The sequence below is a fragment of the Corynebacterium sp. MSK004 genome (genome assembly GCF_030232515.1).
GTDB lineage: Bacteria > Actinomycetota > Actinomycetes > Mycobacteriales > Mycobacteriaceae > Corynebacterium > Corynebacterium hesseae.
The window spans coordinates 1-89915 of the sequence record NZ_JASPKB010000011.1; the positions used below are offsets into that span (position 1 = coordinate 1).

General features: G+C 60.9%; 79 protein-coding genes, 3 tRNA genes, 1 other RNA gene and 1 pseudogene. 38 read left to right on the forward strand and 46 right to left on the reverse strand.

Going from position 1 to position 89915, the window contains the following annotated elements; translation table 11 throughout:
* Nucleotides 1-524 (forward strand): annotated as a pseudogene (locus tag QP999_RS12040) (hypothetical protein); the annotation flags it as partial.
* On the opposite strand, the gene QP999_RS12045 reads toward QP999_RS12040, so the two are convergent.
* The 3 genes from QP999_RS12045 to QP999_RS12055 form a co-directional block, all read right to left on the reverse strand.
* Complete coding sequence (locus QP999_RS12045; protein WP_034969882.1) at nucleotides 493-1008, reverse strand: ClbS/DfsB family four-helix bundle protein; 516 nt, start codon at nucleotides 1006-1008, stop codon at nucleotides 493-495. The pseudogene QP999_RS12040 and the gene QP999_RS12045 sit on opposite strands and share 32 nt — an antisense overlap.
* Nucleotides 1009-1201: 193 nt before the next feature.
* Nucleotides 1202-1277: transfer RNA gene (locus tag QP999_RS12050), tRNA-Thr, on the reverse strand.
* 102 nt (nucleotides 1278-1379) lie between these two features.
* Nucleotides 1380-2627 carry a DNA polymerase III subunit delta' gene (locus QP999_RS12055; RefSeq protein ID WP_193628886.1) on the reverse strand — a complete coding sequence of 416 codons (1248 nt, stop codon included), beginning with the start codon at nucleotides 2625-2627 and terminating at the stop codon, nucleotides 1380-1382.
* Here QP999_RS12055 and QP999_RS12060 point away from each other — a divergent pair.
* Together QP999_RS12060 and QP999_RS12065 are read left to right on the forward strand one after the other, a co-directional pair.
* Nucleotides 2626-4158 (forward strand): adenylate/guanylate cyclase domain-containing protein, encoded by a 1533-nt coding sequence (locus tag QP999_RS12060; RefSeq protein WP_070511233.1) that lies wholly within the window; start codon nucleotides 2626-2628, stop codon nucleotides 4156-4158. The genes QP999_RS12055 and QP999_RS12060 overlap by 2 nt on opposite strands.
* 32 nt (nucleotides 4159-4190) lie before the next feature.
* Nucleotides 4191-5564, forward strand: a complete 1374-nt coding sequence (locus QP999_RS12065) for a DUF418 domain-containing protein (RefSeq protein WP_083306399.1) — start codon at nucleotides 4191-4193, stop codon at nucleotides 5562-5564.
* 551 nt (nucleotides 5565-6115) lie between these two features.
* Here QP999_RS12065 and topA read toward each other — a convergent pair.
* The gene (gene topA, locus QP999_RS12070; protein ID WP_284848384.1) at nucleotides 6116-9058 is read right to left on the reverse strand and encodes a type I DNA topoisomerase; all 2943 of its coding nucleotides are present in this window, start codon (nucleotides 9056-9058) and stop codon (nucleotides 6116-6118) included.
* Between the two features lie 201 nt (nucleotides 9059-9259).
* Between topA and QP999_RS12075 the strand changes: the two genes are divergently transcribed.
* Entirely contained in the window at nucleotides 9260-9853 is a 594-nt protein-coding gene (locus QP999_RS12075; protein WP_154736787.1) for a DedA family protein, read from the forward strand.
* On the opposite strand, the gene QP999_RS12080 is transcribed toward QP999_RS12075, so the two are convergent.
* On the reverse strand, nucleotides 9850-10053 hold the full coding sequence (locus QP999_RS12080) for a cold-shock protein (RefSeq protein ID WP_010189920.1): 204 nt from the start codon (nucleotides 10051-10053) through the stop codon (nucleotides 9850-9852). The genes QP999_RS12075 and QP999_RS12080 overlap by 4 nt on opposite strands.
* A 91-nt stretch (nucleotides 10054-10144) precedes the next feature.
* Between QP999_RS12080 and QP999_RS12085 the strand changes: the two genes are divergently transcribed.
* Complete coding sequence (locus tag QP999_RS12085) at nucleotides 10145-12517, forward strand: DEAD/DEAH box helicase (protein ID WP_284848385.1); 2373 nt, start codon at nucleotides 10145-10147, stop codon at nucleotides 12515-12517.
* Here QP999_RS12085 and QP999_RS12090 read toward each other — a convergent pair.
* From QP999_RS12090 to QP999_RS12125, 8 genes are all read right to left on the reverse strand, one after another.
* Complete coding sequence (locus QP999_RS12090) at nucleotides 12514-12858, reverse strand: Rv3654c family TadE-like protein (RefSeq protein WP_154761890.1); 345 nt, start codon at nucleotides 12856-12858, stop codon at nucleotides 12514-12516. The two genes, QP999_RS12085 and QP999_RS12090, sit on opposite strands and share 4 nt — an antisense overlap.
* A complete protein-coding gene (locus QP999_RS12095; RefSeq protein ID WP_284848386.1) occupies nucleotides 12855-13178 on the reverse strand; it encodes a hypothetical protein in 324 nt (107 codons plus the stop codon). The genes QP999_RS12090 and QP999_RS12095 overlap by 4 nt, the downstream gene beginning before the upstream one ends.
* A complete protein-coding gene (locus QP999_RS12100) occupies nucleotides 13178-13366 on the reverse strand; it encodes a DUF4244 domain-containing protein (RefSeq protein WP_049157884.1) in 189 nt (62 codons plus the stop codon). Before QP999_RS12100 ends, QP999_RS12095 begins: the two co-directional genes overlap by 1 nt.
* 79 nt (nucleotides 13367-13445) lie before the next feature.
* Nucleotides 13446-14003, reverse strand: coding sequence for a type II secretion system F family protein (locus QP999_RS12105; RefSeq protein WP_284848387.1), 558 nt, complete (start codon nucleotides 14001-14003; stop codon nucleotides 13446-13448).
* Nucleotides 14003-14701 carry a type II secretion system F family protein gene (locus QP999_RS12110; protein ID WP_284848388.1) on the reverse strand — a complete coding sequence of 233 codons (699 nt, stop codon included), beginning with the start codon at nucleotides 14699-14701 and terminating at the stop codon, nucleotides 14003-14005. Before QP999_RS12110 ends, QP999_RS12105 begins: the two co-directional genes overlap by 1 nt.
* A gap of 47 nt (nucleotides 14702-14748) precedes the next feature.
* Nucleotides 14749-15885 carry a TadA family conjugal transfer-associated ATPase gene (locus tag QP999_RS12115; protein ID WP_502870668.1) on the reverse strand — a complete coding sequence of 379 codons (1137 nt, stop codon included), beginning with the start codon at nucleotides 15883-15885 and terminating at the stop codon, nucleotides 14749-14751.
* Nucleotides 15882-16898: a septum site-determining protein Ssd gene (gene ssd, locus QP999_RS12120; RefSeq protein ID WP_070531773.1), complete on the reverse strand. Its 1017-nt coding sequence runs from the start codon at nucleotides 16896-16898 to the stop codon at nucleotides 15882-15884. The genes QP999_RS12115 and ssd overlap by 4 nt, the downstream gene beginning before the upstream one ends.
* 337 nt (nucleotides 16899-17235) lie before the next feature.
* A complete protein-coding gene (locus tag QP999_RS12125; protein WP_284848389.1) occupies nucleotides 17236-18036 on the reverse strand; it encodes a DUF3800 domain-containing protein in 801 nt (266 codons plus the stop codon).
* Nucleotides 18037-18362: 326 nt separating this feature from the next.
* Here QP999_RS12125 and QP999_RS12130 point away from each other — a divergent pair, with 326 nt between their 5' ends.
* Nucleotides 18363-19178 carry an HAD family hydrolase gene (locus tag QP999_RS12130; RefSeq protein WP_070524094.1) on the forward strand — a complete coding sequence of 272 codons (816 nt, stop codon included), beginning with the start codon at nucleotides 18363-18365 and terminating at the stop codon, nucleotides 19176-19178.
* Here the strand turns inward: QP999_RS12130 and QP999_RS12135 are convergent.
* Nucleotides 19175-19864, reverse strand: a complete 690-nt coding sequence (locus QP999_RS12135) for a type III PLP-dependent enzyme domain-containing protein (protein ID WP_070531776.1) — start codon at nucleotides 19862-19864, stop codon at nucleotides 19175-19177. The genes QP999_RS12130 and QP999_RS12135 overlap by 4 nt on opposite strands.
* A gap of 104 nt (nucleotides 19865-19968) precedes the next feature.
* On the opposite strand from QP999_RS12135, the gene QP999_RS12140 reads away from it, so the two are divergent.
* The 6 genes from QP999_RS12140 to QP999_RS12165 all read left to right on the forward strand — a co-directional run bounded on the left by QP999_RS12140 (nucleotide 19969) and on the right by QP999_RS12165 (nucleotide 27051).
* Nucleotides 19969-20463 carry a phage holin family protein gene (locus QP999_RS12140; RefSeq protein ID WP_070531763.1) on the forward strand — a complete coding sequence of 165 codons (495 nt, stop codon included), beginning with the start codon at nucleotides 19969-19971 and terminating at the stop codon, nucleotides 20461-20463.
* Between the two features lie 89 nt (nucleotides 20464-20552).
* Nucleotides 20553-21455 (forward strand): alpha/beta fold hydrolase, encoded by a 903-nt coding sequence (locus QP999_RS12145; RefSeq protein WP_070562508.1) that lies wholly within the window; start codon nucleotides 20553-20555, stop codon nucleotides 21453-21455.
* 222 nt (nucleotides 21456-21677) lie between these two features.
* Complete coding sequence (locus QP999_RS12150; protein ID WP_070531768.1) at nucleotides 21678-23273, forward strand: peptide ABC transporter substrate-binding protein; 1596 nt, start codon at nucleotides 21678-21680, stop codon at nucleotides 23271-23273.
* A 202-nt stretch (nucleotides 23274-23475) separates the two neighbouring features.
* Nucleotides 23476-24402 (forward strand): ABC transporter permease, encoded by a 927-nt coding sequence (locus tag QP999_RS12155; protein WP_070524085.1) that lies wholly within the window; start codon nucleotides 23476-23478, stop codon nucleotides 24400-24402.
* Nucleotides 24395-25354, forward strand: a complete 960-nt coding sequence (locus QP999_RS12160) for an ABC transporter permease (RefSeq protein WP_070524083.1) — start codon at nucleotides 24395-24397, stop codon at nucleotides 25352-25354. Before QP999_RS12155 ends, QP999_RS12160 begins: the two co-directional genes overlap by 8 nt.
* Complete coding sequence (locus QP999_RS12165; protein ID WP_070524081.1) at nucleotides 25354-27051, forward strand: ABC transporter ATP-binding protein; 1698 nt, start codon at nucleotides 25354-25356, stop codon at nucleotides 27049-27051. The genes QP999_RS12160 and QP999_RS12165 overlap by 1 nt, the downstream gene beginning before the upstream one ends.
* Before the next feature lie 829 nt (nucleotides 27052-27880).
* Here QP999_RS12165 and QP999_RS12170 read toward each other — a convergent pair.
* The 5 genes from QP999_RS12170 to nth are packed head-to-tail and all read right to left on the reverse strand — an operon-like array spanning nucleotide 27881 to nucleotide 32176.
* The gene (locus QP999_RS12170; RefSeq protein WP_284848390.1) at nucleotides 27881-28978 is read right to left on the reverse strand and encodes an HNH endonuclease signature motif containing protein; all 1098 of its coding nucleotides are present in this window, start codon (nucleotides 28976-28978) and stop codon (nucleotides 27881-27883) included.
* Between the two features lie 60 nt (nucleotides 28979-29038).
* Entirely contained in the window at nucleotides 29039-30226 is a 1188-nt protein-coding gene (locus QP999_RS12175; RefSeq protein ID WP_070524079.1) for a MarP family serine protease, read from the reverse strand.
* A 37-nt stretch (nucleotides 30227-30263) separates the two neighbouring features.
* Nucleotides 30264-30941: an NUDIX hydrolase gene (locus tag QP999_RS12180; protein ID WP_070524077.1), complete on the reverse strand. Its 678-nt coding sequence runs from the start codon at nucleotides 30939-30941 to the stop codon at nucleotides 30264-30266.
* Entirely contained in the window at nucleotides 30938-31507 is a 570-nt protein-coding gene (locus tag QP999_RS12185; protein ID WP_070524075.1) for a TlpA family protein disulfide reductase, read from the reverse strand. Before QP999_RS12185 ends, QP999_RS12180 begins: the two co-directional genes overlap by 4 nt.
* Nucleotides 31508-31516: 9 nt before the next feature.
* The gene (gene nth / locus QP999_RS12190; protein ID WP_230307831.1) at nucleotides 31517-32176 is read right to left on the reverse strand and encodes an endonuclease III; all 660 of its coding nucleotides are present in this window, start codon (nucleotides 32174-32176) and stop codon (nucleotides 31517-31519) included.
* 300 nt (nucleotides 32177-32476) lie between these two features.
* Here nth and glxR point away from each other — a divergent pair, with 300 nt between their 5' ends.
* Complete coding sequence (gene glxR, locus QP999_RS12195) at nucleotides 32477-33160, forward strand: CRP-like cAMP-activated global transcriptional regulator GlxR (protein ID WP_010189962.1); 684 nt, start codon at nucleotides 32477-32479, stop codon at nucleotides 33158-33160.
* Between the two features lie 99 nt (nucleotides 33161-33259).
* On the opposite strand, the gene QP999_RS12200 is transcribed toward glxR, so the two are convergent.
* The 4 genes from QP999_RS12200 to QP999_RS12215 are packed head-to-tail and all read right to left on the reverse strand — an operon-like array spanning nucleotide 33260 to nucleotide 35059.
* Complete coding sequence (locus QP999_RS12200) at nucleotides 33260-34072, reverse strand: MBL fold metallo-hydrolase (RefSeq protein WP_070524074.1); 813 nt, start codon at nucleotides 34070-34072, stop codon at nucleotides 33260-33262.
* Between the two features lie 18 nt (nucleotides 34073-34090).
* A complete protein-coding gene (locus QP999_RS12205; protein ID WP_070565226.1) occupies nucleotides 34091-34549 on the reverse strand; it encodes a RidA family protein in 459 nt (152 codons plus the stop codon).
* Complete coding sequence (gene sp36, locus QP999_RS12210; RefSeq protein WP_154737218.1) at nucleotides 34549-34710, reverse strand: Sp36 family protein; 162 nt, start codon at nucleotides 34708-34710, stop codon at nucleotides 34549-34551. Before sp36 ends, QP999_RS12205 begins: the two co-directional genes overlap by 1 nt.
* A 13-nt stretch (nucleotides 34711-34723) precedes the next feature.
* A complete protein-coding gene (locus tag QP999_RS12215; RefSeq protein ID WP_180952135.1) occupies nucleotides 34724-35059 on the reverse strand; it encodes a WhiB family transcriptional regulator in 336 nt (111 codons plus the stop codon).
* Nucleotides 35060-35237: 178 nt separating this feature from the next.
* Here QP999_RS12215 and QP999_RS12220 point away from each other — a divergent pair, with 178 nt between their 5' ends.
* Nucleotides 35238-37670 carry a transglycosylase domain-containing protein gene (locus QP999_RS12220; RefSeq protein ID WP_284848391.1) on the forward strand — a complete coding sequence of 811 codons (2433 nt, stop codon included), beginning with the start codon at nucleotides 35238-35240 and terminating at the stop codon, nucleotides 37668-37670.
* 4 nt (nucleotides 37671-37674) lie between these two features.
* Here the strand turns inward: QP999_RS12220 and QP999_RS12225 are convergent, their stop codons facing one another.
* Complete coding sequence (locus tag QP999_RS12225; protein ID WP_070564310.1) at nucleotides 37675-38139, reverse strand: GatB/YqeY domain-containing protein; 465 nt, start codon at nucleotides 38137-38139, stop codon at nucleotides 37675-37677.
* A gap of 41 nt (nucleotides 38140-38180) precedes the next feature.
* Between QP999_RS12225 and QP999_RS12230 the strand changes: the two genes are divergently transcribed.
* The gene (locus QP999_RS12230) at nucleotides 38181-39086 is read left to right on the forward strand and encodes a metallophosphoesterase (protein ID WP_284848392.1); all 906 of its coding nucleotides are present in this window, start codon (nucleotides 38181-38183) and stop codon (nucleotides 39084-39086) included.
* An 81-nt stretch (nucleotides 39087-39167) separates the two neighbouring features.
* A tRNA-Pro gene (locus QP999_RS12235) sits at nucleotides 39168-39244 on the forward strand.
* A gap of 220 nt (nucleotides 39245-39464) precedes the next feature.
* On the opposite strand, the gene QP999_RS12240 is transcribed toward QP999_RS12235, so the two are convergent.
* From QP999_RS12240 to QP999_RS12250, 3 genes are all read right to left on the reverse strand, one after another.
* Entirely contained in the window at nucleotides 39465-39836 is a 372-nt protein-coding gene (locus tag QP999_RS12240; protein ID WP_284848393.1) for a hypothetical protein, read from the reverse strand.
* 184 nt (nucleotides 39837-40020) lie between these two features.
* Nucleotides 40021-41232: a hypothetical protein gene (locus QP999_RS12245; RefSeq protein WP_284848394.1), complete on the reverse strand. Its 1212-nt coding sequence runs from the start codon at nucleotides 41230-41232 to the stop codon at nucleotides 40021-40023.
* Nucleotides 41233-42207: a hypothetical protein gene (locus tag QP999_RS12250; RefSeq protein WP_005511621.1), complete on the reverse strand. Its 975-nt coding sequence runs from the start codon at nucleotides 42205-42207 to the stop codon at nucleotides 41233-41235. It lies immediately after the preceding gene.
* A gap of 69 nt (nucleotides 42208-42276) precedes the next feature.
* Between QP999_RS12250 and QP999_RS12255 the strand changes: the two genes are divergently transcribed.
* Nucleotides 42277-42588: a helix-turn-helix domain-containing protein gene (locus QP999_RS12255; RefSeq protein WP_005511619.1), complete on the forward strand. Its 312-nt coding sequence runs from the start codon at nucleotides 42277-42279 to the stop codon at nucleotides 42586-42588.
* A 269-nt stretch (nucleotides 42589-42857) separates the two neighbouring features.
* Here the strand turns inward: QP999_RS12255 and QP999_RS12260 are convergent, their stop codons facing one another.
* Nucleotides 42858-43853: a tyrosine-type recombinase/integrase gene (locus QP999_RS12260; protein ID WP_049358834.1), complete on the reverse strand. Its 996-nt coding sequence runs from the start codon at nucleotides 43851-43853 to the stop codon at nucleotides 42858-42860.
* Between the two features lie 614 nt (nucleotides 43854-44467).
* On the opposite strand from QP999_RS12260, the gene QP999_RS12265 reads away from it, so the two are divergent.
* The 4 genes from QP999_RS12265 (at nucleotide 44468) to QP999_RS12280 (ending at nucleotide 47588) form a co-directional block, all read left to right on the forward strand.
* Nucleotides 44468-45136 carry a hypothetical protein gene (locus QP999_RS12265; RefSeq protein ID WP_005323141.1) on the forward strand — a complete coding sequence of 223 codons (669 nt, stop codon included), beginning with the start codon at nucleotides 44468-44470 and terminating at the stop codon, nucleotides 45134-45136.
* A gap of 236 nt (nucleotides 45137-45372) precedes the next feature.
* A complete protein-coding gene (locus tag QP999_RS12270; protein WP_230310978.1) occupies nucleotides 45373-45657 on the forward strand; it encodes an ArsR/SmtB family transcription factor in 285 nt (94 codons plus the stop codon).
* Entirely contained in the window at nucleotides 45654-45875 is a 222-nt protein-coding gene (locus QP999_RS12275; protein WP_005323143.1) for a hypothetical protein, read from the forward strand. The genes QP999_RS12270 and QP999_RS12275 overlap by 4 nt, the downstream gene beginning before the upstream one ends.
* 822 nt (nucleotides 45876-46697) lie before the next feature.
* Nucleotides 46698-47588 carry a DUF3800 domain-containing protein gene (locus QP999_RS12280; RefSeq protein WP_070524119.1) on the forward strand — a complete coding sequence of 297 codons (891 nt, stop codon included), beginning with the start codon at nucleotides 46698-46700 and terminating at the stop codon, nucleotides 47586-47588.
* A 125-nt stretch (nucleotides 47589-47713) separates the two neighbouring features.
* On the opposite strand, the gene QP999_RS12285 is transcribed toward QP999_RS12280, so the two are convergent.
* Nucleotides 47714-49165, reverse strand: coding sequence for a DUF5129 domain-containing protein (locus QP999_RS12285; RefSeq protein ID WP_284848395.1), 1452 nt, complete (start codon nucleotides 49163-49165; stop codon nucleotides 47714-47716).
* A 144-nt stretch (nucleotides 49166-49309) separates the two neighbouring features.
* On the opposite strand from QP999_RS12285, the gene QP999_RS12290 reads away from it, so the two are divergent.
* The gene (locus QP999_RS12290; RefSeq protein ID WP_143336023.1) at nucleotides 49310-50623 is read left to right on the forward strand and encodes an ISL3 family transposase; all 1314 of its coding nucleotides are present in this window, start codon (nucleotides 49310-49312) and stop codon (nucleotides 50621-50623) included.
* 328 nt (nucleotides 50624-50951) lie between these two features.
* Here QP999_RS12290 and QP999_RS12295 read toward each other — a convergent pair whose 3' ends face one another.
* Complete coding sequence (locus QP999_RS12295; protein ID WP_284848396.1) at nucleotides 50952-52403, reverse strand: hypothetical protein; 1452 nt, start codon at nucleotides 52401-52403, stop codon at nucleotides 50952-50954.
* 124 nt (nucleotides 52404-52527) lie between these two features.
* Complete coding sequence (locus QP999_RS12300) at nucleotides 52528-54084, reverse strand: catalase (RefSeq protein ID WP_143336225.1); 1557 nt, start codon at nucleotides 54082-54084, stop codon at nucleotides 52528-52530.
* A 176-nt stretch (nucleotides 54085-54260) separates the two neighbouring features.
* On the opposite strand from QP999_RS12300, the gene QP999_RS12305 reads away from it, so the two are divergent.
* Both QP999_RS12305 and QP999_RS12310 read left to right on the forward strand, forming a co-directional pair.
* Complete coding sequence (locus QP999_RS12305) at nucleotides 54261-54809, forward strand: RNA polymerase sigma factor (protein WP_070524053.1); 549 nt, start codon at nucleotides 54261-54263, stop codon at nucleotides 54807-54809.
* Between the two features lie 277 nt (nucleotides 54810-55086).
* Entirely contained in the window at nucleotides 55087-56409 is a 1323-nt protein-coding gene (locus QP999_RS12310) for a YkvI family membrane protein (RefSeq protein ID WP_284848397.1), read from the forward strand.
* Nucleotides 56410-56545: 136 nt separating this feature from the next.
* Here the strand turns inward: QP999_RS12310 and QP999_RS12315 are convergent, their stop codons facing one another.
* Together QP999_RS12315 and QP999_RS12320 are read right to left on the reverse strand one after the other, a co-directional pair.
* Nucleotides 56546-57583 (reverse strand): aspartate-semialdehyde dehydrogenase, encoded by a 1038-nt coding sequence (locus QP999_RS12315; protein WP_070524049.1) that lies wholly within the window; start codon nucleotides 57581-57583, stop codon nucleotides 56546-56548.
* 19 nt (nucleotides 57584-57602) lie between these two features.
* On the reverse strand, nucleotides 57603-58868 hold the full coding sequence (locus QP999_RS12320) for an aspartate kinase (RefSeq protein ID WP_070561344.1): 1266 nt from the start codon (nucleotides 58866-58868) through the stop codon (nucleotides 57603-57605).
* Between the two features lie 146 nt (nucleotides 58869-59014).
* Between QP999_RS12320 and QP999_RS12325 the strand changes: the two genes are divergently transcribed.
* Complete coding sequence (locus QP999_RS12325) at nucleotides 59015-59887, forward strand: DMT family transporter (protein ID WP_070561342.1); 873 nt, start codon at nucleotides 59015-59017, stop codon at nucleotides 59885-59887.
* A 14-nt stretch (nucleotides 59888-59901) separates the two neighbouring features.
* On the opposite strand, the gene QP999_RS12330 is transcribed toward QP999_RS12325, so the two are convergent.
* The gene (locus tag QP999_RS12330) at nucleotides 59902-61095 is read right to left on the reverse strand and encodes a mannosyltransferase family protein (RefSeq protein ID WP_284848398.1); all 1194 of its coding nucleotides are present in this window, start codon (nucleotides 61093-61095) and stop codon (nucleotides 59902-59904) included.
* Between the two features lie 304 nt (nucleotides 61096-61399).
* Between QP999_RS12330 and leuA the strand changes: the two genes are divergently transcribed.
* The 5 genes from leuA (at nucleotide 61400) to QP999_RS12355 (ending at nucleotide 69118) form a co-directional block, all read left to right on the forward strand.
* Nucleotides 61400-63214 carry a 2-isopropylmalate synthase gene (leuA, locus tag QP999_RS12335; RefSeq protein ID WP_070524041.1) on the forward strand — a complete coding sequence of 605 codons (1815 nt, stop codon included), beginning with the start codon at nucleotides 61400-61402 and terminating at the stop codon, nucleotides 63212-63214.
* 303 nt (nucleotides 63215-63517) lie between these two features.
* Entirely contained in the window at nucleotides 63518-65419 is a 1902-nt protein-coding gene (locus tag QP999_RS12340) for a hypothetical protein (RefSeq protein ID WP_070597361.1), read from the forward strand.
* A gap of 98 nt (nucleotides 65420-65517) precedes the next feature.
* Nucleotides 65518-67032 (forward strand): DNA polymerase III subunit epsilon, encoded by a 1515-nt coding sequence (locus tag QP999_RS12345; RefSeq protein WP_284848399.1) that lies wholly within the window; start codon nucleotides 65518-65520, stop codon nucleotides 67030-67032.
* Between the two features lie 24 nt (nucleotides 67033-67056).
* Complete coding sequence (locus QP999_RS12350; RefSeq protein ID WP_070524035.1) at nucleotides 67057-68346, forward strand: Mur ligase family protein; 1290 nt, start codon at nucleotides 67057-67059, stop codon at nucleotides 68344-68346.
* Complete coding sequence (locus QP999_RS12355; protein WP_284848400.1) at nucleotides 68339-69118, forward strand: type 1 glutamine amidotransferase; 780 nt, start codon at nucleotides 68339-68341, stop codon at nucleotides 69116-69118. Before QP999_RS12350 ends, QP999_RS12355 begins: the two co-directional genes overlap by 8 nt.
* Before the next feature lie 23 nt (nucleotides 69119-69141).
* On the opposite strand, the gene recR is transcribed toward QP999_RS12355, so the two are convergent.
* From recR to ffs, 6 genes are all read right to left on the reverse strand, one after another.
* A complete protein-coding gene (gene recR / locus QP999_RS12360) occupies nucleotides 69142-69798 on the reverse strand; it encodes a recombination mediator RecR (RefSeq protein ID WP_269948899.1) in 657 nt (218 codons plus the stop codon).
* Nucleotides 69799-69912: 114 nt separating this feature from the next.
* A complete protein-coding gene (locus QP999_RS12365) occupies nucleotides 69913-70293 on the reverse strand; it encodes a YbaB/EbfC family nucleoid-associated protein (protein ID WP_070524027.1) in 381 nt (126 codons plus the stop codon).
* A gap of 57 nt (nucleotides 70294-70350) precedes the next feature.
* A complete protein-coding gene (locus QP999_RS12370; protein WP_284848401.1) occupies nucleotides 70351-72873 on the reverse strand; it encodes a DNA polymerase III subunit gamma and tau in 2523 nt (840 codons plus the stop codon).
* Between the two features lie 32 nt (nucleotides 72874-72905).
* Nucleotides 72906-73382, reverse strand: coding sequence for a suppressor of fused domain protein (locus QP999_RS12375; protein WP_083306439.1), 477 nt, complete (start codon nucleotides 73380-73382; stop codon nucleotides 72906-72908).
* A gap of 85 nt (nucleotides 73383-73467) precedes the next feature.
* Nucleotides 73468-74739 (reverse strand): aspartate aminotransferase type Ic, encoded by a 1272-nt coding sequence (locus tag QP999_RS12380; RefSeq protein ID WP_070684775.1) that lies wholly within the window; start codon nucleotides 74737-74739, stop codon nucleotides 73468-73470.
* A gap of 81 nt (nucleotides 74740-74820) precedes the next feature.
* Nucleotides 74821-74919: signal recognition particle sRNA small type (gene ffs / locus QP999_RS12385), an RNA gene on the reverse strand.
* A 167-nt stretch (nucleotides 74920-75086) separates the two neighbouring features.
* Between ffs and QP999_RS12390 the strand changes: the two genes are divergently transcribed.
* From QP999_RS12390 to QP999_RS12425, 8 genes are all read left to right on the forward strand, one after another.
* Nucleotides 75087-75175: transfer RNA gene (locus QP999_RS12390), tRNA-Ser, on the forward strand.
* A 146-nt stretch (nucleotides 75176-75321) separates the two neighbouring features.
* The gene (locus tag QP999_RS12395; RefSeq protein ID WP_284848402.1) at nucleotides 75322-76530 is read left to right on the forward strand and encodes a tyrosine-type recombinase/integrase; all 1209 of its coding nucleotides are present in this window, start codon (nucleotides 75322-75324) and stop codon (nucleotides 76528-76530) included.
* Nucleotides 76531-76851: 321 nt separating this feature from the next.
* Complete coding sequence (locus QP999_RS12400; protein ID WP_284848403.1) at nucleotides 76852-77076, forward strand: helix-turn-helix domain-containing protein; 225 nt, start codon at nucleotides 76852-76854, stop codon at nucleotides 77074-77076.
* Nucleotides 77076-77603 (forward strand): hypothetical protein, encoded by a 528-nt coding sequence (locus QP999_RS12405; protein WP_284848404.1) that lies wholly within the window; start codon nucleotides 77076-77078, stop codon nucleotides 77601-77603. Before QP999_RS12400 ends, QP999_RS12405 begins: the two co-directional genes overlap by 1 nt.
* On the forward strand, nucleotides 77600-79345 hold the full coding sequence (locus QP999_RS12410) for a DNA primase family protein (protein ID WP_284848405.1): 1746 nt from the start codon (nucleotides 77600-77602) through the stop codon (nucleotides 79343-79345). Before QP999_RS12405 ends, QP999_RS12410 begins: the two co-directional genes overlap by 4 nt.
* 152 nt (nucleotides 79346-79497) lie before the next feature.
* The gene (locus QP999_RS12415) at nucleotides 79498-80676 is read left to right on the forward strand and encodes a hypothetical protein (RefSeq protein WP_284848406.1); all 1179 of its coding nucleotides are present in this window, start codon (nucleotides 79498-79500) and stop codon (nucleotides 80674-80676) included.
* Between the two features lie 168 nt (nucleotides 80677-80844).
* On the forward strand, nucleotides 80845-81240 hold the full coding sequence (locus QP999_RS12420; RefSeq protein ID WP_284848407.1) for a hypothetical protein: 396 nt from the start codon (nucleotides 80845-80847) through the stop codon (nucleotides 81238-81240).
* A 332-nt stretch (nucleotides 81241-81572) separates the two neighbouring features.
* Entirely contained in the window at nucleotides 81573-86573 is a 5001-nt protein-coding gene (locus tag QP999_RS12425; protein WP_284848408.1) for a DEAD/DEAH box helicase, read from the forward strand.
* Here QP999_RS12425 and QP999_RS12430 read toward each other — a convergent pair whose 3' ends face one another.
* The 6 genes from QP999_RS12430 to QP999_RS12455 form a co-directional block, all read right to left on the reverse strand.
* The gene (locus tag QP999_RS12430) at nucleotides 86574-87113 is read right to left on the reverse strand and encodes a hypothetical protein (protein WP_284848409.1); all 540 of its coding nucleotides are present in this window, start codon (nucleotides 87111-87113) and stop codon (nucleotides 86574-86576) included.
* 9 nt (nucleotides 87114-87122) lie between these two features.
* Entirely contained in the window at nucleotides 87123-87740 is a 618-nt protein-coding gene (locus QP999_RS12435; protein WP_284848410.1) for a recombinase family protein, read from the reverse strand.
* A 138-nt stretch (nucleotides 87741-87878) separates the two neighbouring features.
* On the reverse strand, nucleotides 87879-88193 hold the full coding sequence (locus QP999_RS12440; protein ID WP_284848411.1) for an NIPSNAP family protein: 315 nt from the start codon (nucleotides 88191-88193) through the stop codon (nucleotides 87879-87881).
* A 105-nt stretch (nucleotides 88194-88298) separates the two neighbouring features.
* Nucleotides 88299-88628, reverse strand: coding sequence for a DMT family transporter (locus QP999_RS12445; RefSeq protein ID WP_284848412.1), 330 nt, complete (start codon nucleotides 88626-88628; stop codon nucleotides 88299-88301).
* Nucleotides 88625-88984: a DMT family transporter gene (locus tag QP999_RS12450; RefSeq protein ID WP_048733039.1), complete on the reverse strand. Its 360-nt coding sequence runs from the start codon at nucleotides 88982-88984 to the stop codon at nucleotides 88625-88627. Before QP999_RS12450 ends, QP999_RS12445 begins: the two co-directional genes overlap by 4 nt.
* Nucleotides 88981-89526, reverse strand: coding sequence for a TetR/AcrR family transcriptional regulator (locus tag QP999_RS12455; RefSeq protein ID WP_034666346.1), 546 nt, complete (start codon nucleotides 89524-89526; stop codon nucleotides 88981-88983). Before QP999_RS12455 ends, QP999_RS12450 begins: the two co-directional genes overlap by 4 nt.
* Between the last annotated feature and the right edge of the window lie 389 nt (nucleotides 89527-89915).

Below are 89915 nucleotides of genomic sequence, written 5' to 3' on the forward strand. Positions count from 1 at the left end.
GGCATGGTGGTAGATTACCTTTCTTCCCAACCCAACCGGGCTGGATATCAGGTGTCTACCAAACAGGGGTCAGGTCCTATCGCGGACAAAGCCACCTACCACAGGTCATCGACGCCATGTTTAATACAGACCAGCTCGAAGCGGAGTCCAAGCGCCTAGACGAGAAAATCCGCGCTCTTGCCAGCGAGATTGAATCATTGGTTGCAGAAAATCAGCGGGTAGCGCAAGACCAGGACCAATACCTCGCCCGCTACACCCAGCTAGAAGCGCGATACCAGAAAACCCTGGGCCGCAAACAAGCCATCGAGGCCGAGATTGCTGCCAAGAGTGCCAAGGCCACTGCGATCAAAACCGCCTACACCCAGTTGGCCGACAAGCCCATCCAGCATTTTCAACCATCCCAGTGGACAGCGCTTATCGACCATGCCGTTATCGGAGCCAACGAGATCCAGTTCGTCTTCAGAATCGGCACTGAAATCACCGTGCCTATTGCTAGCAGGCTGCCAGTTTCTTCCACTTCCTGATTTTGGTGCGAAACGTCGTAAATGGCGCGACGGTGTTGATATGCACCCATTTCCACACCGGCCACGCCGACGGGGTGGAAGAAGCCCACGCACGCTGACCCGAACTAAACAATTCTGATTCGGTTAGACCGCCCACCATTTTGACTATCTCACCAAGCAGGATCTTGAACCTGTCGATCAAATCCTCAGTAGATACCTGCTCCCAGCGTTGGTAGAACGATTCATACAATCCGCCCAGTTGATTCCACTTAAAACCAGGTGCCGGAGTCACCACGTCAAGACCGGCTTGTTCGTCACGTTCCCAGCCGAGCAGTAATTCCATCCAGCCAAGCTGGTAGGCGATCATCTGCCGGGGCGTGCGGTCAACACCGTCAACCAGCCGGTCCCAACCATCGCCAGGAACGCCTACGAACTCGCCGATAAAAAGTTCGCCACGCTTAGTAATCTCTGCGGCTAGTTCATCGCCGGACGCATACGATCTCACCACACACCTCCTCGTGAAACGGCCTTAGGTTTAACGCTTCGTTAGCGCGTTAAACCCTGAATACGCATTTTACTAGGGCAAACAAGATACCCGCTAACGCAAAACCCAAACCCGCTAACGCAAGCGATTTTTCACACCCCCCTAAGCGATACTCGCTAACGCAAAAGGGTACTTATCAAATCCGACGTCTAAGTGGAGCCGCCTGCGAGAATCGAACTCGCGACCTTCTCATTACGAGTGAGATGCTCTACCGACTGAGCTAAGGCGGCACGATGCAGTGTGTATATGCACCGCCTGAGAGTTTAGCCTAGGCCTGGGCTGATAAAGAAATCGGGCTATCACCTGTAGTGTGCACGCAGCACACGTGCTGGTTAGCGCGCGCCACAGGCCAGGCGCAGGCGGCCCACCATGCCGTCGAAAGCCACCTGCGGGGTGACGTTCTGCGGCAGCTGCTCGCGGCAGGTGCGGATAGCGGACTGGGCGGCCAGCAAGCCGTCTTCGCTCACGCGCTGGGCAAGTTCGCCCGCCAGGCCCGCGAAGTCCGGGTGGGTCATCTCCACCTCAGCGCCGACTTTCAGCATGAGTGCATCGCGGTAAATACCGGCGAGATCCACGAGGGCGATGTCGAGGCCATCGGAGATGCGTCGTTTAGCGCGCTTCTTGTGAAGCTCCTCCATGTCCTTCAGGGCACTGCGGGCGTCGCGTTGCGCCTTGGTCGCGCCCTTGCCCTTGGCGCCGACGCCGAAGGATTGTTCAATCTTGGAGCGCTCCGCCTCCTCCGCCGCCGCGTGGGAGTCCTTGGCTTCCTTCTCAATGAACTTCAGCAGCGCTGTGACGGATTGAAAGGCCTGGGAGCCGTGGAAGACGTCTTCAGCCAGGTTGATGGCCATGGCGCGGCGCTTCTGCGCGGCGGGCTCGTTGACTAGGTGTCGCGCACGTCCCACGTGGCGCAGGGTGGTCACGGCGGCCAGGCGCGCGTCATCCTCGCTGGCGCCTTCGGCGACGAGCTGCTTGACGACGCCCTCCACACTCGGCGCCGGAATATAAAGGTGACGGCAGCGCGAGCGCAGCGTGACCGAGAAGTCCTCCGGGTCCTCCGAGGGCGCCACCATGATGATGACGGTGCGCTCCGGGGGCTCCTCCACGGTTTTGAGCAGCGCGTTGGCGGCCTCATTGCGCAGGCGGTCGGCCTTGTTGAAGATGACCACGCGCCACGGCGCCACGCTCGGCAGGCTGGCCGCGCGCCCGATGACGTCGCGGGCCTCGCCCACGGTGATGAACTGCTCCTGCGGATCCACGTAGACCAAGTCGGTGTGCTCTTGATTGTCCAGGACGCTTTGACAGGAGGGGCAGCGGCCGCAGCCGGGGTTGCCGTTCTCATCGGCGGACGTACACATGAGCGCCGCGGCAAAGCACTGCGCGGCCAGCGAACGGCCGGCACCGGGAGGGCCGGTAAAAAGCCAGGAATGGCTCATCGCGCGCGGGTCACCCTCACCACGAGCCGCGCGGGCAGCACTGAGGATGGTGTGGGCGACGGAGGGGGCGTCGGCAAGCCTTTCGGCAACGCTGGAGGTGTTCACTCGCCCTAGCCTACTGGGATAACTAGAGTTGTTAATCATGAACAGACTGATGCGTGGCGCCCGCTGGTTATGGGGTACTCAATGGCCGATGTACGCCGCGCTCGTCCTTGGAGCCAACATCATCGGCGCCATTGCGATCATGACCTTCGTGGTCTTCTTTCTCCCCATGCCGGAGATCTCCGATTTCATCGCTCACACGCCCCACCTGTGGACCTACGGCACGCTGTTCGTGACCTTTGCGGTCATCATCGGCATAGCGGTAACACTTCGGCTTTTCAGGCCGGTGTTGGACTGGCAACGCAGCCCCGATGACCATGATCCCAACATGGTGCGCAACCTGGTCCTGCGCATCCCGCTCTACCAGGCCGGTGTGGCCGCGGGCGTGTGGCTGCTGGGCATCATCTTGGCAGTGGTGCTGGCAGGCCAGCACTCGGCGCGGCTGGCCGTCGTGGTCGGTGTTTCTGCTGCATTGGCCGGCGGCCTCATCGTGCTGTTGACGTACTTGCAGGCGGAGCGCCTCGTGCGCCCCGTGGCTGCGGAGGCCGTGGCCCGGCGTTTCGAGGATTCCACCTTGGAGCCGCCGATTAAGTACCGCCTGCTTTCCACCTGGATGATGACCTCCGGCATCCCGCTCATCGGCATCGTGCTTGTCCTCATGGGGCAACAGGCAGGCCTGTTTAGCCCTGAGACCTCAGACATCATGCCGGCCATCGTCGCGCTGACCGTTACCGCGCTGGGCACCGGGCTCATGGGCACCATGTTCGCGATGATGAGCGTGGTCGATCCCATCATTGAGCTGCAGGACGCCATCAACCGCGTACGCCGCGGCGAGAGTGACGTCCAGGTGGACATCTACGACGGCTCCGAGCTCGGCGTTCTTCAGGCCGGATTCAACGAGATGATGCGCGGCCTGCGTGAGCGCCAGCGCGTGCGCGATATTTTCGGCCGCTATGTCGGCGCCGAGGTGGCACAGCGCGCCCTGGAGGAACGCCCGGAGCTGGGCGGCGAGGACCGCAAAGTGGCCGTGCTGTTTATCGACGTCATCGGCTCCACCACCTTCGCCGTCAACCACACCCCGGAAGAAGTGGTGGAGGAGCTCAACAAGTTCTTTGAGCACGTCGTTGAGGTGGTGCACCGGAACAAGGGCATCATCAACAAATTCCAGGGTGACGCCGCCCTGGCCGTCTTCGGTGCCCCGCTGACGGTCTACGACGCGAACTCCATGGCTTTGCAGGCCGCCCGCGAGCTTCGCCAGGAACTGCGCGGGTTGCGGCTGCAGGCGGGCATCGGCGTAGCGGCGGGCCACGTGGTGGCTGGCCATATCGGCGGCGCGGATCGATTCGAGTACACCGTCATTGGTGATGCCGTCAACGAGGCTGCCCGTCTCACCGAGCTGGCCAAGGACACCCCGGGCCAGGTGCTCACCAACTCCGCCACGCTGCGCGGCGCCAACGAGGCGGAGCAAGCGCGCTGGACGCTGATGAAGTCTATTGAGCTGCGCGGGCGCCGCCGCATGACGCAGCTGGCGCGCCCGATTCGCCCGACGTTGGCGGAACGCGCTCTCGGATAAATAAGTTTTTGTGGTTCTGGTAGCTTGGGGCCATGCCTCATCAGCCACACCAACCCCATCCGGCACGCCAGAATTCGAGTCCCCGCCTCCTCGTCCCCGACGTCGCCCGCGGCATGGCCCTGCTGGGCATTGCGCTGGCAAACGTTTGCACCGCGTGGATTATGAACAGCGGCGATGGCCCCGATGCCTATTTCGGCGGCGTCGACTCCCTCGCGGACAAGATCTACGTGGTCTTTTCCGCCATGTTCGTGCATGTGCGTGGCCTGCCGATGTTCTCCACGCTTCTCGGCTTTGGCGTGGGGCTTATCGCGATGAGCTTGTGGCGACGCGGTTTCCCACTGCGGCGCGCGCAGGCCGTGTTGGCTAAGCGCTATGGATTTCTGGCTTTATTCGGTGCCCTCCACTGCCTCTTCCTCTTTTCCGGCGACATCATGCTGCTCTACGGCGCGATGGGCATGCTCATTGCGTTGCTGCTTACTTTAACCGACAAGCTCCTGATGCGCGTGGCCTACGGGTTCTGTGCGCTACTGGTTGTGGCGGGCATCGGAATGGGCGTTGGGGCCGCGCTTGTCGATACGTCGGAGTTTGATCTCAGCGGCTTCACCGCCGCCGAATCCTACTGGGAGCTGCTGGGTGAACAAGCCATCATGGTCTGCGCCCAAGCTTTTTCCGTTCCGCTGACGGGAGCCTTGGTCCTTCCGGTGATGCTCGTAGGTTTCGTGTGGGCGCGCCGCGGAACCTTGGCCGGGGGTCATCGGCGCGAGCTGTGGGCGTGGACCCTTTTGGCCCTAGCCATCATCCTCTTCCTCGGGCTGCCCTGGGGCTTGTCCACGATTGGGGTGCTGGACCCAGCGCTGGCAGAACCCCTCAACGCGGCGAATAGCTGCATCGGCATGCTCACCGGGCCGGGCATCGTGGCGGGGGCAACACTCGCCCTAGAACCCCTGCAGCGCCGTGGTGCGCGCCCGTGGTTCCTGTGGCCACTCATCGCGCTCGGTAAGCGCTCCATGACCGGCTACGTGCTGCAGTCCGTGTTCTTCCTGGCGCTGGTCTACCCCTTCACCCTCAACATTGGCCCCGAGTTCAGCGCCGCGGGCCAGGCAGCGTTGGCCGCCGGCGTGTGGCTGGCAACGCTTCTCATAGCCTGCGCGCTCGAGGCCGCAGGCAAGCCCGGCCCCTTCGAGTGGGTGCACCGCCGCTTGTCCTATGGCAAGACGATGCGCCCGGAATTAGGTGCTGCGCCTAACCGCGGCCCTTCCGCGCCAGCCCATCCACCAGCAGCACCAGGCCTACCGTCTGGGCCGCCGACTGCGCCGCATCCAGGACTCGGCCACGCAGGCCTGCATCCTGGCGCTGCTCAGCCGGGTTCAGGACCGTCAGCGCCTCAGAGGCCAGAAGCAGGTTAGCGCCGTGGCTCAGGCCCTGCGTAGATTCGGCAGCACGCAGGGCTGGGTCACCGGCTAGCGCGGAGAGCGCGGCCGCCGGGATTCCGGCCACAGCCGTGGCGAGGCGCTCACTTCGGGTGCGGGCTAGCGCAAGGCCCGCGGCCCACGCGCCAGCGCGCAGGCCCCAACCCAGTGCATCATTGCGCGCACCGCGCAGCGCCCACGCGAAGGCAGCGTATTGCACGCTGACACACGTCACGCCGAACGTCGTTGGTGCGCCGCGCTTGGCGGCCTGGCCAAGCGAAGCGGCGACGAGCCCCACGCGGGTCTCGGGTGCGCAGTCTGGGCACAGGGCCAACAGCACGGGTACAGCGGCGGTCGTGGCCATGCCGAGCGTGCGCCAGTTAAACAGGCGTGACCAGACTGCAGTCTCCCCCGCGGCGAGCGCGCCGAGGGTGAGGTGATCGCGGCCAGCAAGGGCCGGGCCCACCGCGCGCAGGAGAGCCTCGGTGCCTTCCTGGGTACGGTCCAGCATGTCGCGCGCGAAATTCTCCAGCGTGAGCATGGCCTATCTACTTCCTGCGCGATCCGGCCTTGACCACGTTCTTCGTTCCCGGCGAAGGCTTCTTCGTGGCCTTCTTGCTCGACTTCTTCGTAGCCTTCTTCGTCGATTTCTTGGTCGACTTCTTGGTCGACTTCTTGGTGCTCTTCTTCGTCGACTTCTTCGCCCCACCGTTCGCGGCGTCCTTGGCGCGGCGCTCGGAAAGGAGCTCGTTCGCGCGGGCGTCGGTAAGCTGCTCCGGATCGTCACCACGGCGCAGCGAGGCATTCGTCGTGCCGTCAGTGACGTACGGGCCAAAGCGGCCGTCCTTGACCGTCATCGGCTTGCCAGAGACGTCGTTGTCACCCAGCTGCTTAATCGGCGGCTGTGCGGCCGCGCGGCCGCGGCGCTTCGGCTCCGCGTAGATGCGGCGCGCCTCGTCCAAAGTGATGGAGAAGATCTGCTCCTCCTTGGCCAAGGAGCGGGAATCCTTGCCCTTCTTCAGGTACGGGCCATAGCGGCCGTTCTGCGCGGTGATGACCTCGCCGTCCGAGGGGTCCACGCCCACCTCACGCGGCAGGCTCAGCAGCTTCAGTGCTTCCTCCAGCGTGACGCTGGCCGGCTCCATCGAAGCAAAGAGTGAGGCAGTGCCCGGCTTCAGCTTCTCCTCGACGTACTCAGCAATGCGCTTTTCCTTCTGCTTCGCCGCGGTCTTGGTCTCCCAATTCTTGGCACGCTTGCCCTCGGCCGCGCGCTGGGCGTCCTCGGCGGCGCGCTCCTCTTTAACGATCTCCTCGGCTTCGGCCTCGGCCTTCTCGCGCTCGTCGTCACGCACCTGCTCGGTCACGTACGGGCCGAAACGACCCTCCTTGGCCACGATGGTGCGTCCGTTTCCCGGGTTCTGGCCCAGCTCGCGCCCGCCCTGCGGGGTGGCAAAGAGCTTCTCCGCCAAAGCCTCGTTGAGCTCATCCGGGGTGACCGTCTCCGAGAGGTTGGCGCGTTGGTACTCCACCGTACCGTCCTCGTTGGTGCCCACGGCGCGTTCGATATACGGACCGTAGCGGCCCACGCGCACGAAGACATCGCGGCCCTCCGCGTCGGTGTACAGGCGCAGGGAGTTGACCTGGCGGGCATCGATGGCCTCCAGGTTGATGTCCACCAAGGACTTCAGGCCGCCGTGGCGCGCGATGGACGCGGCCTTGCGCTCGCCGGCCTCCGTGTTTCCGAAGTAGAAGTTATTCAGCCAATCCGTGCCGTTCTCCGAACCGGCGGCAATCGCATCGAGTTCGTCCTCCATGGAGGAGGTGAAGTCATAATCCACGAGCTCGGTGAAGTTATTCTCCAACAGGCCAACGACCGCGAAGGCAACCCACGAGGGCACCAGCGCGTTGCCACGGGAGAGCACGTAGCCGCGGTCCTGGATGGTCTTGATGATGGAGGCGTACGTCGACGGGCGCCCAATGCCCAAATCTTCCATCTTCTTGACCAAGCTGGCCTCAGTATAGCGCGCCGGCGGGTTGGTGGAGTGGCCGTCGGCAGTAACCGCAGCGGTCTTCAGCGTGTCGCCCTCGTTGAGGTGCGGCAGGCGGGACTCTCCCTTCGAGTCCTTCGCCGCCACGTCCTCGTAGGCCTTGAGGAAGCCCGGGAAGGTAATCGTGCGGCCGGTGGCGGAGAAGTCAGCGTCGTGGCCGCCGGCGTTGACAGCTGCGGTCACCTTCATCGAGGTTCCCTTGGCATCTGCCATCTGGCAGGCCACGGTGCGCTTCCAAATCAGCTCGTAGAGCTTGTATTCCTCGGCGTCGAGCTGCCCGGCCAGCTGGCCCGGGGTGGCAAAACGCTCGCCGGCGGGACGGATGGCCTCGTGGGCCTCCTGGGAGTTCTTCACCTTGCGGTCATACCGGCGCGGTCCATCTGAGACGAACTCCGCGCCGAAGATGGAGGAGGCAGCCTCACGCGCAGCATCCAGGCCCTGCTTGGACAGGGAGGTCGAGTCGGTACGCATATAGGTGATGTGACCGTTCTCGTAGAGGCGCTGCGCAATGCGCATCGTGCGCTCCGAGGTGTAGTGCAGGCGGCGGCCGGCCTCCTGCTGCAGCGTCGAGGTCATAAACGGCGCGGAAGGCTTGCGCGAATAAGGCTTGTGCTCGACGCTGGCCACGGTCATGGTGGAACCTTCCAGCGCGCTGGCCAGCTGCTCCGCCTGGGCCTGCTTGACGACGACCACCTCGTCGCTCTTCAGCTGACCCCTATCGTTGAAGTCGCGGCCCGCGGCCACGCGCTTGCCGTCGAGGGCGCTCAGGCGCGCGTCGAAGTCCGGCGTGGATTTCAGCGTTGCCGTGAGATCCCAATACTCGGCGGGGATGAATGCCATGCGCTCGCGCTCGCGCTCGACGATGACACGGGTGGCCACCGACTGCACGCGGCCAGCCGACAGGCGCGGCATGACCTTCTTCCACAGCACCGGGGAGACCTCGTAGCCATAGAGGCGGTCCAGGATGCGGCGGGTTTCCTGGGCGTCGATGAGATTCTCATCAAGCTCACGGGTGTTTTCCGCTGCCTCCAGGATGGCGGACTTGGTGATCTCGTTGAAGACCATGCGGCGCACCGGCACCTTGGGCTTGAGTACTTCCAGCAGGTGCCAGGCAATGGCCTCACCCTCGCGGTCGGGGTCTGTTGCGAGGTAGAGCTGATCGCACTGCTTCAGCTTGGCCTTGAGGTCAGCGACCTTCTTCTTCTTGTCCTGGCTGATGACGTACAGCGGGGTGAAGTTATCCTCCGGGTTAACACCGAGGCGCGCCCAGGATTCCTTCTTATACTTGGCGGGGACGTCGGCGGCGCCGCGGGGAAGGTCCCGGATGTGGCCGACGGAGGCCTCAACAATGTACTTATCGCCGAGGTAAGGCTGAATCTTCTTCGCCTTGGTTGCTGACTCGACGATGACCAGGGTCTTCCCCGGGCCGGTAGCTTCTGCCACTTCGACTTCATCCCTTCCGATGGCTAGTCCTCTGCTGGGCAATTGCCCCTAGAGTACACAGATAGAGGCTTACTCTAGTTATTCAGGCCAGTTCACGTCCACACAACCGGGGGTCTATACTGGCCGTCCGAGGATTCGCCTCACAGCACACAACTGGGAGACAGCGTGATTGCGTCTATTACTGCATGGTTCGAGGTCATCATGGCCACACAGTGGATTTATCCGCTGGTGGGTTCACTGATTTTCCTCGACTGCTTCTTCCCCGTTTTGCCTTCGGAGGTTCCCCTCAACATGGTGGGCGCCTGGTCTGGCTCCCAAGGTTTCCCCCACCTTCCCACCATGTTTTTCGTCGCCATGGTTGCCGCAATTTTGGGGGATAACTTGTGCTTCCTCCTGGGAACGCGGCTCATCGCCCTTATTAATAGAGCCCAAAAGGGAACGAAGGCCTACGACGCTTTGACGTGGGTCAAGCGTAATATTCGGCGCAGCGGCGGCGCGGCCATCATCATCGCGCGCTTCATCCCCTCGGCCCGCCTGTTTATGACGATTCTGCTGGGCTCCATGCGCTATCCCTGGCCGCTGTTTTTCTTCTTCGACACCTTCGGTGTCCTGTTGTGGGTGGCGCAGGCGCTAGCCATTGGCTACCTCGGCGGCGTGGCCTTCTCCGGCTCACCCGCGATAGCCATGCTCATTTCCATCATCGCCGCCATCATCATCGGCTTCGGCCTGCAAAAGGGGCAGAATAAGCTGCTGGAATGGTGGGATACCCGGCGCGGCTACGCCGAGTCCCCCTAAACCACCTCGACGTTGGTGGCCTGCTGGCCTTTAGCGTCTTCCCCAATCTCAAAGGAGACGCGCTGGTTATCTTCGAGGGTGCGGAAGCCGGTTCCTTGGATTTCGGTGTAGTGCACGAAGATGTCGCCGGAGCCGTCCTCCTGCTCAATGAAGCCGTAACCTTTTTCGGCGTTGAAGAACTTGACGGTACCGTATGCCATGATGAGTTGTCCTTTGCGGAAATAAAGTAGTGCAAACTAGTGCACCAGTGTGCCACGTTTGGGCACCTACAGCAGATTAGTGGAGGCAAGCGTGAGTGAGAACCCTCTGGGTGAGGAGCTCGTCGAGCACCTTGTTGAGTGTTTCCCCGAGTCCGAGCTAACGCACTCCACCACCCTGCCTGCCCAACCAGCACGCTATGCCGAGTGGCCCGAGTGGGTCCTGCCGGAGTTGCGGGAGGCGTTGGAGGAGCAGGGCGTCGCCAAGCTCTATGCCCACCAGGTCGCCGTGGCACAGGCCGCGTGGGAGGGGCGCGACGTCGTGGTCTCCACCGGCACGAGTTCCGGAAAGTCCCTGGGTTACCGTTTGCCCATTCTGTCCCGTCTGACGCAGGACCCGACCGCGTGCGCGCTCTACATCACGCCGACGAAGGCGCTGGGCTCGGACCAGCTGCGCACGGTGCTCGAGCTCACGCAGAGCATCGCCGCGCTTCACGACGTCCACCCCGCCCCCTACGACGGTGATACCCCCACCGAAGCTCGCGCCGGTATCCGCGATCAGGCGCGGTTTATCTTCTCCAACCCGGACATGATTCATTCTTCTCTGCTGGGCGCGCACCAGCGGTGGGCGCGGGTGCTGCGGCACTTGAAGTTCATCGTGATTGATGAGGCGCACGCCTACCGCGGGGTTTTCGGGGCGAACGTGGCGCTCGTGGTGAGGCGTTTGCTGCGGCTGTGCGCGCACTATGGTTCGCGGCCGGTGGTGATTGCGGCTTCGGCGACCATGCGGGATCCCGCCCGGCATGCTGCACGGCTGACGGGACGCGAGTTTCTCCCCGTAACCGAGGATGGCGCGCCGACGGGCGCGCGGACGGTAGCGCTGTGGGAGCCGGGTTTCATGGAGGGAATTGAGGGCCAAAACGGCGCCCCCGTGCGCCGCGCCGCCACAACGGAAGCGGCCTGGATGATGGCCGCGCTCGTGGCGCAGGGCGCTCGAACGTTGACCTTTGTGCGCTCGCGGCGCGCGGCAGAGACCACCGCGCTGCGGGCAGCAGAAGAGCTCTCCGGGAGGCTGGGCCGGCCGGATTTTGCGCGCCGGATTGCCGCCTACCGCGCGGGGTATTTGGCCGAAGACCGCCGCGCGCTGGAGCAGGCGCTGGACGATGGCTCCCTGCTCGGCGTGGCCACCACCTCGGCTTTGGAGCTGGGCATCGACGTCGGCGGGCTCGATGCCGTGGTCACCGCTGGGTTCCCGGGCACGGTTGCTAGCTTCTGGCAGCAGGCCGGGCGCGCGGGCCGCCGCGGCCAGGGCTCGCTGGTGGTGCTGGTGGCCCGCGATGAACCGATGGACACCTACCTGGTTCACCACCCGGAAGCGCTCTTGGGCCGGCCGGTGGAGGCCAGCGTGTTCAACCCGGCTAACCCCTATATCCTGGCCGGGCACGTGTACTGCGCGGCGGTGGAGAAGCCGCTAAGCGACGCCGACGTAGCCGCCTTCCGCGCCGAATCCGTGGTCCACGACCTAGCCCAGCAGGGCCTGTTGCGCCGGCGCCCGCAGGGCTGGTTCGCCGCTCCCCTGCCGGCTGGCTCCAGCGATCTCACCCCGGAGACCGCGCACACGGCCGTCTCGCTGCGGGGTGGCTCGGGCGAGGAGGTCATGATTGTGGATTCCTCCGATGGCCGCCTGCTGGGCACCATCGATTCCGCGCGCGCGGTGAGCCAGGTGCATCCCGGCGCGGTGTACCTGCACCGTGGCGAGAGCTTCGTCATCGAGGAATTACACCTTGGCGGCGCTGGTGGTGCAGCTCCCGCCGAGCCGGGAGTGGCCCTCGCCGTGCCAAAGGCCCCGGACTACGCCACGCAGCCGAAGTCCACGACGGATATCCGCATCCTGAGCGAGGCCGATGACCTGGTGAACTACGCCCCCGGCCTGTGGGTGGCCAGCCTGGAGGTTGAGGTGACCGATAAGGTCACCGGCTACCAGGTGCGGCTTCCCGATGGCTCCGTGGGCGAGGATATCCCCCTTGACCTGCCGGAGCAGCGCCTGGTGACCCGGGCGGTGGCCTATACCATCGATCCGCTGGCACTCGCAGCGATGGGAGTCACCGCCGGGCGCACCCCGGGCACCCTCCATGCAGCAGAGCACGCCGCCATTGGGTTGCTGCCGCTCATTGCCACCTGCGACCGCTGGGATATCGGCGGTGTGTCCACCACCCAGCACGCCGATACGGGCTTGCCCACGGTCTTCGTCTACGACGGCCACCCCGGCGGTGCCGGCTTCGCCGAGGAAGGTTTCCGGCGCTTCCCTGAGTGGATCAAAGCCACCTTTGAGGCCGTGCGCTCCTGCCCCTGCGAGTCCGGCTGCCCGTCGTGCGTGCAATCCCCCAAGTGTGGCAACGGCAACAACCCTTTGGACAAGGCAGGCGCCATAGCTCTCCTCGGCGCGCTGGTTACCATGACCTCTTAGACCGGACCAGCGCGGGCGATGGCGCTGCGCCCGCGCAGCCGGGCAGTAACCTCAACGTCGCGCCCATCGATGACGCAGGAGCCGAGTTCCGCGCCGTTAAGCGCGGCGATCTCTGTGGCCTTCGTGCAGGCGTCTCTGCCCTTGGCCACCTCCCACGCCCCCGATACCGCGGCGAGGTCCGCCGCCACCTGTGCTTCGTGCCGCGCTACAACGAGTGAAGCAACTGCCGCAACCGCCAGCAACAGAGAAGCCACCGCGGCGATGATCCCGGCGGTAACGACGGTGGCATAGCCCTCCTCCCCCGCCAGGATCCGCGACCATCTGCGCCGATGACGCCTCATGGCTGCGCCCCGTTTTTCCCACCGGCTGCCATCTCCGCGGGAAACACCGCCTGCGCGCGCATGGTCCCCAGCGGTGCCGGCACGGCGGCCTCAGCGGTCATAAGTCCGGAGCCTTCGCTCACGTTCACCGTCACTCCATCGCGCTGAAAGTCCACGCCGATGGCGACGGAGCGGGCTGCAGCGCCCGCGGCGTCAACGGCAGCGAGGTGGGCCGACAACGTGGCGATGCCACCCACGATTCCCGCGGCAACGATGACGAGTGCGGACAGCGACAATGCTGCTTCGATGGTGACGGAGCCGGCGTCATCAAGCGCGCGCATTAGCCTGGGGTGTTGGACAGGGCGTCGGTGATGATGGAGGTAATGGCGCTGGTGACTTCGCCACCATTGACCACGGCATAGAGGACCGCGGCAAGCGCTGCCGCGGCCAAACTACCCATGGCATATTCAATCGTGGACATACCATCATCATTTCCTAATAGTGACTGGTAGTTTACCTTTTTCTGCATGATGTACCTAGCTTTCTTTTCCAGTGTTTGTGTCGGTTACATGTACTGAGTTGGTGAGTGGTTAGTTGTATGTGCTGACTTAGAAAAGTTGCTGGCCCAAACTGATGAGGACAGGTATCAACCCAAGGACCAGGAAGGCGGGAAGGAAGCACACTGCCAGCGGTGCTGCGATGAACACACCAGCGCGCTCCGTCCGCGCGGTAGCTTGTGCCGAGGCTTCGGCACGCAGCTGCGCCACCAACCGGTGGCACCCCGTAGCCATGGCCGCGCCCGATTCGCCGGACAGCTGCGTAAGCCGCACCAGTTCTTCCAAATGCGGCTGACTGGCCAGCGCCGACCACGCGGTACTCATGGGAACCCCCACCCCGATGAGAGCGGCCGCCTCAGACCACTGCGGCGAGGCTTCAGCAACAGCTAGCACAGCACTGCGCGTAGAGAGACCGGCCTCTAGGCACGCGGCGAAGAGCTCCAGGTCGCTGGCAGCATCGAGCGGACTATAGTCCGTTTCGGGACCATCGCGCGGCGTCTTCGGGCGAGGCGTGCGTGAGCCAGACTGGGCTATTCGTCCAGACGGTGCAGCAGAGGTAACAGCGAGTGCCGCAGCCATGAATGCAGCGGAGATAAACGTCAAGACCATCACTGCGCCGCCTTCCGCAGAATGAGACGCGACCAGGCAAAGCCGGCGCAGACGAGGGCCACGCCGACGTCGAGAAGCACGCCCCCAAGGCCACCACCGAGCAAGAACCCCAGGGAATCCGCGCCCATCGCCCCACTCATGAGGATGCCCGCCAGCGGCAGGCACGCCAGGATGACCGCGGTGGCCTGTGGCCCTTGCAAAGAGGCCGCGGTCTCACCGGCATGGCGGCGCGCGGTATCCAGCTGGCTTTGAGCCTGCTCAATGAGGTTCGCCAACGCCACGCCATGGCGCCCCGAGAGCGTGAGCAGAGCTGCATAGCGAGCCACCTCTGGCGCCGTGAGAGCAACCGCAGGCGAACCTCCTTGCGCCGCGAGACCCGCCGCCGTGCTCACCGCGGCGCGGAGATTCTCCGGGGTGGAGTCTGGAAGGGCGTCGGCGCCCCGGCGAAGCGCTCCCGCCGTTGTCGATCCCGCCCGCAGCTCGGCGGCAACAGAACCGAAGTAGGAGGCGAGCGCCTCCGCGCCACGGCGCTCCCGCCGGGAGGCTGCTAGGTCATTGGCAAACCACAGCGCACAGGCCACAATGCAGCCCACCGCCACCACGACAGTGGGCCTGCCGAAGAAGACACAGCACCCGACCCCGAGGAAGAGCGCCCCGGGTGCCAGCGAGCGAGGCTTCGGAGACTCCAGTCGCGTCACCGAAGCAGGCTGCGAAATCAAACACGCCGCCGCAAGGAATAGCCACATCATGGTTCCACCCCCAGCCGCGAGCACAGCTGCGAAAACCCGGGAAGCGGGCCGTCTTCGGCCGTCCACACCAGCTGCGGTGTAACCGGGTTTCCCTCCAGCACGCCGAGGTGCGCTAGCCGACGCCCCTCCGGCGTGCGCTCCATCCCGAGGACCACGTGCACGGCGGCCGCCAGCTGCGAATGCAGCGCTACGCGGTCGAGTCCGCCGAGAGCGGAGAGGGCCTCCATGCGGGCGGGCACTTCATCAACAGAGTTTGCGTGCACGGTGCCCGCGCCACCATCGTGCCCGGTGTTGAGCGCGGCAAGCAGCTCCACCACCTCCGCGCCGCGGATTTCGCCGACGACGATGCGGTCCGGGCGCATGCGTAGCGCTTGGCGGAGCAGGAGCGACATGGAGATCTCGCCGCGTCCTTCCGCATTCGCCCGGCGCGATACCAGGGTCACCACGTGCGGGTGATTGGGCGAAAGCTCCGGGGTGTCCTCGATGATGAGCAAGCGTTCGGTGGCGGGCACGCACCCCAGCAAGGCGGCGAGCAACGTCGTCTTGCCGGAGCCTGTCCCTCCCGTGACCAGGAAGGATGCCCGCCGCTCAACCACGGCGCGCAGGACGTGCTCCAGGCTGGAATCAATGCTGCCATTAGCTATCAGTTCCTCCAGGCTGGTTTGCGCTTGGCGCAGCACGCGGAGGCTGATACAGGTTCCACTTGCCGAAGGAGGAGCAAGCAACGCGTGGAGGCGAATTCTCGTGCCATCTGGGCGAGTCAGGCGCCCATCGGCAAAAGGTTGCGCATCATCCAGCCGCACTCCCGCCACCGCAGCCAGCCGGGTGGCCAGCTGGCGAACCTCGGCGTCGTCGGCAAAGCCAATATCGCGTGGCTGCAGGCCCTGCCCGCAATCGACGAAACAGGAATCAGGGCCGTTGACAACAACATCGGTCAACCCCGGCAGTGACAGGACCGGCTCCAGCAGTCCCAAGCCCACGGAATCGTGGCGCAAGCGTTGCAGGAGGTCGAGCACGTCGACATCGCTGATGACTCCGGCTTCCTGGCGAATGCGCCGCGCCAAAGCCGAGGCGTCATGGGCCAGCTGTGGCTCGGAGGCCACGATGGTGCGCATCGTATCGATCAGGTTCATGCCACGACCTCCCACATCTGGCGCGCGACACGAGCTAGAGCTCGGGGCAACTGGCGCGGCAGCCCACTAGTTTCCACCGTGCGGGTTAGACCACGGATGGTGGGCAACTCAGCGATGGGATCCGCGTGAGTCACCGTGGCAATATCGCTGGCATCCAGGCCCGCCCACTGGCGGTTGCGCACGACGACGGAGCACTCCTGCGGCCGGGCACGAAGCTCTGCCACCAGCTGCGCGCAGGCGGCGGCCGCCCGCACCTCTGCAGCGGTCAGCACCACCACGTGATCCGCCGCATCGGGGATATCCCACGGCGGACAATCCACCACCACTGTTCCTGGGTATAAACACGCAGCTTGCATGATGGCCGCGCGCCGGGCAGCACTCATCTGCACCACCTCTGCGCTGGCAGACCTCGCCGCGGAAAGAACCGCGATGCCATCCGAGGTGGCGGGCAAAGCACGGACAAGGTCTGCTGCATCAACCGAACCAGTCCCCGCGGCAAGATCCGGCCACCGCGCGCCGGGCTTGTTCTCAATTCCGGTGAGCAAATCGAGGCCGCCGGAATAAGGGCTCGCATCGACGAGGAGATCCGCGCCCGCCTCGCGGGCCAGAGCCACCGCCACGGTCGAGGCACCCAAGCCCCCAGCGGACCCGGTCACCGCCAGGGTTAAACCAGTGGACACGGTGGTCTCAGGGGTAGCGTCCGCGGCTAATGCGCCCAGGAGCTCTTTCGATTGGGCGGGCACGATGAAGGCGGCCGTCGCGCGGCAGCACAGCGCGGCCTCATAATCGATGGGCCCCGGATCCAGCGCCAAGAAATACACCCTCGGATGCCCCGCCACGAGACGAGCCGTCAGCGAATCAGCCAAGACGGCATCCGCCTTGGGCAGGTGCCGGGAGAAGTCCCGCGGGTCCTCCACGGTGCTCACTTCCGCAGTACTGGCGGCTGCTGCGGAGGCTGCCTCTGCTCGCAGCGTGGAATCCCCGACGGCGATAACTAGGTGAAACGTGCTCATGCCTGAAGCATGCGCGAGCGCCTCCACCGCGCGCTAGAGCTTCCTAGCCACCTGTGGATAACTTCGCCATTATGGTGTCTTCCGCCCCTATTTTGCTGACGCTTGAACAAAATTACCGGGGCTCACGTACTAAAACTCACAGGAAACCATGCTTCCACGATCCTCAGAATCCGAGGATTAAGAGTCAAAAGCAAATACCCCCGAGCCACGCTCGAGGGTATCGCAATAAGTGCGGTAAAGAATGGCTTGGTTAGCCATAAAACTCGGGTAGTAAGTCTGAGACTCGGCCCGAGGGGCGCTTGCTTTTAGCCTGCGGCTATGGCGTTCAGCGCCTCACTTAAGAGTATCGTTGGCGCTTCAATTCTGTCAATGACCTCTCATGGCTTGTCTCAATCTTCAAAAGTGGTGTACGGCAGTGACCAAAATGACTCTCGCCTAATGCGGCCGCAATACCCTTCGAAAGCCGAGCCTTTGGCGAACGATCTTCCAAGAAAGCCTCCAACCCCACGTCTTCGATCTTTTTTCGCGCATGGAAAACCGAACTAGCAAGCAGATCTGCCACCTGTAGTGCCGGACAAGTCCGAGAATCCAGACTAACGGCCGTTGCAAACCGCTTATTTCCAAATCGATTGTTGAGGGAGTTCACTAGAGTGTCTCCGTAGGAAACCCCTACTGGGACATCAATATGGTCGAGCATCACCACCCCAACTTCACGGCGAGTAACCAGACCCCGAAGCAGCCGATCTGTCGCGAACAAATGCCCCTGCCACTGTTCTCGACTACTCCACGGATCGAAATGCCTCTTGTCCAAAACAAAAGCTCCGAACGTGCACCCCGAGCTTATCGCTGTTCGAAAAACATCAAGCAAAATCGGCTCAGAGTGCTTAGTAACTTTCGAGAACTTAATCTCGTCAGCCTTTGTGAAGTTATTGCGCTCACGACACGCCTTAATCTCCCGCGAAAGGAAATCAGGATCCTTCGTGCGCACAGCCGCAACAACGAAATGCTTACCTAACGTGCCTTTACTTCCGGCTTCATCTACAAAGTAGACGGCACTTTCTGCAGCAAGCGGCAAACTCACCTGAGGAGGACCTGCTCCCTTTTGGTGAGAAAATGAATTTGCTCGATAGCTTGTCACAGCTGAGAGTATATCGCCGTGCTAGGACATCAAATATGTCTCAGCTCGATGGCCACAGACGAGCCCGGTATTTAAAAAGGTGATGGCCCGCGCCTCGGGGGGGTGTGCGCGGGCCATCGGTAACCCGGCATCGGGGGGTGCGCCGGGGCAGGCCGCACTGTATATCGGGGCCTTGCACCTGACATTATGACATGGGAAAGAAGAGATGACAACAGCGAACGACAAGATTCCTTGAGATTTCTGGCAATCTCTTTAGATACTCCCGATTCTGCCTGCTAAGGGGCTACGATGAGCAGGGTAACTCGCACACAAACGGCAGGCCCTCGATGACCGGTACCCCTTTTCCCTCTCACGGCACCACTCGCGCAGCCGCGTTCTTCGACTTGGACAAGACGATTATTGCCACATCCTCGGCATATGCCTTCGGCCGCGAATTCATGCACAACGGGCTCATCACGCATGCAGAAGCACTACAGCTGTCTTTAGCCAAGGCCAGCTATATGCTCGCCGGCCACAGCAGCGAGCACATGGACACCACCCGCGATCAGCTCGCCGCCATGGCCGCCGGCTGGTCCGTCCAGGAGGTCCACGACATCGCGGTGGAGACCATGCACACCGTGGTCACCCCTGCCATTTACGCGGAGGCACGCGCGCTTATCGACGCCCACCGCGCCGCCGGCCACGAGGTGGTGATCATCTCGGCGTCGGCAAGCGTACTGGTCGAGCCCATCGCGCAGGAGCTGGGCATCGAGCACGTCGTGGCCACCGAGCTCGCCGAGGAAGACGGCCGGTTCACCGGGGAGATTCTGTTTTATTGCAAAGGTGCCGCAAAAGCTGAGGCACTGGCGCGCATTGCTCAGGAGCTCAACGTCGACCCCGACGCATCCTTTGCCTACTCCGATTCCGCCACAGACATCCCGATGCTGGAGCAGGTTGGCCACCCCGTGGCCGTGAACCCAGACCGCCTGTTGAAGAAGCACGCCATCACCCACGACTGGAAAATTCGCACGTTTAAACACCCCGTTCCGCTCTTCACCGCACCCAGCGCACGCGAATTCGGTATCGGCTCGGCGGTCGTGGCCGGCATCGCAGCCTTAGTCGTCGGCGGGATTTTATTTGCACGGCAGCAGCTGCGCGATTAGGCCGCTTGCGCGATGCCGTCGGCTTCGCGGGCGCCGGCCTCCCAGGCGTCGAAAAGCAGCGTGATAAGTGCGGCCGGATCCTTGTCGTAGGTGTCCAGTGCCGCGCGGTAGTCCGCGCGATGACGGTTGAGGTAGGTCTCAGGCACGGCGAATCCCCGCGGATCGAAGCCCGTATGGATAGCGGCAGTGCGAGCGGCGACGAGCGCCACGGCGGTGCTGCGCGCACCGAACAGCGAGCGCGCAGCAATCTCCGCGTGCAGCACCACCGGCAATAAACGGTCGAAATCCACGCCGGCTCCACGCGTGATGAGCTGTGCCAGCGCCTGTGCCACCGCTGGGTTCTGATCGGGATGACCCACACCGCCCGCTGCCACATCGATACTGGCCAAGATCTGCAGCGGGGCCCGCGCGAAGGTGCGCACCGTAGCCGCCTGTTTTTCGGGAGCAAGGAGGGAATAAGCGCTGACTGCGGGCGGGATACCGTCAGCCTCAAGCGGCGCGCCGTCGATCGCCGCGGCCGCCCGCGCACCGCGCAACAGCGACTCGGAAGAAATAACGTCAAACTTGCGCAAGCCCGCGGGGCGGCGGTGCACGCGCGCAATCGCTGCGGCGGCAGAACCGGCTTTATCCTCCACCCCAGATAGGGCCATCAGCGGGGTCAGCGGGTCAGAATGCGGCATACCCATTACAATAACGCCGTACCCACTTTGCGGGCCGCACCACATGAACTCTGGAAAGTTCATTACTATGGCCGATATAGATTGCGACAAAACAGTAGGAGTTTTTAACCGTGAGCAACGACGGACTATTCACTGACGGGTCCAACAAGTTCGCCCCGAAGGTAGACGGCATTCCCTTGAGCGATGCAGATACCTCCCGCCGCGGCGAAGCATCCATCGGCCAGCTCGTATCCAACGCCACCGAACAGATGTCCCAACTGGTTCGCTCCGAGGTCGAGTTGGCTAAGACCGAGCTCGCCGCTTCCGCAAAGAAGGGTGGCATCGGCGCGGGCATGTTCGGCGTTGCCGGTACCGTGGCGCTGTATAGCTCCTTCTTCTTTTTCTTCTTCCTGGCGGAGCTGCTGTCCAAGTGGCTCGACCGCTGGGCAGCCTTCCTGATCGTCTTCCTGCTCATGGTGGTCATCGCCGCCGTCGTGGCCTTTATCGGTTTCAAGCAGGTCAAGCAGGTCAAGGCCCCGGAGAAGACCATCGAGTCCACGAAGGAACTCAAGAAGCTGGTTCCGGGTAAGGCTGAAAAGTCCATCGAGCGTGGCCTCTACACCTAAACCTTTAAGGTCCTTTTAACTCTCCCGCCCCGAGCACATGCGTTCGGGGCGGATTTCGTCTGTGTACCCTTCTCACGAAAGGCCCGCCCATGAATCCCCTACCGCCCTCCGTAGTGGAGCTTGACGGCCCCTTTGAGCACGAGTTCCTGCACACGCGCGGCATCCGCCTCCACGCGGCTACCGCCGGCAACCCGGATGACCCGCTGGTGCTGCTCCTCCATGGATCTTTCGGCGGGTGGTTCGACTTCCGGAATGTCATTGCCCCGCTTGCCGCCGCAGGCTTCCACGTCGCCGCCCTCGACATGCGCGGTTTTGGCATGTCCGATAAACCACCGCTCGAACCCGGCCAGGATATCCGCGTGGCGGTTGGTGATGTCAGCGGTGCCATCCGCGCATTAGGCCATGACGACGCCTACCTGGTGGGCGCGGATACCGGTGGTGCGGTGGCGTGGGCGCTGGCTACCGAGCGGCCCGAGCGGGTACGCGGGCTGGTATCTGTTTCGGCGGCACACCCAGCTGATCTCCGCCGCGCCATCGCCGCGCGCCCCTGGGATTTTGGGTGGGTTCTCCTGCGCGCGGCCTTGTGCCGACTGGGAAAGACTGGCGCCCCGAGCCTCCTACTGAGAGAGTCCACGTACCTCCGGGAGATGGATCTCGACGCCCTCGGCTCCTTCAGCGGCGCCGAGCGGGAGGAGGCGCTGCGCCTGCGCGTGGCTTCCTCGCACATCGGAAACGTCCGCCGCGGAATCATCTGGAATCACCGACTGCGCACCGCCGTCGTTCCGCTCAGTTGGCTCGAACTCACAGTTTCTTGCCCCACCCTGTTTATCCACGCAGATCAGATGCTCTGGCGGCCAGTTGCGCGGCGGGCGGCGCGGCGCTGCCGTGCGGGTTTCACCGCCACCACTATCCCCGAGTCCAAGAACCTGCCCTATCTTGAGAACCCGCATGGTTTTACTCAGACCATCGTTCACTGGATGCGAGATAGGTAACATTCACCATGCCTCCGTGCCCCACCCCTCTCAGGGGGATGGGACTTTTTTAACTCGTTGACAAAACCGCAGGTTAAGAAAGAATACCTACCGCTCTATAGCTTTTATCACAGGACATATTTTTCAATTCCTTGTATATGAGGCGCGCCACGCGGTAGCTTCATATCAAACCAACACCACAGGTTTTCTACATCTTTCGCACCACGGAGGTCTAAGACCCACATGACGCTCAAGAAGACGCTCGCTGCTCTCTCTGTCGCTACCCTGCCGCTCACCCTCGCGGCTTGTGGTGGCGACAACTCCGGTTCAGACTCTGCTTCCGGCTCCGGCGATGGCATCGTCACCGTCAACGGCTCCGAGCCGCAGAACCCGCTCATCCCGGCCAACACCAACGAGGTCGGCGGCGGACGCATTGTCGATTCCATCTACGCCGGCCTGGTCTACTACGACGGCGATGGCGAAGCCCAGAACGAGCTGGCTGAATCCATCGAGCCAAATGAGGACAACACTGAGTTCACCGTCAAACTCAAGGAGTCCAAGTTCTCCGACGGCTCCCCGGTCACCGCGAAGAACTTCGTGGACGCCTGGAACTACGCCGTGGCCAATGACCAGCTCAACGCTTCCTTCTTTGCCAACATCAAGGGCTTCAAGGAAGGCGTCAAGGAGATGGAGGGCCTCAAGGTCGTCGACGACCACACCTTTACCATCGCCCTGAACAGCCCTGAGCAGGACTTCCCGGCGCAGCTGGGTTACTCCGCGTTCTACCCGCTGCACGAGTCCGCCCTGGAGGACATGGACGCCTTCGGCCAGAACCCGATTGGTAACGGTCCGTACAAGCTGACCGAGTGGAACCACAACCAGGACGCCACCGTCGTCCCGAATGAAGAGTACAAGGGCGGCCAGACCCCGCAGAATGACGGCATCAAGTTCGTCTTCTACGCCGGTCAGGACGCAGCCTACGCCGACCTGCTGGCAGGCAACCTGGACGTCCTCGACGCCGTCCCGGACTCCGCCTTCGATGTCTACGAGGCCGACCTCGGCGACCGTGCCGTAAACCAGCCGACCGCCATCTTCCAGTCCTTCACCTTGGGCGAGAACCTCGAGCACTACTCCGGCGAGGAAGGCGTGCTGCGTCGCCAAGCCATCTCCTACGCCATCAACCGCGAGGAGATCACGGACACCATCTTCAAGGGCACTCGCACCCCGGCCAAGGACTTCACCTCCCCGGTTATGCCGGGCTACTCCGAGGACATCAAGGGCAACGAGGTCCTGAAGTATGACCCGGAGAAGGCCAAGAAGCTGTGGGCCGAGGCTGACAAGATCAACAAGTGGGATAACCCAACCCTGGAGATTGCCTACAACTCCGACGGCGGTCACAAGAGCTGGGTGGACGCGACCACCAACTCCATCAAGAACACCCTCGGCATCGAGGCAGTCGGCGCCCCGTACCCGGACTTCAAGTCCCTGCGCGATGAGGTGACCAACCGCACCATCAAGTCAGCCTTCCGCACCGGCTGGCAGGCAGACTACCCGAGCCAGGCCAACTTCCTTACCCCGCTGTACAAGACCGACGGCTCTTCTAACGACGGCGACTACAGCAACCCGGAGTTTGACAAGCTTCTCGACGAAGCCCTGACCTCCTCCTCCGAGGAAGAGGCCAACAAGAAGTACACCGAGGCCCAGGAAGTCCTGTTCAAGGATCTGCCGGCCATCCCGCTGTGGTACTCCAACGCCACCGGCGGCTACTCCGAGAACGTCGACAACGTCGTGTTCTCCTGGAAGTCCCAGCCGGTGTACTACAACATCACCAAGAAGTAACGCCACTTCCGCTACTTCCCACGACCCCCGCAGCCACCGTGGAGCGGGGGTCGCCCCACGTTTTCACTCATAAGTGTGATTCGAAACGCGCTATAGATTTCTCGCAGACTTGGATCACACACTAAAATTCTTATGAGCTACGTAGGCGCCTGCTAAGAAGGCGTCGACAAGCACCTGCCCACAACGAGTAAAGGACCACACTATGCTGCGCTATATCGGGCGCCGAGTGCTCCAGATGATCCCGGTGTTCTTCGGAGCCACCCTGCTCATCTATGCGCTCGTCTTCTTGATGCCCGGCGACCCCGTCGAAGCCCTTGGCGGTGACCGCGGCCTTACCGAGGCTGCCCGCGCCCGCATCGAGGCGGAATACAACCTAGACAAGCCGTTCATCATTCAGTATCTGCTCTACATCAAGGGCATCTTCATGCTGGACTTCGGCACGACCTTCTCCGGCGTCCCCGTAACCCAAGTGATGGCCAACGCCTTCCCGGTCACGGTGAAGCTCACCGTCATGGCCATCATCTTTGAATCCGTCTTCGGCATCCTCTTCGGCGTCCTCGCCGGCATGCGCCGCGGTGGCTTCTTCGATTCCACCGTGTTGGTCATCTCCCTGCTCGTCATCGCAGTGCCGTCCTTCGTCATCGGCTTCGTCTTCCAGTACCTCGTGGGCATCAAGTGGGGTGTCCTGCCGGTCACCGTCGGAGCGAACGCCACCGTGAAGTCCCTCCTCATGCCGGCCATGGTGCTCGGCGCGCTCTCCCTGGCCTACGTCATTCGCCTGACCCGCCAGTCCGTGGCTGAGAACCTGCGCGCCGACTACGTGCGCACCGCTCGCGCGAAGGGCCTGTCCAACGGCGCGGTGACCCTCCGCCACGTGCTGCGCAACTCGCTGATTCCCGTAGCCACCTTCATCGGTGCTGATATCGGCGCGCTCATGACCGGCGCCATCGTGACCGAAGGCATCTTCGGTATCAACGGCGTCGGCGGCACGATGTACCAGGCCATCCTGCGCGGTGAGCCAACCACGATTGTCTCCTTCACCACGGTGCTGGTGATCATCTACATCATCGCCAACCTGCTCGTTGACCTCCTGTACGCCGTACTTGATCCGAGGATCCGCTATGCCTAATTTCGAGAAAAACACCCCCTACCCGGGCCAAGAGCACTTCGTCTCGGAAACCGATGAAACGGGCCTCGGCGCCGTCGACGCCGTCAAGGACGAGTCCGCCCCGTCCTCCCAGTGGGGCGAGGCCTGGCGCTACCTGCGCCGCCGCCCACTGTTCTGGATCGCGGCCGTGATGATCCTCGTGGCCATCCTCCTAGCCATCGCACCGGGTCTTTTCACGAGCACCGACCCGCGCCTGTGCGAGCTGTCCAAGTCCCTCGCCCCCGCCGAGCCGGGCCACCCCTTCGGCTTCAACCGCCAGGGCTGCGACATTTACGCCCGCGTGATCTACGGTGCGCGCGCGTCGGTTGCCGTCGGCGTCCTGACCACCATCCTCGTCGTGGTGCTGGGCTCCTTGATCGGCGCCATCGCCGGCTTCTTCGGCGGCTGGATTGACTCCGTCCTGTCCCGCATCACCGACATCTTCTTCGCCATCCCGCTGGTGCTCGCCGCCATCGTGGTCATGCAGATGTTCAAGGAGCACCGCACCATCGTCACGGTGGTCTTGGTGCTCGGGCTCTTCGGCTGGGTCTCCATCGCCCGCATCACGCGCGGCGCGGTGGTCTCCATCAAGAACGAGGAGTTCGTCCAATCCGCCCGCTCCATCGGCGCGTCGAACTGGCGCATCCTGTTCAGCCACATCCTGCCAAACGCGGCCGCGCCCATCATCTCCTACGCCACCGTGGCGCTGGGCACCTACATCGTCGCCGAAGCCACCTTGTCCTTCCTGGGTATCGGCTTGCCGTCGACGTTCGTGTCCTGGGGCGGCGATATCTCTGACGCGCAGGCTTCACTACGCGTTGCTCCGGCAGTCCTGTTCTACCCGGCGGGTGCTTTGGGCCTGACCGTGTTGAGCTTCATCATGATGGGTGACGTCGTCCGCGATGCACTCGATCCGAAGGCGAGGAAGCGCTAATGACTAACTCTCCACTTCTTGAAATGAAGGACGTCCACATCTCCTTCACCACCTCCACCGGTGTGGTTGAGGCGGTGCGTGGCGTCAACATGTCCATCTACCCGGGCCAGTCCGTGGCGATTGTGGGCGAGTCCGGCTCCGGTAAGTCCACCACGGCGATGTCTATCCTGGGCCTGCTGCCGGGCACCGGCAAGGTCACCGGCGGCCAGATCCTCTTCGAGGGCGAGGACATCACCCACTACGACAACAAGCAATTCGAGTCGCTGCGCGGTGACAAGATTGGCCTGGTCCCGCAGGATCCAATGTCCAACCTCAACCCGGTGTGGCGCATCGGCACCCAGGTCGAGGAATCTCTCAAGGCCAACCACGTGGTGGAGGGCTCCGAGCGCCACCAGCGCGTCGTGGAGCTTCTAGAGGAAGCCGGGCTTCCCGACGCCGAACGCCGCGCCAAGCAGTACCCCCACGAGTTCTCCGGCGGTATGCGCCAGCGCGCGCTCATCGCGATCGGCCTGGCCGCACGCCCGAAGCTGCTGATTGCCGACGAGCCCACCTCCGCCCTCGACGTGACGGTGCAAAAGACCATCTTGGATCACCTGGAGCACCTTACCGAGGAGCTGGGTAACGCGGTGCTTTTCATTACCCACGATCTTGGCCTGGCCGCCGAGCGCGCGGAGCACCTCGTCGTCATGCACCGCGGCCGCATCGTCGAGTCCGGTCCCTCGCGCGAGATTCTGCGCTCCCCGCAGCACCCGTACACGCGCCGGCTTGTCGACGCCGCCCCCTCTCTCGCTTCCTCCCGCATCCGCGCGGCTAAGGAAGCCGGCGTCGAAGCCAAGGAACTCAAGTCGGGCGAGGCCATCGGCTCCACCGCTGCAGATTCATCTTCCGCGGCTCAGGCCCCGGTCATCTCGGTGCGCAACCTCACCAAGGAATTCGATATCCGTGGCCAGCGCGGCGGAAAGAAGCTGTTGAAGGCCGTCGACGATGTCTCCTTCGATATCCGCCGCGGCACCACCCTGGCGCTGGTGGGCGAGTCCGGCTCCGGCAAGTCCACGGTGGCCAACATGGTGTTGGGCCTGCTAGAGCCGACCTCCGGCACCATCGAGTTCGAAGGCCGCGATACCTCGACGCTGTCGAAGAAGGAGCTGTTTAAACTCCGCCGCAAGATGCAGGTGGTTTTCCAGAACCCCTACGGTTCGCTGGACCCGATGTACTCGATTTACAAGTGCATCGAAGAGCCCATGGCCCTGCACAAGGTGGGCTCGCGCAAGGAGCGTGAGGCCCGCGTTGCCGAGCTTCTCGACATGGTCTCCATGCCCCGTTCCGCCATGCGCCGCTACCCCAACGAGCTCTCCGGCGGCCAGCGCCAGCGTATCGCTATTGCCCGTGCGCTGGCGCTGCGCCCGGAGGTCATCGTCCTCGATGAGGCTGTCTCCGCCCTGGACGTGTTGGTGCAGAACCAGATCATCCAGCTGCTCGCGGAGCTGCAATCGGAGCTCAGCCTGTCCTACCTCTTCATTACCCACGACCTCGCGGTGGTCCGCCAGACTGCCGACGACGTCGTGGTCATGAAGAAGGGCCAGGCCGTCGAGCAGGGCACCGCCGACGACATCTTCGACAACGCCCAGCAGGAATACACCCGCAACCTCATCAACTCGGTTCCGGGCATGCACCTGGAAATCGGCACCGGCCACTAACCTACAACGCCGCCTAACCCGTCAGCCTTCATCCGGCTGGCGGGTTTCGCCTTTAAGGGGGGCTCGCTCTTTAAGGGCTAAGCGTCCCGTTGCTCCTACTGCGTCTGACGGCAGTCGAATCGGCTTAAGGGTCAAAATGTGTGTCTGGCTCGGCGTGTCACCGGGGCTAGATTTGGCCACTTCCAGGCCGGCTGACTGGGCATAGACGATGTTAGTGAAGTCCTAATCGTTGAGATAGCCGGTACGGCCGACGGTGCGCTAGGAAACGCCGGACAGGCAGCAACTACTACGCCGCCGTCCCAACGTGCGCGACACTAGAGCCATTTCATTAAGCCAGTTCCGTTCAGGTTCTCGGCGCAGCGCAGCAGGCGATGGGCTGGGCAAATAGTGCTGCATTGGTGACATCGGGGGGAATCTTGTTGGCCAAGAATCACCTGGTTTATACCGCCATCGGTCGAAGCCTCAGCTGTTCGATTCATTGCATTTTGTATCTCCGCCGCAGTGCTAGTGTGGTCGATTTCTAGCATTGAATCACCACACCACCGCCGGCTACCACAGGTAGGCAGCCACACCGTGGATTTAGCATCCCAAAGCCAGATATATGCTCCCAAAGCGTATATTCTGCGAGAACCTACAGTTCAGACCCCAGAAATCCCCGATTCCAGACACACTTTCTGACCCTTAACCCGTCGAATCGCGACCAGGATCCCCGATTTCCCCGCGCACCATGCTGCGGTTTGCAGGGATCACCGATGTGCCCGTCAACCATCTTTGGGTTGGCGGGATCGGTAGTTGGCGTTGTCCTCTCTGTGTTTAGTGGCTGTGGGTGTTAGCTGCTGTCGGGTGGTTCCTCTGGTGGTTGTCCTGCTTGTTCGGCGGCGAGTCTGGCTACTGCTTCTTGGTATTCGGGCATTGCGGTGATTGGTGTGCCCCAGGGTGGGATGAAGCTGACCCCGGTGTTAAGCCGGTACATGTAGCCGCGCCCGGTAGGCCTTTGTGGGTCATCATCATTGATCCCGTTGTGGTAGGCGCACAAGAACGTCAGGTTCTTGATGTTGGTGTAGCCTCCTGCCTGCCAGGGGATGAGGTGATGGACTTGGCAGTAATCAGCGGGCTTATTGCAGCCTGGTCTAGAACACGTGTGGAATTCAGCATGCAGGGTAAGGCGTTGTTTGAAGTTTGCCCCTCGTGATAGCCGCCAGGTGTCGATGGGTCCTTCAATGGGGTGCACGATGGTGGCATACCCTATTTCGGCGAATTTGTGGGTGAGGAATTCTGCCCCGGTCATGCGCCCGCCGTTAGTGAGGTTGAGTTCGATGTAGTCCCCGTCACCGTTGATGATCTGGTCGAGCTCGTTGAGGGTGACGATGACTTGGGTGCGCACCGCAGGCTTGGAACCGGTGCCCTCTTTGAAGAAGATGTCGTTGGCGGCTTGAAGCAGGTCGGTGGTGTTGGTGGACTCTAAGACGCCGCGCATGTTGGCGATCGTGGTGGCGTCGTCAGTAATGGAGAGTGTGTTGGGGCCTTGTTCCCGGTAGGTGATGCGCACGCCTGGTTTGGCTATGCGTTTGGAGCGTAGTTCTTTCAGTCGTGTGGCGGCGACGGTGGGGATGCGGTGTGCGGGAGTGGCGGCGAGTTTGACTCGCAGGTTCCAGGCATCGAGGGTCTTTTTCACCTTGGACGTGTAGGACTCGATGAGGGTAAGAGTGCCCAGGCTGTGGCGTTGTTGAAGTGCTGCTTGACGGGCTTTGCGTTGTTTGCCACTGAAGCGGGTGGGGCCGAAATAAACCTGGTTAAGGTTTGCAAGCTCAGTGGCATCGGAAGCGGAAGCACCGAGCGTGCGGAGCTCATCGGGTGAGCCAGGAATGTTTTCCACCAGCGCAATCCCCGAATTGCGTAGGCGGATGTAGGTTTCAATATCCCCCATGAGCACAGAGACTAAAACAGCACCGTGGGCCCCGCAACCGGAAGAAGAAACTACCTGGTCTTAGCCGACGCAGGAGCCGGTTGGGGTGGCGTCGACAAGCTGCGTGACGTCACCCACGTGGCCGCGCACCTCGTCCGCGGTAAGCGCATAGCCCGTATCGGAATCCTCCACGGAAGCACCAAACACAACGCCGAGCACCTGGCCTTCCGGGTTGATCATCGGACCGCCGGAATTGCCCTGCCGGATGCTACCGCGTACCGTGTAGGCATCGCGCTCCACGCGGCCCGTGGAGTAGATATCCGGACCAGCGATGGTGAGACGGTCGCGCACGCGCGCCGGCTCCGCAGTAAACGGCCCCGACTGCGGGAAGCCCAAGACGATGGCATCGTCCCCGGTAGCAGCCGCTTGCTCCGCCCACGGCAAAGGATCCAAGCCCAATCCCGGGCTATGCAGCACAGCAATGTCCACATCCGAGTTGTAATACACCACGTCCGCTTCCTTGAGGCCAAGGACCGTATCGAGGCGAACCTTATCCGTGCCCGCCACAACGTGGGCGTTCGTGATGACGTAGTCCGGCTCCGTCACAAAGCCCGAGCCCATGAGTCGGCGCGAACATGCCTCGGCATCACCCAGCACATGAATGACGGAAGGCCGCACGCGTTCTGCGAGTTTGGGATCCCCAATGTTCACCGCCGGCGCATCCACCTCGACATCGGCGCCAGATCGCTGCCAGGGCGATACCAACGGCGGCAACCCGGACTCGTTGAGGAGCGCAGCCAAGCCATTCGGCAGCGCCGCCAGGCGCGAAGGCGCCACCGCATTCAGCGAGCTCAGCACACGCGATTCACGCAGCGCCTGCCCCGGCTGGCCGCCCAGGTTGGAGGCCAAGGGCAAGGACACCAGCCAAATCACCACGATGGCCGCCGCGGCTTGGAAGACCGCGCCAATCGACGAATCCACGCGCTGCCCCGAGCGGGTTCGCATGCGGTCCCGCAGCGCCATGCCAAGCGACGTCCCCACCAGCTGCCCCAGCCCCACCAGCAAAATCAGCACGCCGACAGCCAGCAAAAAGCGCACGGCCGCCTGGTCCGTCAGCCCCATCACCAGCGGGGCAACCACGGTTCCTAAAACCAACCCCGCAATGATTCCCACCGCTGCGAGGACCGCCGCTAAGGCGCCCTGCCGCCAGCCCACGCGCACGGCAAGGAGCACGGCAATAACGATCAGGATGTCAACAGCTAGGGACACAGGGGGAATACTTTCTTAAAGGCTAAAAGGAGCAGAACTAGCCTATCTTCTCATTATTCAAAGAGCGATTGAGTGAGTCACGCAGATCATGAACCATATTCTTATCCCATTCCACGCTCCAGCCCGCATGGTCCATCAGCCCGGAGAGCACTCCCGCGGTAAAACCCCACACCACGTATCCCCGCGCCCGGAAGGCCGGCCCCTTCCAGCGGCTAAACCCCACCATCATGCGGTTGGCCGGATCCGCCAGCTCCCGCAGCGGGACGGTGAAGACATCGTCGGTCTCCGCCGGGCTCGCCGGCCACACGGTGCCCGGTTCATGCCAATACGCCAGGACCGGGCTCACGGTGTTGCCGGTAGCCCGGATGTCCAGCTTGCCCCACTGCTCAAGAGGGGTGACCGTGGAGCGGTCGAGGCCGGTTTCTTCCTCGGCTTCGCGCAGGGCGACGTCGACAAGCGAGGCGTCCCCCTCCTCCCTACGCCCGCCGGGAAAGGCAATCTGGCCGGAGTGCGAGCGCATCGACGGCGAGCGGTGCGTGAGCAGCACCTCACCATCCTCAAAACTGGTGCCCTTCAGCAGCACCAACACTGCCGATTCACGCCGGCGCTTGGCGGCCGGGACATGCCGAATGAGGCGTTCTTGGACCTTGTCTGTATCAACCCCGAGCGCCGGGCGCAGCCACTCCGGGGCATGGGCAGGAAAGAGGCGGCTCACTTGAGAACCTCCTCGACGGCCTCCTCCAAATCTTCTGCGGAGTCGAACGGCTTCACAAACTTCTCCTCCACCGTGCCATCGCGCACCACCAGGGTGATGGGGATAACGCCCGGCAACCCGAGCTCACCTGCGAAGGCGCCGTCATCGTCTTGGTAGCTGGGGATATCTACCTGCAGATCGCTGAGAAGAGCGGCCCCGTTGGCAGCGTTCGCGTCCGCATGCACGCCGACGACATTCCACGTCGGGTGCGCTCGCGCAAGGTCTTCGAAGAAGGGCAGCTCCGCGCGACACGGTTCGCACCACCACGCCCACACAGTAACGATCTGGACGTTCTTGGCCGCCGCAGTACCGGCCGCACCCAAGCACGGAAGATCCACACCCGCAAGCGGTCCCTCGGGGCATTTGGGGCGCTTGGCCACCTCTTGCTCCTGCGCCTCGGGGAGGGCAACCTCCGGCTCATCATTCTCAAGCAGGTTCACCACGCCGACGAACGCGAGCGCCGCCAGCGCGACAATGGCAGCGATGCTCGCCTTCACGTATCCGGGCCACCGAGAATATTGGCTCATTGCTCCACCTTAACCCCGCGACGGGCACCATGGGGCGAGGACGCAGGCCGCGCACTGTGGCTTTCGCGCGGTGCACACGCGCCGTCCATGGAGGATGAGGCGGTGCGAAAACACCGTTTGCTCCTCTTCGGGCACGCGCTTGGCGACGTCCCTCTCAATCGCCCTCGGAGTCTTCGCCTCGGTCAACCCAAGACGCTGGCTCAGGCGCGTGACGTGGGTATCCACCGTGATCCCCGGCAGGCCGAAGGCATTGCCGCGCACCACCAGCGCGGTCTTGCGCCCGACGCCGGGCAGGGAGGTGAGCTCGTCGATGCCGCGGGGCACCTGCCCATCGAAGTCCGCGACGAGCTTTTCTCCGATGCCTAACAGGTGGCCGGCCTTCGTGCGCTGGAATCCGAGCGGGCGGAGGATGCGCTCGAGGTCAGCACGGTCCGCGGCCGCGTAATCCGGTGCGGAAGGATACCGAGCAAAAAGCTCCGGAGTGACCTGGTTGACGCGGGCATCCGTGCACTGCGCCGAGAGCACCGTAGCAATAAGTAGCTCGAGCGGCGTGGTGAAATCTAGCTCGCAATCGGCGTCGGGATATTCATCCGCCAAGGCGGTACGAATATGAACGATGCGAGCGGCCTCGTCAGCGTCATCGTGGTGCACGGGAAGGTCAGGGGACATAAAAGAGATCTTAGTGACGGCGGCTAGAATGAGAAGCATGATTTCGCTCGTCATCTTTGTGCCGCTGTGCCTCGCGCTGTTTGCCATCCTCATGGAGAAACTTGAGGCGACGGCCTTCGAAAACTAAATAGACCATTCAAAGCGTGTGATTATTTTTCACGTTGGTGGAAATAGTGACTAATTACACTGTATGATATTGTGCAGTGCCTCGTGGCGCACTGGAGACTAGGTGCGTCAAATCAAACCAAACCAGCTTGTGTCCCAGTGTTTTCCGGGCTGCGCAGGCTTTAAGGAGTAACAGTGGAAGGCGTACAGGACATTCTCTCCCGCGCTGGCATTTTCCAGGGCGTCGATCCGGTAGCAGTACAGAACCTTATTGAGCAGATGGAAACCGTCCGTTTCCCGCGCGGCACCACCATTTTCGAGGAAGGTGAGCCGGGAGACCGCCTCTACATCATCACCTCGGGCAAGATTAAGCTCGCCCGCCACGCCCCGGATGGCCGCGAGAACCTCCTGACCGTGATGGGTCCGTCCGATATGTTCGGCGAGCTCTCCATCTTCGATCCGGGCCCGCGCACCTCTTCCGCTGTCTGCGTCACTGAGGTCACCGCAGCCACGATGAACTCTGAGATGCTCAAGCAGTGGGTAGCCGATCATCCGGCAATTGCTCAGCAGCTTCTGCGCGTGCTGGCCCGCCGTCTGCGCCGCACGAACGCCAACCTGGCGGACCTCATCTTCACCGACGTGCCAGGCCGCGTGGCCAAGACCCTGCTGCAGCTGGCTAACCGCTTCGGTGTGCAGGAGGGCGGCGCGCTGCGCGTGAACCACGACCTCACCCAGGAAGAGATCGCCCAGCTCGTTGGCGCTTCCCGTGAGACCGTGAACAAGGCTCTGGCCACCTTCGCTCACCGCGGCTGGATCCGCTTGGAGGGCAAGTCGGTGCTCATCGTCGATACCGAGCACTTGGCCCGCCGCGCACGCTAGGTCTTAAAGGCCGAGCCCGCCTATGCGGCCCTCGGCCTTCGACTTGTCCTAACGCAAAATCCCCCGAGAATTTCTCGGGGGATTTTCCTATGTAGTGCTTTAGTTCTGAGCCGCGAGGTACTTCAGCGCGGTGCGCGTCGACTGCTCAGCTGCGTGACGCAGGACCGGATCGACATCGTCATACATCTCATCAACGAGAGTCTTGACGTCGACGTCCTCACCCAAGCGCCCACGGACCTCCTTGATCTGGTCCAGGCGGTGGTGGCGGCGGTCAATGTACTTGCGGGCAACCGCGGAGGTGTCCTCCAAGTCCGGGCCGTGGCCCGGGAAGAGCGCCACGTCCTTGCCGCGTTCTTCCAGAAGATCCAGGGTCTTCAGGTAATCAGCCAAGTCGCCATCCGTCTCAGACAGCAGCACGGTGTGGCGGCCTGCGATGGTGTCACCGGTCAGGATGCCCTCCAGGGTGGAGTTCTTCGCTTCCGCGGACCACACAAAGAAGCAGGTGGAATCTGCGGTGTGACCCGGGGTGTGAACGACCTCAAGCTGCGGGGTGATGCCGTCGACGGTGATCACTTCTCCGTCGACAAGCGCGTCGCCCCCATTGCAGTAATTCGGATCGAAAGAGCGAATGGGAGCGCCGGTGAGCTGACGCAGGCGCTGGGCGCCTGATGCGTGATCATCGTGGCGGTGGGTAAGAAGGATCAACGCAACCTCGCCCGCCTTCGCGGTCACGACGTTGAGATGACCTTCATCCTCCGGGCCCGGATCAACCACAATGGCGCGGGAATCTTCTCCAGCGCGGATGATCCACGTATTGGTGCCCTCCAAAGCGGTGTAACTGGGATTATCGCACAGCACGACACCGACGGACTGGCTCACGGGACGCAGTTGGCTATATGCAGGATGCTCCATGGTTCTAACCCTATCCGATTACTCAGCGATTTCTACGATGACTTCGATCTCAACGGGGGAATCTTTCGGTAGGACCGCTACCCCCACCGCAGAACGCGCGTGGATTCCGGCATCTCCGAAGACCTCACCCAAGAAGTCGGAAGCACCATTGATGACCGCAGCTTGCTCAGTAAAGGAGGGGTCCGAAGCCACGAATCCAACCACCTTCACCACGCGGGTTACGTGATCAAGACCTACGAGACCATCGATTGCAGCCAAAGCGTTCAGCACGGCCACACGTGCCAATTCTTGCGCCTTTTCTAGGCTCACCTCTGCGCCGACCTTGCCGGAAGCCGGCAATTCACCGCCCACGACGGGCAGCTGGCCAGAGGTCCACACCTGGTTTCCCACGCGGGTAGCTGGGATATAGGACGCGAGGGGGACAGCGACAGAAGGCAGCTCGACGCCGAGCTCTTCAAGGCGGGCAAGCGCACCCATTAGGACTCCTCCACAGGACGCTTGAAATAGGCGACAACATTCTCCGGGTTCATACCCGGGGTGATGGTGACGAGCTCCCAGCCGTCCTCACCCCAGGAATCGAGGATTTGTTTCGTCGCGTGCGTAAGAACCGGCGCGGTGGCATATTCCCATTTAGTCATGGGCTCAATGCTACTAAATACCGATGAGTTCGCCACCCTCAGCGAGGTAATGGGCCCAGCTCGTGATGTGCGGGTTCTTGCGCAGAAGGGCGCGGCGCTGACGCTCCGTGAGGCCGCCCCACACGCCGAACTCCACGCGATTATCAAGCGCATCCGCGCGGCACTCATTGAGCACCGGGCAATGGCGGCAGATTACTGCAGCTTTACGCTGCTCAGCTCCTCGTACAAAGAGTGCATCAGGATCACCGTTGCGGCACTTAGCTTGGGTAACCCACTCACCACGCTCTGTGGTTAACGAGGCATTCTTTACCATTGCGGACCGTCCTGCACCTTTGACACTGACTGCCATGGCTAGGTAACTCCTTCCAAGCTCACCCCCGTCGAGCTCAAAGATCATGAATAACCCTCTACCCGACGGAATATTATGTACCCTTGGTAAGTCTATTCACAGACCGGTATACCTGTCTAACAGGTCACACTTTAGGGGGGTCTCCCGGATATCCTCCTAAACCACTAGTGTGTGGAGGGTGACTGTGATCAAATCCCTGGGAAAGCTCGTCCTGTCCACAGCACTGGTCGGCATCCTCATCGCGCTGGCCATCGCCCCCGTCGCTGGCGTCAGCGGTGTCGCCGTGGCCAGGACCAATGAGACGATGCAATCAGACGTCCAGGATCTCACCAACGGTGATACCCCCGGCGTGAGCACCATCTTGGATGCCAAGGGCAACCCCCTTGCGTATATCTATGAGCAGCGCCGCCATCCAGTGAAACCGGATGAGATCTCGGACGCCATGAAGAAGGCAGTGGTGGCTATCGAGGACCGCCGTTTCTATGAGCACGAGGGCGTCGACTTGCAGGGCAATGTCCGTGCGTTGTGGACCAACCTGGTTGCGGGCGGTGTCTCCCAGGGCGCATCCACGCTTGACCAGCAGTACGTAAAGAACTACCTCCTTTTGGTCAACGCGACTACCGACGAAGAACGTCAGGCCGCGACCGAACAATCCGTGGCCCGTAAGCTGCGCGAAATGCGCATGGCTACGGACATCGATGCCCGGCTCTCCAAGGATGAGATCCTCACCAACTATCTCAACCTCGTCCCCTTTGGAAACCACTCCTTCGGCGTTGAGGCCGCTAGCCGCACCTACTTCGGAACCGATGCCGCGCACCTCACCGTGCCGCAGGCTGCGATGCTCGCCGGCATGGTGCAATCCTCGGAATACCTCAACCCCTATACCAACGAAGAAGGCGTAACTGAGCGCCGCAACGTGGTACTCCAAGCCATGGTTGATAACGGCTCCCTTTCCCAGGAGGACGCCGACGCCTTTTCCCAGCAGCCACTCGGCGTGTTGGACAGCCCTGCAACCCTGGCTAACGGCTGCATCGGCGCGGGCGATCGCGGCTTCTTCTGCGACTATGTGCTGGAATACCTCAACGAAAAAGGCATCGACCGCGAGCACCTTGCGCGTGGCGGTCTGACCGTTAAGACCACGCTTGACCCCGACGTCCAAGACCAAGCGCTCAACGCAGTGCGAAGCAACACCGCCCCGGATGCGGCGGGCGTGGCGGAGGTCATGAACGTTATCAAGCCGGGCACCGATTCCCGCAAGGTCCTAGCCATGGTGTCGTCGCGCACCTATGGGCTCGACCTGAACAACAATGAAACCCTTCTGCCCCAGCCCAATTCTTTGGTGGGCAACGGCGCAGGCTCCGTGTTCAAACTCTTTACCGCCGCGGCCGCCCTGGAGGCGGGCTACGGCATCAAGGACAAGCTGGCCGTGCCCAATCGCTACGAAGCGGAAGGCCTGGGATACGGCGGCGCAGCTAACTGCCCGCCCAACAAGTACTGCGTGGAAAACTCCGGCAGCTACGCCTCCACGATGACCATGCAGGACACGCTGGCCTACTCCCCCAACACCCCCTTCATCCAACTCACCGAGCAACTTGGCGTCGAGCGCCTGGTCGACATCGCCGTCAAGCTCGGCCTGCGTTCTTATGAAGAACCCGGCAGCTACGACGGCGAGTCCTCCATCGCCGACCACATTAAAGACTCCAACCTCGGCTCCTTCACGCTCGGCCCGACAGCAGTGAATGCACTGGAGCTGTCTAACGTGGGCGCGACGGTGGCGTCGCAAGGCATGTGGTGCGAGCCCAACCCCATCGAGGAAGTCACGGACTCCCACGGCAACGAGGTCTACCTCAAACACACGCCGTGCGAACGCGCAGTGGACAAGGAAGTGGCAAAGGCGCTGGAAAACAACATGACCGCCGATACCGAAAAGGGAACCGCCTCCGACTCGGCACGCGCTGCCGGCTTCAGCGGCCAGGCCGCCGCCAAGACCGGTACCACCGAGTCCAACCAGTCCTCGGCTTTCCTTGGATTCAACTCGGCAGTCGCTGCCGCACCGTACATCTACAACGACGGGACCACCACAAGCCCGCTGTGCACCGGCCCGGTACGCCAGTGCCCCAGCGGCAACCTCTTCGGCGGCAAGGAGCCGGCGGCGACGTTCTACACGATGGCCGCGCGTGTCCCCGAAGCACAGAAGGGCACGGTGCCCGATTATGACCGGGCCTACGACTCTGGCAAGGTTTCGCCGCTTATCGACGGCGTGAAGGGCAAGTCCGAGAGCCAAGCCCGTTCCACGCTGGAGAAAGCCGGATATAAAGTCAGGACCACCGAGGTCCCCGCGCCCGGCGTGGGCTACGGCAAGGTAGTTCGCGTCATCACCGGTCCATCCGGCGCGAAGAAGGGCGCGGAGGTCACGCTCCAGCTTTCCGACGGCTCCGCGAGCGACTCCTCCGATTCTGCGAGCACGAGCCCAGTAGCCTGGGACTCCAACTCGGGCTCCCCGTCCGCACCGAGCGGCGGCGAGCCGGGAGGCGGCCAGTCCGACCCACTATTCACTCAAGAAGACGTTGACCGCTTCACGAATGATGTGCGGAGCTTCTTCGGGCTCTAGCGCGTTAGTTCAGGGCGGCCTTCACGGCCGTGGACAGGCGCTTGCCGTCCGCGCGTCCGGCAGCCTTGGCGGTGGCCACCTTCATGACGTTACCCATCTGCTTGATGGTCGCCGGCTCACCGGAGTCCTTCTCAACCTCGGCGATGGATTCTTTAACGAGGGCGTTCAGGGAGTCGTCGTCAAGCTGCTCCGGCTGGTAGGCCTCGAAGAAGGGGACGTCGACAAGCTCCGCCTCCGCCAACTCCGGGCGGCCATTCTCCGCGTAAACCTCTGCGGACTCGCGGCGCTTTTTAATCTCACGGGCGATGACCTTGAGGATGTCCTCATCGGTGATCTCGTGGCGAGAACCGGAAGTTTCCTCCGCCTGGATGGCAGACAGTAGAGAACGGATGGCGCTCGTACGGGCCTTGTCCTTGGCCTTCATCGAGGTCTTAAGGTCAGCGCGGATAGTTTCTTTCAACTCACTCATGCCCTTCAATCTACGCCAGCCGGCCAGGTAGTGTGGTGAGGGTGAAGATTTTCCCTGTCCTTGGCGGACTCGCCGCCGCCGGCCTGGGCACCGCCGCATGGGCGCACTCAGAGCTCACCAAGTTCGAGCTCAAGGAGTACACCCTGCCGCTGCTGGAGCCCGGCACGCTGCGCGAGGAGTCCGAGTTCCGTATCCTGCACGTGTCCGACCTCCACATGATTCCGGGCCAACGCGCCAAAATCGAGTGGGTCTCAGGCCTCGACACCCTCGACCCGCACCTGGTGGTCAACACCGGTGACAATCTTTCCGACGAGCGCGGCGTCCCCGAGGTCCTCCGCGCGCTTGGCCCGCTGCTGAGCCGCCCGGGAATGTTCTGCTTTGGCACCAATGATTACTGGGCGCCGCGCATCCCGAATCCCTTCAACTACCTGATTGGGAAGAAGAACGAGCCCTCTTATGTGAACCTGCCGTGGAAGGGCATGCGCGCGGCCTTCCTTGAGCACGGCTGGCACGATGCCAACCAGGCTCGCGTGGAATTCAAGGTGGGCGATGTTCGCCTGGCTGCCGCCGGTGTGGACGACCCACACCATGATCTGGATGACTACTCGGAAATCGCCGGCGCCCCGAACGAGGATGCCGACCTTTCCTTGGCGCTCCTGCACTCCCCGGAGCCCCGCGTCCTGGAGAAATTCGCCGCCGACGGCTACCAGCTGTCCCTGTCTGGACACACGCACGGCGGCCAGCTCTGCCTGCCTTTCAAGGTGGCGGGCTCGCGCTCCATCGTGACCAACTGCGGCATCGATCGCGCCCGCGCCCAGGGCCTGCACCTGTTCGGAGAGATGTACATGCATGTCTCCAACGGGTTGGGCACCTCGAAGTTCGTTCCCTTCCGGGTGTTCTGCCGCCCGTCGGCCACGCTTCTGCGTATCACTGAGAAGGCCGCCTAGGGATACCCCCTCCACGCTGCCGTTTTGTCCTTTCAGACCGGGGTGAGTTACAGTATTCCGGTACCGCTTAGAGCGAGACACCGGGATATGGCGCAGCTTGGTAGCGCGCTTCGTTCGGGACGAAGAGGTCGCAGGTTCAAATCCTGTTATCCCGACCATTAAACCCGACGGTTTCGTGAAACGACCTTAAATCGTTTGCGAAACTGCCTCCGTGAGATAAACCCACCTCCTTCGGGCGGTGGGTTTAGTCGTTTTCGCGGCAATCCGGGCCTTAAACAATAAGAGTCCCCACATGGTTCGTCCCCTCTAAAACGACTAATAGCCCGGAACCTCAAATCGGTTTTCCGAGCTAGATGGATAAAGCTATTCAGTTGGTCTTTAAGCAGCCTCGCGCGCAGGCGGCGCGTTCGGGCTTGCCTTCTCGCGCGCCGGATCGCGCGGCGGGTGCGGATCTCGCGTGCCAGGTGGCGGAGTCTTTTCATCCCGATCCACCCGGCCAAGAAAACGCCGAATCATAGATACATTGGCCGCAACCACACCAAGAGCTGTATAGAAGAAGGCCGCAGCAAAACCGCGTACAGGTCTTCTCGTATGGTCACCAATAGCAGCACCGCCGCGATTGTTCTTCACATAGTCGTTGCGCGTTTCAATCACATTGCGCCAGGTACCGTAAATTTTCTGCCACTCAGGTGTCTTGTAGGCCGGGCCAGTCTGGCGGTAGCGAATACCCTCTGTGTGAGGGATGGTCAAAGAGGACTTATTGGTACAGCACTTTCCCATTTGGCTGCGCGGGGCTTCAAGACTAGGTGTTGGGATAATAGGCAGACCTTTAGCCCGAGCGTCCTGCCTCTCGGCCTTTTGCACCAAGGGACATACCAGTGTCTTTCCTTTACCGCGACCAGGACAAATAAACATTTGACTCTCGCCGGTATCATCAGCAACCTTTACGACGCATGGCATAAGCGCGGCGCTCGTTAATACGGGCCTTGTAGGTGTCCTCATCAATAAGACCAGCCCTAAACTGCTCGGTGGCCTCAATCAGTGACTTCGGCATGGCCGGGCAATACCAGTGGCCTTCGACCAAGCTCATGGTTTCAAAGCTGCCACGTTGGCCTAACTGGTTGGATTTGTAGTCGCCAACCAGGGTGTATCCCTTTTTACGTAGTGGCTCGTGGAAGTCTTTGGTCTTGGCCACAGCGAAATACGCACGGTCACCAACCACCACGCCTTTAGGCGTAGACGGATCATCAGTTAAATGGCGCATGGCTTGCAGCCCACGAATCGCAGGGTTGTGGCTGGGCCGGTCAAAGGCCATGCCCATAATCAGGTGAGGCTGTGCATATGGGCCTTGTTCACGGATAACTCCAGCCACAAGGGTGGCCTCCCAGCCCCACACGTGCTTAGCGTTCCTTGTGCGCTTGTTTTCACCGTGTGTTTCCTGTCGCTCATCACGGGAATACCAACCTGCCTCCGGCTCAGAGGACATAAGATCATCTGGTCGGTTCGTCCATCGGTTATTTCCACGGCGAACCCCTGGAATCAGTGTTCCGTCTAGAGTGAGGTCTCCCTGCCAGTTGTTGCGGTATTCCTCCGGCATGTCTTTGGTGCTGGCCATGACCAGCTGGTTGAACACATAGGTGGCGCGCTGCCATTTTTCTTCGCGGCGCTCAGGATCTTGTTCGTCCATCAGCCGGTTGAACTCGGCACGGGTTAGCCGTACATGGTGTGGGATGTTGTCGAAAGGGTCAACCAGTTCTAGGAACCTGTGCAATGCACGCCACAGGCGGTGATACCACAGGCCGTGCTGAACAAAGTAATTATCGCCCACGCGACGTGCCTTATCGCGGCTGGGTAGCTCAAGAAGTTCCAGAGCTTTTTCGGTGGTGTCTTTACTAGCTAGCAGGGCAACCATGGTGGTCAAATGCATGGGTTGACCAGAGCGCGCCAGAATCAGATACAGCGCAAGGATGGCGCGGTCACTGACAGTCTTTGGTCGCCCACCTTTCTGCGGGTCGTATCCCTCCTCGCGCCGCCACGTATCAAGGCTTTCGCAGATGTCAGTACGGTCGATGATGTTTAGTGCCCAGGACACACTAGCTCCGTCCAGGCGCAGAAGCGGGGTGGGAGTAACCGATATGCGGGCCATTTAGCTCTCCTCCCCTGTAGGTGTAACCAGCCGCAGCGGCGGATAAGCCGGTTCGTCCCTGTTGCCTGTAGTCCACACCCAGTACTCGGCCTCAGTTAGTGCCCCGGCCTCGACGATCATCCGGTGGAAGGTGTCGTGGAATGGCTGTATGGTGCCAGTGGCATAGACCAGCTGGTTAAAGTCCACACGCGCGGCGGCATGATGAGCAATCCAGGTGTAGCGCAGCCTGTTGATGTTGGGTGCAAGCCCAGTACTCGACGGGTTTTGGCTGGTCTTGTGGATAAAGTCAGATATGAGGTGCGGGCCTGTGGCATCGTTGCGGCGGCGCGCTGAGTTTGGCTTCACCAGTGGTTCGTCCTTACGGTCTGCGCTCACACCGCGCAGGACTTGACGCATGACATCGCTATAAGGCGCGGTCAACGGAATGGTTCGCGACGTAAGGCCTCGGCCACCGCGGGCATGTACTGCTAGCACGGTGCCGAAGTCAGTGAAGTCACCATAGACGCAGTGATAAATCTCCTCTGTGGTCATACCAGCACCAAGGCCTAAGGCCACAAGGATGTAGGCCACACGCCGCGATTCGCGGCGGGGTCTAGAGCGCAGCCAATCCGTAATACGGATCAGCTCGTGGGAGGTGTAGGCGCGGCGCTTCGACTTCGCCGCAGGATGAATAACTTCGGGTAGATCTTCTACCCAATCCAGCGCGCCGTGGTGCTTAATGACGTGGCGCGCGCAGCGGTTAAGGAGGCGGCGGGTGGCATCGAGGCTAGTTGTGGATAAATCTGTGCGGTATTGCAGGTAGTTGTGAATGGAGCCGCCGTCTTTAAGCAGCATGATGCAGTTGTCCACGGTTAAATCCACGTACCAGCGGTCTCGCACGTAGCAAAAATATGCAGCGAGTTGGCGCTTGCGGTTTGTCGCTACCGCAGGCGTGGTGGCGGGCAGTAATCCGCGTGTCGTCAGTGTGTCGATCACAGCGTAGACCTCACTGTATTTAGACTTAAGTGGTTCGTCCTTTAGTTCTGTTGTCTGAAAAGGTGGCTCGTGGCTTCCGACATTCCCGCCGAGGCTCCGGTCAGGCGTTACGCCAACTGGCCTAATGCCCATATCGAGGCCCACGATCCGGTCATGCGGAAATTGCAGGACTTCGCCCGCAACGTCCAGAAACTCACCCTGGACGGGAGCTACCCCAGTGCCAAAGACTTGGCCGAGGCCTGCGGTATCCCCACCTCCACCATCACCCGAATCATCCGCGGCGAGATGATCCCGACGGGACGTGTCATTGCCAATATCGAGGTCACCACAGGCAAGCCCTTGTGGCCGCGCCATCGCAGCAACCGATACGGCAGTCAGTGACCCGAGGGTTGGAAACTGCATGTTTCCGACACTGGTAAGGCGGGTGTGAGTTACATGGGTGTCGTTCATGGCTCACGAGGTGAGCACACCTACACCACGAAATAGGTGGCGGTGCCTTCTTACCTCAGACCATGAGTAAACCCGCAGGTCACAGGGTGGTTCGTCCCTGGTGCGGTCTGTGCGCCATGAGACGAGTTTTGCGTATCCGCAATCCAACTTTGCGTATCCGCAATCGCTAGGGATAGCTCAGGAAGTCTCCGTGAGCCGAGCTACAGCACGTACAGGCCTCCACCTGGGGTGCCATGAGTCGATCCTCCGGCCAAAAGAATCCGGTAGGCATGGCGGCGGTTAGCTCCGGCCTCGACCACGTAGTCCTCAAACTGGTGCAAGGACTTCAGTCCTGCCGCAGCACACAGCACATCAGCGGGAACTCCGGCTGCAATGCGGTCGATAATCCACGTATTGCGCAGCCTGCGGGTATCCGGCACCATATCCGGCGATGTACTAGGTGTTACCCGGCGGAGATACGCCGAGAGCTGGCTGACGTTCTCGTTGTCGCGGCCTGGCCTGAACAGGTAGTCCTCCGGGCCGGTAGCCATAATGACCGGCTGAAGTACCTCGATATGAGACTTGAGCAGTGGCACCTCGCGCGGGCCAGCCCCGCGGTAGCCGTGCGGAAACAGCAGCACCCCGTCGCCGTCAACACGCACGTCTTTGCCGCGCAGCGTGCAGATTTCTCCTGCGCGCAAGCCCGCACCAAGCGTGAGTGCTAGCACCGTAGTGAAGTTGCGGCGGCGGGCAGCTGTGGGTTGCGACTCGGCCCAATCCCACATCCTGTCACAGGCATAAGAGTCGTAGGGTTCAAGGGTTGGCTCGTAGCTAATCGGGTGCTGGTAGTCAGGGTTCCAGTCGTCGTTGATCACCTCCGCCACACGACACAGCAGCGAGCGCTGGGTTCCTGCGGTGGACGGGCTGAGCTTTGCACCATCTCCGGCAAGGAAGTAGTTTCCGATGATGTCGGGGTGGAAGACGGTCTCGACAGTCACCACGCCGTAGCTCACCCAGACCCAGGCGGCGAGCTTGGACACGCAGTTGAGCGTGTTGCGCAGTGCGTCGCGGCTGGTGTTATCCGGGGTGATGTTAAGTGCGCGCACGCACTCGCGGGTGAAGTCGGCAACGTGGCTCCACGGCTCAGAGCGCACGGCGTGTGGTGTGTAGTTGGCGATGATCGCCTCATAGTCGGCGGTGGTGTAGTTACTGGACATGGGCCTTTCCTTCGTCGGCACGATCGCAGTGGAATGGGGCGGTGTAGTGGATGCTACGTAGCTAGGCCACGCAGTGCACTCCGCTACACATAGTCTTGTTTGCCGATCTGCAATCTGGCAAGCAGGTGGCCTCACACCGCCAACTTCGCAGGAATTTCTTATATGGCCTGCATGTTTGCGGTTCCGCAAACATCTACCAGACGAACCACCACATCATGTTGTGGAGATCAAAAAAGGGACATGCCATATTTAGTACCCCCGCGCGAGCCTCGGACACGGCCTTAATCCTACCCACCAAGTCCTTCAAGGCCCCACTTTGTGGCCCACAGCTATGTCCACCACAACATGTAGATCCGCTGCCCCCGGTTGTGGCTAACCGATACGTGCGCGACCTGCGCGGAGCCTCAACCACACCCCGCACCGACTAGCGTGACCACCGTCGAGCGCGATTGCGTATCCGCAATTTTGTCTTAACTCACGCGGCTTGTTGCCATACCTCGCACATCGGCAACTCACCGCGCGGACAGTTTGCGTATCCGCAAATTTCTACCTGTTACCGTGCCCGACACTTGACATTTCCACTGCTCACCCCCCTCAAAGGAAAGGGACGAACCATGTCCACACTCGACATGAGCACACCACTGTACTGCCAGTACTTCACCGCCGAGCTTGAGGTAGACGACCTCGCCCAAGTCACCGAAACCCTGAAACAGGGAAAACAGGTGGCCGACACCATCTTGTCCATGTCCACCGCCGCGCTCTACAACCACGTCATTAGCTTCACAGGCCCGCAGGGGCTTATCACCGAGCGCGAAATCAACGTCCTCACCGCGTTTAACTCCATGTCGGTGGCCACTGCCCCGGTGCGCGTCACGTTTGTCACCCTGGCCGACACTTACGGAAACCGTGCGGGACTCACCCGCATCCAAGGCGGTGAGTCCGCCCGCGGCCTAATCCCGCTTACCCGGTCTGTAAACGAGGCCACGGTTGCAGACATGTCTGCCACCACACCAGGACTCACCATCAATCTGCCCAATAGTGTCCACGACGACCTGATCATTCGCTGCACGACTTTTGACCCGGACGGGTGCGTTCCCGAAGCAAAGGACGAGTTTCCCGGCGTGGACTACTGCCCTAGCCTGTACCACCTTTTGCGGGACGAACCATCTCCAGGCATCGACATCACCCACGACATTATCCGCGCACTACTTCCCTACCGCGGGATCCACATGGAGGTAGAGCCGAGGATTCTCGATGGCGATGTAGACATCGAGCGGCTGTAGCTGCTGGCTACGCTGTAAGCCATGAAGGAACCCAGCTGTGGTGTGTGCTGCGGCTGGGTTTCTTCTTGGGGAGGGTGAAGAGGGGACGTGATGGGACACCGGCCACGTCTTAAGTCGGGCAGCGTCTCCGCCAGACCCGGCAGAACTTGCGCACCGCTGACTGTAAGCATATACTTACACCTGACATCGTTCGATTACGATACGGAGGGATGATGGACGCAGCACGGCTCGCTCAGATGCTCAGTGCTCTTGGAAGTGAGCCTCGGTTGCGAATTATCGCCTCCCTAGAGACGGATTCGACCCATGTCAGTGAGCTGGCCCGCCGACTTGGGATGTCTCGGCCACTGCTCTACCAGCACCTCAACCGCTTGGAAGCTGCTGGACTCATCGAGAGTGGCCTGGAACAGCTCGGAGAGAGCCGAGTGAGGAAGCACTACTGGGTCGCTCCGTTTCAGCTTGAAGTAACTCCAGACCACATTAGGCACCTGATTAATCAAGAACAGAAAAGGGAATCTTCGTGACACTTACCGCTACCGTATTTCTTGTCATCCTCGCCGCCGCATTACCACTCGCGATCTTCGTTGCTCTTACCGTCTGGGTGGTACGCACCGTCACCAGCGCACGACGCGAAACGGCGACGGCGATCGATGGTTCCAACCAACTCATCGTGGAGCATCTACGCAACATCACCGAGCGGTTGGATCGGATTGAGGCCCAACTCAGCGAGATCCCCGAGTAATCAGGCTCTTCCTTAAACAAGGGGCGCGGTGGTTTTGGCTCCGCGCTATGGGCTGTCACAGCGTATGCGCTAAGCACGTCGCGTAGACCTCCAGCAACATAAACTTGCTTGTGACTTTGGCGGCGGGGTGTGTCTCCGGTCGTGGCGTTATCCTGTCCCTCTCGCGGATAGGGGCTAGGACTGGGGACGAACCACGTGGTGTGCCCCCACCTCCGACACCGCCCCGGCCCACCTGCCGACGGAACCGGGAACGGAAACCGACGGAAACCATAGCTGTGGTTCGGGTCGTTGCAGGTGGGTGGGTAGTTTCGCAAAAGACTCAACCCGCAGGAAACTGCGGGTTCTTTTTCGTTTTCACCTCTAAAAGAGGGGTTAAGGGAGAAGCGTAAACAACGTGACGCGCTGCACCCCATCGACCGGGACATACCGCGTCCGAGATTTCTTCCCTGACCAACATCGTGACCGAAGCCAATGAGATTGGTAAGTTCGGCTAGCTCTGCAAACATGACCAGGTTTATTCTTCGTACTGAGAGCGCACCGCACCAGGACCAAGACGAACAGTGCAGCAGTTGAAGCACCGGGTCACAGTTAGGTCAGCCTAGACCTCCTCAGGGCAAATGCCGAGGGCACATCCCCCTCTTCCGCGATTGAAGGTACCGCATCAGTAGAAAGCCACCAATTGCCGACGCGTAAATACACATATATACTCACAGAAGTACGCCAGGCGTTGAGCCGCGAGGCAAGAATACCCCGGGCAACAACTCCGAGAGCCGATGCTTAGCATCGGCTCTCGTGCCATTTTCCGGAGTCACGGAGTTCAATTTGCTGCTCGCATACCTTGACGAAATTGGTTCCCCTGGGGCCTTTGTCCATCCTTCACACAAGAAGTTCTCTGATAGCCCCGCTTTTGGTTATGGCGGCTTTGTAATTCCCGAAGATAATGCTCGGCAATTTGGCGCCTTCTTCGCGGAACGAAAGAAGCAATTCTTCCAAAATGATATTCCAGACAACGTCGATCCTGGTCGATGGGAAAGAAAAGGCGCAGATTTACTGTTCGCCAAGGCATACGATGAACGTCCCCAAAATTTAAGACTGCTTGGAAGTCTGATTTCCAAACTTAGGCAATTGAATGGAAACCTTTTCTACTATGCTGAAGAAAAGCCAATAGGCACTCCCAAAGAGACTAACTGTGGTCCAAATGAATTTCGCCAGCGAGAAGAAACCTCAATGAGGGAATCCTTAAATAGGCTGGCGAATCATGCACATTCGTTAGACCAATCGATGCTCGTGCTAATGGATCAAATCAATGAAAAATCCCGAATCCAGCGCTTACCTGTGATGTACGCCCATATTCTGGGTCGAGCTACCGAGCATAAGGAAATGCGGCGATTAATTGAACCGCCCATGCACATCGACAGTAAACTCTCTTCTAATATCCAGTTTGCTGATTGGGTATGCGCTTTAGTAAAACGAGCTGTCGAATATCAACTAGTAGAAGATTCTCGCTATTCATGGATCCCCTTTGCGAGTCAGTTATCGGCTGCGCGAGGAGCTTTCACCTATGAATCGAAACTCCACCTATGCGGGCGATCCATCTCAGATCTCCACCATTCAGAGATTATCTATGCCGAGAGGCCAGTTATCGACTTCCTAAATGTGAGTCAGGAAAACCGGGAAAAACTAGAACGGGTCAGGAAAGCCACACTCAGGTAAATGCATGGTTGCCACAAATCTCCTGCAGGAAGCCAATTCCCTGTGAGAGGTTTTGCCAACGGGAACCAAGCGGTAGGCAGCTTCGAGTTCTCTTGCGTTTCACGGTTAAGGGCTTTTAACCAGCCCTAGAAGCTCGAAGATCCACCCGAACCGGAAAAGCCCGAGCTAAACCCGCTGTTGACGCCGCCGCTGGAGGAGGAGCTGCTATTGGCGGCGGTGGCGTCGCTGTCCCAGGTGCTCACAACGTAGAAGGGCACGTAGCCGTGGTAGCCGGAACCGGCAAAGAAGTTGGAGTCATAGATGCGCGTGCGCTCTGGGCGCTCGTCGGCCTCGTTGCGCTTCTGCAGCTGCGCCTGCAGGTGCTCAGAGAGTAGCGCGGTGCGGTCCAAGAGCTCCAAGTAGCGTTCCATGAACTGCGGGTGATTGGGCTCATTGGAGAGTGCAACGGCGGCACCTTCCAGCTCCTTGGCGTGACGCTCAAGCGCCGAGTCGATATCCGCCGCCAAGTAGCCCGCCTGGGCCAGGTCTTTACCCAACTCGTAGAGCTCGAAGCGGCGAGCATCGGCATCAGCGTCTTCGATACGGCGCAGCTTTTCAATGTTGACTTCGGCGGTTTCCACGCGCTCACACAGCTCGCGCGCGTGGGCGATGGGCTCGGCATGCGAGCGGAACTGTTCATCCGGCGCATCGGCCGAAATCGACATAAGGGATCCCACCTGGGCATCGATGGCGAGGAAGTCATCGCGCAGGCCCTCCCAGTCCTCACGCAAACGCTCATCCACCAGACCCGATTGCAGCGAGTGCGCCCGAATATCGATCTCCCTCAGGCGCTGCGCCACATCGGTATAGGTCTGCGATACGTAGTCCCAGTCCTCGCGCGCCTGCTGCGCCTTCTTCTGTCGGCTGCGCCGAGTACCGCCGACGATGCCCGCGCTCGCGCCACCGACGCCCAGGCCCGCCGCCCCGAGGCCAATGGCCGCCCCAATGCGCCCATCTTTCGCGCTCTCGTACTGGGCGTCCGCAGCACGGTCCACATCGATCGCTGCCGCCGCGCCAGCAAAAAGGCCAGCAGGAATGTTGCCATCCCGCACGCCCGGCTTAATGGCTTCGATGGACTGCTCCAAATGGCTGTCACCTTTGCGCAGCTTCATCGGCCCGGACACGTCCTCACCCGCAAAGACGAAGGCCTGGCGCGGATCGAGTCCCACGCCGACGAAGACCTGGCCATCAGCGAACTTATCCTTGCCGATGAGCTCCGGGTGATTATCGCGCAGGTACTCCTCCACGGAGTCGTTAACGTTTTCTTTGTTCTTGGCAAAGACCATGTAGTGCAGCCCCTGGACCACGTCGGGGGCGGCAATCCGGGAGACATCGCTAAGCATGCGCTCTTCTTCCCCCTGGGTAAGCACATCGTCTGGGTCCATGATGTCAGCCTGCACCTCACGCTGTGCGGGCTGCATGACGTAGTCGGAGCGCTCGGGCTCATCGAAGGCCGCCAGGCTCGCACCCGCGCCGATTCCCCCGAGCAACAGACCACCCACCAGCGCCGCACCGATGATGGCCCCAACAGAGGTCACTTTAGGGGCTCTTCCGGTTTCGGGGTGCGTAGCGGGGTGAGGTAGAAATCGACGGGTTCAGCGGGTCACCACAACATGTAGGGGTCCCTGGTGTGAAGATGAAAGTTCCTACACAACCATCTAAACCCACCAGGGACCCGTACTGTGAAGCCTACTGGAAACCTCGTTGCTGACACTATCTGCCGTACCGCGGAAATCGGACTTGCTATCACCGGTGCCGCTGATGCCGGAGCGTTGACCATCATTGAGGCCACGCCAGTAGCCGTTATCGGCGTGTGCCCGGACTGCGGACAGCCAGGAAAGCTGCGCGACCACACCACCCGTCGACTCGTTGATCTTCCTGTCGTCGGATTCCCCACCAGGTTGCATGTAACAGTCCCCAGGTTCCTGTGTACAGCCGCCTCATGTAAGAGGAAGATCTTCCAAGAATCTTTAACCTGCGCAGATGACGGTGCCAAGCTCACTGACCGGGTCACCCGCTGGATCTTGCAGCGCCTTGCTATTGACCGGATGAGTGTGTCGGCTACCGCCAAAGCACTCGGTGTGGGCTGGGATCTGGTCAATCAGGTCGCACTGGATGCCTGCCGCCAGCTTGTCTACGGCGACCCCTGTCACCTAGACGGGGTTCGTATCCTTGGAGTCGATGAACATGTATGGAAACACACCCGCAAACCAGGCCAGGCATCAAACCTGGTGACCATACTCGTTGACCTCACCCCGCTGGTAGACGGGCGTGGTCCTGCTCGTTTGTTAGACATGCGACCGGGCAGATCCGCCGACGTGCTCAGCGGGTGGCTTAAAGAGCGTGCCCCCAGCTTCCGGGAGCAGATACAGGTGGTGACCATGGATGGGTTCACCGGTTATGCCACCGCAGTCGAAGAGCAACTACCACAGGCGGACAAAGTCATGGACCCTTTCCATGTGGTGCATCTAGCAGCCGACAAGCTCACCAGTTGCCGACAAAGACTCCAACGTGAGACCACCGGGCGCCGCGGACGCAAAGATGACCCGCTGTACAAGCACCGGCGCACCCTGTTGACCAGGACGAACTACCTCACCGAGCGGCAAAAGCAACGCTTAGAAATGCTGTGGGCCACCGATGACGACTACGTGGCCCTAGAAGTAACGTGGCTGCTCTACCAAGACATGATCGCAGCGTACGCGCATCCGAAGAAATCGGAAGGCAAAAAGCTCATGGAACGCATCATCCACACCCTGCGTAAAGGACTACCAAAAGGCTTAGAAGAGCTCGCCCAACTGGGACGCACCCTGTGGCGTCGACGCAAAGATGTGCTCGCCTACTTTGATATCGGCGCATCCAACGGCCCCGTTGAGGCAATCAACGGCAGACTCGAACACCTACGCGGCATCGCCCTAGGATTTAAAAACCTCAACCACTACATCTTGCGATGCCTAATCCACTCCGGACAACTACAGGACAAAATCAACGCACTCTAAAACCGGAAGGGCCACTTTAGGGCCACGGCTGGCAGCGAAAGGTTTGATATCGCGGGAGTCGGTCACGGTGTTTCTCCAATTCCTGGGCAGTCGGTGCCGCCAACTTTACCCCCACAATTGGAAACGACGCGGTGCCCCTACAGCAGCCGCGTCGCCCCTATTCCCTATCACTCACAACGGATTGGAGAAACCGTTTGCCTACCCCCTAAGTAGGCTTTGTGAGCGACTTTCACTCTAGCACTCTTTCCATTCACAGCGGTAGCAAAATCTGGAAAACCGAGTAACATATCGTGGCACTTCTGCGATGTGTCGGACGCAGGGCCGTGAGCTAGGCTTTTTCCTTTTCGGCCCGCCCTGCAGGTGCCCCCACGAGCACGAAGGCCGCAATGGTGATTACCCCCAAAATGGCCAAAGCAGTCCACAACTGTGGGGACTGTCCGCCATTACCTGCCACGGTGATGGCGGAGGTGGCCCACTGCATGGGGAAGAGATGCACGAGCGCGCTCATCGCGTTGTTGAGATCGGTGCCGGTCGACGCCGCCTTCCACGCCCAGCCCACGATGCCAACCTGCGCCACGGCGAGCACGCTGCCCAGGACCCAGCCGCCCGCGCCAAGGCCACGCGCAAGCGCGTACGCAATGCTTGCCGACGCCACCCCGGCCCCCGCCGCCGCGAGCCCCGCCCAGGCCACCGCGGCTGCGGTCACGCCAGTAGCCAGGAGGGCCACGAGCAAGCCCACGACGACACCAATCAGCACCGCCCCGCCGAGAAGCGTGAGGATGCGGCGCTCCACGCGCGTCAACAGCGCGCCGATAACACCGCCGCCAAGAGCAGCGATGGCTGCTAGCAACATAGCGACGATGGGGCTCAGCAGCTGGGCGGGCTCGCTGCCACCCTCGGCGGGCCCGGCGACGGTCGGCATCGCACGCTGCGCGCCCTGCACCTTGGTCCGGTTCTGCTTGGCCATGCCATCGACCTTCTCCGCACCGGCAACGAGCTGGTCCACGCCCTTCAAGGCTTCATCGACCTTCGCGTTGAGCTCACCGATACCGGCGTTGAGCTGCTTCGCCCCCTCGGTGGCTTGGTAGACGCCATCGTGATAGGCATAACCATTGACGGCCAGCTGATTAGAAAGGTCGCGCGAACCATCCTTGAGTTGCGTCAATTGATCCTGAACGGATTGGTCGAATTGGAAGTTCTCCACCTGGCCGCGCAGATCACCAAGCTGCGAGCGGATGTTCTTCGCCTCCGCCGAGTTGTTTCCTTCTAGGTCCTTTAAGGTGCCGTCGATTGCCTGCAAGAGCTGTCCGCGAACCACGCCGAGGCCCACGACTTGGTCAACGGCCCCGCCGACGCCGTCGGCCAGCTCGGTAGCACCGTTGCCCAGCTGGGCGGTGCCGGACTGCAGCTGCACGAGCCCGTCATACAGCTCTTGCGAGCCGCCGGCCAGCTTGTCTACTCCACCGCCGAGCTCACCGGCGCCATCCTGCAGCTCCCCTGTGCCGTCAGCGAGTTGCTTCGTGCCGTTGGCCAAAAAGCCGGCTTGGGCATTGGCTTCCGAGAGGGCACGGGAGACGTCGTAAAGCTCAGCCGGATCGATGGTGCCATCGCTGGGAGCCCCGGCCTGTTCCTGCGACCAGGTTTCGGCCGGCTGCCACTCGGACACGGCGGCGACGACCGCACCGACAATGAGCGGCACGATGAGCACGAGGGTGAGAATAAGAGCGCGGGTGCCAACCTTCCGGTTGGCGTCAGCAGGACTGGCTAGGCGTGAGGTCATGTAAAAGAAACTATCGTTCACGCTGGGAAAAAGCGGTCAGGCGCGCGGAAAAGCCCCGCCAGTACCGTGTTCTTCGGTCACTAGCGGGGCTACTGAGGTTACGTAATTAACGCGTATGCGTTAATTACTTCTTCTCCGCGAAGAGCTCGCGCACGCGCTTGCCCAGCTGCGGGGAGACAGCATCCCAGTAGGCGTAGACGCGCTCCTCGGTCTCCGGGGACACGCCAGCCATAGCGTTGGTGATGTTGTCTGCGAGGCGCTCCTTGGCACCGTCGTCGTAGACGTTCTCGTACAGGTCAGTGGCCTGAACGGTGTCATTATCCTCGGCGTGGCGGACGTAGGGCGCACGAACCAAGTCGATGCCGGCCGGATCCGGGTTCACGTAGAGGTCCGGAGCGGTGGTGGTCTCCTGCTCCTTGAAGCGCAGGTTCTCATCGCCGTCCATGTAGCCGCCGCCCTTGGCGTGGCGGTTCGGCGAGTAGACCGGATCCTCCGGGGCATTGAACAGGTACTGCATCGAGCCCTCGTGCTCGTAGGTGTTGACCTGGTTGAGCGGCTGGTTCACCGGCAGCTGCTTGTAGTTCGGTCCGATGCGGTAGCGCTGCTGGTCGGCGTATGCGAAGACGCGTGCCTGCAGCATCTTGTCCGGGGACAGGCCAATGCCCGGGACGATGTTGGACGGATCCAGGGCAACCTGCTCAATCTGCGCGAAGAAGTTACGCGGGTTGCGGTTGAGCACGAAGTATCCGACATCCACCAGCGGGTAGTCCTTCTTGGACCAGGTCTTGGTGAGGTCGAACGGGTTGAAGCGGTATTCCTCGGCCTCTGCCACCGGCATGATCTGAACCTTGACGTCCCAGACCGGGAAGTTGCCTTCCTCGATGGCGTTGTAGAGGTCTTCGCGGTGGTAGTCAGCGTTCTGGCCGGCCATCTCAGTCGCCTCGGCGTCGGTGAAGTTCTCCACGCCCTGGCGGGTCTTGAAGTGGTACTTCACCCAGAAGGCGTCACCGGACTCGTTGACCCACTGGAAGGTGTGGGAGCCGTAGCCGTTCTGGTGGCGGGTGGTCTTCGGGGTACCGCGGTCACCCATGAGGTAGGTGACCTGGTGGGTGGTCTCCGGGTTACGGGTCCAGAAATCCCACTGCATGTCAGCATCGCGCAAACCATTGGCTCCCAGACGCTTCTGGGAGTGGATAAAGTCCGGGAACTTAATACCATCACGCAGGAAGAACACCGGGGTGTTGTTGCCCACGATGTCGTAGTTGCCATCCTCGGTGTAGAAACGCAGCGCGAAGCCGTGGACGTCACGCCAGGTATCCGGGGAACCCTGCTCGCCGGCGACGGTGGAGAAGCGACCCATCATCGGGGTCACGGTGCCCTTCTGGAAGAGCTTGGCCTTGGTATAAGCGGATACGTCCTCGGTAACGTGCAGCTCGCCGAAGGCACCGTGGCCCTTAGCGTGCGGGGTGCGCTCCGGCACGCGCTCGCGGTTGAAGTGTGCGAGCTTCTCAATAAGGTGGATGTCATTGAGCACGACCGGGCCGTTTTCGCCAGCAGTGATGCTGGTGTTTTCAGTTGCAATGGGCTGACCGGAAGGGCGGGTGGTGTTCTCGCCGCCCGGGGCGCGCTGGCCCTTATCCAGAACCTTGTCTGCAACGAACTCGTTTGAAGCGTTAGTCATGGGGTTAATGCCTCCTACAGTTGTTGATAATTTGTGATTCGTTATCAATCTCGGACCTTTCATAGCCTACCCATTAAAAATGACCTACGCAACAGAATTTTTCCCAAACGTAGACGCCCACAGAGGAGCCCCAGCGGTTCCCAAGGCCCACGCCCCCGACTGGTAAATTATGGGAGGTGAAACGACACTCCGAGCGCGACGATGCGCGCGTCACCGATCTCGCCCTCAAGGCGGGCCGCGGCGACCGCGCAGCCCTCACGGAGTTCATCAAGTCCACCCAAGATGATGTCTGGCGCCTGCTCGCCCACCTCGGCGGCCCAGACATCGCGGACGACCTCACCCAAGAAACTTACTTGCGCGTCATCGGCGCGCTCCCCCGCTTTGCCGCCCGTTCTTCAGCACGCACGTGGCTGCTCTCCCTCGCCCGCCGCGTGTGGGTGGACAACATCCGCCACGACATGGCCCGCCCACGTAAGTCCGCCACCGAGTATGAAGACGCCGCCGCCCTTGCCGCGACCCCGGAAAGCTCGGGCACGTGGAGCGAGTGGATCGACGCCCGCGCGCTTATCGACGCCCTCCCAGAAGACCGCCGCGAAGCCCTCATCCTGACCCAAGTCTTGGGCTACACCTATGAGGAGGCCGCGAAAATCGCCGGGGTTCGTGTGGGCACAATTCGCTCCCGCGTCGCCCGCGCCCGCAAGGACCTCATCGACCAGCGCGGATAATCGTTATCGAGCCGTTATAAATGGGCGTCGGGAGTCACAGCACCTGCGCAGACGTGCGGCAACTGACAGGTCCTGGCGGCCCGTCCGGTGCCAGCTCAGCGAGAAATCGTAGTGTCAGCTGGAAAATACCTATCGACCACACCTAATCTTTTTCGAGGCACACGTGATAAATCGATAGTCGAACCGGGCCCGCGAGGCTTTCCCGATTGCCCGCACCACACCTTGGGTTGTGATGACATTCCCCGGCGCGTGTGAGATTGAGAGACCTCTTTACCTTATGTGGAAACGCGCAGTGGCCATTTCCATGGCCTTCATTGGTGTCGTCGTCGGCGCCGGCTTTGCCTCCGGACAGGAAGCAATCCAGTACTTCGTGGCTTTCGGAAACATGGGACTGTGGGGTGTACTCCTCGCCTCCGCCCTCATGATCATTACTGGTGTAGCCATTTTGCAGCTCGGCTCCTACTTCCAAGCGGACGAGCACACGGCCGTCTACGACAAGATTAGTGGCCCCATCGTCTCCCGAGTGCTGGACTGGGGCACCCTAGCCACGTTGTTCTCCATCGGCTTCGTCATGTTCGCCGGTGGCGGTTCCACCCTCAACCAGCAGTTCGAGAGCGTCCCCGTCTGGGTAGGCGGCGCCATTATGCTCGTTCTGGTGCTCCTGGTGGGCCTCCTCGACGTGGACAAGGTGAGCTCCGTTATCGGTGCGATTACACCCTTCATCATTATCTTCGTCGTCCTGGCCACCGGCTACACCATCATCGTGACGGATGTTGACTGGTCCAGCGCCAATGATTTCGCGGTCAACAACGTCGAAAGCCCTCTGAGCAACTGGTGGCTGGCCGCGTTGAACTACACCGGTCTGAATGTCATGTGCGCGGTGTCGATGTCCATCGTCATCGGCGGCAACATCCTGGATAACCGCGCAGTGGGCGTTGGTGGCCTCATCGGCGGCTTCTTCTACCTGCTCCTGCTCGCCCTGCTCGTGGTCTCCCTCTACATGGTGGCGCCGGATGTGCACAAGCAGGACCTGCCGGTGCTCACGTTGATCAACAACGTGAACCCGATCCTGGGTTACTTCATGACCTTCATTATTTACGGCATGGTCTTCAACACCGCCATCGGCATGTTCTATGCCATGGGCAAGCGCCTAACCCGCAAGAAGCCGAAGCTCTTCTACCCCGTCTACGCGGGCGCCTGTGTCGTGGGCTTCATCCTCTCCTTCATTGGCTTCAAGCAGCTGGTCTCCAGCGTTTACCCGATTCTGGGTTGGATTGGCCTGCTCATGATTGCAGTCATGGTCATCAGCTGGATTACCCAGCGTGACAAGATCACCTCCGAGTCTGACCGCCGCGTGCGCGCCCGCACCTTGGTCAAGCGCCGCCTCGACCCGCGCGAGCACTTCACCAAGAAGAACGAGCGCGAGCTGCGTAAGCTGGCCGCTGCCTCCAACATGGAAACGGAGGAGTTCGTCGAAGTCGTCGCCGAGGAAATCCACGAGGAACTCGAAGCCGACGATGAGATTGAATACGACCGCGAGGATCCAGACCCCTCCGTGACCTTCGTGGAGCACACCAAGCCCGAGGTCCCGAAGGACTAGCGTTTCCCGCATGTGTAGCGGGCCGCGCGTCCCGCTACACATAGCCACAATTAGAAAGAAGTCCGCCCCAGAATTCACTCTGGCGGCGGACTTCTTTTATTGAGGAGAACAGTGCGGCACTGTCGTGCGCCACACGCTAGACCAGCAACTCCGCAATCTGAATAGCGTTGAGCGCTGCGCCCTTGCGCAGGTTATCGCCAGACACGACGAAGACGAGGCCCTTGTTGTCCTCGACCGTCTGGTCCTGGCGGATGCGCCCGACCAAGGAAAGGTCGATGCCGGCTGCCGCCAGGGGCGTCGGCACATCGACGACCTTGACACCCGGCGCGGCCGAGAGCACCTCGCGAGCCTGCTCCGGGGTAATCGGCTTCTCAAACTCCGCGTGTACGACCATGGTGTGGCCAGTAAACACCGGGATGCGCACGCACGTGCCGGACACCTTCAGCTCTGAGATGCCCAGAATCTTGCGGGACTCGTTGCGCAGCTTCTGTTCCTCGTCGGTCTCTTCGGTTCCGTCATCCACGAGGTTGCCCGCCAACGGCAGCGCGTTATACGCAATCGGAGCGACATAGGGGCCCAAATCCTCCTCGGAGACCTCAAGCGCAGAGCCGTCGTGGACGAGCTCAACGTTGCGGTCACCGATTGAGGCCACCTGCTTGACCAAGGTTTCCACGCCGGCCAATCCGGAACCGGACACGGCCTGGTAGGAGGCGACGCGCATGGTGGTGAGACCGGCGGCGTCGTGAAGCGCCTTCGTCACCGGCATGATCGCCATGGTTGTGCAGTTCGGGTTGGCGATGATGCCCTTGGTGACGTTGTCTTTATCCTGCGGGTTCACCTCTGACACGATGAGCGGCACGTCCGGATCCCGGCGCCACGCAGAAGAGTTATCCACCACGGTGGCGCCGGCCTCGGCGAAGAGCGGTGCATACTGCTTGGACGTCGAACCGCCGGCGGAGAACACGGCGATGTCGATTCCTGCAAGGCTCTCCACAGTCTGCTCTGCCAAATCTTCGACGACGACCTTGTCCTCGCGGAAGGTGAGCTCCTGGCCTGCTGAGCGTGCGGAGGCAAAGAAGCGGACCGTATCGGCCGGGAAGTTGCGCTCCTCCAAGAGGGTGCGCATCACGCGGCCAACCTGCCCGGTAGCGCCTACAACTGCAACAGTGGTCATGACCTTTACTCCTTAATTTTTAGCGTCCGGTACCAGCATAAACGGTGGCCTCTTCCTCGCCACCTAGCTGGAACTTATCGTGCAGGGCCACGGCGGCCTTCTCCAGATCGGCCTCGCGGGTAAGCACGGAAATTCGGATTTCGGAGGTTGAAATGAGCTCCATGTTGACCCCGGCGTCACGCAATGCCTCCGTGAAATCTGCGGTAACGCCCGGGTGGGACTTCATGCCGGCACCGACGAGGGAGACCTTGCCCACCTGGTCGTCGTAAAGCACGTTGGTCCAGTGCCCCTCTTCCTTGAGCTTGGCCAGGATCTCCATGGCCTTTGGGCCGTCCGAGCGCGGGCAGGTGAAGGTGATGTCGGTGGTACCGGAGTCCAGCGAGGAGACGTTTTGCAGGACCATGTCGATGTTGATCTCGGCGTCCGCGATGGCGCGGAACAACTTGGCCGCCTCACCTGGGCGGTCCGGTATGCCCAGGACGGTGACCTTAGCCTCGGAACGGTCGGTTGCGATACCAGTAAGTACTGCTTCTTCCACGGGGATATCCTCCATTGAACCGGCGATGAGCGTGCCGGGGTCGTTTGAATAAGATGAGCGGACTCGAAGGGGAACGTTGAACGCGCGGGCGTACTCGACGCTGCGCAGGACCAGAATCTTGGAGCCCACAGCTGCCATCTCCAGCATCTCCTCGAAGGACAGCTGGTCGAGTTTCTGGGCGTTGTGGACGATGCGTGGGTCGGCGGTATAAACGCCGTCGACATCGGAGTAAATCTCACACACATCGGCCTTGAGCGCTGCCGCCAGCGCCACCGCGGTGGTGTCCGAGCCGCCGCGGCCGAGGGTGGTCACATCACGCGATTCCTTGTTCACGCCCTGGAAACCCGCAACGATGCAGATCCGGCCTTTCTCCAAGGCTTCGGTTAGACGGCCCGGGGTGACGTCGACGATGCGGGCGTTTCCGTGGCGCTCGGTGGTGAGCACGCCGGCCTGGGAACCAGTGAAGGACTGAGCCTTGGCACCAAGGGACTCCACGGCCATGGCAACGAGTGCGTTGGAGATGCGCTCGCCGGCGGTCAACAGCATGTCCATCTCACGCTGCGGCGGGACGGGGTTGACCTGCGCTGCAAGATCAAGCAGGTTATCGGTGGTATCTCCCATGGCGGAGCACACAACAACGACGTCGTTGCCCTGCTTCTTCGTCGCCACAATGCGCTCCGCCACCGCGCGAATGCGCTCTGCGCTTTCGAGGGAGGATCCCCCGTATTTCTGTACGACTAGGGCCACTGACGGTCCCACCTTTCCTGTTTGTGAGGGCCATTACCTGTTCACCGCCCAATACCTATAGACCGGCAGTCAACTCCTTTAGACTACCGCCCTTTGGTTCCCATCGAAACACGTGCTGGATATTAATTCCAGGTAGGGTAGAAACGATGCTTTCAAACCTGGTTGCCATTACTTTTGCACTGGCCTCCGCGCTAGTCGTGGCCTGGGGCACAGTCATACGCCACCGCATCGTGTTGGACGCTAGCTCCAGGAGCGTCATGCGCACCGCTATTCGGACTCCCTTGTGGTGGGTGGGGACCAGCGCCGCCGTTATTGCCTACGCGCTACAGCTCGTCGCTCTCCACTTCGGCACGCTGCTCATCGTGCAGCCAATCCTCATCCTGTCCCTCATGTTCACGCTGCCGCTCGCCGCCTGGTATTCCCGGCGGCCGATGCCGGCACGGGAGGTGTTCTGGTGCCTCACGCTGACCATCGCGGTGAGCATCATGGTGGTCTATGGGCGCCCCACCGCAGGCTTGACGACGCCCACCTGGTCCCAATGGTGGCCCGCCTTCGCCCTCGGCGCGCTTGCCCTCACCGCTCTGTTCGTGGCGGCCTATAACCGGCCGGAGGAGTCCGCCCTAGCGCTCGGGAGCGCGTGCGGCATCCTGTATGGCTACGTGGCGCTCGTAGCCAAGGCAGTGGTGGACGTCCTCTCCCACGAGGGCATCACAGCCTTGCTGGCCAGCTGGGAGCTGTACGTGCTCATTGGGCTGGCGGCTGCCGGAACGGTGATCCAGCAATATTCCTTCCACGCTGGCGCGCTTGCGCACTCTTTGCCTGCGATGACCATCATGGAGCCCATCGTGGCCTTCGGTTTGGGCTACTGGGTCTTGGGCGAAAAATTCCAGGTCAGTAGCGTTGCGGGTTGGTGCGTGATGGGGGTTTCGCTCATCATCATGATCGTTGCCACAATCGTCCTATCCCGCGTGCCGGTCAACCCGGGAAGCGCTCAGCGCGCGGAGCAAAGCCCACGCTAGGACGAGCTTCCGCGCTAGATGGCCCACTCAAAGACCACCAGCATATAAGCGGAGAACCACGCCGACCACAGGACCCAGGCGCTACATGCGAGCCAGAGCTCGCGGGGTCGCAGCACCTCAGACGCGCGCACGGCCCAGGGAAGCGCCAAGATAATCGCGGGCAGGAGGAGACGCGGGCGCGAGTGCATGAGGCCATCGGAAAGCAGCACATTCGCACACAGCGCGGCGCTAAACCACCACGCCACCGGATTCAGCCTTCCCCACGCCGCCACCAGCAGCACGGGGACGCCCAGGATCACCAGAACGCTAAGCAGGTAGCCCACATCGTTCTTCTCCGTCAGAACTTCCCACACGAACCGTACGGTGGCAGCACCCCAGTCGAAGGTGGAATGCCAGTGCTCGGTCTGGATGCCAAAGTAGCCGCCGGCCTCTGCGAGGTAGCGCTGCGTCCACAATAAATACGCTGGCAGCGGAAGCGCTGCCACGATGAGGCTGAGCCAGGCCTGCCACGAGCGCCGCCCATAGATGAGCACCCACAAGGCAAAGACAGCAAGGAAGTCCACGGAGGTCAGCCGCACAAACGATAAGGCAAAGCCGAACGCCGCCGCGCGCCACCAGGCGCGATCATCCAGCGCGACGAGTCCCCACACCAGGAGGGCCCCGAAGAGAGCTTCGGTATAAGGCATCGAGAACACGATGGACATCGGAGCGCTGCTCACCACGATGGCAGCGGCGCATTGCCCACGGCGCCCCGCCCCCAAGCGCTGCGCCAAGACCATAACGCCGGCAGCCATGGCCACGGTGAGGAGGGTGTTAACGATGAGCGCGGCTACTTCGAGGCTGATCCCGGTCCATCCCAGGACCCGCAACAGCATGGGAAAGCCCGGGAAGAAGGCCATTGTCGTCTCATAGACTGGGCCATCAGTGTGGGTATCCGCGTCAAAATATCCCACTCGAGCAATTTCCAGGTAGTACTTGGAATCCCACGACGTGAGCCGATCCCACAGCTCCTGGTCATTGACGGCGGCGATGACGTTCAGAACGGCAATGCGCACCGCGGTTCCAACAACCGCGACCAACGTGGCAAGCGGCACCAGTGACAGCGCCCCCTGCGTGCCAGCAGGGGAGGCGTCTGCCGCGCGCCCGCTATCCGCCGTGGGCTCTTCCCCCGGATCCTGAATAATCTTCGTGGAGTTTTCTTCATGCACGCCACAACATCCTAGCCACCCACATCACCCATCCCAATATGTGGAATCAGTTGCCATAGAATGAGAAAAGCTGTATTGTGGCTCACATGACTTTGCGGCACACTCTCCTCCTTAGTAGCCGCGGCGGGTTTTAGGTTTCTAGCTTCACGGCCAGCGCCCCGCCGCGGAGCGCGGTGATGCCAACACACCGCAGCTGGCCGCCCCCCACGATTCACGCCGTAGCTGCGCATCGAAACAACGCAGCACAGTAAAACGCCTTTGGCCCCAGACCCATAGGCCCCAGACAAGGAAGAGAACAACCACCATGTCCCCCAACGATTCTTTCATCTCCGCTCCCCGCGAAATCACCACCCCGGCTGGCCCGCGCAACGAAAACCAGCCCGCGTGGAACAAGCAGCGCGGTTCCTCGATGCCAGTAAACCGCTACCAAAGCTTCGCCGAAGAGGTAGAACCGGTCTCGCTGCCTGACCGCACGTGGCCGGACAAGAAAATCACCGTGGCGCCACAGTGGTGCGCCGTGGACCTGCGCGACGGCAACCAGGCTCTCATCGATCCAATGAGCCCTGAGCGCAAGCACCGCATGTTCGACCTGCTGGTCAAGATGGGCTACAAGGAGATTGAGGTAGGCTTCCCCTCCGCCTCCCAGACGGATTTCGACTTCGTTCGCGAAATCATCGAGGGCAATAAGATCCCGGATGACGTCACCATCCAAGTCCTGGTCCAGGCGCGCGAGCACCTGATCCGCCGTACTTTTGAGGCTTGCCAGGGCGCGAAGAACGTCATCGTTCACTTCTACAATTCCACCTCGAAGCTGCAGCGCCGCGTAGTCTTCCGCAAGGACCGCCCGGCCATTAAGAAGCTGGCCACGGACGCTGCGGAGCTCATCAAGGGCATTGCCAAGGATTACCCCGATACCAACTGGCGCTGGGAGTACTCGCCGGAATCCTTTACGGGCACCGAACTGGACTTCGCCGTCGAGGTCTGCGATGCCGTTGTTGACATCATGGAGGCAACTCCGGAGAACCCCATGATCATCAACCTGCCCTCCACGGTGGAGATGATCAGCCCCAACGTCTACGCCGACCAGATCGAGTGGATGCACCGCAATTTTGCGAAGCGGGATTCCATCATCATGTCGCTGCACCCGCACAATGACCGCGGCGAGGGAATCGCCGCCGCCGAGCTGGGTTACATGGCCGGCGCAGACCGCATCGAAGGCTGCCTGTTTGGCAACGGTGAGCGCACCGGCAACGTGGACATCATTACCCTGGGCCTGAACATGCTGACCCAGGGCGTGGACCCGCAGATCGACTTCTCCGATCTGCCTAAGATCCGCGAGACGGTGGAGTATTGCAACCAGCTGCGCGTGCCGGAGCGCCACCCCTACGGCGGCGAGCTGGTATTTACCGCCTTCTCCGGTTCACACCAGGATGCCATCAACAAGGGCCTGGACGCCCTGGCGCAGGAGGTGCGCCCAGGCGCGAACAACACCGAGGTGTCGTGGGAAGAACTGCAGGAAACCACCTGGGAAGTTCCCTACCTGCCCATCGATCCGAAGGACGTCGGCCGCGATTACCAGGCGGTCATCCGCGTCAACTCGCAGTCCGGCAAGGGCGGCGTGGCCTACATCATGAAGACCGATCATGGCATCAATATGCCGCGCGCCATGCAAGCGGAGTTCTCCTCCGTCGTGCAGGCGGTGACTGACGCCGAAGGTGGCGAAGTCAACTCCAAGAACATGTGGGATATCTTTGCCAACGAGTTCTTAGAGCGCACCTCCCCGCTGGAACTCGTCACCTTCCAGGTTGATAACTCAACCACGGAGGACGAAGACGCCAAGGTAACCGCAACCATCGTCTTTAACGGCGAGAAGCGCATTATCTCCGGCATGGGCAACGGCCCCATCGCCGCATACGCCAACGCGCTGGAAGACGTCGGAATCGACTTCGAGGTCATCGACTACTCCCAGCAGTCCCGTACGGCCGGCGACGATGCCGAAGCCGCCTGTTACATCGCCGCCGAAGTCAATGGAGCACAAGTGTGGGGTGCCGGCATCGCCGGATCCACCACCCGTGCGTCCATCAACGCCATTACTTCAGCGGTCAATCGCGCGGACTAATCCTCCGCCGCGGCACAGGGCGACACAAGGAGAAGGCGAGCTGTTCCGCGCGCCTCCTCCTTGCGCAGTCTCTCGCACGCGCACTCCCCTCGCTAAAGCTACTGACCGTAACATCGCGCTGGCTACACATTGTTGTAGGCCAGCACGGAGAGCTATAGAATAAATACGCGACACAATTGCACAAAGGCATTGAACACCTTGTGCACCCAATAAGAATTTCAGTCCGAACTTCGGCATTCCCTACTGCGCTCAGTTTTGCAACTGCGCGCATTTGTTGCAGTTCTGCAGGCGAAGGCGAACACTATGACGGTCACTAACTACGTGGTCCCCCACTCTGGGTTTGGTGAACCTCGCCGCCTCACGGTTGACGCCGTTAACCCGGAGATGTTCCTGCAGCTGCTCTCCCTGGCGAATAACAATCACCTCAACGTCACCCTGTGTGGGCACTCAAGCTCCGGCTTCCGCGTCCGGTATGAAGATGACATCGTTGGCGTCATCCCCGCTTCCCAATCCGCCGATTACACGGAATTGGATTGGATCATTAGCGCGGGTTTGACCCCACAGGCCACTGCAGAAATTTCGCTCCGCGAGGACGCGGTGGAAGAAACCGTTCCGGCATTCGAAGTTCTCCTCCCGGAGCCAGGCCTGTGCGTCCCGATCAATGTTCCCCCGGCTCAGCGATGGGGCATGCTCGACGGCGACCGCGCCCTTCGCATCACTGACTTTTCGGCCCCCACCCGTTCCCTGCCGAAGCACCCTGCGCATCTACTCGTGCGCTTGACTAACAGCCGGCGCTTCTTCCACCGCGCCATCGAGGTTCATCTCGATGACAAGCTCATCGCCACCGTTCCGCGCGATCAGGCCACGTGGCTGAGCGATACCATCGCGGGTTTCAAGCACGAGGGTCTCATTGCCATTGCGCGCGCCTACTTCACACCGGATGATAAATCCCCAGCCCTGACCGTCTACTCCGAAGAAGGAACACCAGACGCTCACGTCGCCGTGGGGACCGCCGGCGTCATCGCTGCCGCCGCTGGCGCGGTTGCCGCGACGGCCACAAACACCGATAGGGCTCATGCAGCAACCGCTCCGGTAGGCGGGTTCCAGGCAACGGGCACGGCACACACCGCAAGTTCCGCTGCCACACAGGGCGCACAAGTCCTCTCCTTGAAATCCTTCGGGACCGCCGCAACAGTTGGCTCAAAGATCGCCGCTGCTAGTACTGGTGTCAAGCTGGTGTGCGCGGCAAGCGTTGCCGTCATCATCGGCGGAACCGCTAGCTTTGTATCCTCTGTGCACGCACTTCACTCCGCCCCCAATCAGGTTGCTGACTCGGCTTTAGAGGAGCACACCACTTCGCTCCTTGCCCCCAGCCCGGCCAATAATGCAGAAGCTGACGCCGCGCTTTCCAGCGAAGCTGACGCAACCGAGGACACGGCTGCAGGCGCCCACCGCCCCGATAACCAGGGGCACTCGGTAGCACCACGCGCCCTCGACCGAACCACTTCCTCGACTCCGGCGGAGCCAACGGAACTGTCTGAGCCGACGGAGCCGATTAAGCTGGCCGAGCCCACGCAACGTGCAGAGCTCGTCACGCCCGGAGAGGCAATCCCTTCCCCGCGCAACACGCACCACGCTGAAGTCACACCGCCAGCACCGCGGGAAACCGAAGCCACAGAAGAGTCCACGTCGCGCACGTCACGGCCCCGCCAGGAGGATTCCACCTCCACCACCACAACTACGAGCGCACCCAGCTCCACGCGGAGCGTGCCGACGTCATCGCCTTCGGCGACCCCAACTTCTTCGACGACACCGACCTCATCAACTTCGGCGCCGAAGACGACTGCTACGACGCCAACGTCCCGCACCACCACACCTGTCAGCACTCCGCCCACGACTACGCCAGCGGAGTCGACTACTCCTGCACCGACGACCTCCAAGCCCGCTGCATCCACGACTGCTACGCCAACCACGACAAAGACTCAGCAGCCCAAGCCCAGCACCTCGTCTCAACCAAGCACCACGACTAAGCCCAGCACCTCGTCTAAACCGAGCACCACACCTAAGCCCAGCACCACGCCGAAGCCGGAACAGACTTCTGAGCCCACACCGGACCGCACTCCTGAGCCGAGCCGTGAGCCCGAACCGACCCCCGAGCCCACGCCAGACCACGACGGCTGGGTCATCATCATCGAGACCGACTAGTCCGCAACACGCCCTGCCTCGCTGCCAATTCGGGGGATACGGCAGCTTCACGTGTGCCCTTTCCAGCTTCCTCGCGGTTGGGTACTAAACTGTGAACAATGACTACGACACCCGGCCCCACCGAACCTGCAGCGCAGCTCAGCGCAGCAGAGACGCCGGCCGCGGCGTCGCCACAATCCAGCGCCCCGAAACCAGGACCGCGCCCTCACCCAGCTGAGAACAAGCAGAACAGCAAAGAAGATAGGGCGTCGGCCCGCGAAGCAGCCCTCGCTGCCTTCCCCTTTGTTGCGCTGACCATCCAGACCACTGGCATTCACCCCTCCACAGGTCGGTTGCTTACCGTGGATGCGCTGACACTCAACACCGCGGGTGAAACCGGCCAAGAGTTCCACGCCGTCCTCAACCCCGGCGAAGACCCTGGCCCCCGGCATCTTCACGGCTTGAGCGCTGAGGAAATCCAGGCGGGTCAGTCCTTTTCCATGTTGCTCAAGCCGCTGGATCGGCTCATCGATGGCCGCACGCTCATCGTTCACGATGCCCCCTATACCTGGGGTTTCATCGTCGCCGAAGCGCGCCGCGCGATGACTGCCGCCGCCCGCCAAAACCGTGCGCGCAACCGCAACCGCGGTAAAGGCCGGCGCCGTCGCTTCAAGGTGGGACACGTTCCCACCCCAGTAACCATCGTGGATACGCTTGCCACCGCTCGCCGCCAAAGCGTGTGGAACACCGATATCCGCCTAGCGGCCGTCGCGCGGGATACCGGTCTTCCCGCGCCCGACCCCACCGCCAGCGTCGCCCGTGCGCACCGACCGGAAAAGGACACCTCCCGCGAGGCAACCCGTCTGCTCGTGGACCTCTACCGTGCGCAAGCCGCGGGCCCGCTCAGCAGCGCGGCACCGGATGAGCTGCGAGCTGATCGCTTTGGGCTACAGCGTTCCCACGTCCGCGTCGACGCTGCCGAAGCTCCCCGTCAGCACCACAACCCCGGCCCCTATGTGCCCGGCAAGGAACTCATCCGTGGCATGGAGATCGTCGTTGCCCCGGAGATCACCGAGGACCCCGACACCATCATCGCGGCGTTGGCCCGTGAGGAGCTGAACTACTCGGAGAAGCTCTCCCGCGAGACGTCCCTCGTGGTCTGCAACATCACCACCAACCTCGTGGGCAAGCCCATGCATGCTCACCGCAAGGACATCCCGCTGATGTCCGATGTTGCCTTCCTCGCGGCCCTTGAGCGTATCGAGGAACCGACCGAACCTGAGGAGCAATCCACCTCCGGCGCAACGAGCAATTCGGGTAAGCGCCACAGCAGTGGGCAGCCCAACCGCAATCGTTCCACGAACAAGAACCGCCGCCGCTCGCGCCGCAAGTCCTCCAACGCCCAGCACTCCCCTAAACAGGGACAAGGGCAGAAGAAACACCAGGGCTCCCCGGCCGACGGATCCGCAAGCGACAAGCCTGCTCAGTCGGACTCCAACTCGAACAACCGGAACAAGGGCGGCAACAAAGGGCGTCGGCGTCGCCGCCGCGGCGGACGCGGCCGTCGCAGCAATGGCAACCAGCAGAACCAGCAAAACTCGGGACACAACCGCTCCCACAACACCGATAGCTAGCATCCCCCGACTACTCTGGGGAGCATGAATTTTAACTTCCGAAGCGCGTTTTCTTCCGCGCGCACCGCGGTTGCAACCTCCGCCGCGGCGTTGGCCACCACCGCCTCGCGCGCCACGGGCCGCGGTGCGGGCGGCATGATCGGCGGGCTCATCGCTAACGCCATTGACCCCACTATCATGCAAAACCTGGCCAAGCAGCGCCCAGCCGTCTTGGTCACCGGAACCAACGGCAAGTCCACGACCACGCGGATGCTCGCCGCAGCCGTGCGCACTACGCACACCGTGGCCACCAACGATGGCGGCGACAACATGGATGCAGGAATCATCTCCGCGCTCTTAGCTGGCAAAGATGCAAGCCATCTTGTCTTAGAAGTAGACGAGCTCCATGTCCCCCACGTTGCGGATAACCTCAACCCCACAGCGCTCGTGCTGCTGAATCTCTCCCGCGACCAGCTGGATCGCGTCGGTGAGATCAACAAGATTGAGCGCGCCCTGCGCGGCGCCGTCGAGGCCCACCCGGACATGCTCGTCATCGCCAACTGTGATGACGTCCTCATGACCTCCGTGGCCTATGACGCAAAGAATGTCATTTGGGTGTCCGCGGGTGCCGGCTGGATGGGCGAATCCGTCACCTGTCCGCGCACCGGCGGCCACATTGTGCGTGACGGTGAGGACTGGCGCGCGGTCAAAGTGCTTGCCGACGGCCGCGAGTTCCGCCGCCCCACCCCCACCTGGGCGGTGACGGAGGAAGGCATTGTGAGCCCGGAGGGCGTCGACAAGCTCAAGCTTGCTCTACCGGGACGGGCCAACCGCGGTAACGCCGCCCAGGCCGTCGCTGCTGCCGTGGAGGCCTTCGGCGTGGTCCGCCACAAGGCTATCGCCGCTGCCGAAGGCGTCAACGACGTGGCCGGACGCTACTCCACCATCACGCTGGGCAAGCGCGAGATCCGCCTGCTCTTGGCTAAGAATCCGGCCGGCTGGCAGGAGGCGCTGTCCATGGTGGACCGTGACGCCGATGGCTTGGTCATCGCCACTAACGGCCACGTGGCCGACGGTATTGATATGTCCTGGCTCTGGGACGTGCGCTTCGAGGATTTCGAAGGCATCCCTGTCAAGGCAGCCGGCGAGCGCGGCACGGATCTAGCCGTGCGTTTGGTCTACGCGGATATCTCGCACGAGCTCATTGCGGACCCGCTCACCGCTATTCAATCCTGTCCGGAAGGCCGCATCGAGGTTTTGGCCAACTACACCGCCTTCCGCGATCTGAAGAAGGCACTCACCGCCGCAGCAGCAAAGGAGCATTCGAATGACTAGCCTGCAGATTGGCCTCATCCTCCCTGACATCCTGGGCACCTACGGCGATGACGGCAACGCCCTAGTCCTGCGCCAGCGCGCCCGCATGCGCGGCCACGAGGCGGAGATTGTCCCCATCAAGCTGGGTGAGCCGGTGCCGGAATCCTTTGATGTCTACACCCTCGGCGGCGGCGAGGACACCGCGCAGATTCTCGCGGCAGAGCACCTCATCGCTGACGGTGGCCTCACCCGCGCTGCCTCCGCAGGTCGCCCGATTCTGGCGATTTGCGCGGGCCTGCAGGTACTCGGCGAGTCCTTCCGTGCGTCCGGTCGCGTGGTGGATGGCGTGGGGCTTATCGACGCCACCACTGCCTCCATGACCGAGCGCGCCATCGGTGAGGTAGCCGCCGACCCCACCAAGGCCGGCATCACCGCTGAGCTCACCGAACCGCTCACCGGTTTTGAGAACCACATGGGTGCCACCATCCTGGGCCCTGCCGCCCAACCACTGGGAACGCTCACGCGCGGAACCGGCAATGCGGACACCGCCGCCATCCTGGACCTCTCCGACAAGGCCGTCCAGCGCAGTGCCGAGGGCGCGGTACAGGGCAGCGTCATCGCCACCTACATGCACGGCCCTGTCTTGGCGCGCAACCCGCAGCTGGCGGATTTGCTGCTGGCCAAGGCCATGGGAGTCGCGCTCAGCGAACTCGAGCCCTTGAACATCCCCGCCATTGATCAGCTGCGCACCGAGCGTTTTAATGCCTCGGAGCCGCCGCGCTCGCAACGCTAGGGGCGCTCGGAGGCACCGCGCCGCTAGACCGTCAGGCGGCCGCTCAACGCACGCGAGAGCGTGAGCTCATCGACGAACTCAAGGTCGCCTCCCAGCGGCATGCCGGAAGCTAGGCGCGTGATCTTCAGCCCCGGGAAGTCTCGTAGCAAGCGCACGAGGTAAGCCGCAGTGGCCTCGCCTTCGGTGTTGGGATCGGTGGCGAGGATGACTTCGGTGATGTCCGGGGAGTCGTCGTACAGCGGCTCCTCGGGGGTGGAATCAGCAAGCTCTCGGTCCGGTAGTACGCCGCCGAGGCGCTGCAGCAGTTGCGAGATGTTGAGGTCTTTCGGGCCCACGTTGGCCAGCGGGTCGAGCGCGCCGCCCAGTACGTGGTAGCGGCCGTTATATTCGCCGGTGCGCTCGATGACCTGGATGTCCTTGGGCTCTTCCACCACGCAGATGGTAGAGACATCGCGCTGCGAGTTCACACAAATGCGGCAGACTTCCTCGCGGGAAATATTGCAGCAGATGCGGCAGAAAGTCACACCATCACGCACCGCTCCCAGCGCCTTCTGGAGGCGGTCGATCTCCTCCGGATCTTGATGCAGAACGTGGAAGGCGATGCGTTGCGCTGACTTCGGGCCAATACCCGGCAGGCGCGAGAACTCATCGATGAGATCCTGCAGTGGTCCTTCAAACACGCAATGCTCCCCTCACTTAACAATCCCCACGACCTTGACGGCCGGAGACACAACAAAAGGCCGCGCCGCCCTCCACAAAGAGAGCAACAACGGCCTTTAAGTCTAACGCGCGGCTTACTGGTTACCGCCGAAGACATCCTGGATGGACGGACCATCATAGTTTTGCTGGGACTGGCCCATACCCTGGGACAGCGGGCCAATCTTCTCCTGTGCCAGGCGGCCAGCTGCGGCGTGGGCCTCCTTGAAGGCGCCGACGATGAGGTCCTGGAGGGTATCGATGTCCTCCGGGTCCACCACGGACTTATCAATGGAGATGCTCTGCAGCTCAGCGCCACCGGTCATGGTGACCTTCACCAGGCCATTGCCTGCGCTGCCCTCGACGGTGGCGGCCAGGATTTCCTTCTGTGCCTTTTCTAGTTCAGCCTGGACGCGAGCGGCCTGCGCCAGGATCTCGTTCATGTCATTTGCCTGCTGCATCGGATCGTTCTCAGTCATGCTAAAAGTCCTTTCGTGCGGTTATTTTCACTACGCGCCAAGTGTACAGATGCCGCGCTACAGTCGCCGCGCTCCCAACTCCTGCGCGAGGAGCTCCATGGCGACCTCCGTGGCGTTGCGGTGGTCCATCTCTCCGGCGCTCTGCGCGGCCTCCATCATCTCGCGTTCCTCATCCGCGCGGGTGTACTCCGGCTGCGGTGCGGGCGCATGCTGGGGCGCTGACTGCTGCGACGAAACAGACGCGTGGCCTGCGCTTTCCGACGCCCCATTCGCCCCCGCCGGCGGGCCGTACTCCTCCGGTGGGACCTCGAACTCGCCTTCGTCCGGACCCGGCTCCGGCGGCAGCGGAACGCCGTTGCCGAACTTGGGAACCTTGGAAAACTCTTCATCGCGTTGGGCCGCGACCTGGGTCGCCTGCGCGATGCGTGATCGCCATTGGCTGCCACGGGCCTCCCTCTTTGGGGGCACCGCCGCCCCGCGCGGGGCGGCCTCCGACCGCTGTGGTTCTGCCGGCGGGCGCGAGTCTGCCTTCTCGCGCACACCGTGCTGGGGCTGAGGTTGCTCCCTCGTCGTTTCAGACGACGGAGCCTGCTGCCCGATTTGGCGCGGCGCGCCCCATGGATCATCGCTGGCGTTATTGGGTTCCTTCGCTGCCGGACTCTCTGCCTCCTCGTCGGGCTCGGAGGCCTCACGTTGCGGTTGGTTGGGGTTCCACTGGGTGCGCTGGGTGGGCTCTGGCACCGTGAAACCGTGCGCCTTCGGGTCGGTACCGATAACACACGTGACCTTCAGTTCTCGGCTGAGCTCTTCCTTGAGGACAGTCACGATGACCTCATTGGTGCCTGGTGAATTGATGCGTTCAGCCAACGCGCCCGTGGTGTGTCCAAGGACGAGAGTCTCATCCCGCACGCCGAGGACACGGGCTTCGGCGAGCATGATTTCAGCGACCTTATTACGCCGCCCAATCGTGGCGCGCAGATCAGACCATCGCCCGCGAATCTCCGCGGCGAGGTCCTGGGGCTGCTCAGGCTCAGGTTGCTGTTCCTGTTGTTCAGGCTGTTCCGATGGCTGCGGCTGTTCCGGCTGCTCCTGCTGCGGCTCAGGCTGCACTTCCGGTTGTGCAGGACGCTCCGGCGCCTGAGACTGCGAGGCCTCGGGGGCTGAAGGTTGCTGCTCCTGAGCCTCCTGTTGCTGCGGCGCCTGTTGCTTCGCCTCTTGAGGCCGGGCTGGTTCTTGAGGCCGGGCTGGTTCTTGGGGCCGCTCGGCCTGCTGTGGTTGCTGTTGCTGGGCCTCCTGCTTCGCTGCCTGACGGCTGCGGCGCTGCGCGATGATGGCCGCGGCGGCGGCAGCGGGATCCTGCGCGCTGGCGACTGCAGATTGCTGGCGCTGCGCAGGCGCGGAGCCCTGCACAGCGGGTGCGGAAGGCTGTGCCCCCGCACCTTGCGGCAAGGAACTGGGTACCTGACCGGCAGCTGCCGCAGCGGGGGCGGAGCCAACGATCAAGTGGGCACAGAGGATTTCTAGAAGTAGGCGCGGGGACGTTGCACCCCGCAGGGAGGACACGCGCTCGTTGACGGTTTCCGCCAAGTAGGCCAGCTGCGGTCCGGAGAAACGCTGCGCTTGGGCGGTAAGGACTTCCCCGCGATCAGTCGGCGCCGAGACCAGACCTTCCTCCAATGCTGAGGGCACGGCTTGCAGGATCATCAGATCCCGCAAGCGATCCAACAGGTCGATGGCAAAACGGCGAGGTTCGTGGCCGGCTTCAATGACATCGTCGACAAGCCGGAAAAGCCCCGCCTTGTCCTGACTAGCCAGGGCATCCACCGTATTATCCAGCAACCCCACGTCCGTGACACCCAGAAGCGGGCGGGCTACCTCGTAGGTCAAGCCATCGGGGCCCGCACCCGCCAACAGCTGGTCAAGGATGGACAAGGTATCACGCGGCGAACCCCCGCCAGCCTGGATGACCATGGGGTACACGGTGTCATCCACGTGGACGTTCTCCGAGGCCACGGTGCGCTCCAGCAGCCCCTTCATCGCCGGCGGGGTCAGCAGACGGAAGGGATAGTGGTGGGTACGCGAGCGGATGGTGCCGATGATCTTCTCCGGCTCCGTCGTGGCGAAGATGAAGATGACGTGCTCCGGCGGCTCCTCGACAACCTTGAGCAAGGCATTCGCACCGGAGGCAGAAATCATGTGGGCCTCATCGATGATGAAGATGCGGTAGCGCGACTCCGCCGGCGCGTAGTAGGCGCGGTCACGCAACTCGCGCATATCCTCCACACCGTTGTGGGAGGCGGCGTCGAGCTCCGTGACGTCGAGGTTGCCCGGACCACCCGGGGCCAGCGAGACACACGAATCGCACACACCGCACGGCGTTGAGGTTGGCCCCTGCTCACAATTCAGCGAGCGGGCCATGATGCGCGCCGACGACGTCTTTCCGCAGCCACGCGGGCCGGAAAAGAGGTACGCATGGTTAATGCGCCCTGCGTCGAGGGCGGCGGATAAAGGCGTGGTGACCTGCTCTTGGCCTACCACTTCCGCGAAGGTTGCTGGACGATATTTCCGGTAAAGAGCCACGGTTAGTCAGTGTAGCGTCTCAACCCGACACGTCACTCTGAGCGCTTCCAATCCAGCAGATCGATGCCTTGTTCAGCCACCGCTTGTTGCAGCGCCGGCACGCCTTCCTCAACGGCGTAGGCATACTCGGCATCGCTTAGCATGAGCAATTGGCACACCAGCGTCAGGCGCTCCTTTTCCGCCAGCTGCGGGGTCTGTCCGCCCCACAGGTATGGGGCGATGAGCATGCCATGGCGCACGCTGAAATGAGCGAAGCGCTCGTCATCCTCCGCAAAAAGCTTGGGCAAGAGCAAGCCCGGCTGCGCGGGCAGCAGCCCTGCGGCTTGTTTAAGCAATGCCGCTGCCGCGCTCACCGCGGCAGCAACCTCCGGTTGGCCGGTGCGTGCAACGGTGAGCAGTTCGCAGCGCACATCGATCCCCTGCTCGGCATGCGCCAGCCCGGTATCGACATCGGCGAAGCCACACGTGACCGCGAGGGACTGCTCACCCTCCAGCGAGGCTAAGCCCAAGCGCTGCCCCTCGACATTTTTGAACTCGAGGTCAGCCGGGATGATCTGGTCGAGCCAGTAGGCCGTCTCGTCGGAGTTGATTGCCTTATGCCCCCAGCTTCTCTAGTGCGGCGAGCAGCACGCAGGTGGCCACGCCATCCATTGCTGCCTCGACTTCTTCCTGCGGCGGCAGGGACGGTGCCAAGCGAATGTTGTGGTCCTTGGCGTCCTCGCCGTACGGGAAGGCAGAGCCAGCCTGGGTCAGGAGAATGCCCGCGTCACGGGCCAGCTCCCACACGCGGGTGGCGGTACCCTCCATCACGTTGAGGGAGATGAAGTAGCCGCCCTTGGGGTGGGTCCAGTCCGCGATCTCATGGTGGGTGAGGTTCTTATCCAGGATGCGAAGAACCGCCTCGAACTTCGGCGCCAGCAGCGCAGCATGGCGGCGCATGATTGCGCGCACGCCCTCAGCGGAACCGAAGAACTCGTAGTGCGCGAGCTGGTTGATCTTGTTCGGGCCAATGCCGCGGATACCGGCGTGCTCCAGGTACCACTCGAGGTTGTCTTCGGAGGAACCGAAGAAGCTCACACCGGAACCGGCGAAGGTGATCTTCGATGACGAGGACATAGCCCAGAAGCGGTCCGGGTTTCCTTCCTGTTCCGCGATCTCCAGAATCGGCAGAACCTCCGGGAAGTCCTCGGTCAGCGTGTGCACGGCATAAGCGTTGTCCCACACGATGCGGAAGTCCGGTGCGCCGGTCTCCATCGCAGCGAGGCGGCGGGTCTTCTCTTCCGAGATGACGGCACCCGTGGGGTTGGAGAACATCGGCACAACCCACATGCCCTTAACCTGCGGGTCCTTGGCAAGCTCCTCGACTGCTTCGATGTCCGGGCCATCTTCTTCCATCGGCACCGAAATCAGCTCGAAGCCGAAGGATTCCGTGATGGCGAAGTGGCGGTCATAACCCGGGGTGGGGCAAATCCACTTGATGGTCTCTTCCTTGGACCACGGCTTCTCAGAGCTGTTAGTGCCAAAGGTGTAGGCCCACAGGATGAGGTCATACATGATGTTCAGGGAGGAAGAATCCGCCGCGACGAGGAGCTCTGGGTCCATGTTGGTGAGCTTGCCCCAGAGATCGCGCAGCTCCTTGATGCCCTTCTGGTTGCCGTAGTTGCGCAGGTCATTGCCGGCAGCGTCGGTGTAGTGACCACGGCCCGGCAGGACGAGCAGGTCATTAGACAGATCCAGCTGGGCCTTGGACGGCTTACCGCGGGTCAAGTCAAGATCCAACCCCTCAGCCTTGAGGGCCTCGTAGTCCTTGCGCACCTGCGCGGCAAGCTCATCAAGCTCGGACTTTTCAAGATTAAGAAGAGACATCCGTCTTCCTTCCGGGACGTAGTGCGGGCATATGGCAACCATACTAACGCCCCGTCACATCCCCCGTGTGAAGGCATACATACAAAAAGGGGACCCCGCGCACCCGCCAGAGCCTCCTGACCCTTGCTGCATTCCTGCCCTGGGGGAGTTCAGAGGATGGACGCCACGCGGAATCCTGCGGTCTAGCCTAGCGCGCCTTGCTTGCCGACGCCAAACCGCTCCCCCGCCACCCAGCTCCCCACTCCGCTTCCAAGCGCACTCCCCGCCTCAAGCCACTAGATTCTTAAGTTTTCGCCCCTGACCTGGCGATTTTGCTTCATTAGGGGGCTCATGTAATGTTTTCCAACGGAGGATTCGACTAGCGGCCTATGTCACACGCCTGGAACGCGTGCGGGAGTCACATCCCTCAGGGGTTCAAATCCCCTATCCTCCGCCACTGGGAAATCCCCTGGATATCATTATCCAGGGGATTTTTCTTTTTCTGCTGGTAAAAAGCGGTATCATTGATGACACGGGATGACACCAAAAGACAGTTTTCCCCTCACTTGTTCCCTTATTTGATACCCCGCAAAGTCAGCCACTATGCCCCAGCGAAACCGTTCATCCTTCGGCACCATCGAAGTGCGACGACGAGACAAGAATGGAAAGCCGATCCGTTGGCGAGCCAAGTATCGCATCCACGGGCTAACTTCCTTCCAAACAAGTCCAACTTTTCAGCGCCTCGGCGCTGCCCAAGCATGGCTAGATCATGAAGAGGAACTGATCCGGCTCGGACATTGGACACCCTGGAAGCAACGGCAAGACGAAATGCGAGCCGAAGAAAAACGCGGCCAGATCCTCATTACCGACTTCATTCAAGAGTGGATCGCCAGCAACCCCGGACTCACCGAGACCACACGCGCCCACTACGAAAGTGTCTTCAAGAACCGGCACGAAGCTTCGCTTGCAGGCGTTACCCTCACAGACCTCTCTCCTGAGCGGTGCAAGCAGTGGTGGCGGGAGATTCGCAATGAGTTCCCCACCACCAAGAAACGGAATAAGGCCGCGCTTGACCTTTTAAAATCGACACTCACCGAGGGAATCGAACGCGGCCTGCTTCCTTCCAACCCCGCCGCACAAATTCACATCGAGAAGGCAGATCGGCCAATCACCAAAGAAAAAGCGATTCCCACGCTCGGGGAGCTCTCAAAGCTCGCCGAAAACATGCCCGACCGTTACGAAGCGGCAATTTGGCTCCTCGGCGCCTGCGGTCTCAGAATGGGCGAGCTTCTCGAGCTGCGGCGGAAGGATTTCATCTTCGACGGCACCTCTAATCTGTGGACGATTCACATCGACCGCCAAGTGCAGCGCGTCAAGGGTTCCACCCAGGTTGTTCTCCCGAAGGGCGGCAAGACGCGGACGACCGTCGCTCCACCCTCCCTAAACTCTCTAATCAAACGCCAGCTTGAAACCTATGCTCTACCCGGAGATGAAGGCATAGTTTTCCCAAATTCTAAGGGCACACAAACCCAACCTCAGCGACTCAGAAGGCACTTTGCCGCCGCTCGCGATTCGGCAAACCTTTCGCCAGGTATCACCCCTCATTCTCTCCGCCACCTAGCAGGAACTCTCTACGCTCAGACCGGAGCTACGCAGAGGGAAATCATGGATCGGCTCGGCCACAGCACCTCTGAGGCCGCTGCAATCTACCAGCACGTCGCCGCAGACCGGCCAATGACACTCCTGAACGCTCTGGACTCTGCCTTCGAGCGAGCGCTCAAATCAGACGGCGAAATTGAGTACTTTATCTAGAGTTCTGAATTGCAAAAACTTGCATCTACCAGTATTAATCCTTCAATTCACGCCAATGATTGACAAGTATAGACATATCGTGCTATAATTCTTCTTACACGCCTTGAATCGAGCGTTTCAGCGATTAGGCATTGAAGTGTAGAAGTCCAGAGCTGGACCGGCTATTTAAGCCGGAGAATCGCGGGATAGCCTCCGTAGTCGCCACCACATTGGTAGCGCATCCCCTCGGGTGACTCCGAAATCTAAACTCACAGATTCGCAGCGCGCGCTCCGCTGCCGAGGATGGCAGCCTCCGGGCTGTTGCTACTTAAAGGACTTCAAATGCCTAACTCTCCAAAGAGCGACTTTGAGCGCTTTATTACAACCCGTGAAGCAGCAGAGATGCTGTCCGTATCGACTCGAACAATTGATCGATACCGCAATTCGGGACTGCTCCCCTCTTTCTCCCCTTCTCCCCGTGTAGTGCGGGTGCGTCAGCGTGACGTCATCGCCATGATGGAGAAGAGTCGCATTGCCACCTACCGCCCCTCCAAGGAGGTAATGTGATGAGCATCTTTGCAGGCTACCCCCAAGAAAGCGCCCAGCTTTACCTTCTTGATATTGCTGCTGCCGATACCGCAGCTCTACGACTTGCAAGCTTCGTTGACGTGCGAGCACTGGTACTCAACACCGAAGCCCGTCTGATCGTCAGAGCTCGTGCAACCGGCCCTCGCCATGTTGTTGTTCGCGAGGACTACGGCGAGCAACTGACCGCTCGTTGGGAGCACACTCTGCAAGCTCCCCCGAGCTCAGCCGATGAGTTCCTGTTCCGGATGTGTCACTCGATTGGCCTGCTGCTCCAGAGCTCCGACCTGACATCCTCACAACGATATGACCTTCAGACCTTACTGATCGCCTGCATCGCGACACTTAACCCCCGGCTAGTCAGGGTCACCACAACCTCTTTTAAGGAGGACCCAGGGTTCATCGGTCGCCTCGAAGCTATCGTCTCCGGTACCGGCACACCCGCAGCATCCTTCATCTGGGCTAGCATTGCTGACCACTCTGTAGCCGCTGAGGAGGTGAACCGATGAACGAGTTCAAGAAGACGGCCACCAAGCCCTCAGAGGTGCTTGAGTACTCCACAGGCATGGGAATGAGCGAATACCTGGGCCAAACCGGCTTCCTCGTGCGAACGGCAACCCCACGCTCTACAGATGCACTCGTCGCGGCTACCACTGCTCACATCCTCCGGCCGGTCGTCCGGTATGTAACCGAGCTTGGCCCCATTGCTTTCAAGGATGGTTCCTGGTTCGAATACACCGATGCCTTAGCTTACGGCGCACGAAAGCTACTTCAAGCAGACCTCACCGACGACGGGGCTGAGGTGCCTCCCAAGGTCCGCCCGTACGTCACCATTGAATACAAGCATGAAGAGCTAGCAAGCCTTGCACAACCTTTCATGCGCCCCACGCTTCAAGGATTCACGCCAGTGACTATCACAGAGGACGGCACCTTCTGGGATAACGAATTGCAAGAGAAATTCGTACCCGTCGAAGAGGACACCCGCTATCAATCGGCGTCGAAGCTGAACTCAATCGTGAAACTACTCCCACTCCAAGATTCTCTCATTACCCCGGCCGCTTCGCTGGACCAGCATCCCGAGATCGTGGCTGCACCGTCGTGGACATTCAACCTTGACACGTTTGAGTTCGGTGAGCCAGACCCAGAGCTCCTGCTCACCAAGTGCCTTCCTGGCGACCCCGCCAAGCCGTCAGCGTCCGATCTCCGTGAATCACGGTTTGCCCGGTTCCTGGAGGAGGTCCTGCCGGAGGAGGAGCGGGGGTACGTACAGAAGTACCTCGGTGCCTCTTTCTACGGCGACGCCCGGCTCCAGCGGATCCTGGTGTTTGTAGGCGAGGGCTCCAATGGTAAGTCAATCTTGATCGAGGCTCTCCTAGCGGCCCTCGGTCCATACGCCGGGGTGGTGCCCCCTTCCATCTTCCAGTCCAGCCGGGATGAACACCCGACCGAGAAGATGATCTTCCGTGGGCTACGGTTCGCATTCGGCCAAGAAACTCAGCGAGGTCAGAAGTGGCGGACAGCAGTGCTGAAGAACCTCTCTGGCTCGGATGAAATCACGGCTCGCTATATGGGTAAGGACTATGTGACATTCACGCCGTCGCACTCACTGATCCTCGCCACGAACCATCGTCCCATCATTGATATCAACGAGCCGAGCTTCTGGCGACGCTACGACCAGATTGATTTCAGCACTACCTTCAGACCTGCAGGCGAGCCCCTCAAGCCAGGAGAAAAGGTTCAAGACCCCAACCTCTTGGCAAAACTGAAGACCCCCAGCGAGCAAGCCGCGATCCTTGCATGGCTCTTCGAAGGCGCACGGCTCTACAACGCTGAAGGTCTGGAGCGTACCGACCGCATGAAAGCTGCCGCTGCCGAGGCTCGACGCGACTCCAACCTCGCGGTGCAGTTCATGCACGAGATGTTCCGCGTTGATCGGGTCACTGGCAAAGAGATTCCCGCTAGCACGATCTTCAAATTCTGGGAAGAATACAGGGCAAACAACTCTTCGCTTAAGACCCTGGCACCAACTTCGGTCAAGGGAATTCGAGAGCTAGCCGCGGAATTCAATGCTGAGTACGCACCCAATCAGAATGGCGCAAACCCGGCGCGAGTATTTGATCTCACGCTCACAGAGACCGGCTTGCAAGCTGTCTACAACGCCTCGGAATACACAGCCTGGGCACGGGATCTCACAAAGCTATTCTCCGCCGAGATAGCGGCCTCCAAGAGTCAAGAGCTCACCTCCATCTAGACAATTACAGCGGTGTGGTCGGGATTCTCGGCAAGAATCTCGACCCCCGCCAATAAAAATAGAAGAGTTCGAAACGCTAACGGCTAAGGGAGAAATTCTCCCCGATTTGCCCGATTTGCCCGACTCTCCGTTAAACAGAAAGCCAATACCCCATGAAAATAACTCTTCCTGAGACTGTTGCTCAGCGAGCCGCCGCAGTTTCGAATCAGTACAACCTCACTTCCCCAGACAACCTCGCTGCCATCATCTCAGCAGTGTGGATCCTCGAGCTCGGTGGTGCAATTCAATTCCTTCACGACACTTCCACATTAGATTCTTTCAACCGAGATCTCCGCCGCCGAGCTGCTTCTCCAATCGGCACATCACATCCGCAGTCAGCTTCATGCTCCGACGTACTAATCGATAACTTCGAAACCTATCTCGGGCGTCAGCATCCAATGCACCCTGAAATTGATGCAGTCATGTGCGCAGGTCGTGGTGGGCTCATCGCTCTTGCTATCACAGGGGCTGAGGCTCACAAAGCTTGGAACGAACATGTACAAATTCTCACGAAGATGCAGCACGCGAAGCCCAACATCATCGGAGAAGGAGTCGCGGGACTCGCATCGTATTTCCTTCTGAAAGCACCTGGCGACCTCAAGATTTCCGATCTACCCGAGCAAATATCACTGTGGTCGAACGGTAGGCAAGGCAGCATCAACTTGATGCTTCACGGCTGCTGCATCCCGCTTCCTGGCTCCCGATTGACACATGCCGCACCAGGGCAAAAGCAATACCCTCCGGCACAGTGGGGGGCGGCAAACTCCCTACTGCCGCTTCCAATTCCAGAAGTCATCATGTCTGCACTAGCAACTGGCTCCGATGATTTAAGGAAGTCACAATCAATCGCGCGAGGCTTTATGACTGCAGAAGATCGCGCAAACGCATCCCCGAATCCAATCCGAGCTCGCTCCCTTCAGGAATGGTCTTCACGCCATGATTGGAAATTGATCTTGAGCCGATTCGGCTTTGAAAAGTCAGCAGCGGCATCCGAGTGCAGCAATCCTGCCTGTAGCTTGTGGGAATCTCGCACGAGCGGCGGCGGTTACCAACTCACAGCACACGACGAACACTGTCGCTTCAGTCTTCGAGCCATACCGACTGCAACAGGCCCACGAGAAAGTTTCCCTCCCGAGATCTCGGCTTACGTAGATCAGCAACAACGGAAGTTCGAGCCACAGGCAATTCTTCCGCTACGTGTGACGGCAACGAAGTTCGACGTAGTAGTGGCTCTCGCTTACGGCGGCGATTGGCTGCGCGCATGCCGTGGCGAACACATTCAATGGAAGTAGCTAGGGCAAGCTCAACTTCTTGCCCTCTCAGAACCTGGTGAGTGCGTTGATATGACGCGCTCACCAATCACTATTTATAGATCTTGCGTTCTAAACTTTTTCTCCTAGCAATGATTGAATCAATTAAAATTAGAGTTGAAAAGTACTTTATAAAGATTGGTGACAATCATGAATTCCATTCATTCAAACATTATTTCCAATGCCGCTGACGCCTTGAATCTCCCGTACGATCGCGTCGAATACAGCGCAATAATGCCTATCAGTTTTGGTACAGAGGGCCGCAACTTCGACTTGCCTCTAGGCGTATACGGCATCGTTTCCGGGGGGCGAATGCTCTATATTCCTTTGCCCGCTCCGGCTAGAAATCTCATGGAATTGCTCAGCATCATGGATTACAACTTCAACCTGGTACCTCTAGGAATAAGGCAAATGGCCGATCCGGTAGTACATATCGACGTACCGGCAACCCTGGACCGCTATGGTCTCGAAGGTGACATCACCGCCAACTTAGACCGCGTATTCGAGCACCTTCACGCTTCTACCACCGGCGCTTTGCATTACTAATTTCGCTCCGTGACAAGCCCCGCCTTTCAAACATGGAAGCCGGCTCCTACGACTGGGAAGTTTCCTCCTACGCGCAGGAAGTCGAGTCCAACAAACCCTTGTTCCGTAGGGCTGGGATTCCATCAGGTAGTTGTGGATTACGTGCCGAGATCACCATCAGATGAGCCAAACAGGGGCCAAAATCGTGGATTTGGATACCTCCCCCCAGGCTCAGCCAGCTCACGCCGCTGTGGAATAAACACCCTCACCTAGGACAATTTTTCCGAGCTGTAGGGCGAAACTTCCGCCTCTAAATTGCACATGCGCATTGGCTCGTCAGGCACAATGTTGTCATGTCGAAGTTCTCTGAGGTCCTTGAACAGCTGCGTGAAAACCAACCAAAGGCTAAATATGGCATTGCCTTTGAGAAGCTGATGGTCAACTATTTCAAGACCGACCCGACCTTGAAGAACCAATTTGATGAGGTCTGCCGCTGGACGGATTGGCGCTACAACGGTGGCAAGGCGGATACCGGCATTGACCTGGTGGCTCGTCGCGTGGATGACGGCACGTGGACCGCCATCCAGTGTAAGTTCTATGACTCCAAGGCACGTATCCAGAAATCCCACCTGGATTCCTTCTTCGAGGCCTCCGGTCATTCCTTTGAAACGGAAGAAGGCCGCCAGCACTTCGGCAGCCGGTTGATCATTTCGACGACGGATCACTGGTCTTCCCATGCGGAGGATGCGCTGGCTGACCAGATTATTCCGACCAGCCGCATTGGTATCTCTGCCATTGCGGAGTCACCCATTAACTGGGACGTAGCATTCCCTGGCTCGGAGGTGCGCGATAAGACCATCCAGATCAACCTCTCCCAGCGCGAGACTTTTGAGCCCCGCCCACACCAGCAGGCCGCAATCGACAAAGCCATCGAAGGGTTCAAGACCCACGACCGCGGCAAGCTCATCATGGCGTGCGGCACCGGCAAAACCTTTACCGCCCTGCGCCTTGCGGAGCGCGTCGCTGAGGACAACGGCGGCAAGGCCCGCATCCTTTTTCTCGTGCCGTCTATTTCCTTGCTCTCCCAAACCCTGAAGGAATGGACTGCCCAAGGCCGCCTCGACATGCGCGCCTTCGCGGTGTGCTCCGATAGCAAGGTCTCCAAGAAGGCCGAGGACATCGCTGTCTATGACCTTGAGGTGCCAGTCTCCACTGAAGGCAAGGACATCACGACGCGCTTTGAATCCGGCAAGCGTGCCAAGGGCCTTAACATCGTCTTCTCCACCTACCAGTCCATCCAGGCAGTGCATGAGGCCCAGCAGGTGGGACTCGACGATTTCGATCTCGTCATTTGCGATGAAGCCCACCGCACCACCGGCATCACCTTGGCCGGTGAGGACGCCAGCAACTTCGTCCGCGTCCACGATGCCGACTACATCAAGGCTTCCAAGCGCCTTTTCATGACAGCCACCCCGCGCCTCTACGACGAAGCCGTCAAAGGCAAAGCCGAGGAACACTCTGCGGAACTGGCCTCCATGGACGATGAAGCCATCTACGGCCCGGAGTTCTATCGCCTCGGCTTCGGTGAGGCCGTGGACAAGGGTCTGCTCACGGACTACAAGGTGCTTGTCATGACCGTGGACGAATCCGTAGCTGCCCAAGCCATGGCTCACAGTGAGAACAACCAGGTCAACCTTTCTCTGGCGTCTGCCATGATTGGCGCCTGGAACGGCCTGGCCAAGCGCTCCGGCGAATTGCAGGGCAAGAAGGGTGGCTTCGAGGAAGATGCCCAGCCCATGCAGCGCGCGGTGGCCTTTGCCAAGGACATCAAGACCTCCCAACTCATAGCGGAAACCTACCCCTCACTCATCGGCACCCACCAAGAACTGCTTAAAGAAAAGGCAGTTCTTAACGATGTCTCCTTGACCAATATCGACCTTAACGTCGCCGCCCAGCACGTCGACGGCGGCATGAACGCCATGGAGCGCGGCACCAAGCTCTCGTGGCTCGAAGCTCCTTCAGGGGTGCAGCAGTCGCGCATGCTTACCAATGCGCGCTGCCTGTCTGAAGGCGTAGACGTCCCGGCGCTGGACGCCGTCATCTTCTTCAACCCCCGCAACTCCATGGTGGACGTGGTCCAGTCCGTCGGCCGTGTCATGCGCAAGGCCGAGGGCAAGGATTACGGCTATATCATCCTGCCCGTGGCCGTTGCCAGCAACGTCTCCCCGGCAAAAGCGCTCGACGACAACCAGCGCTTCAAGGTGGTCTGGCAGATCCTCAATGCTCTGCGCGCTCACGATGACCGCTTCAACGCGAAGATTAATTCCATTGCGCTTAACGGTACGACGGGACAGGAAGACCTGCCCATCGACGTCGTTCATGTCCCTGGAGATGACGAAAAGAGCGACACTGAGAAGCTCACGGAAGCGGATAAAACCAAGTCGCCAGAACCGCTCGCCGATAACTCAACCGTGACCCAGCAGATTGCTTTGTTCTCTCTGGAGCAGTGGCAAGAAGCTATCTACACCAAGCTGGTGGACAAGGTCGGCACCCGCACCTATTGGGAGGATTGGGCCGACGACGTCGCCACCATCGCGGAGAACCAAATCACTCGTATCAAGGCGCTTCTCGACGGCGCCGATGGTGCCCTTCGCACCGAATTCGACAGCTTCGTCGAAGGCCTGCGCAACAACCTCAACGATGGCATTAGTGAAGAGGACGCCATCTCGATGCTCTCGCAGCACTTGATTACGGCACCGGTCTTCAACGCGCTCTTTGAGAACCATGACTTCATCACCCACAACCCCGTGGCTCAAGTTATGGAGAAGATGGTCAAGGCCCTATCCAAGGCCAACCTCGATACCGAAACCGAGTCTCTGGAGAAGTTCTACGAGTCTGTTCGCGTCCGCGCTTCTGAGGTGAACTCTGCTTCCGGTAAGCAGCAGGTCATTAAGGAGCTTTATGAGCGCTTCTTCCGCAAGGCCTTCAAGAAGCAATCAGAAGCTCTCGGCATTGTCTACACCCCAGTCGAAATTGTTGACTTCATCCTTCGCGCGGCCGATGACGTATCCAAGAAGCACTTTGGTAGGGGACTTACTGACGAGGGCGTGTGCATCCTCGACCCCTTCGCCGGCACCTCCACCTTCACGGTTCGCCTCCTACAGTCCGGCCTCATCAAACCGGAAGACCTCGCCCGCAAATACGCCAACGAACTCTTCGCCACCGAGATCATGCTGCTTGCGTACTACGTTTCAGCGGTGAACATCGAGACCACTTATAACGCCCTGCGCGAAGAGGCAGCTCTGCGCAACGGCGAACCCGCACCTGAGTACGTCCCATTCACCAACATCGCGCTAGCTGATACCTTCCAGATCCACGAGGAAGGCGACATCCCTGACCTCAACACTTTCCGCGAGAACAACGAGACCATCGAGCGCCAGAAGAATGCGCCCATCAACGTGGTGATTGGTAACCCGCCGTACTCCGCGGGGCAAAAGTCCGCCAACGACCTGAACGCCAACCAGAAATATCCGAGCCTGGACAAGCGTATTGCGGAGACGTACGCCGCCAAGTCCACCGCAACAAACAAAAACTCGCTCTATGACTCTTATCTAAGAGCTTTCCGCTGGGCCACTGACCGCATTGGTGACCAGGGTGTGGTCGCGTTCGTTTCCAATGGCGGCTGGATCGACGGAAACACCGGCGACGGTGTGCGGTTATCCATGGCCGAAGATTTCACTGACCTGTATGTGTTTAACCTTCGTGGCAACCAGCGAACGGCAGGAGAACAGTCTCGTAAGGAAGGCGGAAAGGTTTTTGGCTCCGGTTCGCGGAATACGGTAGCCATAACCATCGGGATTAAAGACCCCAATAAGTCCAGTTTCGATCTGCACTACCGCGATATTGGAGACTACCTGACAGCGGCAGAGAAGCTGCGGATTGTGGATTCAGAGACAGTGGAGTCCATCGAATGGGAACCCATCACTCCTAACGCCTACGGCGACTGGGTAAACCAGCGCTCGGATGCCTTTGGCACTTGGCCAGTAATTGGTGAAAAGAAGGCCAACGATACCAATTTCTTTGAGAATTATTCACGTGGTCTTTCTACCGCTCGCGATGCGTGGGCATACGCCCAAACGGAGGAACAACTCCTTTCCCAATTATCCACGCTCGTCGATACGTATACCGAGGCTACAGCAGCTCTCGAGACTTGGTTGGTCGATGAAGGCATCACGAAACCAAAGGAAGCCGACGTCACTAAGTTCCTGCAGCACCATCCACAATTCGCTGACACTACAAGAGTTTCCTGGAATCGTACTCTGAAGAATTATGCGGCTAAGGGAACTGAAATTGGGGTTGATTCACGACGCGTCTACAGGTCGCTTTACCGTCCTTTTACTTCTCAGAAAGTCTACTTTGAACAAAAGTTGAACGATATGACGTATCAGCTGCCATCGATGTTTCCGACAGCATCTCACTCCAACATTGGTTTCCTAGTATCTGCGGCAGCGGCGTCCGCACCTTTTACCTGCTTAGCAACGGACCTTGTACCCGATTTGGTATCGGTTGCTGGAGCGGGAAACCCTGGCCAATATTTCTCCCGCTATACTTGGATTGCAGCCGAGGCCGATGATGGTGCGCTGTTTGGTGAGGGGAGCGTCGCCAAGCAGGGCGAGGACAGCATCTATGGCAAGGTGGGTGAGGTCGTTGACGGCTACGTGCGCGTGGACAACATCACTGATGAAATTAAGGCTCTCTACCGCGATGCTCTGGGGTCAGACATCACGGGTGATGACATCTTCCACTTTGTCTACGGCAAGCTGCATGACCCCGTCTACCGCACGAAGTACGCGGCTGACCTGAAGAAGATGCTGCCGCATATTGAAACGCCAACGTCGCGTGCGGAGTTCGACAAGTTTGCCGCTGCTGGTAAAGAACTGATGGACCTGCACGTGGGCTACGAGGACGTGGAGCCGTGGTCGCTGGATGTTCAGGTCAAGGGCGATGAATCCGACCGTGAGACCTGGCGGGTGCTCAAAATGAAGTGGGCCAAGCGCAAGGACTCGGAGACGGGCAAGAATGTCAATGACGTGACCAAGCTGATCTACAACAAGCGCGTGACCATATCCGGTATTCCGGAAGAAGCCGACGAGTACATGTTGGGTTCGCGCTCAGCTGTCGCCTGGCTGATTGACCGCTACCAGGTTAAAAAAGATAAGGCTTCTGGCATCGTCAACGACCCGAATGATTGGGCCGACGAGGTGGGCAACCCGCGTTACATCGTGGACCTCATTGGGAAAGTGGTGCGCGTGGCCGTGGAGACCGTGCAGATCGTCAACGGGCTGAACAGCTAGCTACCGGTGTGCTCGTTTCCAGTCTGCGCATTCAGTGCAACGGCAACCCGTCCGATAGCTGGTTGCTGTTCCATGTTGATGCAAACTCGGGCGACCAGACATTAACGCAGATTCAACAGCTTCTGAGAACTGCTTGTCGACTCTCTGGCGCTCACGAATGGCCTGCCACGTAACCCCCACCTCTCCTAAGATTTGCTGGTACTCACTCGAAACCATCAGCTTTTCGATGAGAGGAGCCTCTTTGCCAGCCCAAAATTCTTCGCGCCTCTGTCGAATATATTCATCCGACTCGCGACTTTTTGCTGCTGTGCATTCTTCACATCGACACCCATAGGCCCAACGGGACATGGATCCGTGAGGCGATGTAGCGCCGACGTGACCTTTTTCCAACAGCACGTCTCTGATGGAATCTAGATCGTCTCTCGATAGCGGCAACGGCGGAAGAGTGCCGTCAGCAATCAAACGTGAAATTCTATTGCGGCTACGACCAAGATAGCGGCCAGCCGCAGCTGCAGAAGTAAACTGCTCCTGTTCGGTCATAACGATATCCTATGCAGACTTTCTATCCGTTTGTGCTAGGTATCGATAAACCGTTGCACGGGACACACCAAAGTCACGTGCTATCCGTGACTTTGAAACTCCGCGACTGGCAGCATCCACCAATGCTTGAGCTTCAGACTCCGTGAGCGACTTACTGCGCCCCTTGTAGACCCCGCGCTCTTTCGCCTTGGCAATACCCTCCGCTTGCCTTTCCCGAATTAAAGATCTTTCAAATTCCGCAATGGAGCCCAGGAGTCCCAGCATCAGTTTCGACACAGGGCTGGAATCCCGACTGTACGTTTGCGCTTCCTTCAGAAATTGAACTGTCACACCGCGCTGAGTTAACTCGCTAACGATGTTGTGAAGGTCGCCAAGACTACGCGCCAGCCGGTCCATGGAAACGCAGACTAGTTTGTCGCCGTCGCGCAGATAGTCAAGCACATTGATAAGCTCAGGTCTCTCCCGTGAGGCACCGGATACCTTCTCTTGGAAGATCTTTTCACAGCCGGCATCGAGAAGTGCTTGGAGCTGCCTATCGAGGTGTTGGCTCGTGCTACTTACCCTGGCATACCCAACTATCTGACCGTTGACTGCCGAATTCTCATTAGATTCTAGAAGTGTGTTCATAAATAGGACATTACCGGCAATTCGAACCCTAGTGAGACACAATTTTTCGACCACCAACGGTCTCATTTGGGTATACCCATCTGTACGCGCTGACCTGCGGCGTTGTGGGTTGTGCCGAGCGTGCTGCCGGAGTCCCTTTCAGTGTCCCTGGGGTAGGAGCGGCCGCATGAAGGTGCGCTCGTACCGCAGGACGCACTCGGACTCGTCTCGAATCCGGTCAGCGGCGATGAAGTCCGGGTGGGTGCCGAACAAGGTGCGGTACTGCTCGTAGGCAGCCAGGCTGGGGAAGCTGAACAGGGATTCCGCACGGTCACTCACACCTTCCGCGGGTAGGTAGTACCCGTGGTGGGTGCCGCCGTGTTCGTCGACATGCCGCATCCAAGCGCGGGCGAACTGTTCAAAGGCCGCGATCTGGTCGGGGTCGATGGTGTAGTGGACGACACAGGTGATCACATCCACAACGCTAGGCCCACAGGCGCTCATTGGGGAGCCTTTGTCTGTGCGCCTCGTGGTGCACCTGGGGCACACCAATCTGCCTGGTTTACCTGCGGAAATGCGTCAGTTCGCCAAGTTGGCGCCGATTTCAACGGTGAGAACTCCGACGGCGATGAGGAGGATGCCGAGGGCCATGGTTCGGGTGAGGGGTTCGTGGAAGATGACCCGGGCGAGGATCGCGGTGAGAGCTACGCCGGATGCTGCCCAGATGCCGTAGGCGACGCCAAGGGCCATGCCGTCGGCCAAGGCGAGACTTAAGGCGACGAACGCCACGAGATACCCCGCGATGACGCCGATGAACCATTTCTTCACCCGGCCACCGTCGGAGGCTCGTAGCGACATGGTCGCGACGACTTCGGACAAGATGGCGCCTGCGAGGAAGATCCATCTCATGAGTTGACTCCTGCTTCCTGGGCTGCGGTTTGCTGAGCTTTCTGGGAGCCGAGTTCGACGGTGAGGACACCGCTGATGATCGCAACCATTCCAAGACCCATCACAGCGGTCAGAGGTTCACCGAAAATCGCGGCGGATAGCACGGCGGCGAGCACGACCCCGCTGGCTCCCCAGATGCCATAGGCGACGCCGATCTGCATTCCTTCGCGCAGGCAGAAGGTGAGGAAGACGAAAGTGCCGATGTATCCGGCAGCAACCACGATGTACCAGGATGGGTGATTGAGCGCCGCCTTGAGAGACAGCGTCGCCGCCACTTCGGTAGTGATGGCGCCAGCGAGCAGGAACCACTGCTTCATGGGGTTGTTCCTTCGATCAGGGAGCGAATGCTGGAGACGACGGCTTCGAGATCCGCGCCGTGGAGGGTGGACACACCTGTGGCCTGGGCGCCCCAGAGTCCGTCGGCGGCGAGTCGGGCGGTGGTCAGCCTGGCTCGGGTGGCGGCGTCGAGATCGTCCGGGAGTTCGAGCCAGCGGCCCATCCGCGTAGTCCACGGTTCGGTGAGTTCGGGCCGATACGTCGCTTGGCCCCAGATGATGAACTCGGCGCGCTTGGCGGCCCCGTGGGCGGCGACGTGAACGTAGCTCAGGAGCCGCTCGGTGGCGTTGGCGTTCTCGAGGGGCTTGCCAAGGGTGGCAGTCATGTCGTTCTCGACGTTGGCCGCAGCGTGGTCGACGATCGCGGCGAGCAGTACGTCGCGGTTGCGGAAGTGATATAGCAATCCCGGTTTGGTGAGCCCGGCCTCGTGGGCCACTGCGTCAAGGGTAATGTCGCCACCCTCCGCTGCGTTCATGACGCGGAGGGCAGCTTCCAGGATCTCGGAGCGCTGACTGGTTCGCATATAGCTAACTTTACCATTTGGTAGGTGAAGCCTTCAACTGCGGGCGCTGGTAGGGGCACCTGGGGTACACCCAATTACAACACGGTAAGATCCCTTGTCGGCCGCGGAATGCCCCTAGCCCCTGCTTGCTCCACAGGTAGCAATTCGCCCCTCCACATCCCCGGTAGGAACATATTCATTGAGACCGTTACGCAACTCACGCTAACGCTTGCTACAACAACTCGTCGATAGATACGATCTACTACGTAGCTCACGTTCAGAGTTGCTCTCCCAATCTCCATTTCACTGAGGAGCCAAAGTGAATCCTGAAGAGGCCTGACCCCCGGAAAGTAGACACGTCGGGGGTTAGCTATGCTGCTCGGGTCAGTGTAGCTGATGTGAGTGCTTCG

What these genes read in the sequence shown, in the direction of transcription:
- QP999_RS12455 (WP_034666346.1), bottom strand. Translation starts at nt 89,526, where the DNA reads ATGCGAACCAGTCAGCGCTCCGAGATCCTGGAAGCTGCCCTCCGCGTC.
- QP999_RS12415 (WP_284848406.1), top strand. Translation starts at nt 79,498, where the DNA reads ATGAAAATAACTCTTCCTGAGACTGTTGCTCAGCGAGCCGCCGCAGTT.
- QP999_RS12260 (WP_049358834.1), bottom strand. Translation starts at nt 43,853, where the DNA reads ATGTCCAGTAACTACACCACCGCCGACTATGAGGCGATCATCGCCAAC.
- QP999_RS12425 (WP_284848408.1), top strand. Translation starts at nt 81,573, where the DNA reads ATGTCGAAGTTCTCTGAGGTCCTTGAACAGCTGCGTGAAAACCAACCA.
- QP999_RS12300 (WP_143336225.1), bottom strand. Translation starts at nt 54,084, where the DNA reads ATGACTAACGCTTCAAACGAGTTCGTTGCAGACAAGGTTCTGGATAAG.
- QP999_RS12430 (WP_284848409.1), bottom strand. Translation starts at nt 87,113, where the DNA reads ATGACCGAACAGGAGCAGTTTACTTCTGCAGCTGCGGCTGGCCGCTAT.
- QP999_RS12185 (WP_070524075.1), bottom strand. Translation starts at nt 31,507, where the DNA reads ATGAGCCAATATTCTCGGTGGCCCGGATACGTGAAGGCGAGCATCGCT.
- QP999_RS12150 (WP_070531768.1), top strand. Translation starts at nt 21,678, where the DNA reads ATGACGCTCAAGAAGACGCTCGCTGCTCTCTCTGTCGCTACCCTGCCG.
- nth (WP_230307831.1), bottom strand. Translation starts at nt 32,176, where the DNA reads ATGTCCCCTGACCTTCCCGTGCACCACGATGACGCTGACGAGGCCGCT.
- QP999_RS12350 (WP_070524035.1), top strand. Translation starts at nt 67,057, where the DNA reads ATGAATTTTAACTTCCGAAGCGCGTTTTCTTCCGCGCGCACCGCGGTT.
- QP999_RS12310 (WP_284848397.1), top strand. Translation starts at nt 55,087, where the DNA reads ATGTGGAAACGCGCAGTGGCCATTTCCATGGCCTTCATTGGTGTCGTC.
- QP999_RS12400 (WP_284848403.1), top strand. Translation starts at nt 76,852, where the DNA reads ATGCCTAACTCTCCAAAGAGCGACTTTGAGCGCTTTATTACAACCCGT.
- QP999_RS12450 (WP_048733039.1), bottom strand. Translation starts at nt 88,984, where the DNA reads ATGAAGCAGTGGTTCCTGCTCGCTGGCGCCATCACTACCGAAGTGGCG.
- QP999_RS12145 (WP_070562508.1), top strand. Translation starts at nt 20,553, where the DNA reads ATGAATCCCCTACCGCCCTCCGTAGTGGAGCTTGACGGCCCCTTTGAG.
- QP999_RS12270 (WP_230310978.1), top strand. Translation starts at nt 45,373, where the DNA reads ATGCTCAGTGCTCTTGGAAGTGAGCCTCGGTTGCGAATTATCGCCTCC.
- QP999_RS12365 (WP_070524027.1), bottom strand. Translation starts at nt 70,293, where the DNA reads ATGACTGAGAACGATCCGATGCAGCAGGCAAATGACATGAACGAGATC.
- QP999_RS12100 (WP_049157884.1), bottom strand. Translation starts at nt 13,366, where the DNA reads ATGCAGAAAAAGGTAAACTACCAGTCACTATTAGGAAATGATGATGGT.
- sp36 (WP_154737218.1), bottom strand. Translation starts at nt 34,710, where the DNA reads ATGACTAAATGGGAATATGCCACCGCGCCGGTTCTTACGCACGCGACG.
- QP999_RS12395 (WP_284848402.1), top strand. Translation starts at nt 75,322, where the DNA reads ATGCCCCAGCGAAACCGTTCATCCTTCGGCACCATCGAAGTGCGACGA.
- QP999_RS12055 (WP_193628886.1), bottom strand. Translation starts at nt 2,627, where the DNA reads ATGATTAACAACTCTAGTTATCCCAGTAGGCTAGGGCGAGTGAACACC.
- QP999_RS12265 (WP_005323141.1), top strand. Translation starts at nt 44,468, where the DNA reads ATGTCCACACTCGACATGAGCACACCACTGTACTGCCAGTACTTCACC.
- QP999_RS12065 (WP_083306399.1), top strand. Translation starts at nt 4,191, where the DNA reads ATGCCTCATCAGCCACACCAACCCCATCCGGCACGCCAGAATTCGAGT.
- QP999_RS12115 (WP_502870668.1), bottom strand. Translation starts at nt 15,885, where the DNA reads ATGAACCTGATCGATACGATGCGCACCATCGTGGCCTCCGAGCCACAG.
- QP999_RS12245 (WP_284848394.1), bottom strand. Translation starts at nt 41,232, where the DNA reads ATGGCCCGCATATCGGTTACTCCCACCCCGCTTCTGCGCCTGGACGGA.
- QP999_RS12105 (WP_284848387.1), bottom strand. Translation starts at nt 14,003, where the DNA reads ATGGTCTTGACGTTTATCTCCGCTGCATTCATGGCTGCGGCACTCGCT.
- QP999_RS12445 (WP_284848412.1), bottom strand. Translation starts at nt 88,628, where the DNA reads ATGAGATGGATCTTCCTCGCAGGCGCCATCTTGTCCGAAGTCGTCGCG.
- QP999_RS12165 (WP_070524081.1), top strand. Translation starts at nt 25,354, where the DNA reads ATGACTAACTCTCCACTTCTTGAAATGAAGGACGTCCACATCTCCTTC.
- QP999_RS12405 (WP_284848404.1), top strand. Translation starts at nt 77,076, where the DNA reads ATGAGCATCTTTGCAGGCTACCCCCAAGAAAGCGCCCAGCTTTACCTT.
- QP999_RS12355 (WP_284848400.1), top strand. Translation starts at nt 68,339, where the DNA reads ATGACTAGCCTGCAGATTGGCCTCATCCTCCCTGACATCCTGGGCACC.
- QP999_RS12060 (WP_070511233.1), top strand. Translation starts at nt 2,626, where the DNA reads ATGAACAGACTGATGCGTGGCGCCCGCTGGTTATGGGGTACTCAATGG.
- QP999_RS12135 (WP_070531776.1), bottom strand. Translation starts at nt 19,864, where the DNA reads ATGGGTATGCCGCATTCTGACCCGCTGACCCCGCTGATGGCCCTATCT.
- QP999_RS12170 (WP_284848390.1), bottom strand. Translation starts at nt 28,978, where the DNA reads ATGGGGGATATTGAAACCTACATCCGCCTACGCAATTCGGGGATTGCG.
- QP999_RS12225 (WP_070564310.1), bottom strand. Translation starts at nt 38,139, where the DNA reads ATGAGTGAGTTGAAAGAAACTATCCGCGCTGACCTTAAGACCTCGATG.
- QP999_RS12215 (WP_180952135.1), bottom strand. Translation starts at nt 35,059, where the DNA reads ATGGCAGTCAGTGTCAAAGGTGCAGGACGGTCCGCAATGGTAAAGAAT.
- QP999_RS12420 (WP_284848407.1), top strand. Translation starts at nt 80,845, where the DNA reads ATGAATTCCATTCATTCAAACATTATTTCCAATGCCGCTGACGCCTTG.
- QP999_RS12435 (WP_284848410.1), bottom strand. Translation starts at nt 87,740, where the DNA reads ATGAACACACTTCTAGAATCTAATGAGAATTCGGCAGTCAACGGTCAG.
- QP999_RS12410 (WP_284848405.1), top strand. Translation starts at nt 77,600, where the DNA reads ATGAACGAGTTCAAGAAGACGGCCACCAAGCCCTCAGAGGTGCTTGAG.
- QP999_RS12155 (WP_070524085.1), top strand. Translation starts at nt 23,476, where the DNA reads ATGCTGCGCTATATCGGGCGCCGAGTGCTCCAGATGATCCCGGTGTTC.
- QP999_RS12160 (WP_070524083.1), top strand. Translation starts at nt 24,395, where the DNA reads ATGCCTAATTTCGAGAAAAACACCCCCTACCCGGGCCAAGAGCACTTC.
- QP999_RS12130 (WP_070524094.1), top strand. Translation starts at nt 18,363, where the DNA reads ATGACCGGTACCCCTTTTCCCTCTCACGGCACCACTCGCGCAGCCGCG.
- QP999_RS12295 (WP_284848396.1), bottom strand. Translation starts at nt 52,403, where the DNA reads ATGACCTCACGCCTAGCCAGTCCTGCTGACGCCAACCGGAAGGTTGGC.
- QP999_RS12380 (WP_070684775.1), bottom strand. Translation starts at nt 74,739, where the DNA reads ATGTCTCTTCTTAATCTTGAAAAGTCCGAGCTTGATGAGCTTGCCGCG.
- leuA (WP_070524041.1), top strand. Translation starts at nt 61,400, where the DNA reads ATGTCCCCCAACGATTCTTTCATCTCCGCTCCCCGCGAAATCACCACC.
- QP999_RS12090 (WP_154761890.1), bottom strand. Translation starts at nt 12,858, where the DNA reads ATGAGGCGTCATCGGCGCAGATGGTCGCGGATCCTGGCGGGGGAGGAG.
- QP999_RS12205 (WP_070565226.1), bottom strand. Translation starts at nt 34,549, where the DNA reads ATGGGTGCGCTTGCCCGCCTTGAAGAGCTCGGCGTCGAGCTGCCTTCT.
- ssd (WP_070531773.1), bottom strand. Translation starts at nt 16,898, where the DNA reads ATGAGCACGTTTCACCTAGTTATCGCCGTCGGGGATTCCACGCTGCGA.
- QP999_RS12095 (WP_284848386.1), bottom strand. Translation starts at nt 13,178, where the DNA reads ATGCGCGCGCTTGATGACGCCGGCTCCGTCACCATCGAAGCAGCATTG.
- QP999_RS12080 (WP_010189920.1), bottom strand. Translation starts at nt 10,053, where the DNA reads ATGGCATACGGTACCGTCAAGTTCTTCAACGCCGAAAAAGGTTACGGC.
- QP999_RS12075 (WP_154736787.1), top strand. Translation starts at nt 9,260, where the DNA reads ATGGCCACACAGTGGATTTATCCGCTGGTGGGTTCACTGATTTTCCTC.
- QP999_RS12345 (WP_284848399.1), top strand. Translation starts at nt 65,518, where the DNA reads ATGACTACGACACCCGGCCCCACCGAACCTGCAGCGCAGCTCAGCGCA.
- QP999_RS12325 (WP_070561342.1), top strand. Translation starts at nt 59,015, where the DNA reads ATGCTTTCAAACCTGGTTGCCATTACTTTTGCACTGGCCTCCGCGCTA.
- QP999_RS12200 (WP_070524074.1), bottom strand. Translation starts at nt 34,072, where the DNA reads ATGGAGCATCCTGCATATAGCCAACTGCGTCCCGTGAGCCAGTCCGTC.
- QP999_RS12315 (WP_070524049.1), bottom strand. Translation starts at nt 57,583, where the DNA reads ATGACCACTGTTGCAGTTGTAGGCGCTACCGGGCAGGTTGGCCGCGTG.
- QP999_RS12340 (WP_070597361.1), top strand. Translation starts at nt 63,518, where the DNA reads ATGACGGTCACTAACTACGTGGTCCCCCACTCTGGGTTTGGTGAACCT.